The 115,343-nt window shown below is 35.6% G+C and carries 96 protein-coding genes and 1 tRNA gene (1 of these 97 running past the window's edge); 75 read left to right on the top strand and 22 right to left on the bottom strand.

Features of this window, described 5'->3' with window-relative positions:
• The 19 genes from A8B35_RS16565 to gltX form a co-directional block, all read left to right on the top strand.
• A protein-coding gene (locus A8B35_RS16565) for a DUF6261 family protein (protein WP_075603540.1) crosses the window boundary here: on the top strand, window positions 1-209 show its 3' portion. It extends 328 nt beyond the left edge of the window; the window shows 209 of its 537 coding nt (coding positions 329-537); the start codon falls outside the window, past its left edge; the stop codon is at window positions 207-209.
• Window positions 210-350: 141 nt separating this feature from the next.
• Entirely contained in the window at window positions 351-1,097 is a 747-nt protein-coding gene (locus A8B35_RS16560) for a glycosyltransferase domain-containing protein (protein ID WP_075603539.1), read from the top strand.
• 16 nt (window positions 1,098-1,113) lie between these two features.
• The gene (locus A8B35_RS16555) at window positions 1,114-1,953 is read left to right on the top strand and encodes a glycosyltransferase family protein (protein WP_075603538.1); all 840 of its coding nucleotides are present in this window, start codon (window positions 1,114-1,116) and stop codon (window positions 1,951-1,953) included.
• On the top strand, window positions 1,943-2,635 hold the full coding sequence (locus A8B35_RS16550; protein ID WP_075603537.1) for an acyltransferase: 693 nt from the start codon (window positions 1,943-1,945) through the stop codon (window positions 2,633-2,635). The genes A8B35_RS16555 and A8B35_RS16550 overlap by 11 nt, the downstream gene beginning before the upstream one ends.
• 58 nt (window positions 2,636-2,693) lie before the next feature.
• On the top strand, window positions 2,694-3,947 hold the full coding sequence (locus tag A8B35_RS16545; protein WP_075603536.1) for an O-antigen ligase family protein: 1,254 nt from the start codon (window positions 2,694-2,696) through the stop codon (window positions 3,945-3,947).
• A complete protein-coding gene (locus A8B35_RS16540; RefSeq protein ID WP_075603535.1) occupies window positions 3,944-5,056 on the top strand; it encodes a glycosyltransferase family 4 protein in 1,113 nt (370 codons plus the stop codon). The genes A8B35_RS16545 and A8B35_RS16540 overlap by 4 nt, the downstream gene beginning before the upstream one ends.
• Window positions 5,056-6,144, top strand: a complete 1,089-nt coding sequence (locus A8B35_RS16535; protein WP_075603534.1) for a DUF1972 domain-containing protein — start codon at window positions 5,056-5,058, stop codon at window positions 6,142-6,144. The genes A8B35_RS16540 and A8B35_RS16535 overlap by 1 nt, the downstream gene beginning before the upstream one ends.
• 3 nt (window positions 6,145-6,147) lie before the next feature.
• Window positions 6,148-7,023, top strand: a complete 876-nt coding sequence (rfbA, locus tag A8B35_RS16530; protein ID WP_075603533.1) for a glucose-1-phosphate thymidylyltransferase RfbA — start codon at window positions 6,148-6,150, stop codon at window positions 7,021-7,023.
• Between the two features lie 10 nt (window positions 7,024-7,033).
• Window positions 7,034-7,582, top strand: a complete 549-nt coding sequence (gene rfbC, locus A8B35_RS16525) for a dTDP-4-dehydrorhamnose 3,5-epimerase (RefSeq protein WP_075603532.1) — start codon at window positions 7,034-7,036, stop codon at window positions 7,580-7,582.
• A 10-nt stretch (window positions 7,583-7,592) separates the two neighbouring features.
• Window positions 7,593-8,606 (top strand): dTDP-glucose 4,6-dehydratase, encoded by a 1,014-nt coding sequence (rfbB, locus tag A8B35_RS16520; protein WP_075603531.1) that lies wholly within the window; start codon window positions 7,593-7,595, stop codon window positions 8,604-8,606.
• An 82-nt stretch (window positions 8,607-8,688) separates the two neighbouring features.
• Window positions 8,689-10,320 (top strand): capsule assembly Wzi family protein, encoded by a 1,632-nt coding sequence (locus A8B35_RS16515; RefSeq protein WP_075603530.1) that lies wholly within the window; start codon window positions 8,689-8,691, stop codon window positions 10,318-10,320.
• 100 nt (window positions 10,321-10,420) lie between these two features.
• The gene (locus tag A8B35_RS16510) at window positions 10,421-11,815 is read left to right on the top strand and encodes a sugar transferase (protein WP_075603529.1); all 1,395 of its coding nucleotides are present in this window, start codon (window positions 10,421-10,423) and stop codon (window positions 11,813-11,815) included.
• A gap of 27 nt (window positions 11,816-11,842) precedes the next feature.
• The gene (locus tag A8B35_RS16505; RefSeq protein ID WP_075603528.1) at window positions 11,843-12,655 is read left to right on the top strand and encodes a DUF4296 domain-containing protein; all 813 of its coding nucleotides are present in this window, start codon (window positions 11,843-11,845) and stop codon (window positions 12,653-12,655) included.
• Window positions 12,624-13,145: a hypothetical protein gene (locus A8B35_RS16500; RefSeq protein WP_075603527.1), complete on the top strand. Its 522-nt coding sequence runs from the start codon at window positions 12,624-12,626 to the stop codon at window positions 13,143-13,145. The genes A8B35_RS16505 and A8B35_RS16500 overlap by 32 nt, the downstream gene beginning before the upstream one ends.
• A gap of 4 nt (window positions 13,146-13,149) precedes the next feature.
• Window positions 13,150-14,004 (top strand): 3'(2'),5'-bisphosphate nucleotidase CysQ, encoded by an 855-nt coding sequence (gene cysQ, locus A8B35_RS16495; protein WP_075603526.1) that lies wholly within the window; start codon window positions 13,150-13,152, stop codon window positions 14,002-14,004.
• A gap of 158 nt (window positions 14,005-14,162) precedes the next feature.
• Complete coding sequence (locus tag A8B35_RS16490; RefSeq protein ID WP_075603525.1) at window positions 14,163-15,338, top strand: phosphoglycerate kinase; 1,176 nt, start codon at window positions 14,163-14,165, stop codon at window positions 15,336-15,338.
• A gap of 97 nt (window positions 15,339-15,435) precedes the next feature.
• Entirely contained in the window at window positions 15,436-16,659 is a 1,224-nt protein-coding gene (locus A8B35_RS16485) for a 3-deoxy-D-manno-octulosonic acid transferase (protein WP_075603524.1), read from the top strand.
• Between the two features lie 402 nt (window positions 16,660-17,061).
• Window positions 17,062-19,623, top strand: coding sequence for an adenosylcobalamin-dependent ribonucleoside-diphosphate reductase (locus A8B35_RS16480; RefSeq protein WP_075603523.1), 2,562 nt, complete (start codon window positions 17,062-17,064; stop codon window positions 19,621-19,623).
• Between the two features lie 132 nt (window positions 19,624-19,755).
• A complete protein-coding gene (gene gltX / locus A8B35_RS16475) occupies window positions 19,756-21,276 on the top strand; it encodes a glutamate--tRNA ligase (protein ID WP_075603522.1) in 1,521 nt (506 codons plus the stop codon).
• A gap of 140 nt (window positions 21,277-21,416) precedes the next feature.
• Here gltX and A8B35_RS16470 read toward each other — a convergent pair whose 3' ends face one another.
• A complete protein-coding gene (locus tag A8B35_RS16470) occupies window positions 21,417-22,298 on the bottom strand; it encodes a family 16 glycosylhydrolase (RefSeq protein WP_075603521.1) in 882 nt (293 codons plus the stop codon).
• A gap of 363 nt (window positions 22,299-22,661) precedes the next feature.
• Window positions 22,662-23,444 (bottom strand): outer membrane beta-barrel protein, encoded by a 783-nt coding sequence (locus A8B35_RS16465; RefSeq protein ID WP_075603520.1) that lies wholly within the window; start codon window positions 23,442-23,444, stop codon window positions 22,662-22,664.
• 135 nt (window positions 23,445-23,579) lie between these two features.
• Here A8B35_RS16465 and A8B35_RS16460 point away from each other — a divergent pair, with 135 nt between their 5' ends.
• The 5 genes from A8B35_RS16460 to A8B35_RS16440 all read left to right on the top strand — a co-directional run bounded on the left by A8B35_RS16460 (window position 23,580) and on the right by A8B35_RS16440 (window position 28,083).
• On the top strand, window positions 23,580-24,443 hold the full coding sequence (locus A8B35_RS16460) for a helix-turn-helix domain-containing protein (protein WP_075603519.1): 864 nt from the start codon (window positions 23,580-23,582) through the stop codon (window positions 24,441-24,443).
• A gap of 495 nt (window positions 24,444-24,938) precedes the next feature.
• Entirely contained in the window at window positions 24,939-25,799 is an 861-nt protein-coding gene (locus A8B35_RS16455; RefSeq protein WP_075603518.1) for a nuclear transport factor 2 family protein, read from the top strand.
• Window positions 25,800-25,918: 119 nt separating this feature from the next.
• Window positions 25,919-26,269, top strand: a complete 351-nt coding sequence (locus A8B35_RS16450; RefSeq protein WP_139314920.1) for a hypothetical protein — start codon at window positions 25,919-25,921, stop codon at window positions 26,267-26,269.
• Between the two features lie 108 nt (window positions 26,270-26,377).
• Entirely contained in the window at window positions 26,378-27,235 is an 858-nt protein-coding gene (locus tag A8B35_RS16445) for a protein-ADP-ribose hydrolase (RefSeq protein WP_083634491.1), read from the top strand.
• Window positions 27,232-28,083, top strand: a complete 852-nt coding sequence (locus A8B35_RS16440; RefSeq protein ID WP_075603516.1) for an SIR2 family NAD-dependent protein deacylase — start codon at window positions 27,232-27,234, stop codon at window positions 28,081-28,083. The genes A8B35_RS16445 and A8B35_RS16440 overlap by 4 nt, the downstream gene beginning before the upstream one ends.
• 269 nt (window positions 28,084-28,352) lie before the next feature.
• Here A8B35_RS16440 and A8B35_RS16435 read toward each other — a convergent pair whose 3' ends face one another.
• From A8B35_RS16435 to A8B35_RS16420, 4 genes are all read right to left on the bottom strand, one after another.
• Window positions 28,353-29,198, bottom strand: coding sequence for a hypothetical protein (locus A8B35_RS16435; RefSeq protein ID WP_075603515.1), 846 nt, complete (start codon window positions 29,196-29,198; stop codon window positions 28,353-28,355).
• 639 nt (window positions 29,199-29,837) lie between these two features.
• Window positions 29,838-30,455, bottom strand: a complete 618-nt coding sequence (gene udk / locus A8B35_RS16430) for a uridine kinase (RefSeq protein WP_075603514.1) — start codon at window positions 30,453-30,455, stop codon at window positions 29,838-29,840.
• Between the two features lie 160 nt (window positions 30,456-30,615).
• On the bottom strand, window positions 30,616-33,186 hold the full coding sequence (locus A8B35_RS16425; RefSeq protein ID WP_075603513.1) for a phosphoenolpyruvate carboxylase: 2,571 nt from the start codon (window positions 33,184-33,186) through the stop codon (window positions 30,616-30,618).
• 399 nt (window positions 33,187-33,585) lie between these two features.
• Window positions 33,586-35,295: a glutamine--tRNA ligase/YqeY domain fusion protein gene (locus A8B35_RS16420; RefSeq protein WP_075603512.1), complete on the bottom strand. Its 1,710-nt coding sequence runs from the start codon at window positions 35,293-35,295 to the stop codon at window positions 33,586-33,588.
• Window positions 35,296-35,544: 249 nt separating this feature from the next.
• On the opposite strand from A8B35_RS16420, the gene folB reads away from it, so the two are divergent.
• Window positions 35,545-35,901 carry a dihydroneopterin aldolase gene (folB, locus tag A8B35_RS16415; protein ID WP_075603511.1) on the top strand — a complete coding sequence of 119 codons (357 nt, stop codon included), beginning with the start codon at window positions 35,545-35,547 and terminating at the stop codon, window positions 35,899-35,901.
• A 134-nt stretch (window positions 35,902-36,035) separates the two neighbouring features.
• A tRNA-Cys gene (locus tag A8B35_RS16410) sits at window positions 36,036-36,107 on the top strand.
• Between the two features lie 426 nt (window positions 36,108-36,533).
• On the opposite strand, the gene A8B35_RS16405 is transcribed toward A8B35_RS16410, so the two are convergent.
• Window positions 36,534-36,932, bottom strand: a complete 399-nt coding sequence (locus A8B35_RS16405) for an NUDIX hydrolase (RefSeq protein ID WP_075603510.1) — start codon at window positions 36,930-36,932, stop codon at window positions 36,534-36,536.
• 255 nt (window positions 36,933-37,187) lie between these two features.
• Between A8B35_RS16405 and mbhE the strand changes: the two genes are divergently transcribed.
• The 8 genes from mbhE to A8B35_RS16365 all read left to right on the top strand — a co-directional run bounded on the left by mbhE (window position 37,188) and on the right by A8B35_RS16365 (window position 43,168).
• A complete protein-coding gene (gene mbhE, locus A8B35_RS16400) occupies window positions 37,188-39,491 on the top strand; it encodes a hydrogen gas-evolving membrane-bound hydrogenase subunit E (protein ID WP_075603509.1) in 2,304 nt (767 codons plus the stop codon).
• Window positions 39,488-39,904 carry an MnhB domain-containing protein gene (locus A8B35_RS16395; RefSeq protein ID WP_075603508.1) on the top strand — a complete coding sequence of 139 codons (417 nt, stop codon included), beginning with the start codon at window positions 39,488-39,490 and terminating at the stop codon, window positions 39,902-39,904. Before mbhE ends, A8B35_RS16395 begins: the two co-directional genes overlap by 4 nt.
• Complete coding sequence (locus tag A8B35_RS16390; RefSeq protein ID WP_075603507.1) at window positions 39,904-40,248, top strand: NADH-quinone oxidoreductase subunit K; 345 nt, start codon at window positions 39,904-39,906, stop codon at window positions 40,246-40,248. Before A8B35_RS16395 ends, A8B35_RS16390 begins: the two co-directional genes overlap by 1 nt.
• 3 nt (window positions 40,249-40,251) lie before the next feature.
• Window positions 40,252-41,742 (top strand): proton-conducting transporter transmembrane domain-containing protein, encoded by a 1,491-nt coding sequence (locus A8B35_RS16385; protein ID WP_075603506.1) that lies wholly within the window; start codon window positions 40,252-40,254, stop codon window positions 41,740-41,742.
• Between the two features lie 5 nt (window positions 41,743-41,747).
• Window positions 41,748-42,080 carry a Na+/H+ antiporter subunit E gene (locus A8B35_RS16380; protein ID WP_075603505.1) on the top strand — a complete coding sequence of 111 codons (333 nt, stop codon included), beginning with the start codon at window positions 41,748-41,750 and terminating at the stop codon, window positions 42,078-42,080.
• 1 nt (window position 42,081) lies between these two features.
• Window positions 42,082-42,369 (top strand): monovalent cation/H+ antiporter complex subunit F, encoded by a 288-nt coding sequence (locus tag A8B35_RS16375; protein WP_083634490.1) that lies wholly within the window; start codon window positions 42,082-42,084, stop codon window positions 42,367-42,369.
• Window positions 42,362-42,652: a monovalent cation/H(+) antiporter subunit G gene (mnhG, locus tag A8B35_RS16370; RefSeq protein WP_075603504.1), complete on the top strand. Its 291-nt coding sequence runs from the start codon at window positions 42,362-42,364 to the stop codon at window positions 42,650-42,652. Before A8B35_RS16375 ends, mnhG begins: the two co-directional genes overlap by 8 nt.
• A 321-nt stretch (window positions 42,653-42,973) precedes the next feature.
• A complete protein-coding gene (locus A8B35_RS16365) occupies window positions 42,974-43,168 on the top strand; it encodes a YwbE family protein (RefSeq protein WP_075603503.1) in 195 nt (64 codons plus the stop codon).
• A gap of 82 nt (window positions 43,169-43,250) precedes the next feature.
• Here A8B35_RS16365 and A8B35_RS16360 read toward each other — a convergent pair whose 3' ends face one another.
• The 6 genes from A8B35_RS16360 to yihA all read right to left on the bottom strand — a co-directional run bounded on the left by A8B35_RS16360 (window position 43,251) and on the right by yihA (window position 47,460).
• Window positions 43,251-43,808: a DUF4924 family protein gene (locus tag A8B35_RS16360; protein WP_075603502.1), complete on the bottom strand. Its 558-nt coding sequence runs from the start codon at window positions 43,806-43,808 to the stop codon at window positions 43,251-43,253.
• 60 nt (window positions 43,809-43,868) lie between these two features.
• A complete protein-coding gene (locus tag A8B35_RS16355; RefSeq protein ID WP_075603501.1) occupies window positions 43,869-44,261 on the bottom strand; it encodes an RNA-binding S4 domain-containing protein in 393 nt (130 codons plus the stop codon).
• A gap of 13 nt (window positions 44,262-44,274) precedes the next feature.
• Window positions 44,275-44,838, bottom strand: a complete 564-nt coding sequence (pth, locus tag A8B35_RS16350; protein WP_075603500.1) for an aminoacyl-tRNA hydrolase — start codon at window positions 44,836-44,838, stop codon at window positions 44,275-44,277.
• A gap of 129 nt (window positions 44,839-44,967) precedes the next feature.
• Entirely contained in the window at window positions 44,968-45,552 is a 585-nt protein-coding gene (locus tag A8B35_RS16345) for a 50S ribosomal protein L25/general stress protein Ctc (RefSeq protein ID WP_075603499.1), read from the bottom strand.
• Window positions 45,553-45,724: 172 nt separating this feature from the next.
• Entirely contained in the window at window positions 45,725-46,663 is a 939-nt protein-coding gene (locus A8B35_RS16340; protein ID WP_075603498.1) for a ribose-phosphate pyrophosphokinase, read from the bottom strand.
• A gap of 194 nt (window positions 46,664-46,857) precedes the next feature.
• Entirely contained in the window at window positions 46,858-47,460 is a 603-nt protein-coding gene (gene yihA / locus A8B35_RS16335) for a ribosome biogenesis GTP-binding protein YihA/YsxC (protein ID WP_075603497.1), read from the bottom strand.
• A gap of 97 nt (window positions 47,461-47,557) precedes the next feature.
• On the opposite strand from yihA, the gene A8B35_RS16330 reads away from it, so the two are divergent.
• Window positions 47,558-48,541, top strand: coding sequence for a type I phosphomannose isomerase catalytic subunit (locus A8B35_RS16330; protein ID WP_075603496.1), 984 nt, complete (start codon window positions 47,558-47,560; stop codon window positions 48,539-48,541).
• 860 nt (window positions 48,542-49,401) lie between these two features.
• Window positions 49,402-49,995, top strand: coding sequence for a T9SS type A sorting domain-containing protein (locus A8B35_RS16325; protein WP_075603495.1), 594 nt, complete (start codon window positions 49,402-49,404; stop codon window positions 49,993-49,995).
• A gap of 57 nt (window positions 49,996-50,052) precedes the next feature.
• On the opposite strand, the gene A8B35_RS16320 is transcribed toward A8B35_RS16325, so the two are convergent.
• Entirely contained in the window at window positions 50,053-51,675 is a 1,623-nt protein-coding gene (locus A8B35_RS16320; protein ID WP_075603494.1) for a tetratricopeptide repeat protein, read from the bottom strand.
• A gap of 478 nt (window positions 51,676-52,153) precedes the next feature.
• Between A8B35_RS16320 and A8B35_RS16315 the strand changes: the two genes are divergently transcribed.
• The 19 genes from A8B35_RS16315 (at window position 52,154) to A8B35_RS16225 (ending at window position 85,075) form a co-directional block, all read left to right on the top strand.
• Window positions 52,154-59,923, top strand: a complete 7,770-nt coding sequence (locus A8B35_RS16315) for a S8 family serine peptidase (protein ID WP_075603493.1) — start codon at window positions 52,154-52,156, stop codon at window positions 59,921-59,923.
• A 207-nt stretch (window positions 59,924-60,130) separates the two neighbouring features.
• Complete coding sequence (locus tag A8B35_RS16310; RefSeq protein ID WP_075603492.1) at window positions 60,131-63,250, top strand: SusC/RagA family TonB-linked outer membrane protein; 3,120 nt, start codon at window positions 60,131-60,133, stop codon at window positions 63,248-63,250.
• A gap of 3 nt (window positions 63,251-63,253) precedes the next feature.
• Window positions 63,254-64,858, top strand: a complete 1,605-nt coding sequence (locus tag A8B35_RS16305; protein WP_075603491.1) for a RagB/SusD family nutrient uptake outer membrane protein — start codon at window positions 63,254-63,256, stop codon at window positions 64,856-64,858.
• Window positions 64,859-64,877: 19 nt separating this feature from the next.
• Window positions 64,878-65,822 carry a hypothetical protein gene (locus tag A8B35_RS16300; RefSeq protein ID WP_075603490.1) on the top strand — a complete coding sequence of 315 codons (945 nt, stop codon included), beginning with the start codon at window positions 64,878-64,880 and terminating at the stop codon, window positions 65,820-65,822.
• Between the two features lies 1 nt (window position 65,823).
• Window positions 65,824-66,264, top strand: a complete 441-nt coding sequence (locus A8B35_RS16295; protein ID WP_075603489.1) for a DUF4625 domain-containing protein — start codon at window positions 65,824-65,826, stop codon at window positions 66,262-66,264.
• Between the two features lie 175 nt (window positions 66,265-66,439).
• A complete protein-coding gene (locus A8B35_RS16290) occupies window positions 66,440-68,968 on the top strand; it encodes a LamG domain-containing protein (protein ID WP_075603488.1) in 2,529 nt (842 codons plus the stop codon).
• Window positions 68,969-69,310: 342 nt separating this feature from the next.
• Complete coding sequence (locus A8B35_RS16285; protein ID WP_075603487.1) at window positions 69,311-70,846, top strand: SUMF1/EgtB/PvdO family nonheme iron enzyme; 1,536 nt, start codon at window positions 69,311-69,313, stop codon at window positions 70,844-70,846.
• Window positions 70,847-70,882: 36 nt separating this feature from the next.
• Complete coding sequence (locus tag A8B35_RS16280) at window positions 70,883-72,226, top strand: Gfo/Idh/MocA family protein (RefSeq protein ID WP_075603486.1); 1,344 nt, start codon at window positions 70,883-70,885, stop codon at window positions 72,224-72,226.
• 39 nt (window positions 72,227-72,265) lie between these two features.
• Window positions 72,266-73,612 carry a Gfo/Idh/MocA family protein gene (locus A8B35_RS16275; RefSeq protein WP_075603485.1) on the top strand — a complete coding sequence of 449 codons (1,347 nt, stop codon included), beginning with the start codon at window positions 72,266-72,268 and terminating at the stop codon, window positions 73,610-73,612.
• Between the two features lie 46 nt (window positions 73,613-73,658).
• Window positions 73,659-74,876, top strand: coding sequence for a ThuA domain-containing protein (locus A8B35_RS16270; protein WP_075603484.1), 1,218 nt, complete (start codon window positions 73,659-73,661; stop codon window positions 74,874-74,876).
• A 2-nt stretch (window positions 74,877-74,878) separates the two neighbouring features.
• A complete protein-coding gene (locus A8B35_RS16265) occupies window positions 74,879-75,688 on the top strand; it encodes a sugar phosphate isomerase/epimerase family protein (protein WP_075603483.1) in 810 nt (269 codons plus the stop codon).
• Window positions 75,689-75,765: 77 nt separating this feature from the next.
• Window positions 75,766-76,446: a 3-keto-disaccharide hydrolase gene (locus A8B35_RS16260; RefSeq protein WP_245820806.1), complete on the top strand. Its 681-nt coding sequence runs from the start codon at window positions 75,766-75,768 to the stop codon at window positions 76,444-76,446.
• Window positions 76,447-76,490: 44 nt separating this feature from the next.
• Window positions 76,491-77,894 carry a Gfo/Idh/MocA family protein gene (locus A8B35_RS16255; RefSeq protein ID WP_075603481.1) on the top strand — a complete coding sequence of 468 codons (1,404 nt, stop codon included), beginning with the start codon at window positions 76,491-76,493 and terminating at the stop codon, window positions 77,892-77,894.
• 92 nt (window positions 77,895-77,986) lie between these two features.
• Window positions 77,987-78,988 carry a sugar phosphate isomerase/epimerase family protein gene (locus A8B35_RS16250; RefSeq protein ID WP_075603480.1) on the top strand — a complete coding sequence of 334 codons (1,002 nt, stop codon included), beginning with the start codon at window positions 77,987-77,989 and terminating at the stop codon, window positions 78,986-78,988.
• Window positions 78,989-79,014: 26 nt separating this feature from the next.
• Window positions 79,015-80,337: an MFS transporter gene (locus A8B35_RS16245; RefSeq protein ID WP_075603479.1), complete on the top strand. Its 1,323-nt coding sequence runs from the start codon at window positions 79,015-79,017 to the stop codon at window positions 80,335-80,337.
• A 252-nt stretch (window positions 80,338-80,589) separates the two neighbouring features.
• Window positions 80,590-81,723: a Gfo/Idh/MocA family protein gene (locus A8B35_RS16240; RefSeq protein ID WP_075603478.1), complete on the top strand. Its 1,134-nt coding sequence runs from the start codon at window positions 80,590-80,592 to the stop codon at window positions 81,721-81,723.
• A gap of 100 nt (window positions 81,724-81,823) precedes the next feature.
• Window positions 81,824-82,756 carry a glycosyltransferase family 2 protein gene (locus A8B35_RS16235; protein ID WP_075603477.1) on the top strand — a complete coding sequence of 311 codons (933 nt, stop codon included), beginning with the start codon at window positions 81,824-81,826 and terminating at the stop codon, window positions 82,754-82,756.
• Window positions 82,757-84,787, top strand: coding sequence for a tetratricopeptide repeat protein (locus tag A8B35_RS16230; protein ID WP_075603476.1), 2,031 nt, complete (start codon window positions 82,757-82,759; stop codon window positions 84,785-84,787).
• An 18-nt stretch (window positions 84,788-84,805) separates the two neighbouring features.
• Entirely contained in the window at window positions 84,806-85,075 is a 270-nt protein-coding gene (locus tag A8B35_RS16225; protein WP_075603475.1) for a hypothetical protein, read from the top strand.
• Window positions 85,076-85,173: 98 nt separating this feature from the next.
• Here A8B35_RS16225 and A8B35_RS16220 read toward each other — a convergent pair whose 3' ends face one another.
• Window positions 85,174-89,073, bottom strand: a complete 3,900-nt coding sequence (locus A8B35_RS16220) for a VPS10 domain-containing protein (protein ID WP_083634488.1) — start codon at window positions 89,071-89,073, stop codon at window positions 85,174-85,176.
• Between the two features lie 504 nt (window positions 89,074-89,577).
• Here A8B35_RS16220 and A8B35_RS16215 point away from each other — a divergent pair.
• The 4 genes from A8B35_RS16215 (at window position 89,578) to A8B35_RS16200 (ending at window position 93,461) form a co-directional block, all read left to right on the top strand.
• A complete protein-coding gene (locus A8B35_RS16215) occupies window positions 89,578-90,888 on the top strand; it encodes an aspartate kinase (RefSeq protein WP_075603473.1) in 1,311 nt (436 codons plus the stop codon).
• Between the two features lie 12 nt (window positions 90,889-90,900).
• Window positions 90,901-92,052: a diaminopimelate decarboxylase gene (gene lysA / locus A8B35_RS16210; protein WP_075603472.1), complete on the top strand. Its 1,152-nt coding sequence runs from the start codon at window positions 90,901-90,903 to the stop codon at window positions 92,050-92,052.
• Between the two features lie 73 nt (window positions 92,053-92,125).
• Window positions 92,126-92,974: a hypothetical protein gene (locus A8B35_RS16205; RefSeq protein WP_075603471.1), complete on the top strand. Its 849-nt coding sequence runs from the start codon at window positions 92,126-92,128 to the stop codon at window positions 92,972-92,974.
• Window positions 92,975-93,233: 259 nt separating this feature from the next.
• Window positions 93,234-93,461 carry a hypothetical protein gene (locus A8B35_RS16200; protein ID WP_075603470.1) on the top strand — a complete coding sequence of 76 codons (228 nt, stop codon included), beginning with the start codon at window positions 93,234-93,236 and terminating at the stop codon, window positions 93,459-93,461.
• A 56-nt stretch (window positions 93,462-93,517) separates the two neighbouring features.
• On the opposite strand, the gene A8B35_RS16195 is transcribed toward A8B35_RS16200, so the two are convergent.
• Both A8B35_RS16195 and A8B35_RS16190 read right to left on the bottom strand, forming a co-directional pair.
• Window positions 93,518-94,606 (bottom strand): SGNH/GDSL hydrolase family protein, encoded by a 1,089-nt coding sequence (locus A8B35_RS16195; RefSeq protein ID WP_083634496.1) that lies wholly within the window; start codon window positions 94,604-94,606, stop codon window positions 93,518-93,520.
• 7 nt (window positions 94,607-94,613) lie between these two features.
• On the bottom strand, window positions 94,614-94,964 hold the full coding sequence (locus A8B35_RS16190; RefSeq protein ID WP_245820805.1) for a Dabb family protein: 351 nt from the start codon (window positions 94,962-94,964) through the stop codon (window positions 94,614-94,616).
• Between the two features lie 82 nt (window positions 94,965-95,046).
• Between A8B35_RS16190 and A8B35_RS16185 the strand changes: the two genes are divergently transcribed.
• Window positions 95,047-95,769: a 3'-5' exonuclease gene (locus A8B35_RS16185; RefSeq protein WP_075603468.1), complete on the top strand. Its 723-nt coding sequence runs from the start codon at window positions 95,047-95,049 to the stop codon at window positions 95,767-95,769.
• A 256-nt stretch (window positions 95,770-96,025) separates the two neighbouring features.
• Here A8B35_RS16185 and A8B35_RS16180 read toward each other — a convergent pair whose 3' ends face one another.
• Window positions 96,026-96,835: an alpha/beta fold hydrolase gene (locus A8B35_RS16180; protein WP_075603467.1), complete on the bottom strand. Its 810-nt coding sequence runs from the start codon at window positions 96,833-96,835 to the stop codon at window positions 96,026-96,028.
• A complete protein-coding gene (locus tag A8B35_RS16175; RefSeq protein ID WP_075603466.1) occupies window positions 96,836-97,552 on the bottom strand; it encodes a pyridoxine 5'-phosphate synthase in 717 nt (238 codons plus the stop codon).
• A 165-nt stretch (window positions 97,553-97,717) separates the two neighbouring features.
• On the opposite strand from A8B35_RS16175, the gene A8B35_RS16170 reads away from it, so the two are divergent.
• The 12 genes from A8B35_RS16170 (at window position 97,718) to A8B35_RS16115 (ending at window position 109,029) form a co-directional block, all read left to right on the top strand.
• Window positions 97,718-98,383, top strand: coding sequence for a CBS domain-containing protein (locus tag A8B35_RS16170; RefSeq protein WP_075603465.1), 666 nt, complete (start codon window positions 97,718-97,720; stop codon window positions 98,381-98,383).
• Window positions 98,384-98,498: 115 nt separating this feature from the next.
• A complete protein-coding gene (locus A8B35_RS16165; RefSeq protein WP_075603464.1) occupies window positions 98,499-99,839 on the top strand; it encodes a BamA/TamA family outer membrane protein in 1,341 nt (446 codons plus the stop codon).
• Between the two features lie 108 nt (window positions 99,840-99,947).
• Window positions 99,948-100,829, top strand: a complete 882-nt coding sequence (locus A8B35_RS16160) for an NAD kinase (RefSeq protein ID WP_075603463.1) — start codon at window positions 99,948-99,950, stop codon at window positions 100,827-100,829.
• 235 nt (window positions 100,830-101,064) lie between these two features.
• Window positions 101,065-101,835 (top strand): type IX secretion system protein PorG, encoded by a 771-nt coding sequence (gene porG / locus A8B35_RS16155; RefSeq protein WP_139314919.1) that lies wholly within the window; start codon window positions 101,065-101,067, stop codon window positions 101,833-101,835.
• 15 nt (window positions 101,836-101,850) lie between these two features.
• Window positions 101,851-102,588 (top strand): isoprenyl transferase, encoded by a 738-nt coding sequence (locus A8B35_RS16150; RefSeq protein ID WP_075603462.1) that lies wholly within the window; start codon window positions 101,851-101,853, stop codon window positions 102,586-102,588.
• A gap of 28 nt (window positions 102,589-102,616) precedes the next feature.
• A complete protein-coding gene (locus tag A8B35_RS16145) occupies window positions 102,617-105,223 on the top strand; it encodes a BamA/OMP85 family outer membrane protein (protein ID WP_075603461.1) in 2,607 nt (868 codons plus the stop codon).
• Between the two features lie 55 nt (window positions 105,224-105,278).
• Window positions 105,279-105,791, top strand: coding sequence for an OmpH family outer membrane protein (locus A8B35_RS16140; protein WP_075603460.1), 513 nt, complete (start codon window positions 105,279-105,281; stop codon window positions 105,789-105,791).
• Between the two features lie 83 nt (window positions 105,792-105,874).
• A complete protein-coding gene (locus A8B35_RS16135) occupies window positions 105,875-106,387 on the top strand; it encodes an OmpH family outer membrane protein (protein WP_075603459.1) in 513 nt (170 codons plus the stop codon).
• 72 nt (window positions 106,388-106,459) lie between these two features.
• Window positions 106,460-106,972 (top strand): OmpH family outer membrane protein, encoded by a 513-nt coding sequence (locus A8B35_RS16130; protein ID WP_075603458.1) that lies wholly within the window; start codon window positions 106,460-106,462, stop codon window positions 106,970-106,972.
• A 63-nt stretch (window positions 106,973-107,035) separates the two neighbouring features.
• A complete protein-coding gene (gene murI / locus A8B35_RS16125) occupies window positions 107,036-107,869 on the top strand; it encodes a glutamate racemase (RefSeq protein WP_075603457.1) in 834 nt (277 codons plus the stop codon).
• A 45-nt stretch (window positions 107,870-107,914) separates the two neighbouring features.
• On the top strand, window positions 107,915-108,487 hold the full coding sequence (locus tag A8B35_RS16120) for a chromate transporter (protein ID WP_075603456.1): 573 nt from the start codon (window positions 107,915-107,917) through the stop codon (window positions 108,485-108,487).
• Entirely contained in the window at window positions 108,487-109,029 is a 543-nt protein-coding gene (locus A8B35_RS16115; protein ID WP_075603455.1) for a chromate transporter, read from the top strand. The genes A8B35_RS16120 and A8B35_RS16115 overlap by 1 nt, the downstream gene beginning before the upstream one ends.
• A 100-nt stretch (window positions 109,030-109,129) precedes the next feature.
• Here the strand turns inward: A8B35_RS16115 and A8B35_RS16110 are convergent, their stop codons facing one another.
• Together A8B35_RS16110 and A8B35_RS16105 are read right to left on the bottom strand one after the other, a co-directional pair.
• Window positions 109,130-109,354: a hypothetical protein gene (locus A8B35_RS16110; RefSeq protein WP_075603454.1), complete on the bottom strand. Its 225-nt coding sequence runs from the start codon at window positions 109,352-109,354 to the stop codon at window positions 109,130-109,132.
• A gap of 58 nt (window positions 109,355-109,412) precedes the next feature.
• Window positions 109,413-109,940 (bottom strand): gamma carbonic anhydrase family protein, encoded by a 528-nt coding sequence (locus tag A8B35_RS16105; RefSeq protein WP_075603453.1) that lies wholly within the window; start codon window positions 109,938-109,940, stop codon window positions 109,413-109,415.
• A 293-nt stretch (window positions 109,941-110,233) separates the two neighbouring features.
• Between A8B35_RS16105 and A8B35_RS16100 the strand changes: the two genes are divergently transcribed.
• The 3 genes from A8B35_RS16100 (at window position 110,234) to A8B35_RS23610 (ending at window position 113,932) form a co-directional block, all read left to right on the top strand.
• Window positions 110,234-112,084: a 2-oxoacid:acceptor oxidoreductase subunit alpha gene (locus tag A8B35_RS16100; RefSeq protein WP_075603554.1), complete on the top strand. Its 1,851-nt coding sequence runs from the start codon at window positions 110,234-110,236 to the stop codon at window positions 112,082-112,084.
• 3 nt (window positions 112,085-112,087) lie between these two features.
• Entirely contained in the window at window positions 112,088-113,107 is a 1,020-nt protein-coding gene (locus tag A8B35_RS16095) for a 2-oxoacid:ferredoxin oxidoreductase subunit beta (RefSeq protein ID WP_075603452.1), read from the top strand.
• A 540-nt stretch (window positions 113,108-113,647) separates the two neighbouring features.
• Complete coding sequence (locus A8B35_RS23610; protein WP_222844169.1) at window positions 113,648-113,932, top strand: hypothetical protein; 285 nt, start codon at window positions 113,648-113,650, stop codon at window positions 113,930-113,932.
• A 476-nt stretch (window positions 113,933-114,408) separates the two neighbouring features.
• On the opposite strand, the gene A8B35_RS16080 is transcribed toward A8B35_RS23610, so the two are convergent.
• Window positions 114,409-115,116: a DUF6261 family protein gene (locus A8B35_RS16080; RefSeq protein ID WP_075603450.1), complete on the bottom strand. Its 708-nt coding sequence runs from the start codon at window positions 115,114-115,116 to the stop codon at window positions 114,409-114,411.
• Window positions 115,117-115,343: the final 227 nt, after the last annotated feature.

The following is a 115,343-nucleotide window of genomic DNA, read 5'->3' as shown; positions in this document are numbered from 1 at the left end:
GTCAGGGAATTTCGCAAACAGAGTTAAAAAAAGAGTTGATAATGAGTTGTACCGATATTGTTGGTTATTTACCCTATTTAAACAGAAAAATTATAGATCCTAACCTTCGAAATTTAATTGATGATATAAATAAGCTAATCATTGATACTAATGCGATTATTAAATCTCGGGAAACTAAAACTTCAAAAGTATCTATTGAAACTAGTTGAAAGTAGCGAATTACATTTTTAATTAGTTTCTTTGCAAAATAATCTCCATTTATAATATATAAACGGAGATTATTTTTTTAATGAAATATGTAATCAATTATTATTGAGTGTCATATTCTGTGTGTTATTCAAAAATAATAAATGAATAAAAAAGTTGTTTATACTTGTTTGGTTGGGGCATATGATATCCTAGAAGAACCCCATATTAGAGATGGGTGGGATTATATCTGTTTTTCGAATGATTATGTTGCTAGCCCAGAAAGCATCTGGACAATCTTACCCATACCTAGTGAGTATGACGATAATGTGATTTTATCGCGATATGCTAAACTGTTACCACATCGGGTTTTATCGGATTTTGAATACAGTGTTTATATTGATGCTAATTTGAGTATCGTAAATGAACTGTTTTTTGATCAAATTGATAAACTAATTCAATCAAACACCACTATAGCAATAGCAAAGCATACCCAACGTACTTGTATTTATCAGGAAATAGAGGCTTGTTATAAATTGTCAAAAGAGTCATACAAAAATTTAAGTAATTGGCATAAATACTTAAAAGGTGAGCAATATCCTGATAAGAACGGATTGCATGAGAATAACATTATTTTCAGAAGACACAATGATTTAAGATTGATAGAAATGAATGAGTATTGGATGTTGATCTTCACCAAGTTTGTAAAAAGAGATCAATTGTCGCTAGAATTTGTAGCTTGGAAATATAACATTCCTATTAAGCCATTATTTTATGAAGGGTTTAATTCGCGAAATTGTGATTTTTTAAAATTTTCATTGCACAAAGAAAATTTTATTCAAAAACTACAAAGAAAGTATCGTGAGAATAGAAATCAGTTTATTTTTTTTATTAGAAGAGGACTAAAGTAATACCTAGCAATATTTTATGATGGTTGAATCTAAACAAATTAGTTTATTAATTTTGGTAGTATTATATAGGTGTGATATTACAAAATCAGAAACTATAAAATCATTATCTTCCTGCAATCGAATTTTACCAAAAGATTACCATATAGTTGTTTGGGATAATTCACAACAAAGGCAAAGTGATACAGAGCTAGAATATTTAGATAAAAGCTTTACAAGTTCAGAATATCAATGTATTGGAGAAAACTTATCTTTAGCAAAGGTATACAATAGTATTATAAATAAGTATAAAGGTAGATTTCAGTTTATAAATATATGGGATCAAGACTCTGAAATATCAGAAAATTATTATAACGAATTCAACTCACTTTTAAATAACAATAAAGTAGGGGTTTATTTGCCACAAGTTTATCAAGGAGACTTATTAGTAAGCCCAGGTTTAATGGGAGTATTTAGAGGTAGATATTTGAGAAATAAAAGGCTTGGTCTTATTTCTTCCAATAAAATAATTGGTATTAGTAGTGGTTTAATAATTGACGCAGATGTTTTAAATAATGTATCCTTTGAGGAGAATTTGAATTTATATGGTATTGATACCTGTTTCTTTCTTGATTATGCAAATAAATACAATTCATTATACGTTCTGAAGTATCAACTTAAACATAGTATGTCAGCTTTTGAAGAAGAACCTGTAGAGAAAAAGGTGATGAGGCATAATGACTGGAAATATTCAATGGCAGAAGTTGCTAAACGAAAAGGCTTATTTTCTGCTTTATTAATTAAAATTTATGTATTTGTTGTATCGGTAAAAGTTTCAATAAAATACAAATCTAATACTATGTTCAATAATGCTATATAGTTTATTACAATATTTAGTTCGCAAAATTAAGGGCGAAAAATTTAGTTTAGATAAAAATATACCCTTAAGCTATTATGCCGCATTGATAGTTGAATTTTCAATAGCATTTGCTAGAGGCCTACTATACTTCCCATTGCGAAAGGGAAAAGTGTTTATAAAAAAGTCTGCTGTATTAAAAGCTCGTTCATTAATTAATTATAGAAATGCCTTGGTGATTAATAGAGGATGCTATATTGATGCCTTGTCAAAGGAAGGTATCGTATTTGGAGATAAATGCTCAGTTGGTAAATATACTTGTATTGAATGTACGGGCTCTTTACAAGATATTGGTTTAGGATTAAGTGTTGGAGACCGAACGTCTATCGGAAGTCACTCGTTTCTTGGTTGTGCAGGAGGAGTAAGTATTGGTAATGATGTTATAATGGGAAATTTTGTATCCATACATTCCGAAAACCATAATTTTAATAATTCTAGCATAAGTATACGTAAACAAGGGATTAATCGAATTGGTATAAAAATTGGTAATAACTGTTGGGTGGGTGCTAAAGTAACTATCCTTGATGGAGTGGTTGTTGAAGATGGATGTGTTATTGCCGCAGGTGCCTTACTTACCCAAGGGCTGTATTTGAGCAATGGCATTTATGGAGGAGTTCCGGCTAAAAGAATAAAAAACCGTTGTTAGTACACGCAACTATTTATAAAAAAATAACATCATAAAAAAGTAAAATACAATTTTTTTCATGAGGATCGGTTTGCCAGTTATACGAGAAATCAATGTTTTTGTTTTGATGTTCTTCATTCTGTATTTAGCATCACCTTTTGTAGATAGCCTAACGGGCTTTCTTATAAAGTTTAAGTATATTGCTGAAGGGTCACCGGGAAGTCCCTCCCAATTGTATAGATTATTGATGATTGGATTTGCTCTTGCAATTTTGGTTTATAAAAAAGAACTAAGTCCAAGAATAGTTTACCTTATATTCTTTTTTCTTTCTCTTGAGCTTTTTAATTCATTATTTCATCATTATACTAAAGGTCTTTTTATTGGAATAATATATGATTTTAAGATTGTGTATGTTTTTTTACTAATAAAGATAGTAAAGGTTATAAATAAGAATACCGATATCGATAAGAACCTCATTTTGAAATTGTTTTTTTTATCTGTAATTATTCATGCAATCTTAATTATTCTACCTAAGATTTTGGGTGTTGGTTTAAGTACATACGAAGATGGGACTTTTGGAACAAAAGGTTTTTTTCCCTCAAACAACGGTTTAGGTATTTGTATGGGGGTAGGTGCATTATATATTATTGATTATGTGCATTATTATAATATTAAATTTAAGAATGTAATAATAGCTATTACTTTGATTAGTGCATTACTAATAGGATCTAAAACGGTTATTTTATTGACATTGGTATCCGGTTTGTTTTTTCTATCAAAAAAATCAAAGATATATTCTATCCTTGTGTTGTTATTAGTAGTATGTTTAATTGTTGTCTTCTATAACGAAATTGTATTGTTATTTAGTACGATGTTTGAAGTTATTATATTTCGATATAATAACAATTCATTTTTTGACTTTATAGCCAGTAGTAGGTTCCTTTTTGTAAGTGAAGCATTTAGAGATTGGGATATAAGTGGCATAAATGTTTATAAATTTTTTGTTGGAGGAGGCAGTTTTTTATCATTTCGACCACTTCCCTGCCCTCAAGTTTTTGATACTATTGAAACAGATTTATTTGATGTATTCTTTTTTTATGGGTTAATTGGTGTATTCATATATATCTACTTTTTTAGTTATGTGCTTTATATTGGAATAAGAAATAACGCAAGAAAGGTTTTTGTTTTAGGGTGGTGCTTCTTATTTGCACATTCGGTTTTGGCTGGTCATATAATTTTTAATGGAATGTCCCTTTTGGTGCTACTTTCTTTTTTTTATGGTATGATTTATACAAGTAATAATACTTATACTTCAATTAATTCTAAAATATGAATATATATTGCGTTCACCAGGGGTATGAATTGTATGGTTCAGATCGCATGTTTGTTAGATCTTTAGAAGCATTTAAAAATAGATGGCCAAAGTCAAGTATAACCGTACATCTGCCACAGAAAGGATTATTGTCGGAATTAATTATTCAAAAAGGACTAGCTGATAAAATAGTATTAGAACCTTTAGGTGTATTAAGAAAGTCAGATATTAAATCACTTAGATTAGGTGGTTTATTAAAAGAGTTAATTAATATCCCCAAAAAGATTAAAAAACTTAGTGGGTTTGATCTTGTGTACATCAATTCAATAGTGGTAATAGATTATTTGGTAGCATCCAGATTCGCAAATGTCTCAAGTAAATTCATACATATACATGAATTGCCTTCTGGTATTACTAAAAGAATATTTCAGGCTATTGTTAGGTTCTCAAAAGCAAAACCAATATTTATATCTAATGCTGTTAAAGATTGTTTCCGTTTATTAAAGCATGGTACTCTAGTTTATAATGGAATAGATGGGTTAGATTGTAAACAGAACTCTAATAATAATGATACCATAAACCTATTAATGATTGGGAGGATCAATGGCTGGAAAGGCCAAGATCTATTATTAACAGCAATAGCTAACTTACCAGATGTTTATCGAGATAAAATAAAATTAAGAATTGTTGGAAGTGTATTTGAGAATCAATATTATTTTAAACAGAGATTAATTCAGATAATTAATGATAATGATCTTGATAGAATTGTTAAATTTGTGGATTTTATAAAGGATCCTCAGATTGAATATAATAACGCAGATGTTGTGGTTGTGCCTTCAAAGATGCCAGAACCTTTCGGTTTAGTTGGAATTGAAGCTGCCAGTTGCAGTAAAGTTGTATTGGCAGCTAAACACGGTGGTCTGGGTGAGATTTTTGAAGATGAAATAGATGGCATATATTTTGAACCTAGAGATGTTAAAGATTTGTCTGATAAGATTGAACAGCTTATTAAGATGAATGCTGATAAGCGTATTAGAATGGGGTATAATGCTAGGAGTTTATTTTTAAAAAGTTTTACTGCTGAGAAATATAAATCAAATTTTATTAAGGCAATACAAAGCGAATTATAGTGAATATAGGAATTATAGGAACAAGGGGAATACCTAATTATTATGGTGGATTTGAACAGTTTGCAGAATATTTGTCTGTTGGTTTAGTTAAGAAAGGACATAATGTTACTGTGTATAATTCACAACTACACCCTTATCAAGACTCAAGCTATAAGGGAGTTAATGTTATACATTGTAAGGATCCAGAAGAAATAATAGGAACAGCTGGCCAGTTTATTTATGACTTAAACTGTATACTTGATTCTCGTAAAAGGAATTTTGATATAATATTGCAGTTGGGTTATACAAGTAATAGTATATGGGGGGCTTTTTTGCCTAACAAGCCTCTTATTATTACCAATATGGATGGTTTAGAATGGAAAAGATCTAAATATTCATATGCTGTTAAAAAATTCTTACTCTTAGCAGAACGTCTTGGTGTGGTTTTCAGTGATAAGTTAATTGCAGATTCAATTGGAATTCAGAACTATTTAAGAAATAAATACAATAAGGAATCAACTTACATCGCATATGGATCAGATTTATGTGAAAGTACTAATCAATCCATATTGAGTAAATATGATGTATCACCTTACAATTATGATATGTTGATTGCTCGTTTGGAGCCAGAGAATAGTATTGAGGTTATTTTAGATGGTGTGGTTAAATCAAATTCGAAGAGGCCGTTTCTTGTTGTAGGTAAAGTAAATGCTCAGTTCGGTATTAAAATGAGAAAAAAGTTTAAAAAGTACACTAATATTCGTTTTGTTGGAGGAATATATGATATAAATATTCTTAACAACTTGCGATACTTTGCAAACTATTATTTTCATGGGCATACAGTTGGAGGCACAAATCCTAGCCTTCTTGAAGCCATGGGTTCAGGTGCTCTAATTGTCGCAAACACTAACGAATTTAATCAAACGATTCTAGGAGACGACGCATTGTATTTTAGTACTTCCGTTGAAGTAGGTGATTTGCTCGATACAAAGAATGAAAGTAGAGAATTGTATCGAAAAGAAAATTATAAAAAAATTAAAGAATTATATAATTGGGAATCAATAATAGATCAGTATGAAGATTTGTTTTTAAAATTTTTAAAAAAGTAGGTCATGAAAGGAATTATACTAGCAGGAGGCTCAGGTACTCGCTTACACCCTATCACATTAGCAACCTCAAAACAATTGCTACCTATCTATGATAAGCCAATGATTTATTACCCTTTATCAGTTTTAATGTTAGCAGGTATTAGAGAGGTTTTAATAATAACTACCCCTGAAGATCAAGCTGCATTTAAGAGATTGCTTGGAGATGGGGCTCAATTAGGTGTTAAATTATCATATGTTATACAGCCCTCTCCTGATGGATTAGCACAAGCTTTTATTTTGGGTGAAGACTTCATAGGAAATGATGATGTTTGTTTAGTACTTGGGGATAATATTTTTTACGGTCATGGCTTTACTGATTTATTGTCAAGTGCTGTTGAAACTGTCAAAGAAGAAAAGAAAGCGGCTGTATTTGGATATTGGGTAAATGATCCAGAGAGATATGGAGTATGTACTTTTGATGAAAATGGAAGTGTGACCAGTATTGAGGAAAAACCCGATGATCCTAAATCCAACTATGCTGTAGTAGGTTTGTATTTCTATCCGAATGATGTGATTAAAGTGGCAAAAGAGATCAAACCTAGCCCACGTGGAGAATTAGAGATTACAACAGTCAATCAGGAATATCTCTCACAAGAGCGCTTAAAGGTTGATTTAATGGGGCGTGGTTTTGCTTGGTTAGATACAGGTACTCATGAATCTTTGCTTGAAGCGAGTCATTTTATCGAGACATTACAAAAAAGAATTGGCTTAAAAGTTGCATGCCCTGAGGAAATAGCCTTTACTCAAGGTTGGATTAGCAAAGACGAACTCTTGGCTTTAGGACAAAAATTGAGTAAAAATCAATATGGGCAATATTTGTTGTCTCTAGCAACTAGATAGTAAAAAAAACATGGAATTTAAGGAAACCAAACTCAAAGGTTGTTATATTATTACTCCAAATATATTTGGAGATCCTAGAGGTTACTTTTTTGAGTCATTTAATCAACAGTTGTTTGAAGACAATATAGGGAAAATATCTTTTGTTCAAGATAATGAATCGCGTTCTTCATATGGCGTGTTAAGAGGGCTTCACTTTCAAAAGCCACCATTTAATCAAGCTAAACTGGTAAGATGTGTAGAAGGTAAAGTTTTGGATGTAGTAGTTGATTTACGAAAAGATTCAAATACATATGGTAAGCATATTACAGTAGAATTATCAGCAGAAAATAAGAAGCAGTTATTTGTACCACGAGGTTTTGCTCATGGTTTTGTTGTGTTGAGTGAAACTGCCATTTTTAGTTATAAAGTGGATAATTGGTATTCTGCACAATCAGATAGTGGAATTGCTTATAACGATGTTGATTTAAATATTGATTGGCAAATAGATGAGGAGGCTGTTCTTCTATCAGTGAAGGATAGTCAACTTCAATCATTAGCCCAGTTAAATAGCCCATTTTAAAACATAGAAAATGAAAAAAAGTATTTTAATTACAGGTGGTGCAGGATTTATTGGTGCTAATTTTGTTCCTTACTTCTTTGCGAAGTATACAGACTATAGAATTATCAATATTGATAAGTTAACCTATGCTGGCGACTTAAAAAATCTTTCGGAGCTTATTAAGGGAGATAGATATAAATTTGTAAAAGGAGATATTTGTAATAGAGAGTTAATTGAATATCTTTTTGAAGAGTATAATATACAAGGGGTAATTCATTTTGCAGCAGAGAGTCATGTGGATAATTCCATTTCAGGACCTGAAGTTTTTATAAAAACTAATGTAAATGGAACTTTTACATTATTAGATGTAGCCCGTAAATATTGGATGGATAAACCTTTTCAATATAAGTCAGGATTTGAAGAATGCCGTTTTCACCATATTTCTACTGATGAGGTTTATGGAACTCTAGGTAAAACTGGATTGTTTAAAGAAGATACACCATACGCTCCTAACAGCCCTTACTCTTCATCTAAAGCTAGTTCTGATTTACTAGTTCGTTCCTACTTCCATACCTATGGTATGAATGTTACTACAAGTAATTGTAGTAATAATTACGGACCAAAGCAACATGATGAGAAATTAATTCCTACGATAATCAGAAAAGCACTGGCTTTGGAAAGTATTCCTATATATGGTGATGGTAAAAATGTACGTGATTGGTTATATGTTCTAGATCATTGTATAGGTGTTGATTTAGTCTACCATAAAGGTAGGTCGGGAGAGACTTATAATATAGGAGGTAGAAATGAAAGAGATAATCTTTTTGTAGTGAGCTATATTTGTTCTCAATTAGATATACTTCAGCCGCGCTCTGATGGGCAAAATTACAGTGAATTAATAATATTTGTGGAAGATAGAGCTGGGCATGATAGGCGATATGCTATTGATGCAACTAAGATTGAAGATGAATTAGGCTGGAAAGCAAATGAGAATTTTGAATCAGGCATTGTTAAAACAATTGATTGGTATTTATCCAAAATTTAGTGTAATTATTCCATACCTTTGCGAATATTATTTTGAGAGCTTATTAAGCTCTCTTTTTATTTAAAATATAAGAACTATTTCCATGCCACTAAAAAGAATATTAAGTGCGTTATATGTTTTAATTTTTGTGAGTAATATCAATTCTCAAGACAAGCTAAATGTTAATGTTAATACATTTGGATTAGTATCTTCTAACGATCAAATAGTGCCGCATTACCAGCATTCTAATAATTGGGGTATAGTTTCGCCTCTAGATGAATCTAACTTCTTTTTGCAAGCTGGCTTGTCTTATCAAATTCTTAATAATAGAAATATTAGTTTAAAAACCGGTATTTCTGTGGTCGGGAAAGATAATATTGATGATAGTTTTCTTCAAGAAATATTTATTAGTGGGAAAGCATTTAATTTTCTAAATTTCTCTCTAGGTAAAGAAGCCTACTCTCCTGTTGCATATGATGATCGAATTACTGTAGGTAGTTTTCTTTATAATAGCAATGCAAGACCTGTTCCGAGGATTACTGTAGGTATATATGAATATCTACCATTAGGATTTACTAATGATTGGTTTGCTATTAGAGGGGGTATTTCTGAAGGCGTATTGAATGATGATAGAACAAAAAAAGAAAAAAATAATAGTGCAAACAACGTACTTCTTCATGAGAAATGGGCTTATGGTCGTTTTGGTAAAGGAAAAGTTCAACCATATGTAGGAATAGTTCACAGTGCCATACACGGAGGGACACGACCTGATGGTACTAAGATCCCAGTAGATTATTGGGCGACTTTCTTTGCTTCAGGATCTGAAACCCTTGGTGGAGGTGAGGCTACGAATGCAGCTGGGGCTCATGAAGGCTTTTGGGATTTCGGAATTTACACAGATATTGGTAAACACAGTGTTCAAGCATATATTCAAAAACCTTTTGCTGATGGTTCAGGAATGAATTTTTGGCGATTCAATAATAAAGATTTTAAAATTGGCCTTATAGCAGATGTTAAAGATATTAAGTGGCTTAATAAATTTAGTATAGAGTTTATGAGGACTGATCATCAGTCAGGGCCTGGTACGCCAGATCCATATTATCCAGTTGCATACAATGGCCATGGGAAAGGTCATATAATTTGGGATGATGATATTAATGATGATTATGATCGTTTTATGCATGAGGTTTTTGATCAAACCTCAACAGGTTGGCAAAAGGATGCTGTATGGGAACATATAAGAAATGAAACCAATTACGGATACAAATTTGGGGGACGTGATGATTATAATAATAATGGAAGTTATTATAATGGTTGGACATATCATGGGCAAAATTTAGGTAATCCATTATATCATACTAGTGAAATGGTAACTGCATATGCTCCCGATTATGAGCAACGGGATGCAGTTAGGTTTATGAATACTAGAGTTCGTGCAGTTCATCTTGGACTACAAGGAAGCATAATACCTGCCCTTGACTATCTTTTTAAAACAACAATTACAAATAATTTTGGCTCTTATAGTGAGGAGTATGTTACAAGAGAAAGTTGGGAGGAAGTTGAGAATTACTACTACAAAGGCGGTAAAACACAAGTATATTCTTTCTTGGAATTAAATTATATGCCAAAAAAGTTGGATAAGCTTCAGTTTTCTAGTTCTATAGCTTATGACGGTGGACAATTATATAATAGTTTTGGTTGGTCTTTAGGTTTAAAGTATAAGCCCTTTAATTAAGTGTTTTTGATATTTTCTTAAACGAAAATTGTATCATCGGTTAATTTTATATCTTTGTAAGCCGTTAAAATTTGATCAATAATACCATAAACTTAAATAGATGCTGAGACAAAAAGAATCAGTAGTAAATAATTTTCTAGCAATCATAGAAGTATTAATCGGATGGGTATCTTTTAACCTATCCTTATTCTTATATTTTGGTCATTTTTCCTTTCTTAGATATAAGGATTCTGTTATTCTGCATCTCATTATAGCATTTGTTTGGTTTACATTAGGTAAGTATTTTAGATTAGCACAGATACATAGATCCCGACCTTACTCTGCTATTTTTTTTAATTGTGTAAGTCTTGTCGGCATTGGAGTTGGAATTCTTGGTTTAGCTGTTCTTGGCTTTGATTTATACTATGTGGGGATTGATCCTTTAATTTATTTTGCTGCAGTAAACTTGCTGTTAATGTTCAGTTTTAAAGTTTTGTTATATTCATTCTTTAAAAGGGCACGTTTACATGGACGCAACTCACGATCTATAATTATTATGGGAGATCATTCAGCTAGCTCTTTCATTGATCAAGTGATAAAATATAAAGAATGGGGTTACAAGATTACGGCTATTATAGGAGATGAAAAATTAAAGGAAAAATATGGCAATCAATTTACTTGGTTGTCTATGGATAGTGATATCGATCAGATTCTAGAGCAAAAAACCATAGATGAGTTAATTTTGATTGAAGATGGCATGAATGTGGAAGCCATTGAAAGATTAATTTTCTCATGTTCAGAAGTTGGTGTAACATTTAGAATGTACTCTCCCCTTTTTAATAGATTGAAAAGCAAAGCTCATGTACATCATTATAGCACAATGCCTTTATTAACAATTGCAAATACTCCAATGGATTATTTGGCAATGCGAATTAAGGCTGTGGCTGATTTTATGACTTCATTTACCATTATAATTTTGGCCTCTCCTGTATTTGTAATTATTTCTTTGTTGATAATGTTTACTTCTAAAGGGCCTGTGTTTTTTAAGCAAAAAAGGGTTGGTTTACGAGGTCGTAAATTTTATGCTTATAAGTTTAGAACAATGGTAACCAATGCCGAGGAGCTTAAGAAAAAGCTTATGGAGGATAATGAAATGGACGGTCCTGTTTTTAAGATGAAAAATGATCCAAGGATTACGAGTATTGGTAAGTTTCTTCGAAAAACAAGTTTAGATGAGTTACCTCAATTTTTCAATGTTTTATTAGGTGACATGTCTATTGTAGGTCCACGTCCACCAGTACCTCAGGAGGTAAAAGAATACGAACGTTGGCAACTGCGTAGGTTATCTATGAAACCTGGTATAACTTGTACGTGGCAAGTTTCGGGTCGTAATAATATTTCTTTTGAGGAGTGGATGAAAATGGATTTGGATTATATTGATAATTGGTCTCTTAAATTAGACTTCGTAATCTTTCTAAAAACCATTCGTACAATGGTGAGGGCTGATGGGCATTAATAGCATTATACTTTGTCTTCTATGCATATGAAATATTTAATAACTCTATTGGTAATATCTACTTGCTTGGTCTCTTGTATTCAAGATAGACTTCCTAATGGATTCCCCGATGAAGAAGAGTTTGCCGAAATACTTGCTGATGTTCATTTATCAGAAGCGACTATAAGTCAGCTACGGTTGAATAATAAAGATATTGATTCTAAGGCTTCGGCTTATTACCAAGGTGTATTAGAGAAGCATAATCTTACAGAAGAATTATTTGATACCATAACTTCATGGTATTTATCACATCCTCAGATTTATCAAGAAGTTTATGAAAGTGTTCTTTCAAAATTAGGGCATAAAGAGGCTGAATGGCAACAGATAGTTAAGGATCAAAAAGCCAAAGAAGAGTCTATTCGCAAAGAGAAAGAGCGAAGAAATATCTGGAAACTAGATAAGAAATTTAGTATTAATGATAAGGATACTATTGATCGAAGAATTCCTTTTGAATTTGATGTTGATACTATTGAAGCTGATTCTTATCGATTAAGTGCCTTTTATCAGTTCCTAAAAGGGAACTTAGCCGATAGTGTTAAGTTAGAATTAATTGCCATGTATAAGGATAGTAGTTTTGATACATTACAATATCATCTGCCATCTACCTATAACAATACAAAAGCAGAGTTATTTGTAGGTAAGGATGGTAATGATACAATAGTGAAATTATCAGGATACCTTTTGAATCATGATACAACAGAGTTAATTAAAGCTCGTGTTAAGCAAATTGAATTAGAATTTATTCCACCTGTTGATTCACTTCTATTGAATGAGGAAAATAGCATCTCATTATTACCTTAGACCAGACAATAGTATTGGTAAATTTCCGGTTATCACCTTTGATAGCTCTGGAAGAATTATTGAGGTTCGTGAGCGTGTTCAATTTTCTGAAGAACCCTTTATGGAGCACGTAAATGGTTTAATAGTTCCTAAGCTAATTTCATCGGTATCCTCCTCTTTCTTTTTGCAAGATAAAGAGGAGCAATTATTGAGATTAAGACAATTTGTGAAAAGGGGTAATATCTCAGTAAAATGCGACCTTAATAACATTTCTGAACTAAATGAGTTGATTAAAGTTTTACCGCGATTGACCAGTTTTTCTGAGTTAAATGCGGAAGATTATGATGCCTATGCTGATTTAATTTCTTCAGAATCGATATTGGACTTTTTTAATAGTAATAATTTTGGCACAATATCAGAAGGTAATTCGTCGGGCCTTCTTGCTATATCAGGTGTTGGTAAGGAGCCTTTTAGATGGAACTCTAAAAGTAAGATGAAAATAATAATATAAGAATATGAGTGATTTATTAAATAAGGCCATTGAGGCTACCGTTAATGCTGGCAAAGCAATAATGGAAATTTATAGAAGTGGTGATTTTGGTGTTGAGATTAAAGGCGATAATTCACCTCTAACCCTTGCTGATAAAGCTGCTCATAATATTATTGTTGAGGCTTTAACTTCAACTCAAATTCCAATATTAAGCGAAGAGGGTAAGCATGATTCTTATGAATCGAGAAAAGATTGGAATAAATTATGGGTTGTCGACCCTATTGATGGCACAAAAGAATTCATAAAAAAAACGGGTGAGTTTACCGTAAATATTGCTTTGGTTGAGGATAATTATCCTGTATCAGGAGTTGTGTTTGTGCCGGCTAAGGGTGAATTATATTATGGGTCATTAGAAGAAGGGGCCTTTAAAGTAATTCTATCAGGTAACTGGGAAAATGAAAATTGTTCGAGTTTTCGAAATCAGGAGAAGGTTAAACTTCCATCTCGTGCCAATAATGTTAGCCTACAAGTTATGGCAAGCGTAAGTCATCTTTCAAAAGAAACTGAAGAGTTTGTTGATCTATTAAAAAATGAATATGGGTCAATTGATTTCTTATCAGTAGGAAGCTCATTAAAAATATGTAAAGTAGCAGAAGGTGTTGCAGATATATATCCGCGTCTTGGGCCTACTATGGAATGGGATACGGCCGCAGGTCAGGCAGTAGCTGAAGCTGCAGGTGCTCGTTTTATTAATTGGAAATCGGAATTGCGATTTGATTATAACCGATCAAATTTGTTAAACGACTGGTTTGTTGTATACGGATCAAAAATTAAGGATGAAACTTTAAAAGTGTTAATTGATCAATTTAAGAAGGGTTAATTAACTTTTGTTAGTGCTTTCTAAAAGCTAATTTATATCATTTTTAAACTTAGTTTGGTTATATTTGCGCAACAAGTGATAAATGGTGTTTATGAGTTAAGGTATAGCACCATACTGAATTGAATTTTATTTTATAATAACCATATAATTTTATTAACATGCCTGCAATTGAAACTTATAATTTCTCAGGAAAAAAGGCGATTATCCGTGTGGATTTTAACGTGCCGTTAAACGATAAATTCGAGATTACTGATGATACTCGTATTTTAGCAGCTCTTCCAACTATCAAAAAAGTATTAGCTGACGGTGGTGCTGTAATCTTAATGTCTCACCTTGGTCGTCCAAAGGGAGAAGTACAAGAAAAATTCTCATTAAAGCACGTGGTAGCGCATTTATCTGCTAAATTAGGTGTTGATGTAAAAATGGCTCCTGACTGTGTTGGTACTGAGGTTAAGGCTATGGCTGATGATCTTAAAATGGGGGAAGTAATGTTATTAGAAAACTTACGTTTCCACAATGCTGAGACTAAAGGTGAAGAGGAATTCTCTAAGCAACTTTCAGAATTAGCTGATGTATATGTAAACGATGCTTTCGGTACTGCTCACCGTGCTCATGCTTCTACTACTATTATCGCTAAGTATTTCGACGAAAAAATGGCAGGTTACCTATTAGATAAAGAAATCAAGTTCTTAGGTGATACTGTTTCTAATCCAGAGCGTCCTTTTGTTGCTATCGTTGGTGGTGCTAAAGTTTCTGGTAAATTAGAGGTGTTAAAATCATTAATTGAAAAAGTAGATACTATCCTTATTGGTGGTGGTATGGCTTATACATTCTTAAAAGCTCAAGGTCACGGAATTGGTGGTTCTTTAGTTGAGGATGATTTAATTGATACTGCAAAACAAATTTTAGTTGATGCTAATGCTAAAGGAGTTAACTTTATGTTACCTACTGATAACCTAGCTGCTGACAAATTTGCTGATGATGCAGATATTCAAGTTGTAGGTGTTGAAATTCCAGAAGGAAGAATGGCACTTGATGTTGGTCCTGATACAGTAAAAGCATATTCTGCAGAAATCGCAGGTGCTAAAACTATTGTTTGGAATGGCCCAATGGGATGTTTTGAAATGCCTAACTTCTCAAAAGGAACATTTGGTGTTTGTGAAGCTGTTGCTGCTTCTGCTGCAACTTCTATTATTGGTGGTGGTGATTCTGTTGCTGCTGTTAACCAAAGTGGATTAGCTGACAAAATGAGCCATATTTCAACAGGTGGTGGTGCTTCTTTGGAGTACTTAGAAGGAAAAGTTCTTCCAGGTGTTGAAGCTGTAACTAAGTAATTTTATTACTGTCATATTATAAAGCTCTGCATTAGCAGGGCTTTTTTTATGCTCAAATATTTACCTTTGCGAAAATTATAATCTAGTTTAATAAGATATGTTGCTCATCTATAATTTAGGAATTCAGTTTTTCGGTTTTGTATTGCGTGTTTTGGCACCATTTAAAGATAAGGCTAACAAGCTTCATCATGGTAGAAAAGAGACTATGAAGGCAATAGATAGCCTCAGTCTTAAAGAAAAAACCATTTGGATTCATTGTGCATCATTAGGAGAATTTGAGCAAGGAAGGCCTATTATGGAGGCAATTAGACAGAAGGATGCATCCCAGAAAATAGTACTTACCTTTTTTTCGCCCTCGGGTTATGATGTACAGAAAGACTACGAGTATGCTGATTATGTTTTTTATTTGCCTGCAGATAAGCCCATGTTGGTTAAGCGTTTTATTTCAGCCATTAATCCTCGAAAAGTAGTCTTTGTTAAATATGAGTTTTGGTATCACTATCTAAAAATACTATCAAATCTTAATATTGAGATATACTCTGTATCTTCAATATTTCGCCCGGAACATATCTTCTTTAAGTGGTATGGAGGTTTTAATAGAAATATGCTGACTTTTTTCACAAAGCTTTACGTGCAAGACCAACAATCAGAGAATTTATTACAGTCTATTAATATAGGTAATGTTGAAGTTGCAGGTGATACGCGTTTTGATCGTGTATACGAAATATCTAAGAATGCAAAGTCCTACCAATTGGTAAAAGAGTTTACAAGTGATTGCAAGGTGATCATAGGTGGTAGTTCATGGCCTGCAGGCGAAAAGTTATTAATAAACTATATTCATAAAAATCCAAATGTAAAGCTACTCTTAGCTCCTCACGAAATCCATGAAGATCATATTGCTCAAATTGAGTCGCAGCTGAATGTTCCAAGTATACGCTATACCAAGGCAGAGGGAGTTGACTTGTCAGAGATTCAGGTTTTGATTGTGGATACAATGGGTATGCTTTCCTCAATGTATCAATACGGAACCATCGCATATATTGGAGGAGGTTTTGGCAGTGGTATTCATAATACAATTGAAGCAAGTACCTTTGGGTTACCAGTTTTGTTTGGGCCAAAATATAAAAAGTATCAAGAGGCGTGTGATCTGATTGAATTAAAAGGAGCTTTCTGTATTAACAACCAATCAGAGTTTGATAAGAATGTAAATACCCTTCTAAATGATAGCGTTGTTTTAAACAGTGCTCAAGATGCCTCAAAAGATTACGTTACTAAAATGCGTGGTGCAACTCAGGCAATTCTATCAAAACTTTTAGAGTAGACCGTTAGTCGTAAATCTTCTTTTTTATAGATAATTATTGAGATGTGTTTATTACTTTTCCATATTTTGGAAGGCAAAATCTTGTTATAGGAAATTAACCATTTTTGGGTCTTATTTATAAAAAAATCACCATACACTCTCTATTTATATATTCCAATAGTTGGAAGTTATTTGTTGATAACTGTTGATAAAAAATACTTTTCGGACAACTTTATAGTTTTTTAAAAAACATAAAGGGTTGTATAGTAGGATTTAAGATTGTGTTTTTGGACAACTTTGTGTTGTGTTTAAAAGTTATCCTTGCCAAAAATAGTTCCCTTCATTACATTTACAACATACAAAATAGCAACAGCCAATTTTTATAATCACAACAAAATAAGATACTTAATAAATTTCGATACTATGGCAGTTTCACAAATCGGCAAAAAAAACGATGAAAAAACATCTCTCTACACAAATGATGATGCATTCGAAGCAGCATTAAAATATTTTGAAGGTGACGAGCTAGCAGCACGTGTTTGGGTTAACAAATACGCACTGAAAGATTCAGATGGTAATATCTATGAATTAGATCCTAATATGATGCACCGTCGTTTAGCTTCTGAAATTGCTAGAGTCGAAAAGAAGTATGCTAATCCAATGTCGGAAGATGAGTTGTTTGAATTGTTTGATCGATTTAAATACATAGTTCCTCAAGGTGGACCAATGGCAGGGATTGGAAATCAATTTCAAATTGGATCGCTATCTAACTGTTTTGTAATTGGTAATGATGGAAAATCTGACTCTTACGGAGGTATTATGAAAATTGACCAAGAGCAGGTTCAGTTAATGAAACGTAGAGGTGGAGTAGGGCATGATTTGTCACATATTCGTCCTAAAGGTTCTCCTGTTAAGAACTCTGCCTTAACTTCAACAGGTATTGTGCCTTTTATGGAGCGTTACTCAAACTCTACTCGTGAGGTTGCACAAGACGGTCGTAGAGGTGCATTAATGTTAAGTGTATCAGTTAAGCATCCTGACTCTGAGTCATTTATTGATGCCAAGTTAGAGCAGGGTAAAATAACAGGAGCCAATGTATCTGTAAAAATAGATGATGGATTTATGCAATCTGTTGTTGATGGTACGCCTTATGGTCAACAATATCCAATAGATTCTAAAAATCCAAAATATACAAAAGAGGTTGATGCCAACTCATTGTGGAATAAAATTGTTCATAATGCATGGAAATCAGCTGAACCAGGTATCTTATTTTGGGATACTATTATACGTGAGTCGGTACCAGATTCTTATGCTGATTTAGGTTACGGAACAGTATCAACTAATCCTTGTGGTGAAATTCCATTGTGTCCTTACGATAGCTGTCGATTAATTGCGGTTAACTTATATTCGTATGTTAACGACCCATTTACAGATAAGGCTAAATTCGACTTTGAGAAATTCAAAAAACATGTGGGTTATGCCCAACGTATCATGGATGATATTATCGATCTTGAATTAGAAAAGATTGATGCTATTATTGCAAAAATAGACGAAGATCCTGAGTCTGAAGAGGTAAAGGCTGTTGAAAAGAATCTATGGATTAACATTCGTACTAAAGCGGAAGAAGGACGTCGTACAGGAGTTGGTATCACTGCAGAAGGTGATATGTTAGCTGCTTTAGGATTACGCTATGGTAGTGATGATGCTGTTGATTTTTCTATTCAAGTACATAAAGAATTAGCTCTAGCTGCATATCGCTCATCTGTGAGTATGGCTAAAGAGCGTGGTGCATTCCCTATTTTTGATGCTAAAAAAGAAGCAGAAAATCCTTTCATCAATCGTTTGTTCGAGGCTGATCCTCAGTTGGCAAAAGATATGAAAACTTATGGCCGTAGAAATATTGCCTTATTAACTATTGCTCCTACGGGAACTACTAGTTTAATGACACAAACCTCTTCAGGTATTGAGCCGGTGTTTATGCCAGTTTACAAGCGTCGTCGTAAGGTAAATCCTAATGATGCTGAAGTAAGAGTTGACTTTATTGATGAGGTTGGCGATAGTTGGGAAGAATATGTTGTATTCCATCATAAGTTTGTTACCTGGATGGAAGCAAAAGGGTATTCAACAACTAAAAATTACACGCAAGAAGAGTTAGATGTTCTGATAGCTGAATCTCCATATTATAAGGCTACTTCTAACGATGTAGATTGGTTGAATAAAGTACGCATGCAAGGAGGTGTACAGAAGTGGGTTGATCACTCAATTAGTGTAACCATTAACTTACCTGCTGATGCTACTGAAGAGTTGGTTGGTAATCTTTATGTTGAGGCTTGGAAAAGCGGATGTAAGGGGGTTACTGTTTATCGTGATGGTTCTCGTGCCGGAGTTTTAGTAGCTGATACTAAAAAGGAGGAAGAGAAAGAAGAGAAGGTGTTAACTACAAAGAAACGTCCTGTAGAGTTGGATGCTGATGTGGTACGTTTCCAGAATAATAAAGAAAAGTGGATTGCTTTTGTAGGTTTAATAGATGGTAGACCTTACGAGATATTTACAGGTCTTGCCGATGATGAGGATGGTATTTTATTACCAAAGTCTGTTCAAAGTGGTATGATTATCAAAAATAGAGACGAAGATGGTACCTCACGTTATGATTTCCAATTCGAGAATAAGCGCGGTTATAAAACAACCATCGAAGGCTTAAGTTATAAGTTTGATAAGGAGTATTGGAACTACGCAAAATTAATTTCAGGCGTATTGCGTCACGGAATGGCTATTGCCGATGCAATTGATTTGGTTTCGGGATTACAATTAGATAGTGAGTCTATTAATACATGGAAGAATGGTGTTGAACGTGCACTTAAAAAATATATTCCAGACGGAACAAAAGCTAAAAAAGGAACTTGCGAAAACTGTAAATCAGAAAACTTAACTTATCAAGAAGGTTGTTTGATCTGTCATGATTGTGGTTCATCTAAATGTGGATAATTTAGGTATTTAAGATATAATAAAGTAAGCGGATTGGTTTTTAACCTTTCCGCTTTTTTCTTTTATACCAACTCTTATCAATACACCTTTGTAGTATCTGTTTTTCAATTATCTTTGCAAAAAAAATAAGATATGACTGACAGAAAGGTAAGAGTTCGTTTTGCCCCAAGTCCAACAGGACCATTACATATAGGTGGCGTTCGTACAGCGTTATTCAATTATTTATTTGCCAAAAAGCACGGTGGCGATTTCATTCTTCGTATCGAAGATACTGATCAAACCCGATTTGTTGAAGGAGCAGAAGCATACATCAACGAATCTCTTGGGTGGTTGGGTATGACCATTGATGAGGGTGTGGCACAAGGCGGCGAGTATGGCCCATATAAACAATCGGAGCGCAAAGAAATTTACCTTTCTTATACCGATCAATTAATTAACGACGGTTGGGCTTATTATGCCTTCGATACAGCCGAAGAGTTAGACGCTTTACGCGAAAAAGCCGAAGCCGAAAAAAGTAAGTTTTCGTACGATATGCACACGCGTAAAAACTTACGCAACTCACTTTCGTTATCAGCCGATGAGGTTAAGCAATTAATTGCCGACGGAACACCTTATGTGGTTCGTTTTAAAATGCCCGAGGATACCGAAGTTAAAGCAACAGATTTAATTCGTGGCGAAGTAAAATTCAACACCTCAATTCTCGATGATAAAGTAATCTTTAAGTCAGATGGTTTACCAACCTATCACTTGGCCAATGTGGTCGACGATTACAAAATGAAAATATCGCACGTTATTCGTGGCGAAGAGTGGTTACCATCAATGCCACTGCACGTAATGTTATATAAAGCTTTAGGATGGGAGAACGAGCGCCCTGAATTTGCCCACCTGCCATTAATTTTAAAGCCTACCGGAAACGGAAAACTAAGCAAGCGCGATGGCGATAAAGCTGGTTTCCCAGTATTCCCAATCGAGTGGCGCCCTGAAGGTGGCGAAGTAGCCTCAGGATATCGCGAGTCGGGTTATTTGCCCGATGCTGTTGTAAACCTATTGTCGCTATTGGGTTGGAACGATGGTACCGAGAAAGAAATTTTCACTATGGATGAGTTAATACAAGCCTTCTCTTTGGAGCGTGTTAATAAGTCAGGTGCACGTTTCGATCCCGAAAAAGCCAAGTGGTTCAACCACCAATATTTGGTGTCAAAATCCGACGAGGAGATCTATACTTTATTTGAGCCAATCTTGGCCGATAAAAGTGTATCAGCCGATAAAACTTTGGTGATCCAAGCCATTGCATTGGTAAAAGAGCGCGCTACTTTTGTGGCCGATTTATGGGAGCAAACCTTCTTCTTTTTCCAAGCACCGGTTGAGTATGATGCCAAAGTGGTGAAGAAACGATGGAAAGGCGATGTGCCAGCTTTCATGACTGAGTTACCTGCTGTACTTGAGCAAGTATCTGATTGGAATGCCGATGCCATTAAAGAAGCCATTGCAGCGCAAATCGAAGCCAAAGGCTTAGGTTTTGGATTGGTGATGAATGCCTTCCGTTTGGCCTTAGTAGGTGGTGGTTTCGGTCCTGATTTAATGACTATTGCTGAACTTATTGGTAAAGAAGAAACCATTGCACGCATCAACAGCGCAGTGGCCAACATCTAAAAATACTAAGAGTACAATAAAACATATAAGCCTTGAAGAATTCGTTCTCCAAGGCTTATTGTTTTTTGATGTAATATCAATTCTGTTATTATGTAGAATTAGTATAATGCTCTTAAATAAGTTGCTGCCTAAGTCTGTTTTTACTTATCTTCTAGTTTCCACGATCTCACCCAGTCATAGTAGGTCGTGCGATCTTGGAGGTTAAAGTTCATACCACCACCTTCGGGAACCGGATTCCAATCGTAAGTTTCTACCACCATTCTAAGATGCATTTCTAGGTCAAAATCGGCAGGAGGTGCTGTAGTACCAAGCAATTCTCCATCTAGGAAAAAAAGAATCTCACTTTTACTTTTCCACCAAACCGCATAAACATGGAAATCGTCTGTTACCAATCCATTTTTCAAGTTCCCTTTTACAGGCGCAGTTCCTTTTTTGTAGTCACATCCCTCCGGAATATTTCGGCTGTGGTTGTTGGCGTTCATTCTCTCGTTAAATCCTTGTAGCCATTTTCCTTTTCCAGTTATGGTTCCAACACACTCTTGTATATCCAGCTCCGTAGTTCGTTTATCGCAACCTTTTTTGCCTCTCGCACTATTAATAAGCCAAAAAGTTGAAGACATAAATGTTTTGTTGGCTTTCATTCTAGCCTCAAAATAGCCATACGTAGTCCCCGTTCTTGAGCCCACATAAGCTCCACCATGGGTATAAGTTTTATTGTTTTTAACAACAGAGTCTTTGAGTAAACAGGTTTCTGCATGAAGTAGTCCGTCTTTAAGCTTAATATTTTCAGCTAAGAAGATACCGGGAGGGCGTCCAATCCATCCTTGTCCGGAGATTTGCCATTTTTTTTCATCAATTTCATCACCATTAAACTCATCCGACATTTCTTCAATAAGTACCCATTTTTTGTCTTTGGGTTTTGGATCTTCACCTCGTTTAAAGGTGGGGGTTTTTTGTGCAAAGCAAATTGCTACACTGCACATTAAAACTAGTGTTGATAGGGTTTTTAATTTTGTCATCATTAAAAATAATAATTATAGTAAACGATGTAAATATAGATTTAATATATATGGTACGCTAACCTTGGTTTTAATAAAGCAGGGGGGAGTGTAAGTAAAATACATGGGTAAAAACTGTAGCAAACCGCTATAAAAACAATTTAATACTTGGAGAGGAAATATTTATGAATAATGCGATTATGGTGTGCCCTCGTGAAAAACTCGGGTCGCGCTTTCCGCTATATCTTTGTTTCGCCAAAGGGGGCTCACAAAGGATGCCGCTGCAATCGCTCACACAAGTACCTACTAAAACAAGAATGTGTATTTATAAGTAGCTATTATTTATGTAACAAATACTTTAGAACTGCTTAATGTTTTAAGTGTAAGCTAGTATTCAATAAAACGAATTCCATATCCGAAACTTACATATGCATCTGTAGTTTGGTAATTATATCCATTTAATTTGTTAACGCTAAATATATCTGTAAACGAAGCGTTGTAAGATATAAATAAGAATCCTCGTTTCATATTATAATTGAGCTCAGCAAGTCCGCTTATAATTACTGGGCTTGCATAGTCGAAATCAACTTTGTCTGTTTCTTGTTTTACAGCATCGATTTCCATTTGATTAAAAGGGTATTCGTTCAACAGTTTATTGTTACTATCTTCTATCCAACTGTTGTATTTAATTTTAGAGTAAATATTGAACCCAGGTGATATTCCAAGTTTTATAGAAAATCTTCTTATTGGAGTTATTCTAATGGCTAAAGGTAGTTCAATATATCTTAGTTGGTATCTAATAAATTCTTCTTCACTACTACTTCCACCATTACTATAAACTTTATAAACCTGGTTGCTTGCACGTGTGTACTCTTCACCTTTGTGTGTATACTGTAAATCGGCTTGTAGTGCCAAGTAATCATTAAAATCGTAGCCTATAAATCCGCCAAGCTGTATGCCTATGTTACCAACTTTCTGAAATGGGTTGGAATTACCAGTTTCTTTTAGTGCCACAGGATCTGTCCATGGGCCTACATCTGAATCAAAGTTGTTATTTAGTAGGCCAAGTTTAAAGCCCCAATTAATACCCTCAAAGTGTTGTTGTGCAATTGAAGTGTGAGTTACAAAGCAGAGTACCCCAATAATAAGGTATTTGAAATGTGAGAACATAATAATAGATTGTTTAGGTATTACAATTTTGCGTAAAATTAATTTTTTTATGTTCATTTCAAATCTGTACTTATATCTACTTTGGCTATAAGTAGTTTCTTTTGTTTTTCTACCTTTATCTATAAATACAGAACAATGGACGACATCATAAAAAGATATCACTTTAAAGAAGGCCTCAATCACGAATTCGAGATTTTGGATTTGGAAGAAATTCTTTCTCGTAAAAAGGAAATGATGACTGTTGCGCATCGTGCACAGTTTTACCATATTTTATGGATTGAGAAGGGGAGTGGTACACATTACGTTGATTTTAGTCCGGTTGAAGTGGAAGACAATACCGTAATATTTGTAGCCCAAAACAGTGTTAATAAGTACGACATTAACTGTAACTACCATGGCAAGTGTATTATTTTTACCAATACCTTCTTTTGTAAAAACCATCACGATTTGCAATATCTAAACACCAGTATGCTGTTTAGCGATTTGTATCAAACCGCACGGTTTAAAATTAGTATGCAAGCAGCAGGGTTAAAAGCCTTGGTAAATGCCATTGAAACCGAGTTTATCAGAGAGACCGATAGTGCGCAGAATATGATATTGCATAATCTCTTGCATGTATTTATGCTCATCTCCGAACGCGAAATGCGCAAGCAAGGATTTAAAGAACTAGCCCCAAGTGCCAATCTTGATTATGTGGTTTTATTTAAAGATCTGTTAGAACAAAACTTTAGGCAGGAGAAGTCCGTTCATTATTATGCCTCGGAGTTAAGCCTTTCCGATAAGCAGCTAAACAAGGCATGTAGTGCCTTGCTTGCCAAAACCCCAAAGCAAATTATTGATGAGCGTGTAGTGCTCGAGGCCAAGCGATTGTTGGTGCATAGTAATCAGGCTATAAAGGAAATTGCTTATGAGCTAGGCTATGATGAACCCACTAACTTTATAAAGTATTTCAGAAAACACGCTAATGCTACACCTTCAGAGTTTAGAGAAAATAACTAATAGAAATCAAGAATTGAAAATGTTTATTTAGAGCGCCTTGTTTTGTTGGCCTCATTTTTAAATGACTTTTGTTTGTGTTAAAACTTTAGTAAGACTGGGAAGCTGAGAGCTTTGCTCGAAGATCACCCAGCCGCACTTAAGTTTTAGCATAATAAAAAAGATATTTAAAAAGCAGCCTTGATGTTTTTTCCTTAGTTTTTGTCATCAAGAACAAAAAGTAAGTCAGGGTTTAAGGGATGAAATCCCTTAGTGCTTATTAACAAAGCACAACTTTGGATTCATATTTTATAATTACTAATCAAAAGCAGCATCATTAAGCCAATGGTTCTGCTTTTTTTTGTGCTAATATTCTAACATCACACGTCATTCATCCCCAAAAATAAACCCTTGGCGCAAATCTATCATTTAAGGGCTCAAACTTACCTTTATCGACTTTGCTTATTGCCGCATCTTTGTAATGTAAATAATTGATAACTCAAATTAAAACAATTGATCATGAAAACATTAACAGTAGCATTAAGCATTTTAGTAGTAGCATTCTCATCGCTAAGCGCAATAAATAATAACAATAAAAAATCTAAACAAATGGAAATCTCAAACAAAGAAAAAGTAGTAGCATTAATAAAAAGTATAGAAACAGGCGATCCTTCGGCAGCTGCCTATATTAACCCCAATAAATACATACAGCATAACCAAGGCGTAGCAGATGGTTTAGCCGGATTTGGCGCCGTTCTTCATGCCTTGCCCGAAGGTAGTGCCAGAGCCAATACCGTTCGTGTTTTCGAAGATGGCGACTATGTAATTGCACATACCGAGTATAACTTTTTTGGACCCAAAATAGGTATCGATATATTTCGTTTCGAGGACGGTTTAATTGTTGAGCATTGGGATAATTTGCAAGAAATAGCTCAAGAAACAGCATCGGGCCGTACCCAAACTGATGGAACAACAAAAGTAGTTGACCTTGATAAAACAGCGGCCAATAAAGAATTGGTAAGCAAGCTGATAAAAGATGTTTTCTTTGGTGCCAACCCTGATAAAATTACCGAGTATATTTCAACAGAACAGTATTTGCAACATAATCCAGGTATTAAAGATGGACTAGCAGGTTTAGGCGAAGGACTACAATCACTAGCCGAAGCAGGTATGCCAATGGTGTTCGAAAAAAATCATATCATTTTAGGCGAAGGAAACTTTGTACTATCTGTTTCTGAAGGAATATTTATGAAAGAGAAAGTAGCCTTTTACGATTTATTCAGAATAGAAGACGGAAAAGTAGTAGAGCATTGGGATACCATTCAAAAAATTGTACCCGATTCAGAAGCTAAAAACACCAACGGTAAGTTTAACTTCTAATATTACGAATACATAAGAGCTGATCTCGCACAAGTTAGCGAGGTCGGTTTTTCTATATCTTAGATTATTTTCATCAATTGCTTATGATTCTCCTTGTCATTATATTACTCATAATTCTTGTGTCATATTTCGCAACGCACAATCAAAGCAGATACATAAAGCTAGGAAGGTTTGTGGGAAGTAAGCAGCAGGTAATTGGGCATCATAATTATTATATTGAGGAAGTTAAATTTAAAAGTTCGCACGAATCGTTACATAATTTCTATCAAATAGTTTATGATATAGCCAAGTACAACAAAGTACTAGAGGTAAAATACGATTTATACGATTGGACCCACGCTATTTACCGTTTCGAAGATGCTACAATTGGTTTAAGTAACTTACGAAGTTTATCAAAAGTACGGTTGGTAAAAAGTGAAATCCCACTTTCCATCGACGAATTTGAATTAGATAATCCAGGCTTAAAATAATGCTCATATGAAACGAACATGTAAATTTAATTATCCAAATTACACACAAGAGGATGATTAAATTTATTTGAGAGTTCCATGTGACTATTGAAAAATAAATTTGAACACATGAAACAAGCACTTACAATTAGCGATTATGCAAATCAAATACATCTGCATTCGCCCTATATTGCATCAACTCCAAGTGGTAAAAGCAAAGAAGCCCTGCTTAACTCTTTATTGTTAGCATTAGGCCTTGAAAGTGCTCCTACTTATGCCGATAAACGACGAGCGCTACATGCTAAATTAAATACACTGCATCCACAAGTTTTAGATGCGCAGAATATTGAAACACTCAATCAGTTACTTCAGTTAGAGCTTAACGAAAAGCAAGTAATCAGTGCCAATTCTACAGCCGTATTAAATAATATTAAGGGCACAGCACTTAGTGTTTGGCAGGGCGATATTACCACTATAGCTACCGATGCTATTGTAAACGCAGCCAATAGTCAAATGTTAGGTTGTTTTAGTCCTTTGCATGCCTGTATCGATAATGCCATACATAGTGCAGCGGGCGTTCAATTGCGCGACGATTGTAATACTATTATGCAGCTTCAGGGCTTCGATGAGCCAACAGGGGCCGTAAAAGTTACGCGTGCCTATAATTTACCTTCAAAATTTGTGTTACACACCGTAGGACCTATAGCCAATGGCAATGCTAGTCCTCAGCACCGCTTAGCACTTGCCAAAGCCTACGAAAGTTGTTTGCAAGCATGTGCTGAAATGCCGCAGATAAACAGTATTGCTTTTTGCGGCATATCAACCGGAGTATTTGGTTTTCCCGCTCATATTGCTGCACAAATAGCAGTAAATACAGTTGGTCAGTGGCTTCATAAACATCCCAACACCATAAATAAGGTGGTATTCAATGTTTATTCCCATGCCGATAATGAATTGTATAAACCTTTAGTAGCCAACGCAAAATGATAGATAAACAAATAATTGAACAAAGCATAGCTCGTATTAAAGCGGCCGATAAAATTATTATAGGCGCAGGATCTGGCCTATCAACAGCCGCCGGATTAAATTATGGAGGAAAGCGTTTTCAAGATAATTTTGCCGATTTCATCAGTAAATATCCCTTAAGCGATATGTACTCCGCAGCTTTTTACCCCTTCGCTACACCCGAAGAACGATGGGCATACTTTTCGCGTCATATTCTAATAAATCGTTTCAATGCTCTGGTTGGGCAACCTTATAAAGACCTACTAGAAGTGGTGCAACACAAAGATTATTTTGTGCTAACTACCAATGTAGATGCGCAATTTCAAAGAGCAGGATTCAATACCAGCAAGCTATTTGCCACGCAAGGCGATTATGGCATGTTTCAGTGTTCCAAGCCCTGCAACAATACCTTGTACCACAACCATAAAATGGTAAACGATATGGCAGCGCAGCAAAGCCACTGTAAAATACCCAGTGCGCTCATACCAATTTGCCCCAATTGTGGCGAAGCCCTAGAGCCTCACCTTCGCAAAGATCAGTACTTTGTAGAAAACGACGATTGGCATACGGCCAACAATAATTACATCAATTATGTACGACAAATAAAGCAAGAAAAGGTAGTGTTTCTTGAGCTCGGCGTAGGTTTTAATACACCATCAATAATCCGTTGGCCCTTTGAGCAATTATCAAAGCAGCTTACAAACGCATGTCTCATACGCGTAAATATGGACGATGTGCAGGCCAACTACCAAATATCCGACCAGAGCATTCTGTGCCAAGGCGATATTGCCGAATTTATCACCGGCATAAAAAAAGGAATCCTCCAATAAATAAATGGTTTCATTATTATAATTATGGTGTGCCCCTCGTTAATAACCATGTAAGTAACTCTCATCCATGGTTAACGCGGGTCGCACTTTCCGCTATATCTTTGTTTCGCCATAATGGGCTCACAAAGGATGCCGCTGCAATTGCTCACACTCCGTCTGCAAGCTTATGCTTTTATTGCACGTATTGCAAATTGGCGCGAGCGTGGTAAGTTGTTCAGAGTGTTTTGTAACCATCTCCAAGGCACCTGTATGGGAGTTACTCTAATTACTTAAAAGCACCAACCAAACCTAATGCCCATAGTAAGCGCTAGCGGAAATTCATCAACAGCACCAATAAAAGCTTTATGAAGTCCATGTTCAGTATCGTCATTACCAAAGCCATAACCAAAGCCAATAAAGGTATCCACCACAAAGCCGTTGTCAATTACCCACTGCTTACCAAAGTTTAATAATATAGCAAACATTAGGTTTGTTTCTGTGGGTGTACTGCTATTGTAATTATACCCACCTCCATAACTATCGTAACCACCATTATAATCGTAATAATAGTAGTACTCATCAAATTGGTAGTACGAAATGGCTATTTCAGGCCTAATATAAGCACCCTTTAACAGATGTGCATATCTTTGACCGCGTAAATAATAATCGGGGCTTTTAATAAACTTGTAGCCTATTTTTGCAAATACACCCTGGTCGTTAGTATCATCCATATCGTAGCCAACACCTATTATACCTATTGCAGCCTCAATACTTCTACCCGGAGCTAAACTGCGTTCATAGCTAAAGTTTAAACTATTAAATAAAGGAGATAGGAAATTGACCTTTAGAAGGTTTTTATGATTCTCGATGTATTTTTCAGGGTCGTTAATGGCTTTAGTAAAAGTTAATTCTTTACCATTTTCTAATAAAATTTTGCTTACATCAGCTTTGTCAATCCCAAATAATATGGTTTCACTTACATCAGGGTTCGTGTATTTAATTTCGAGGTCGCCAATTTCTTTTACAATGCCAAATATTGAATCATTATTGGTTTTTATTAAAAGATCTTGAGCATTAATTTGGCTAGCGGATAGCATAACTATTAAGCATAAGCTTAGCTTTTGCAGTAGTGACATAGAATAAGGTTTATTTGTTTAGGTTATAATATTTAGTTGTGAGACAATTATAGGGATGGTCACACGTATTGGTTTATTCTTTAGAATAAATATTTCTGCGATACGATTACAAATCAGCGCGAATGGGGAGGGTAGGGTTAACCATTTTAAACATCAATTTTATTAAGTAAATACCCCGCTAGGTATTTGGCGTAGAAAAAAAGCAGGCACATTTTCAGATGTCGCTGCAATTGCTCACACAAGAATAGATGGTATAAATAATTTAGTGACGATTAAACTTGAACTATTGCGAAACATCAATTCTTTAAACTAAGATAAGTTTACCTATATGTCCTATTCTGTTTATTAATGTGAGCAGCCCAATGCTTGACTGCAGAAGCGAGTTGCGCCAATGTAAATGGTACTCCGGTTAAGGTAAGGTGTTTTTGTATTGGATGAAGAAGGTCTTGTATACATTGCGGAATGCTTTGCATTCAATGCAGAACGCCTTGTAAGCACTACGAAATGGCTTGCAAGGAGTACCTATCCCTTTGCAAAACTTACACAATAAGTTGTAAGGAGTGCAGAGGGCTTTGTAACTATTTCCAACATACTTGTACCGGAGTATATGTTCTAACACAAATAATGATAAGTAGTATACTAAGAATACTTTTCAATATTCTGTTGTAAGTACTCCTTCAGCATATTTATGGCTACAGTATTATTTCCACCTTGTGGCACTATAATATCAGCATAGCGTTTTGTAGGCTCAATAAACTGGTTATGACTAGGCTTTACCGTTCTTTTGTAGCGCGATAATACCGCCTCAACATCACGACCGCGCTCTACAATATCGCGTGAAATAACTCGCGATAAGCGATCATCAGCATCGGCATCTACAAATATCTTCAGATCCATTAAATCTCTCAGAGGTTTATGATTAAGAATAAGAATACCCTCTAATATGATCACTTTACAAGGTTGTACCTCAATAACTTCGGCCTGACGCGTGCAGGTGAGGTAGGAGTAGGTGGGTTGCAAAACCGTATTTCCATCCTTTAGCGCCTTTAGTTGATCCACAATTAAATCAAATTCGATACTATCAGGATGATCAAAATTAATTTGCTTTCGTTCCTCCATCGGAATATGACTACTATCTCTATAATAGGAGTCTTGCGGTATAACGGTTATTTGCGCTTGCGGCAATTGTTCAATAATCTTTTTTACCACCGTTGTTTTTCCACTTCCAGTTCCTCCTGCTATCCCTACTACTAACATGCAAATTTTATTGTTTTGATTTAAAGTCGCAAAAATACTAAAAGCAATGATACTAGCCTATAGTTCTTTGTTAAGGAAATTAAATTGCGGTTTGCTTTGGGTAAAAAAAAGCGGAGCTACTTGTTTGTAACTCCGCTTTTGTATTTTAAAAACTTATTGTTTACGCTGAATTTCTACTGGCATTGATGTTACCAAACATGGCGCGAATAACCATTTTCTCGAATGCTTCCAATGGAATTTCTTCGTTGCCATTTTTGGCTTCCTGAATTTTCATTAGGGCGTATTGTTGTATAATTAAAAGAGGTAATACAACGCGCTCGCGCAACTGAATACTCATTTGGCTACGCTTGTTATCGTCGAGCAGCTCGGGCATTTCAGAAACTTTTAATACCATTTCTTTGGTAAGCTCAAATTCGGCTAATAGCGATTTCCAGAATTCGCCATATACCTTGTTGTTGGCCAAATAACTGGTTAGCTCAAAGCTTGTTTTCTTCATACTCTGCATGCTGTTGGCAAGTAGTGTTTTAAAGAAAACCGAATCGTTGTATAGCTTCTTAACCTCGTCGAGATTTCCTTTTTCTTCTTGCTCTTTAAGGGCAGTTCCTAATCCGAAGAAGCCTGGTACGTTTTGTTTCAACTGACTCCAAGCACCCACGAATGGGATAGCACGTAAATCGTCGAGCGTAATTTTACCGCCGCCACCACGCTTACTTGGTCTACTACCAATGTTGGCTTTTCCGTAGTGGGTAAGTGTACTCACCTCTTCAAGATAAGGTAGGAATAGCTCGTTCTCTTTAAGCGAAATGTATTTTTTGTAACTCGCCTCTGCCATTTCTTCGATAAACTGATGTTGCGTATCGTCTACTTGGTTTTGAGGCTTGCTGTATAATTTATTGCTTAATCCGGCCGAAATTAAATAACCTAAGTTATGTGCCGCAGCTTCTTTAATACCATAGTGCGAGCTAATGGTTTGCCCTTGAATGGTTAATTGAATTTGGCTGCTTTCGATGTTTTTACCCATGGCCGCATAAAAACGGTGTGCATTACCACCACCACGAGCAGGAGGTCCACCACGTCCGTCGAAGAACATTACTTCAACATCGTTATTACGCGATGTGGCTGTGATGCTTTCTTTGGCCGAGAAAATAGCCCAGTTGGCCATTAGGTATCCACCATCTTTGGTTCCATCAGAGAAACCTAGCATTACAGTTTGCTTGTTGTTGCGCTCCTGTAGGTGCTTTTTGTAGGTAGGATTAGAATATAATATTTGCATGGCATCGCCGGCAAATTTAAGGTCGTCGATGGTTTCGAAAAGCGGAACAATATCAACGTTAAGAGCTTGATAGCCCCATCCGCAAATGCGCAATAGTGCCAACACACGGGCCACATCAATTGGTCCACGACAGTTACTAATAATGTAACGGTGCGCACCCATTTGTCCGTTTGTTTTCTGAATTTCTTTGATAACACCAAACGATGCTACGGTATCTTTAACAATGTCATCTTCAAATACGGTGGCATCAACAGCACCCTTGGCGTTCATGAGCAATTGTATTTGCTCTTTCTCGTCCAAGTCAAAAATATTGGCCGGAAGAATATCAGGATATTTCTTAATAACCTCCTTAAGTGCATTGGCAATAATACGGCTATCCTGACGGATATCGATACTAGCCATGTGGAAACCGAACTGCTGTACTTTGCGTTTAAACGATTGTAGTTTTTCTACAAATAGGCCTTGGTGTTCTTCGATGATAGCAGTTTCTATCACCTCAATCTTAGCCATTAAATCATCATAACAAACATTGTTTTTACCATCGGCATTGCCTAATTCTGCTTTAAGCATTTCTTCAAGTTCAACAATTTTATCGTGTACACCAGCAAAAGTAATTCTGCGTTTTAATTCACGTACATCGTTATAATAACATTGTGTGGCTGTATTGCGCAGTTTGTAGGCAACTTCTTTGGTTGTGTCAACAGTTACAAATGGGTTACCATCTCTATCGCCACCAGGCCAAAAGCCTAATTGAATAAATTGGTTGTTTGCAGCAAGGGCATCTTGGTAGTCCTCCGCTGTTTTATCCAGTAACTCGCCAATGGCAGGGTAAAAAGTATCTTTCAGGTAAAATGCCAAACGGTTTGCCTCGTCGAGTGGAGTAGGCTTAATTTTTTGGAAGAATGGTGTTTTACCTAACTGTTGCAATAGGTCTCTTATTAAACCAACTTCGCCTGCTTTAATGGCTTCCATTAAATCGGTAATAATGGCCAATACCTGCGAAGGGTAGAATTGCGTAGGATGCGCCGTAAGTACTATGCGTACACCAAACTCTTTAATAGCCTCTGCTAACTCGTCGGTTAAACCGGCTTTTTTAACTCTATCCGACATGGTAGCGTATGAGTTTTCGCCGTTAATACGGTGAATTTTGTTATACGCAGCATCTTCAAGTGCATCAATTAATACAATTTGACGCTCTATATATTGGATTACCTTGAATAGGAAGTCGTTCTTTTCGTCTTCGTTATATATTGCTTTGTGATCTTTAAAGAATTTATCAATGATGCTAACCGGGTCAACACCTTCTTTTAAACCTTTAACGCAATCTTTATACATTAGCGGGATTAAGTTCCCTGCTTTTTCTACTGCTTCAAGTTCAAGCGAAAGAAATAAACTGTTGTACAGTTGATATTTCAGTTCAATCTCTTCTTGATAGGATTTTTCAATTTGAGTGCTCATGTGGTAATTGTTTTTATTTCAAATGAAATACTGTTTTTTGGTATTATATACTCTATTAGCTTTTCGTGCTAAAAGAGCTATGTACAAATCTAAATACTATGTTTTTGTAATGCAATGCTATTGTTTATCAAATAGGTTAAATATTTGAACGAATTGTTAATATTCTTCATTAATAATATCAATCATTTGATGGTGTTTTTGCTATAAATAGCATCTGTTACCTACCTAAACAAATAAACCGCTTACTAGTTTAATGGGAGGCTTTTATAAATTTCCGCAATGATAATATTTAGTGATTGTTTCTTTGCTGACTTTCGGCAGGTGTTGTGATTTTGTGGGTATAAACGAAACAAGGCCAGCGAAACGCTAGCCTTGTTGTAAAATATGGTGTTTTATTCTTTACTTCTTTTTAGCCCAACCGTCTTTTAAGGCAACGGTTCTGTTAAAAATCAATTTGTCGCTTGTTGAATCTTTATCAACACAGAAATAACCTACACGCTGAAATTGGAATTGATCCAATGGTTTTGCCTCTGTTAACGAAGGCTCAACCTTAGCTGTGATGGTTTTTAACGAATCTTTATTGATAAAATCTAAGTGATCGGCATCCTTTTGTGCTGCCGGAGCCTCGTGATTATATAAACGATCGTAAACTCTAACCTCAGCATCAACTGCATGAGCGGCAGAAACCCAGTGGATTACTCCTTTAATTTTACGATCTACGGTTGTTGCTCCACTCTTAGTTTCAGGATCGTAAGTAGCATATAGCTCTTCTATATTTCCGTTCTCATCCTTTTTTAAGCCTGTACAGGTAATTGCATAAGCTGCTTTTAAGCGCAACTCTTTACCAACAGTTAAACGGAAGAACTTTTTAGGTGCATCCTCCATAAAATCGTCACGCTCAATATATACCTCACGTGAGAATGGTAGCTTACGCGATCCCATCGACTCATCTTCAGGGTTGTTGATAATATCAACATACTCTTCTTGTCCTTCTGGGTAGTTGGTGATGATTAATTTAATAGGATCAACCACAGCGTTTACACGTGCTGCTTTTTTATTTAAGTCTTCGCGAATACAGCTTTCTAGTAAGGCAACATCAATAACGCCATCTCTACGAGCTACACCAACTTTATCAGCAAATGTGCGGATTGATTCAGGAGTATATCCTCTTCGGCGTAAGCCAGAAACGGTAGGCATACGTGGGTCATCCCATCCTGAAACAATATTTTTTTCCACTAGCTCTAGTAATTTACGCTTACTCATAACTGTATAGTTAAGGTTTAAACGCGCAAATTCTATTTGTCGTGGTCTTACTCTATCTTTTAGGCTTGCATCGGCCTCAATAATTTGTGTTAAAAACCAATCGTAAAGTGGTCTGTGTACTTCAAACTCTAGTGTACAGATAGAGTGCGTAATGCCTTCGATAAAATCTTCTTGTCCGTGCGCAAAATCGTACATAGGGTATACACACCACTTGTCGCCAGTACGGTGATGATCGCTATGAATGATACGGTACATTAAAGGATCGCGCATGTGCATATTTGGCGATGTCATATCAATTTTAGCACGCAATACTTTTTCTCCTGCTTTGAACTCACCATTTTTCATGCGTTCAAACAAGTCGATATTTTCTTCTACTGAACGATTTCTAAACGGACTTTCGGTACCCGGTGTTGTTGGCGTTCCTTTTTGGCTAGCGATAGTTTCTGCCGATTGGTCATCAACATATGCTTTGCCATTTCTAATTAAGGCAACAGCCCACGCGTATAACTGATCGAAATAGTCAGAAGCAAATTTAGCTTCGCCAGGCCAATCAAAACCTAACCATTGCACATCTTCTTTAATGCTATCTACATACTCCACATCTTCCTTAACCGGATTTGTATCGTCGAAACGCAAGTTACAAGCGCCACCAAACTGCTGACCTAAACTAAAGTTAAGACAAATAGATTTTGCATGTCCAATGTGTAAATATCCATTTGGTTCAGGAGGGAATCTAGTTAAAACTGCTCCTCCGTTTTTATTCTCGGCCAAGTCTTTATCTATCTCTTGATGGATAAAATTTGTTTTTACTGTTTCCGATGAGGCGTCTACTTGCTCTTTGTTCATAGGTGCTATATCGTGTGTTTATAATCTAAATTAAAATGAAACATCAGAGCTTAATATATGTTAGCTCTTTTGTTGACTTGCAAAAATAAAGCTTTTGCCATTATAATGGGATGATTTTTTACCTAAATAATATTAATTACATAGCTAATAAGTCATTTATTTATGATTCTAGGCTGTTTTTATAGTGGAAGTTGATTTATGAATGCGTAAATATTTTAAATAACTTTGTGAAGTAATAAAAAAACAAATATGCAAAAGGGAATAATTGAGCTTGAGGAGATGGAGTTTTATGCATACCATGGTTGCTTTAAAGAAGAGCAAGTGGTAGGTAATCGTTTTATTGTTAATATCGCAATTTCAGTGGATGTAACTAAGGCTATGAAAAGTGATAGTATTTATGACGCGCTGAATTATGTTGAGGTTTACGAGATAACAAAAGAACAAATTAAACAGAACTCGCATTTATTGGAGCATTTAACCGATAGGATTGTAACTGCAATTAAAGCAAAGTTCGATTATATTGATTGGTTGCGTGTAAAAGTTTCAAAAATGAACCCTCCGATGGGTGGGCAAATGAAGGCGGTTAGTGTTACTTTAGAGCGATAATTCGCGAGGCTAGAACTTTTTTTGCCTAAATAGGTGCTGATTCAGAATGGGTTCGGAGTTCTGCTTTTAAAAAGTGAATATATTGTTTGGTAGTGGCATAAATATTTACTTATTTTGCCAACCGAAACAAACAGGGTTCCTTGGCCGAGTGGCTTAGGCACTGGTCTGCAAAACCAGTTACGGCGGTTCGAATCCGCCAGGAACCTCAAAAGTTTAAAGGCTTGAAGTTATTACTTCAGGCCTTTTTTTATGCAATTAAGTGTAGCAAAATCCGCGCCTGCGGAGGAGTGCTTTAATATCAAATGTTTTTATTGCTTTGCTTAAGAATTCTGGATTGTGATTCTTTGGTTTTTTGGAATGACTTAAGGGTAGATTTAAAGGCCTTAGAAATTGCATAGGTATGGCGTAATTTTTCCTTACCTATGCAATTTTTTTTCCATAGGTAAGGAATTTTTATTGCGTACCTATGGAATATTTCTTCCGTAGGTAAGTAGTTTTTGTGGCGGCCTTATGGCTTATGCAGGCTTGGCTTAGCAATTGGAGCGGCATCCTTTGCGAGCCCATTATGGCGAGTAAAGATATAGCGGAAAGTGCGACCCGCAGGGGAAGCCCCTAATATTCATTTATAGTTATTAATCTATTTCTCCTTTTTGTTTTAGGAATTCGAATATCTTTTTGCTGGCTTCGGAGATGATATCGAGATTGGAATTATTTAACCATCGGAGCTCTTCAATTTCGTTGGCTGGTTTTAAGTTACCCGTATATTCGGCGGTATAACAAGTAATTTTCACCAAAACATCTTCTGCTTTTCCATCGGCGGGGGCCTTAAAGGTACCGAGGTATTTAATGGTATTTGTGTTAATATTTATGCTCAGTTCTTCGTGTAACTCTCTGGTGAGGGTTTGTTCATCTGTTTCGCTGGCTTCTCTTTTTCCGCCGGGTAAATAGAATTTTAGTTTTCCTTTGGATCTTACGTGAAGTATTTGTCGGTTTTTAATTTCGATGAGTGCTATTTTATCAATTTCTTTCATTTTGTGTGTTTTTTAATTGGTGTTTGGTCGTGCGTTAAAGGGCACTAATATAAGATATTAAGTCTGTTGTCAATAATGTGTTTTTGGGCCGTGTTTAGCGCTCAAAAAAGTACTGAATTAGATGATTTAAATAATTTTTAGTCTTAAATTAGAGAGAACCGACAAGATAAAAACATTATTGTATAGAACCTCAACATCCTGCCACAGGATACTTTGCTTTATTGTTGAAATAGGAGTGGTAATAAATTGTGGATTATGATTTTAGTACTTATTCTATATTTGTTGTTGGCTTTTGCTTTGTTTTTGATACCTAAAAAGGTATCGAAATATACTCCTGTTTTTATTGCTCTTGTACAATTATTGGTATTCGGATTGTTTTTGAGTTTCTTACCCGATATACAAAACGGAAAAACGATAAGTTCGCTTGTTGAATGGATGCCTCGCTTGGGTTTAAACCTTGAGTTTACATTGGATGGCTTGAGTATGGTATCAGTGTTACTGATAACCTTTATTGGGTTTTTGGTTTTTATATATGCTAATACTTACATGAGTTCTTACCAAGGAACTACTCGTTTTTATTTCTATTTGCTTCTGTTTAGTGCCTCCATGCTAGGGTTGGTACTCTCTTCAAACTTTATTCAAATGTTTATTTTTTGGGAGCTAACCAGTATTTTATCCTTTTTACTGATCAGCTTTTTTAATGAGAATGAACAAGCGCGTAAAGCTGCATTTCAATCTTTATTTGTTACAGGCTTAGGTGGTTTATGCTTGTTGGTAGCAATAATACTTATAGGAAGTATAGTGGGTAGTTATTCATTAACTGACTGGATAGATAAGGCTGAACTAATAAAAAATGATGGGAAATACCTACCCATATTATTATTAGTGCTTGCCGGAGTGTTTACCAAATCAGCACAATTTCCTTTTCATTTTTGGTTGCTAGGAGCCATGCAAGCACCCACACCAGTTAGTGCATATCTTCATTCAGCTACTATGGTAAAAGCGGGTATATTTTTATTGGCTCGCTTGTATCCAATATTAGGCGGAACTCAAGAGTGGATTAATATTATCACTCCTGTTGGAGCCATTACTATGCTTATAGGTGCTTATTTAGCCATTACTCAAATAGATATAAAACAAATATTTGCCTATACCACAATAAGTGCACTCGGCATATTGGTAGTGTTATTTGGAATAAGTACTGAATTATCTATTAAGGCAGCCTTTGTATTTTTATTTGTTCATGCTTTTTACAAAGCATCCTTATTTATGCTAGCGGGTTATTTTGTGAAATTAACAGGATCGAGAATCATCAATAGTTATGGAGGGATATTAAGGAAGAATCTATTGGGACTTATTATTGTAGCTGTTGCCCTATTATCAATGGCTGGCATTCCGCCTATGTTTGGTTTTATTGGTAAGGAGTTAATTTACGAGGCTAAATTTGAGGCGCCTTGGTTATCATCATTATTATTGATTCTGGGTATTTTAACCAATGTTCTAATGGTGGCAGTGTCATTGTTAGTTCTTTTTAAGCTGTATTTGGGTGAGGCTAAATTTGATTTAGGTGTAGCCACTAAAAAGTATAAGTTGTTATTAGTTAGTCCTGGTATACTGGCCGTTTTAAGTCTTGGCCTAGGTTTATTCCCAGATACTCTTAGCGGAATTATTGAACCAGCATTATCATATATCTACTCTGGCGAAGCAGTTATTAAACTAAAACTTTGGCATGGCTTTAATACCATATTATTACTAAGTGCCTTAACTATGCTTTTGGGAATCTTTTTGTTTGCACTTACTTATAAAAACAAAAGGTTAATTAAGGGGTGGCAACGCATGAATGTGAGGTTGTTTAGTATAAACTTTAACAGATCGTTTTCAAAAGGATTGAGTTCATTTATAAAAATTTCGGCAAAGAATACCCATTTTATTCAACACGGTTATATCCGATATTACCTCACTACCATTATTGTTTTTAGTTCTCTGCTTCTCTTATTTCAATTATATATAACCAGAGGATGGGAAATAAATACCAATTTTAGTTTACAGCCTTATTATATATCTGGTGTGGTTTGCATTATAACGTTTTCATCGCTGATTAGCGTTTTTTCTAAAGATGGGCTTTTTACAATTACTGCAATGGCCGTAACCGGATATGGAATCTCCTTAATTTATTTATACTATAGTGCTGTTGATTTGGCAATTACCCAAATTATTGTAGAAACTTTAATGGTGGTAATGTTTGTACTTGTACTGCGAAAGTTGCCGAGGTTTATTGTTGTGTCAAGCAGGGCCACTAAAATTAGAGATGGCATTATAGCCTTGACTTTCGGACTAATAATGGCCATGCTTGCTCTAAAGGCACTTAATGTGGATATCCATCCTTCTATAGCCGATTTCTTGGTGGAGAATAGTTATACAAAAGCACATGGAAAGAATGTGGTAAATGTGATATTAGTTGATTTTAGGGCTTTAGATACTTTGGGTGAAGTAACAGTTTTGGTGATTGCTGCCTTGGGTGTTTTTACTTTGTTGAATGTTAAAAAAGTAAGAAAATGAATTCAGTTATTCTACAAATAGCATCAAAGTACCTGCGGATATTGTTTTTAATGTTCGCTATTATCGCCTTGTTAAGAGGACACAATCAACCAGGAGGTGGGTTTATTGGAGGCTTGTTGGCTGCGCTTTATATTGTATTCAACACTTTGGCATTTACAAGTAAGCAAATTAAAGATCGTTTGAAAGTTAGTCCTGAGGCTTATATGGGTGTTGGACTGTTATGTGTGCTATTGAGCTTTCTTCCTTCTGTACTATCAGGAGCTCCGTTAATGCAAGGCGTATGGGTATCTTATTCTATTTCCGATTTTGAAGTAATAAAGTTAGGTACTCCATTGCTATTCGATTTAGGGGTTTTTATTGCAGTAATGGGGGTTACGCTAATGTTTTTATTCACTCTTTCAACTCATAAGTGATGGAAATACTACTAGTAGCATTAATCGGATTATTATACGCAGGTGGGGTTTATCTTATACTGAGGAGGAGTCTTCTGAAATTTATTATAGGTATTATTTTTTTAAGTAATGCGACCAACTTACTAGTATTTATTTCGGCAGGAATAGTTCACGGTAAGCCGGCATTCGTAACAGGTGGAGATGCAGACCCAAGTAGCATGGCTGATCCTTTACCTCAGGCCTTGGTACTTACCGCAATAGTAATTGGTTTTGGCATTGTAATTTTTACCCTAGCCTTAAAATCAAAATTTTACAGCGTGACTGATAAAGATGATTCGGATGAAATAAAAGAAACAGATATTTAAAATATGACAGAAATAGTATTGCCCATATTGTTGCCATTTGCCCTTATAATACTTCTTGTATTTATAAGAAAGGTAAACTATGCCAAATGGATTGGAATAATAGGGAGTGCTCTAATAGCTATTGTAGCCATCTATATATTTATCAATACCCTTAATAATGGAGTTTTGGTTTTGTATGTGGGCGGGTGGAAAGCTCCGTATGGGATTACTCTGGTAGTAGATATGCTTAGTGGTATAATGTTAGTAGTTACTTCATTTTTGGTGCTTTCTATTTCTATTTATGCATATCATTTTATAAAAAACAACAAACAATTCTCTAGGTTCTTTCTCTTTTTCTTTGCCCTAATTATGGGTGTAAATGGAACTTTTGTAACCGGCGATATATTTAATTTTTATGTTTGGTTAGAGGTAATAATGCTGTCTTCTTTTGTGTTGATAACCATGGGGTCGGAGAAGAAGCAACTTGAGGGCGGTATCAAATATATGGCCTTAAATCTTATTGCATCTTTGTTCTTTTTAGCTGGTATTGGACTGTTGTATGGTAAAACCGGAACGCTGAATATGGCTCACTTGGCCAAAATACTAACTAACGATCAGCAGTCCCTTTTTATGAATACTTCGGCCATGTTATTCTTTATCGCTTTGGGAATTAAGGCAGCTATCTTTCCTTTGTTCTTTTGGCTGCCTGCCTCATATCATACGGCTAATATTACTGTTACCTCTCTTTTTGCAGGTATATTAACTAAGGTTGGTGTTTACGCTTTCATACGATTGTTCACTTTGTTTTTTGTGCAAGATGCTTACTTCTGGCATAACTTATTGTTGATAAGTGCCGGTTTTACCATGGTTATTGGAGGTATGGCGGCATCTATTCAGTACGATGTTCGACGCATATTATCCTATCATATAATTAGTCAAATTGGCTATATGATTATGGGCTTAGGTATCTATACACCATTGGCTATTGCAGGGGCAATCTTTTTTACGGTTCACAATATGATAGCCAAGACAAACACCTTTTTGGTATCAGGTATTATGAATAAGCTTAAAGGTACTTTTGACCTTAAGAGTATGGGTTCATTATTAAAAGAACAGCCCTTGTTAGCGGTGTTGTTCATAATTCCAGCTTTTGCACTGGCTGGCATTCCTCCGCTATCTGGCTTCTTTGCCAAATTTATACTAATTAAATCGGGTATTGAAGATGGGCACTATGTTATTATAGCAATAGCAGTGCTGACTTCTTTACTCACATTATATTCTATGATAAAAATATGGAGTGAAGCTTTTTTGAAAAAACAGCCTGATGATATCACAATTCCCAATAGTAAGCCAATACGCTTTACCGTTTTTATACCCTCTATAATGTTGGCTTTGGGTAGTGTTTTATTGGGAGTATTTGCAGCATCATTTTTTGATTTAACAATGGAGGCTGCTAGGCAGTTAATGGAACCTAGTGAGTACATTAATGCAGTATTAGGTGCAGATGTAAAATAATTATTATGAAGATCTTTATAAAGTCATATCGTATCGTAATGTTTCTGTTGTATTATATACTCAAAATGTTGCAAGCTAACTTATCAATAGCTTTTGATATTTTAAGTCCTAAAATGAATACTAGCCCGGGTTTTATCGAGGTATTACTTCGAGTGAGTTCTAAGAGAGATATATTATTATTTACAAACTTATTATCAATGACTCCAGGAACTCTAAGTGTTGATATTAATTCGGATCAGAATACTTTGCTTGTTCATTGCCTATATAATGAAGATAGGGAAGCGGTTGTGAATGAGATTGAACAGATGCAGGATAAAATACTAAAACTAACAGTATAATATGGTAGGTACTGAAATTTTAAATATTGCTCAGCTAATAGGGTTTGTATTTTTGTTAGCAGCTCTTTTATTAGCCTTTATAAGGTTAATAAAGGGACCAACTATGCACGATCGTATTGTGGCAATGGATTTTATGGCATCAATAACTATGGGGTTTGTATTAATTTATAGTATCGCTATTAATAAAGGAATGTATGTTGATATAGCTATTATAATTTCACTGATATCATTTATAGGTACAGTTGCTATCTCAACTTTTTTAAAACATAAAAACAAGAATCATGAATGATATTATTATTTCAGTATTTATAGTGTTGGGATCCTTGTGGATATTAATTGCTGCCATTGGTTTGTTACGATTTAAAGATTTGTATAGTCGTGTACATGCGGCTACTAAGGCAACATCATTGGGCGTTTTACTTATTACATTGGGGGTTATTTTTTATTTTGATTATTGGGATGTACGACTAAAATCGATACTTATTATTTTATTTATTTACCTAACATCACCTTTGGCAGCCCATTCTATTGCCAAATCGTTTAGGGATAATTCGGGTTTTAAAGGAACTTAATAGTGCTTTAATACTGATATAGCGTCCTATCTGATGTTTTCTTACCTATTTAGATGTTTAAAAATATTAATTTCGGATTGTGTTTACATATAATTAATATATTTGCACCCCAATTTTAACACATCGAACAATTATATACTTTCCATTGTATGTATTAGTATGAAAGGTGAGAAGGTGCAATATCTTCGAACTTATACTGCGCTATGTTGAATTGTTAGATTGATATTATTAAGAGAATGAATTATATGGCTCGAAAATTGTTTTCGAGAATATATTGAGTGGAAAAAGCTTATAAATTAATTTTATTATAGATCACTTTTTATGGATTTTAGAGAAAGAAAGAACCTTAAAGCGGGAAGTAAGGTATCAATCTTGATGAAGCAAGATGAGAAGAATGGTGGACTAACCACAGGAGTTGTTAAAGAAGTTTTAACTGAAGAGTCGTTTCATTTAAAAGGAATCGAAGTTAAACTGAAAACAGGTCAAGTGGGGAGAGTAAGAGTTATTAAGCTTTAATCACAAATTTTTTCCTAATAAAAACGGCGCTAAGAGTAAATCTTAGCGCCGTTTTTGTATTTATAGAATTCTATTATTACAATTAATTTGCTTCCGGATCATATTCCTTCTCAGCCTTTTGCTCATCGTGGTATTTTCCACTTAAAAATGCTAAAAAGTTGCTGAATGACTTAACAGCTTCTGCAGTTCCTTCGGATACTTCTTTACCTTGTAGTTTTAGTAAAAACTGACTGTAGATTGCAGTTAGGCAACATTCTATTTCATTACTTAGCTTTTTACCTGTTTTCTCATCAAACTCAGTAATAAAAGGAAGAGTAGCATTGTAAATATGGCGGTATGCAATTTCTTTAGTATCCTTAAGTAACTCTAGGTGCAAGCGGTTAAGGTCATTCACAGTGTTAATAATTGCTTGTATGTGACCTTTTTCTATCTTTTGCTCTACTTTGAGCATTTCAATTAGGTTATCGTACCACTCAATAGTTTCGTTTAACTCATCTCCACTTATATTGTATTGTGGTATAATATTTTCTTTAATGGCTTCTATATTTAATTCGTAGGCACGTATTAAATCTTCAACTTGCCACATATATAAGATGTACTCAACTATATTGGTTTCTTTTTTTTCTCTTGCAACTATCATAATAACTGGTCTTTTAATACTTTAACTAATACTGAGGAATTAACTGTGTTGAGTGATACATTAAAAATCCCAATCATCAACTTCCATTTTATCAATATCTCTGCGGTCTTTTTTCGTAGGTCTACCTAATCCTTTGCGTCTGCCCATGGCATTGGTTAGTCGCGTCATTTCCATAATTTCTAATTGCTCATCCGTAGTTACTTCTTTCATGAAATCAGGAACTAACTTGGCACCCATTCTTTTTCCACTTAGGGCTAAAACCTTAAAGGAGCGAGTAATTGGAGGAAACTTCACATCAATTACTAGTCCAACTTTAACAATTCTAGAGTTTTTAACAGGAAGTCCGCCAATTAAAACACGGCCTTTTTTTATGGCTTCAGCAGCCACACTGCGTGTTTTAAAAACTCTAATGGCCCATAAATATTTATCTATTCTAATTCCTGAATCTTCCATAGCGCAGAGACCTTTATTTTTTATTATAAGTATTCATTGTTCTGGCTGGGCCAATGGTAGCAAAACCCTGAATCATTTTAATGGCAATATCAATAGGTTCGTGTAAGGCAGGTTCTTCGTCCTTAGTCCATTTACCCAAAACGTAATCTATTTGTTTACCACGAGAATAATTATCGCCAATGCCAAAACGGATGCGTGAGTAATTGGCATTGCCTAAAATTTCTTGAATGTTTTTCAGTCCGTTATGTCCAGCATCACTACCTTTTTGGCGCATACGAACCGAAGCAAACGGAAGTGCTAAATCATCAACAACAACCAATACATTCTCTTGGCTAATTTTTTCTTGTTGCATCCAATATCTCACAGCTTTCCCACTTAAATTCATATAAGTGCTGGGCTTAAGTAATATAATTGATTTGCCTTTATATTTATAAGTTGCTACGGCGCCATACCTTAGGTTTTCAAACTCCAACTTGGCTTCTTTAGCAAGTACATCAAGCACATCAAAACCAATGTTATGGCGTGTATTTTCGTATTCGCTACCGATATTTCCTAATCCTACAACTAAGTATTTCATTATTAATTAATCGATGTTCTGTGATTTTTTAAGATGATGCAAAAGTAACGCTTGTTAGCTATGTATCAAAATAAGAAAAGCCTCCATATAAAATATGAAGGCTTTTTGATTTTATAATTGTTGTTACAATTATGCTTCTTCTTCGCCACCAGCTTGTTGAGCAGCACGTGCAGCACGTGTTAACTTAACAGCAGCAACTACAGAGTTTTTAGCATTTAATAACTCCAAGTTCTCGAAAGATAATTCACCAACTTGTACTGACGTACCTAAAGTAAGGTGGTCAATTTTAACGTTTAATGAATCAGGTAAGTTAGCAGGTAAAGCTTTTACTTTAAGTTTACGTTGCTCAAGAGATAATCTACCCCCTTGTTTAACACCTTCTGCGAAACCTTCTAATGTAACAGGGATTTCAATAACAACAGGCTTGTCGTTAGAAATTTGTAAGAAGTCAGCGTGTAATACTTTATCTGATACAGGGTGGAATTGAACGTCTTGCATAACAGCATCAACTTTCTCTCCATCAAGATCAAGGCTTACAAGGTATACATTTGGAGTATAGATTAATTTGTTCACTTGCTTTTCATCAATTGCAAAGTGAGCAACTTCTTTACCACCATATAATACAGCAGGTACTTTGTCTTCAGCACGAATAGCTTTGGCAGCTTTTTTGCCAATAACGTCTCTTTTAGAGCCTTTTAATTCAATTTTTTGCATTTTCTTATTTTTTTGTGCTACTCAAAATAAACGATTGATTATGAGTTTGTTTATTTCCCATCACACGTTTTTGCCTTAAGGCGGCGCAAAGATAGATAAAAGTTTGTAATCTACCTAGTTCAATACAATTATTGGGTATAAAAAAAGGGAGCTTTAAAAGCTCCCTTATATTTTATATTAAAAACTGATTACTAATTGATTTGTAGTAATACACCTTTTCAATTGTATCGGCAATAAGCTCAGCTACCGATAAAACCTTAATTTTATCAATATTCTGAGTTAATGGAATAGAATCAGTAACAAATACTTCTTCTAAGGCAGAGTTGTTAATGTTATCATATGCAGCTCCAGATAAAACTGGGTGAGTGGCCATAGCTCTTACGCTTAAAGCACCTTCACTTTTCATAACATCAGCAGCCTTTGATAAAGTACCTGCAGTGTCAATCATGTCATCTACAATAATTACATTTTTCCCTTTTACGTCTCCAATAACGCGCATTTCGCTAACAACATTTGCTTTAGCTCTTGATTTGTGACAAATAACCATTGGCACATCTAAGAATTTTGCATAAGTATTAGCTCTTTTAGAACCACCTGCATCAGGAGAAGCTATAACTAAGTTATCTAAGTTTAAGCTTTTGATGTGTGGTAAAAAGATTGAACTTGCATACAAGTGATCAACTGGAAGGTTAAAGAAACCTTGAATTTGATCGGCATGTAAGTCCATTGTGATTAGTCGGTCAATCCCTGCGGCAGTAAGCATATCGGCAGCTAATTTAGCACCAATAGATACGCGCGGTTGATCTTTTCTATCCTGACGAGCTAATCCAAAGTAAGGAATAACTGCAACTACCTTATAAGCCGAAGCTCTTTTGGCAGCGTCAATCATCATTAACAATTCCAACAAATTATCCGCTGGTGGAAATGTAGATTGAATCAAGAATACGTGTGAACCACGAATCGTTTCTTGAAAAGCAACAGCAAATTCTCCGTCGCTAAAATCTAATTTTTTGATGTTCCCTAAATCCCTTCCGGAATAATGGCTAATTTTTTCACTTAGGTATTTTGATGAAGTACCCGTAAAAATCTTAATGGGAGCTTTTGGTGGCATTGTACTTAATTGTTTATCAGTTATTATTCAGAAATATCTCGCAAAGATACAAATTTCATGATTTGTTAATAAAACTAGGTCTTATTTATAATCATTATATCTTTTTTGTATTATTAATCTGCTAGCATTTAGCTTATTGGGCTAGGAGCGGAATGTTAACTTTTTATTATTAATTAAGCAGTAGACCTGAGAAATTATTTTTCCCAACTCTGATTAACCTCTTCAATAAATGTTAATATTTCATCTTTTCCTAAGCTTTTAGTGGCAGATGAAATAAAGTAAGGAGGCGTTTCTTCCCAAGTTTCGAGCAATGCAGCTTGGTAATCGTGCACTGATTCCTGAATTTGCTCGTCGCGCAATTTATCAGCTTTGGTAAATACAATAACAAACGGAATACCCCAATTGCCAATCTTCTCCATAAAATCTAAATCAACCTTCTGAGGCTTATGGCGAATATCTATTAAAACAAAAAGGCACATTAAATTTGCTCTGTGTCTTAAATATCCATCTATCAGTCCTTGAAAAGCTTTACGCTCCGTCTTACTAACTTTTGCGTAACCATAACCGGGTAAATCAACCAAAAACCATTCTTCGTTAATGTCAAAGTGGTTAACCAACTGTGTTTTACCAGGTGTAGATGAGGTTTTTGCTAAAGCTTTTTTATCGCATAGCATGTTAATTAATGATGATTTACCAACATTAGAGCGGCCTATAAATGCGTATTCGGGCTTTTTAGGCTCAGGACATTGATTGGCTTTTGCACTTGACTTATGAAATTCTGCTGACTTAATTTCCATTTGGATAATTTTTTGCAAAGATAACTTTATTAATTAATTTAGATTCAATTACAATGTAATTACATTTGTTACTCGGTAAACTAAAACACAATTATTTATGAGCACGCAATTATACCCCCTTAAATTTACACCTATATTAAAAGACAAAATATGGGGTGGTAAGAAATTAAAGTCAGTTTTATCAAAAAATGGAAAAGGTGAGAGTTTAGGAGAATCATGGGAATTATCAGGTGTTGAAGGTGATGTTTCGGTAGTTTCAAATGGCTTTTTAAAAGGGAATAGCCTTGATGAGCTTATTGAAATTTATATGGGCGATGTTGTAGGCGATGAGGTGTATAATAAGTTTGGAACTGAGTTTCCATTATTATTTAAATTCATCGATGCCACACAAGATTTATCTATTCAGGTGCATCCTAACGACGAATTATCTGCCGAAAGGCATAATGCATACGGTAAAACAGAAATGTGGTATGTGCTTGATGCCGATGCTGAGAGTCAATTAATTTCAGGTTTTAATAATGAATCGAATAAAGAAGAGTATCTAGAAGCTCTTAAGTCTGGTCAATTACTCAGCTTGTTAAAATCACATTCGGTAAATTCTGGCGATGTGTTTTTTATACCTGCGGGTAATATTCATGCAATTGGCGCAGGCGTTTTATTGGCAGAGATACAGCAAACTAGCGATGTAACCTATCGTATTTATGATTACGACAGAAAAGACAGTGAGGGTAATTTAAGAGAGTTGCATACCGATTTAGCGCTGGAAGCAAACGATTATAAAAGTAGTAATGACAAGGTTGCATATGAATTAAAAGTTAACGAAGCCGTTAACCTAGCAGAGTGTCCTTATTTTATTACTAATATAATTGATGTAAAAGATAGTTACGAAAGGGATGTTTATTTATTAAATTCTTTTGCGGTTTATATGTGTGTTGATGGTGAAGCAACCATCATGTACGATGAAGACAAAACTGAAACGCTTGTAAAAGGTGAAACTGTTTTGATACCAGCAAGCCTGGGAGATATTTCTATTCATTCTAAAGAAGGTTCTAAGTTGCTTGAGGTTTATATCAAGAAATAGAATTGAATCACTAATAAATTATTAGCCTCAAGTATTAAACTTGGGGCTTTTTTGTTTGTATTAATGTCTACATCTGTTTCATTATAAAGATTTATAGTATATATTATTGGTTCAAATATTCAGTTTGCTGGGGAGTGATACAATTCTGAAAGTTATTATACTGATAATAAACAGGGCTTAAAGTCATATTTAACCCTAATAAAATTCACATCAAACTCAGATCAAACTCACGTTTACGTGAGTTTGATCTGAGTTTGATGTGTAGTAAATATGAATATTATCCAATGCAGATTATCCTTTGTATGGTATCTTACGTGAATTCTCTGGCTTCAATATCTGAAATTCATCAAATATTATTAAAATGTTTTAATAAAAATGGGTTTCTCAAAATTCGTTTATTCTATTTCTACTTGTATTTGCATGGCCTAATAAAATCTGACCGATTGTAAAATTGTAAGTTTTTTGTTCTGTAAAATATTGAATTGTAAGAGTGATTTCTCGTATGTGTATAGTTTGTAAGTTGTGCCGTGTTTAAAATGTGAGGTTATATTAACAGCCTTTTGAGTTTTTATTAAGGTAACTAATTTGAATTACTACCTTATATCAAGCTACTTTGTGAAGTATAAAGTAAAACATAGCTGCTGATATTTCTTCAATCATATTCTAATCGGTTATTGCTTATGTATTGCGCGTTTATCAAGTATAATATGCAGCTCACTGTGTTTTTACTCAAATCAGAATTCTAGAATTACAATATACTTAATGGTAATGGTTTATGAAAAGGGAAAAGCTTTAGTAGCTAATGATGCTTTTTTCTATTCATATACTATTCCCCTAATTATTAATTTAAATTTTATTACATGAAAAATTTTACAATGATTATGATGGTAGCTATGCTATCTGTTGGAAGTGTTTTTGCTCAAACCATCTCCTTTAAAGTAGGTGTTTGGGAAAGTGCTGATGCCTTCGAGAGTCATATTTATGGCGCCACAGTTCTATTAGAGGAAGTTGGTAATGCAACGAACATGCATAGTGTCGACATCACCTATATTTACGATTGGGCCGGACCATTTCCATTATTAAACGATGTACCTTATGGAAGTTATAATGTAACAGTAAGTGCAGATGGTTATCATACTTATACAACCGTGTTGGATGTTGATGAAAATGTAGGAAATGATAATGTGTTTTACCTAGAGAGGATTGCAACTAGCCTAGAAGAGATTAACGAGCTAACTATTTCTGTTTACCCTAATCCTACTACAGGGTTAGTAAACATTTCTACTGAAGTAGAAAAAGTAGAAGTTTACAATGTAAGCGGCAGTTTGGTAAAAGTGGTTAATGGTCCTGCTTTAACGGGTTTTGATATTTCAGATTTATCAAATGGCTTATATGTATTAAAAGTAACTGATAGTAATAATGAGACGGCTTTAATAAAAATAAATAAAAAGTAATAATTGATATCCTATCTCACTGGGGTGCTGAATATTTGGCACCCCTTTCAATTGTATTTAAAAAGACTCAACATATTTAACTAAGCTTTCATCTTGACGAGTAATCCCAAGACGTTTACGTAAGCGGCTGCGAGCAACTTCAACACTTCGTAATGATTGGTTGGTTATTGCAGCAATTTCCTTTGATGTCATGTTTAGTTTAAGCAGAGCGCAAAGTCTTTTTTCAGTTGGTGTAATATCAGGATGGCTTTTTAATAAGTGTTCGTAAAACTTACTATGCACCTGATTAAAACGTAATTCAAATTCTCTCCAAACTTCCTTGCTTGAGTGCGATTGCAAGTTCAAAATAATGGCATCAAGAGTAATGTTAGATTTACCTTTTTTATCGTCGCGCAAACTTTTTAGGTCTTTAAGAACAGCAGTTATTACCTGATTTTTTTGAATAAGCGACATTACATTTGTAGTTAACTCACGATTTTTAGCCTCAACATCTTTCTCAAGCTTATTATACTTAATATTAAGATTCTTTTTTTGTAAACGAGCAATTCTGATAATCAGTAACAGTATTACAATTGATGTTGCTAAAACTACAATTAGGAGTGAATATTTATATTTCAGTTTGGTTTTTTCAACTTTTCCAGCCTTTTCAATTTGCTCTATTTCATTCGCAACTCTAAGTTGAGAAAGTTTTATAATTTTTTGAGTGTTTTGGATACTATCACTGAGTTGTTTAAATATTTTGTGTTCATTTAAGGCGTCCTTATAATTATTCTCCATCTCGTATATTGAATATAAGAGCATATGCGAAGAACGCTGATATTCTAATAAATTTAATTCTTGCGAAATCTCTAATGATTTCCTGGCTGCCCATTTTGCACTATCAAATTTATTTGCAAAATAGTAGTGGTCACCTAAATAGTTGTAGCTTTTTGAGAGACCATCAGGTATATCCTTATCTTTATAAATACTAATCGCTTTTTTGAAATAATTACCAGCTTTTAAATGATTGTATTTTGTTAATTCTATAATTCCAAGGTTATTATAGATAGATGCAAGTGTTTGGTTGTTTTTGTGTTTTTGCGCTTCCTGTTGCGCTACTATATAATATTGTATAGCTTTTTCAGTTTCTCCAAGTGAGTTATATGCACTAGCCAAATTATTATATAGTTGTGCTTTATAACTACGGTGAGCATTTAAGTTATCGGTTATTAAATTTAACTGATCAATTGCTTGCATATAATAATCCACAGCTTTTTGGTACTCTTTAATTCTATCATATACCATTGCTGTGTTGTTGTAACATTTGATCAAATGAAGTGCATTATCCGTTTTTTTAAAATTCTCAGTAGCCTTAAAGTACTTCTCTAATGCTTTAACATATGATGAAAGGTTGTAATATATAGTGCCATATTCTAATTGGAATTGAGCAAGCCAATCAATGTCATTATTATTACGGGCTAGAAGTTCACCTTGCTTGCAATATAAAATAGCTTTGTTGTATTCTTCTATTTTGTACAACTTAATAAGTTCAATTAAAATGATATAACTATCCTTTTTATCTTTGGTTTCATCTAATTCATAAACTAAACTATCTTCAATAGTAAAATTCTGACTTTTGTTTTGAGCAAATGTAAAAATACTTATGGCTAAAAATAATTGTACAGTAAAATGCTTCTTCATAATAATGAACTGTATTTGTTTTAATCTTGGGGCAAAAATACTGTATAAAGCTGTAACTATAGAATGAGTATGGTTCAAATATAATTTGTGGTATTGTTACAATAATTGACACCACGAGAGGTGTTAGTAGTTTCATATATTGGTTGTTGACTAATAATAAGAGAGGTGGTGTGAGTGGCTTTTATTTTTTGAGTGAGGTTTTATTGATGCTATTCTGAGTTTATATTAAGGCATCCTTTGTCAAAATATATAAAATACTTCACCTCATTTGCACTATTGCCTTAAGGTGGTATTTACCGTTATGTATAAAATGTGTTGCAAAAATAAGGCCATGTTCACTTATTTTGAGTGGCCAAAAAATCAATTATTTATATGCTTGGTTTTTTAGCTACTTCTCTCTAGAACATCCTTTTCTACAAGGCGGTTAGTATACCTTTAAGTAAAACTTCAATTTATTATTTAAGTCAAATTAATTAAGATGCAGAAAAAACGAGTTTATCTTTTAGCGATACTCTTCTTGGTATTTTGTGGGTTCGATAGCATTGGCCAGCAAATATTTCAAGAGGGTTATCTTCAAGGAACATTCAGGGTTAAAGTAAAACCAGAAGTAGAAAGCATGATGCTAAAATCAGCATCGAACAATCAAACACAAATTGGGGTAGTTGAGCTAGATGATGCATTAATGCACATTAGGGCTACAAACATAAAACGGGTTTTCCCTTATAGTGAAGAATTTGAAGCACGCCATAGAAAGTATGATCTGCATTTGTGGTACGAAATAGATTATTCTTCAGAAGAAGAATTAAGCAGAGTTGTTACTGCTTTTTCAAATCTACCATTAATTGAAAGTTCAGAACGTATCAGAGAAAAGGCCATACATGCTAGCAAGTTTGTGCCTTATAAAGGCAAACTAAAGAATGCTACAAGCGAAAGTTTTACTGATCAGGAATTTATGTTTGATGATGAGCTGATGTATCAGCTTTATCATTATGCTCCTACCGGAATTTTAGAGCGTTTCGATTTAGCACATATTAATGTGTTTAAGGCATGGGAGAAATGTGCCGGAGATAATTCAGTAGTTGTTTCTGTTCACGATTTAGGTGTGGATTTTAAGCATCCAGATCTTGAAGCTAATATTTGGCGCAACGAGAAAGAGATTAACGGAAGCGATGGTGTGGATAGCGATTTTAATGGTTACGTTGACGATAAGTATGGCTATAATTTTGCATCTAATACAGGTTATATTAATGCAGGAACACATGGAACTCATGTGGCCGGAACTATTGGAGCCGTAACTAATAACGGTGAAGGAATTGCCGGAATTGCCGGAGGTACGGGTAAAGGTGATGGTATTCGTATTATGAGTTGTCAGATATTTGATGGTAATAATCAAGGTGGTATTGGTAACTCATTTGTTTATGCTGCTGATAATGGTGCAGTAATTTCTCAAAACAGTTGGGGTTATCCAACAGAAGGACATCGTGAAGAGTCCGTTGAAGCAGGCATAAAATATTTTATTGCAGAAGCGGGTAATTTTGAAGGAAGCCCTTTAAAAGGTGGGATTGTAATTTTTGCATCAGGAAATGCCAACCAAGATGGAGAATTATATCCAGGATATTTACCTGAAGTTTTAACAGTAGCCTCAATTCACAAACATCAAGAAAAAGCGAGCTACTCTAATTACGGAGATTGGATTAACATTAGTGCTCCTGGTGGAGATATGGACTTTGATGAAGAACTTACGGATGAGGAAAATGAGATTCCTCTTCATCATGGTATTTTCAGTACAGTTCCTAATGGCGGTTATGGCTGGTTAGAAGGTACAAGTATGGCAACTCCTCATGTGACAGGGGTGGCAGCTTTGGTTGTTTCATACTTAAAAGATAAAAACTTAACCAATACAGAATTATTTTCCATACTAGAGGGATCAGTTGATAATGTATATGGAGAAGTGCCAGAAGATCATAAGTATTATAATAAACTAGGTAAGGGAAGTATTAATGCTTTATATGCTTTAGATGAGAAAACATCATCAGGACCTGAGGCTATTATAGATTTAGAAATAAAAGCCTTTAGTCAAGATTTATTTGAACTTGAATTTACGGTACCTAAAACGGGTTATAACAGAGCCCCTGAATTTTACCATATCTATTATTCAAGCGAAGAGTTTAATCAGAGTGACTTAAATTCAATCCCTTATCAGAAAGTAGATGCTAGTAGTAGTATTGAAGTTGGTCAAGTTATGACCTGTGATGTGATCAACCTTAAGCCATTAACGAAATATTATATTGCTATAGAGTCTACAGATAAGTGGGGTAATAAATCACTTATTTCAAACCTTGTTAGTGAGCAAACAACAGCTGGTCCTATTGCTAAGCTGGTTTTTCATGCAACAGATACGGCATCTATTGGTAAATACCCATATGTTAATCATACCATTAATGCGACTACAAGTACTACTGCAAGCGGTGAATTTTATCTGTATAATGAAGGTGAAGGTATTTTAAATTGGAAAACGAATATTGATCTATCAAATCAAAATAATTGGAGTGCACCTTTACCAGGATTAAGCAATGCTACTAATTATAGTGCATCGACTGGGGCGCAAGTATATGAGGCATCTCCTTACCAAACATTAAAAGAATATAATCAGCATGCTGACACTACTTTATTTAAAGGGTATACTAACGCATCTTCATTTTATTATATAGGAGAGGCTTATCCTGAAAATCCAAGTTCTTCAGCTACACGATACCGAGTTCTGCCAGAGGTAGACGGAGTTGGTGCTAATGGTTTTAATTTAACACATATAGCTGCCCGCTTTAACGTAGAACTTAATCAGGGCGAAGAAATTATAGTAGAAATATTTGAGGGCCGAGATATTGCTACAGCGAGTTTACGTCATCGTCAGGCTCTTACAACTAATACTATTGATCAAACAGTAAGGCACGAATTAAACTCTCAATTTCATTTTGAGCCAGGAGCTTACTTTTGGGTAGTTTTACATCCTCCAACAGGACATAAATATCCTTTAGTAATTGCTTTTGAGGAGGAAGATGGTTATGGCAAAGAGAACTGTTTTTATAGCAGTAATCGCGGAGAATCGTGGCAACCATTAGCTGATATTTATATAGAAGGTTTTGCATTTATGGTTGAGGCCATGAGTTATTTATCAGCAGGTAATACCTTTGTTACAATGCCTAAATCAGAAGGGCGTATATACTCCGATGAAGACGCTGGTGTAAATATCGAAACTGTAAGCTACGATATAGATGTAACTAATATTATTAATGGTACTTACAGTTTTGATATCAATACTGTAACCAACGACCACAATAATGAAATGCTTAGCTACAGAATGCAAACTGTGGTAGAAGGTCAAGAGGCAAATGTAGAAGGAACCAACCTAATTGATTTTGGTAGAGTAATAATTGGTACTGAGAAAAATGTACAGGCATATATTACAAATTCAGGCTTAGGTGATTTCGTACTTGATAGAAATAAAACAGGTTTATCGTCTAAAGAAATTTTAGTAAATGGAAGTTCAGGTGCTTATAGGTCTCCAGGAACCGTAGATGCTTTATCTTCTGTCTATTTCAGTCTTGGGTATGAACCTAAAAATGAAGGAGCATTTAACGATTATATTACTTTTTATAATAATCGAGGCGACGAAGAGTTTACGATTAAAGTAACAGGTTATGCGGTAAATCCACCAGTATGTGTAGTAGATCCTCAAGAGCTTGTTTACGATAGTGTTGCCATCGGAGATGTATTAACAGGATCCTTTATTTTAAAAAATGAAGGGGATTATCCTTTACATTATTACACGCCTAAATTTGCTGATAAACCAAGTGATTTTATTGAAAGTGAAACCAATGTAAGTAAATTCGGGTACTTTAGTGAGAAAGAAAGTTATGGACCTTGGGAAGATATTTCCGAAACAGGAATGGAGGTGCCTGATATAGCCAATAGGGTTGAAATGAAATGGACACACGAGGTTGAGTTAAATTTTGGTTTTCCATTTTTTGGTAAAGTAGAACGTAAAGCTTACATCACTCCATTTGGTTTAATTGCATTTACCGAAGACGGTACATACAGTACCTTCCCAATGGCACCTAATGATGACACAAGTCCTTCCCGAGCTATCTCGTTTATAGGAGAGCCATTTGCTTTTGATCCGAATATTGAAAGTAAGATTTTTTACCAAGATTTTGGAGATCATTTTGTAGTTCAGTATCAAGATTTCCCAATGGGTAGTCTCGATGAAGAAACACTAAAATTCATTCAACATAAACTTACCTTTCAGGCGGTACTTCATAAGGATGGAAATATCGAAATCCGTTATAATAATTTAGATGGATTTACAAACTCTAAATTTTGGGCAGTTTGGGCGCACGATATCGAAAAAGATGATGCAATTATTGCTAATCAAATAACTGTAATTGACGCTAATATTCAGCAGGGTACAAATATTAAGTTTATTAATCCAGGTTTAGGATTATTTAATTCGCTTACAAACCCATCTGGAATTGTATTAGCCGGTGATTCTATTGAGCTTGAGTATAGCTTAATAACAGACGAGCTTAACGAGCAAAGTTATATTGAGTACTTACCAATACTAACAAATGAGCCTACTAAGCCATTTGTTAATTTCAAAGCAACTATTAATGTAACAGAAGGTGGCGAGGCTGATATCACGGTAGGTTCTGAAGCCTTTAATTTTGGTGATGCTTATCATTTATCACAATTAACTCAGAGTTTAGTAGTTAGAAATGACGGTAGAGCCTCTGGTATAATATCTAATATTGAATTGTTAGGTAATAATGCCGATGCCTTTGAAATTATTACTGACCGTACTTTCCCATACGAATTATCGCCCGAGACTATTGAGCTTTTTACTATCAGGGCTAAAACAGATAAAGTACAAAGAAACGCAGCTCAATTGAAGGTTACTATTAATGATACTGAAGAAACGCTAATCAGTTTAATTAGTAATATAATATCAGCACCTTTAATTTCTAGCGATAATTCAAGTATTGATGTTAACCTTTGGTCGGGTACTAAAGATGCCGCTAGCTTCACAATAACAAATACCGGAGCAAGTGATTTAGAATATGGTATAAAGGGTACTGCGGTTGTGCACGAGCAGCAGTCAGTCTTAAAGTCAGGTACTGATTTAAAAGATTATCAATACCAATCGTTTAAAAAGAAACTGACTCCTACGATTGCTTACGAGTGGATAGATATTGTAGAAACTGGTACAAAATTGGAGTCTATGGATCTAACCAACTATGATAATTTCTGGAATGAAGTAGAATTGCCATGGGATTTCAACTATTATGGTAACGATTATAATATGTTGTATGTAGGTTACTGTGGTGTACTATCATTTACAGAACAAACAGAGGCATACCCTAGAGGAGGAATTCGAGTACCTTCTGAAGATGGTCCTAATAATATAATAGCCCCAATGTTTGGCTTTAATTATAACGACCTACATAACGATAAAAATGCAGGTATTTACTACCAGGAGTTTGAAGACATGGTAGTTGTACAATATCAATCGTTTACTGATGGACTGGGAATGTCACCTGGCCCTATGTCATGGCAAGTGTTTTTGCGAAAAGATGGCTCAATAAAATTCCAGTATAACTTCGATTTAAATGAAAGTGAAATTTCATTGGTTCCTAGTTTATCTGCTATTGGTATTGAAAATGAAGATGGAACAGAAGGCGAAATTATCTCCTTTAATTCAATGTTTGTTGATGCGAATACAGCTATTGAATTTTACCCATATAAGAAAAATACTTTAACAGCAGGAGCAAGTGCAACTCACAATTTCGTTGTTGATGCTACACATCTTTATGCAGGAGAGTATACTGAAACTGTTACAGTTATCAACAATACCGTTAATAATGGTTTATATAATGTAGATTTTAACCTATTTGTTGATGGCGATATTCAGGTAGATATACCAGAAACTCTCGATATGGGGAATGTTTATGTTACAGAATTAGCTGAGGATGAAACAGAATATGTGTCTTTTGAATCGCCAAAAGATGAATCATATGTATATTATTTAAACATAGAAAATAAAGGACGTAAAGATCTAAAACTTGGTAAAGTTATAATTCCTGCTGATTATGATCATAAAATGAATCTTTATGTATTCTCGGGTAGAATACCAGGTTTTGAGTCATGGGGATGGTTTGATGCATCTAATGCAATAAATCAAGGTAGTTTTATTACTGTTCCTGCTGAAGGTATACTTCAGACTAGAGTTGGTTTATATAAAAAACCTACCGAAACGAGGGAATTACTTACCGAATTTACTTTTGTTGAATACGAAGCTGTAAAAGATATGGACTATATGACTTGGTATAATTTAACCGAGGATCAAGTTGCAGACGAGTATAAACATAAAATGGTAGTAACTACAAATGTTATACCTGCCCCATCTATAGGTATTGACAAAACCGATATAACAGCTTACGCTCCTGATGATTCGTTTATAGGAAATGAGCAATTTACTATTAGCAATGAAGAGGGTGAAAGTGACCTAAACTTCACTTTAGATATCAATTTTGAGTATAATTATATTACTACTGCTGCCGACGAATACTCAACGGATAGTTTTGTGCCATATACTGCAGAGTCAAATAGTATAGAGCCTATAATTGCAGATGTTAATAAGGTTAAGTCAAAATCATTAAAGGCTGCTAAGTCGTCACGAGTAATTACTCAGCTACTGTCGGATAAAGTACTCCATACTTTTGGTTGGGGTAGCGATGAGGTTGATGTACACACAGTAACTCACCTAGTAGCACCTGAAGATGGATTCTGTTTTAACCAGTTAGAGCATTATTACACATATCGTAATACACTTGAGGGATATTATACGGTACAAGTATTTGCGGGTGACGATGAGTTCTTAAAAACAGGTTTGATATATAGTCAACGCGTAAATTATAGTTACGATACGCCATTGTATAACAATCAAGTTGTTAAAGAAATGGTTGATCTAGATACGCCTGTTATGATACAAGGTGGAGAATCATTCTTTATCCGTATTGTCTATTCTAAGGAAATGATTTCTCCTTGTGCATTAGGCGAAATTAATTCAGAGGATGAAGAGGGTAATTTCTTTGGGTCAACAGGTATTGCCTACCGTTTGGTTACTGAATTAGGTGTTCGTAATGTTGGTTGGATGGTGAAAGCTATTGAAACCGATAAAATTTCACCAATTTGGTTGGTGCCATCATTAACAAGTGGTACAGTTAAAGCTGGTGAAACACTTGATCTTGATTTAACTATGTATGCCTCTAGAGTATTTAATACTTCAAATAAGGCTAGGATATTTATCAACTCTAATGATCCAAATAGTAAGCTTACTCGTATATCGGCAGAGCTTATTAAAAATAATGGTCCTTCATATGGTATTGATCAAAATTTTGTAATTGAGCTGCATGAGAATGATACGGTTGATTTTGTTTTATATGCATCGCATAAGGGAGGCCTTGATTATACCTTAGAATTAGCTGAAGATTATTCTTTTGTTAAAGGCAATTTTGTTGACGGAAATATGGAACTTCAGTTTACTCCTGATTTCTTTAGTGCCGGTATTCACAGAGTTGTGGTAAATGGTACAGATTCAAAAGGTTTGATGAGTACTTATACCTTTATAGTTAAGGTGAATAATGTTAATCGTGCACCAGAGCTGATTAAAGAGTTTGATATGGTTTACCGTTATGATAGAAACTTATCTTACACAATTGATTTAAGGGAGTATATAAGCGATCCTGATATGGAGGAATTGGTATATACAGTAACTAAGAATAACGATGTGATAGAATTATTCTATAGTGATAACCAATTAATTATTAAACCACAATCAATTGGAAATACAGAGTTGTTAATAACTGCTGTTGATCCACACTCAGCAAAATTAATAACAGAAACTATAGTACATATTAGTACTCGTGTTGGAGTAGAGGATTTAGATAAAGAAGAAATTAGTATTTATCCAAATCCTGTAATAGATGTTATTAATATTTCGTCAAGCGTTATTGCAACTCAGGAAATACATTATCGTATTTTATCGGTTAGTGGTGAAACTATTAAAAATGGAATTCTCGGAAAAACGGGAGCATCTGCTACGATAGATGTATCAAAGCTTACAACTGGAATTTATATGCTTGAGTTGTCAGGAGACAATACTTCAGTAACTAAAAAGTTTACAAAACAATAGATTTATTTAAACATGCATCTTTAATAGGATGCATGTTTTTCTATTTGCATAAAGTGATGGTAGGTGTTGCTTGTGTATTAGTGTAGATCTCATAATAGTTATATAGAACATTCAAGCGATTCTTCATCATGAAGCAGTACATGCTTACATGTTTAATTATGATCACTCGAATGTTCTATCTGACAAATGAAAATAAATTTTAAACAGATGAAAAAAACAATTGTCTTATTTTGGATACTGGCCTTATCTGTATTCTCTGTTTGTCAGGCTCAAAACAGAACAATTACAGGTTTGGTTATTGAAAAGGATACCGACCTTGGTATACCTGGTGTATCTGTTATAGCACTTGGCACCTCAGGTGGTACTGTTACCAATATGGATGGAGAATTCAACCTGATTGTTGAGCAGAATGTAGAATCTATTCAGGTTAGTTTTATAGGTATGCAAACCCAAATTGTAAAACTAGATCAGCGCGATCATTACAATGTAATTCTTGATAATGAAAGTATCGGGCTTGATGAGGTAATAGCAGTTGCATATGGAACAACGAAAAAGAGTTCGTTTACTGGTGCTGCCACAAGTATAAAAGGAGAAAAGCTAGCTACAATGCAATCAGCTGACCTTTCTAAATCATTAGAGGGTACCATTGCAGGTGTGCAGGTTACACAAAGCTCTGGTCAACCAGGGTCTGGAGCAAGTATTGTTGTTCGTGGTGTAGGTTCTATGTCAACATCAAGTGCACCACTTATTGTATTAGATGGCGTACCGTACGAAGGTTCTTTAAACTCAATACCAGCTCAGGATATCGAAAGCTTTAGTGTGCAAAAGGATGCTGTAGCTACCTCATTATACGGAGCACGTGGAGCCAATGGTATTATTATTATCACTACAAAAAGGGGTAAAGAAGGAACGGTTAAAATTAATTTCGATAGTCGTATTGGTATTAATATGCGAGGCGTTTCTAATTACGATATTGTTACTAATCCGACCGAGTATTATGAATTGGCATGGGAATCGCAACGTAATACCTTATTATCAACTTATGGTTATGAACGTGCTGGTCGCGAAGCTTCAAAAATGCTGATTGATCAGAATCTAAAATATAACGTATATCACGATGTTCATAATCAAGAAGTGGTAGATCCTTATACCGGAAAGATTAACCCTAATGCAAAAGCTACTAAGTGGGGCAATGAATGGACAACTGAGCCTTTTCAAAATGGGCAGCGTCAGGAATATAACTTAAGCTTTAGTGGAGGTTCTAAACAATCTAGTTATTATGCCTCTTTTGGCTATTTATCCGACGAAGGTATTATTCAAGGTTCTGATTTTGAGCGTTTGAGTACACGTTTTCAAATAGACCAAAAGTTTACTAAGTGGTTAAAACTATCAGGTAGTGTAGCATATATTGGTACAATGCAAAACTCAGCAACAGGAAGTGGTGGGAGTCAGAGTAATTTATTTATGTTTACCCAATCCATAGCTCCTATTTACCCTGTTTATCAGTATAATATTGATACTGGTGTGCAAAAATTTGATACCAATGGGCAGCCTTTGTATGATTATGGTTTAGAAACTTCTCGTCCATTTGGTACCTTATCTAATCCTATGGCTACCAATACCGCAAATATTAACGATAATAAATCAGATAATGTAAACTTTAGAGGCGCAGCTGATTTCTATATTGCAGAAGGATTATCGTTTACTGTTAATGGAGCGTACGATTTGTATTTCAATAATATATCTACGTTTATGTCTCCTGTGGGTGGTGATGCTGCTTCTATTGGTGGCTTGGGTTACAAAACATCCTCTCGTTATTCAAGTATCAACTTTAACCAGTTGATGAATTATTCTAAATCGATAGGCGGTCACAATTTCAAAGCTCTATTAGGACACGAGATAAAGCAAAACAAAAGCAACCAGATGAATGGTAGTATGGCTAATTTCTTTGATCCTAATAATCCGGAATTTGCGAACGCTAGTTTATACCAAAGCTTAACTTCTAGTCTACAGGAATATGCATTAGAAGGATATTTTAGTCAGTTGAACTATAATTGGGTAGATAAGTATTACTTATCTGGAAGTATCCGTAGAGATGGATCGTCTGTTTTTCATCCAGATAGCAGGTGGGGAAATTTTTGGTCTGTTGGAGGATCATGGCGAATGAGTGAAGAAACCTTCATTAAAAACCTTGATTTTGTAAATAATCTTAAACTTAGAGTAAGTTATGGTACTCAGGGTAAGGATGCTATTGGAACATGGTATGCCTATCAAGATCAATACAGTGTTGTAGATACAGGCGGTGAAGCTGCCATTGTATTCGGATCAAGAGGTAATCCTGACTTAACGTGGGAAACCGGAACCAACTTCACAGCTGGTTTAGATTCTCGTTTATTTAATAGTTTAGATATATCATTCGACTTTTTTATTCAGGATACCAACGATCAATTATTCAAATACTATTTGCCTATGTCGCAAGGTTTACCTCAATTTCAGTGGCGTAATGATATGGCATCGCGTAATACAGGTTTTGAATTGGATTTAAATATGCAATTGATAAATAAAGATGCTCTAAGGTGGAGTGTTAGTGCTAATGCTACCCACTATAAAAATGAGATTACTCGCTTACCATCTCAAAAAGATCCTACAGGTTATGCGGAGACTAATTATTGGAGATCGATGGGAGGTACCATGTTTGATTTTTATGATATTGAATCTGCAGGTGTAGATCCATTAACAGGTAAAGCACTGTTTTATAAATACGAGTTTGATCATTATGGAAATAGAATTGTATCAACTGTAGAGGATGCAACCCAAGCAACATTAGTGAAAACTGGTAAAAATTCTATTCCAGATGTTGTTGGAGGATTAGGCTCTGTGGTAAATTATAAGGGCTTCGATCTCTCTGTTCAAATGGCCTATCAAATTGGAGGTACCTTGTTAGATTCAAACTACAGTTCTCTTATGGGAAGTACAGTAGGAGGTAATTATCATAGAGATATGTTAAAGCGTTGGACACCGCTAAATACAAATTCAGATGTGCCAATTCTTACATATAACGATATGAATATGAATGCTTATTCTGATCGTTTTTATACTTCTGCATCTTATTTTAGTATTCGTAACGTTACACTTGGCTATAATTTACCAAAACAATTGATAGAACGCTTAAGTATAGATAATTGTCAGATATATGCTACGGGTGATAACCTTTGGTTAAAATCAGCACGTCAGGGGCTCGATCCACGTCAATCACTAAGCGGAGCAGTTGGGTTTAATTATTCTGCTATGCGTACCATTTCATTAGGTCTAAAACTTAATCTTTAGTATATGATACTTAAATATTTTAGAAACTTATTTTTATTTGCACTTTTCCCTTTGTTCTCGTGTTCCGATATGTTAGACACGACATATACAGATGGAATTGATGAAGAGAACCTAGAAAATACCATTAGAACCCAACCAGAAAAATTAAAGTCTGTGGTTAATGGCTTGTATTATTTTATGGTCGACTATCAAGAAGGTTCAGGTCACGATTCTTTCAATTATACTGCAGCCTTACATGCCACCGATATGATGGGGCAAGACATTGTTATGGATGGTTCCAATTATTTTGAGTGGGACTACTTGCATCAATATAGATTGGCACCTTACATTAGAACTGCCTTTATTTGGAATACCTTTTATACAATAATTGGTAATGGCAATAAGTTATTAAATTTGGCCAACAAATTATCTGCTGAAATTAATGCATATAGTCCTGATTTTTATGATAATTGTTTGGGACAAGCTTATGCCCTTCGAGGTATGTCTTACTTTTACCTTATTCAGTTGTATCAGGAGGTGAATACTAAAGGAGAAATAAATTGGGATGCCCCAGGTGTGCCGATTTTACTATCTGATTTAGATGAAATATCTCCGGAAGAACAAGATCAATTGCGTGGCCGAAATACGGTTCGTCAGGTTTTAGAGCAAGCAGAGCAAGATTTGTTATTGGCTCTTCAATTAATGGAGGGGCATGGTAAAAGTGTAGAAATTCGTGAAGTTGATGAAAATGTAGTGCACGGTTTATTGGCACGATATTACATGCTTACACAAGAGTGGCAAAAGGCTGCCGATCACGCGCGTTTATCACATGCTTCTTACCAACTGATGAATCAAGATGAATTATTAAGTGGCTTTATGGATGCTAATAATGAATGGATGTGGGGATACAGGCATACTGTAGAAACACAGTCTTCATTGTTATCTTGGTTTGCACATATCTCAAATAATTCACCAGGTTATGCAGGTATAATTGCTGCTCGATTAATCGATAAACAATTATATGATACTATACATGTTGATGATATTAGGAGGGGATTATTTAATGGGCCAGAAGGATTGACGCCTGAAAACGAAGATCGTTTTGCTGAGGATATTGAATTTGCGCCTAATATTGCTAAAGGTTATGCCAGTTTAAAGTTCGGTAAAAAAACAGATTGGACTCAAGATTACCCATATATGCGTAAGTCAGAAATGATCCTTATCGAAGCAGAGGCGTATGCACACTTGGGGCAAGAGAGTAAAGCAGAGGAAGTAATAATCGAGTTACTAAATAATCGTATTCCCGATTGGGATAAAGAGTTAGTTGTTGATAACAACGGAAATCCGATTCTTGATGAAAATGGTGAGCTTATTTATAAAGATGTTGAGATAGATGTTACTGTTGATTTTGTGCATTTACAGCGTCGTATTGAACTTTGGGGAGAAGGTTTTTCTTTCTTCGATAATAAGCGTCTTTATAAAGGTATTGATAGATCATACAAAGGTTCTAATCATCGTGCATCATCTCAATTAGTAATTGAGCCAGGAGCCGAAAACTGGGTGTTTCAAGTGCCACGCCGCGAAATGCAGGATAATGATTTTATCGATGAAAGTGAACAAAACGACTAATGGCTTAAAAGTTTAAAATATGAAACTAAAAATAATAAATATTTATATACTGCTATTGAGTATATGTATTTCATTTACATCATGTCATGAGGAGGTGGATGCTGATTTTTATAATAAAACATCACCTGATGCGCTTCCAACCATTACAGTTGCATCTGATAGTATCTCTTTTGATCGAGTTTATCTCGATGCCCAAATAGAAATAAATGGAGATAGTATAATATTAGAGAGTGGCTATATGGCCTGTGTTGATAATACTTTTCCTGATTCCTTATTAATTGTTAAGACGGTAGACCATAATAATCTTCAGATGTCAGTTTGGTTTGATTTGTTAGTTGGTAATACTAAGTATTTTTATAAAGCCTACACTTATACTAAAAATGGTTTTTCATTTAGTGAAGTATCTAGTTTCATCACAACTGATCCTCCTGTTTTTGAAGATACCTATCTTTTTGGAGAGTTTAATCAAATAGATCATAGTATACGCAATGGAATAATCAATGGCGATGATAATGAATATTGGGATGCCTACGGAACTATGAAAATCTCACAAGTAGAAGGTACTTATAATCAAATTGCTATTTATAATTATTGGGGATACGGACGAACTGTTATAGCTGTTGTTAATTTTGAAGATAAAACAATAGAGATTAGTCCTCAGGAGGTTGCTGTTAGTGCAAAAGACGGACCATTGCTTATCTATCGTTGGTCAATGGATAATGGATCTATGAATATACACCTTGATGATACCGTTAAGGGTCATTACGATGAGGATGGAAATATTACAATACTAATGTGGGGAGCATTTGCCAATACAAGTGAAGGATACCTTACTTATGAGGCTTGTTCAGAAACACACCTTGTAAAAAGAAACGAAGACGACAATAACGAAAGTAAATCATTACCGGTAAAACAAAGAGAGGTTCTTAATTATAGCTTCGATTTACCTATAAAATTTAGATAACATGAAAAATTTAAATATTATACTAGGATTAATTTTATTAGCAGTATTAATCAGCTGCAGTAAAGATGATAATAAAGATAACCAAGCGCCCTATATTGAAGTAATGGCACCTACCGAGGATCAAATGTTTTTAAGAGGTGGACACCTAACATTAGATGCCATCTTTCAGGATAATGAAGCATTAAAAGAGTGTAGAGTAAATCTTTTATTTGATGAAGCAATGCCTGATACACTGAAATCAGCAACAGGAATAGATTTGCCTTGGGAACCTGAAGAAATGGTTATTCCATTATCAGAAACCTACCAAGAAGTAACTAATCTAGTGCTTTTCGGAGGACAAATCCCCATTGAAATTCAATCTGGTTATTATAATTTGCAATTTGATGTTTATGATTTAGCAAAGAATCCGGCTCGCCATAGTGTAAGAGTATTTATTAACTAATAATAGTATGCTGTCCGCAGTATTTAACAATAGACAATGTTAATATATTTAGGATGATCTCCATGGAGATCATCCTTTTTTCATATTAGGCGTACTGTTTAATATTATAAATCCCAACAGGATTGGTTTAATTGAAAGGAATATATATTTTTAGTGAAAATTTTGAGAAAAATCTATGTCTCCCTATCGTTCATACTGTATTCCTATTGTTATACTATTTTGTATTTTTGTACAAAGTGTTTCGTATGCGCAATCGTATGGGGTTAATAAGCGATATGATGAGCAAATTAATTTAATTTGTGATTATGCGTTCGGATCTCAAAATAAATTTAAGAGTATTGAAAGTCTAGTAGAGGGTGGAGCTGATGGATTTATTTTTAAACTTGCCTTAAATGAAGATAGTACTTCAATTGAAGTTCAAAATTCAGGGGGAAGCGGAAAGGATCTTTCCATTGTTTGCAAACAACTAGATCAAATTTGTAAGCAGAATTCTAAAACTGTATTTACCATATTTTTCGATTACAGTTTTAATACTCAAATATTAATTGATTTCTTGCAGCAGCAAGAGTGTTATCGTTATATATGGAAGGATCTTCCATCAAAAGAATGGCCTACTATTGAAACTCTATTGTTAGGTTATAATCAGTTAGTTTGTTTTAGTTTAAATCAAATTTCAGAAAATCCCATGCTCAAAAATTTTTGGGATTATGGGGTTCAGCCTTGCTATTCGTCAGATATTCAGCCTAAGATTAATGGTGAGTTTTGTAGGGGAGATATCAAAAATAAGCTACTATTTATTGATAACTATACCCAATACACCTCTTCGTTAAATTACCTTGATACCAATAGAGATCCCTTTTTTGTTTCGCACGGAATTAATATCTGGAAAAACACCGGCAAAAAAGTTAATTTCATTGTCTTTAGCAGAAGCCGTGGTCATATAAAGGGCTTAAAGCATCGTTTTGGTAACCAAAAAAATATAACAGGAACTATTTCGTATAATCGCGAACCTCTTACTAGAGTTTTTTGGGAAGGCAATTTCAATGCCGTTACCAATGGCAACTTTTGTTTTCCGGCCGTAAAAAATGAAGAGATTGTTCTAGAACCTAGTGCAATGGGATTCAGATTTGTTCCTGAAAAGATAGAGATAGAAAGTATATCTAAAGATATTGTACAAAACTTTATTGCTATTCCCGTAGATATTCAAGAGGGTTTAGTAGCTTATTTCCCGTTTACGGAATCCATTTCAGATGAAAGCAATAATAAGTATAAAGTAATAAATAACGGGGCAGAGCTAAAAGTCGATAACAAGAGAAATAATGTACTTCAGTTTGATGGGAGCGCCTATGTTACCTTACCCGAGGCAAGTACGCTTGGCATATCAAATTCTGACTTTACCATAAGTGCATGGGTTAAATTGGCCAGAAATACAGACGAAAAGCAACGCGATTTCTCTGTAATGGGTACTAAAGAAAATTATTACAGAGGAGGACTACACCTTCAAATCAGAAACAATAAACCCTATTTTGGTTTTTTCTCAAACGATGTTTCAGGAACAACCAATCTGTGTGCTAACCGATGGTATCATATTGTATGGCGCTATAATAAATACAATCAAGAACAAGCCATTTACGTGAATGGCAAATTAGATGGGGCATCTCTTAATCATCCTCCTTTTGTAAGTAAGTCTAATTTGTTTATCGGACGCTCTATTAGTAAAGATCAACTGTTTGAGGGAAGTTTAGATGATATTATTATTTGGAATAGAGCTCTTGGAGAAAATGAAATATGGAATCTTTATCAAGGCGTATCGTTAATGCCAGAAAGTAGTTTCACTTTTTTTCTTAAAAAGTATGGAGTGGTTTTTGGCAGTATTTTGACAGTTGTTTTGTTATTGATATTTATTACACGACGAGTAAAAAAGACTCCTGAAAACAAGAAGTCTACAGAGCCTTCTTTTTTATTAATTGATGAAGAACTTCAAGAGAATAATTCAATTTCATTATTTGGCGAGTTTAGAGTGATAAATAAAAATGGTTTGGATATCACCAATAGTTTTACGCCTCGCTTGAAACAAATTTTCATTTATCTATTACTGAAGAGTAAAAATGAGTCACACGGGGTGAGTTCAGAAGATTTCATTGCTGAAGTTTGGACCGGGTTCGTTCGAAAAAAAGCCATTAACAATAGAGGGGTTTCCATTAGTAAGTTACGAGGGTTACTAAATCAACTTGATGAGATTACCATCATAAATCATCAGGAAAGATGGCGAATAGAATTGTCGGAAAATGTGTATTGTGATTATTACGAGAGTTTAAATTATAGAAAATCTAACTTATTCAGCGATCACCTTAAACTCAATCGATTTTTGAGTATTGTGCACCGTGGCGCATTTCTATTCGATAGTAAAGATGCCTTGTTTGATGAGGTAAAAGGAGCTTATTCTAATAAAATTATTGATGTATTGGTGCGCTTGTTATCCGAATTTACCTTAGATCAAAATCCTGACCTGGTTATTAAAATAGCCGATAGAGTATTAATTGTTGACGACCTAAATGAGGAGGCGCTAAAATACAAAGTAAAAGCGCTGTTAGAGATGCATCAGGTAAATGAAGCCCGTTTCCTTTTCAAATCATTCTCCGAACGTTATTCTGAGGTTTATAACGAAGACCTTCCCATATCTTATAAAAGTTTAGTTTCCTAATCTTTTCTATTTCCGCTTAAGCGGGAATTATTTTATATCGTTTAAAAGTTTTCATTTAATTATTTCCTCATTTGATGTATGATGGAATCCTATCAGGAGCATATCCTGCATCTGTAATACTGATATTAATTTGGTATTAATATAACTAAGTGTGAATAATCCTTAAAAATAATTACACTTTTTCATACTTCTTATAAGTTGCAGTTTAACAGGGGGTTTATCGCATGGATTAATGTGAAATTAATATGGAGTTAAGTCGTAAAAAATAGATTTTTAATCACTCAATAATGTCCTAGGCTTATTATAGTGCTCAAATTAAACAACCAGAAAATTTGAACACTAATGAAAAGTAAAACTTGGATTAAATCTTTTTTCCAGAAATATTATGTCATCTTTATCTTCGGTTTCCTCGTTGCTTTTATAGCGCGTCATTTAGGAGGAACTGTAGTAGATTATACTTCAACTAACGAATATTGTTTTTCGTGCCATGTTCATGATCATGCCGAAGAATCTTGGCGCTTATCTGGTCATGTGAATAATGAATCTGGTGTAATTGTAAATTGTGTCGATTGCCATTTACCTCCCGAAGGACATGGTAGGTTATGGGCCAAAACAAAGCATGGTTTAAAAGATGTGTATGGCATCATGTTTAAAGATTCAGCTGATTTTAATTGGGAAGGGAAAAGAACTGTAGCCAAAGCAAATGAATTTACCTACGAAGAATCTTGTTTAAACTGTCATTCTAATTTATTCCCATCAGGGCTTTCGGTTAAGGGCGAAGATTCTCATTTATATTACGAGTCAAATAAAGAAGAACTTACTTGTTTAAATTGCCATATGCATACGGGACACTTCAGTGCCGATGCAATACATGCGCATAATGTAAACTTTGCTGCTGATGAAAGCGAGAAGGAAGTATTTACTAAAGCTGCTGAGATCACTAAATTCAAAAACTTTAAAGAAACCATTCCGGGAAGTACGGTAGCTTTTGATATGGTTGCCATCCCGGAAGGAGAGTTTATTATGGGTAGTCCTAAAAAAGAAGATTACCGACAAGGTAATGAAGGCCCTGCTCGTAAAGTGAAAATGAAGCGTTTTTTTATGGCTAAAGTTGAGGTAACGTGGGACGAATATTTAGCCTTCTTCAACGCTACAGCTTCTGAAGGTCGCAAAGAGTCGGTTAAAGTAAGCGAAGTAAAATCAGATGAGGTTGATGCTATTTCAGGAGCCACTCCACCTTGGGGTGCGCCCGATCAAGGTTGGGGGAAAGGTCAACGCCCAGCTATAACTATGAGTTTTCATGCAGCAGAGGTTTACTGTAAGTGGTTATCGCAGGTAACGGGTAAAAAATACAGATTGCCAACTGAAGCAGAGTGGGAGTATGCTGCTCGTGCGGGTTCACAGTCAGCTTATTTCTTCGATGGTAATCCATCAGATTATTCTAAGAAAAGTACATGGAATAAAATATTTGGAGTCGATACAGCAACAATTGCGTCGTACACTATTTTCGATGGTAACAGTAATGGCAAAACCAATGAGCCATCTTCTGTAATTGCAAATCCATTTGGATTGAAGAATATGTTAGGTAATGTGTATGAGTTCTGCTCAGATTATTATCACCCACAAGCTTATGGATTGTACAAAGAAAAAGTTTTAGAGAATCCTACAGGTCCTGCTAAAGGGCGCGAACATGTAATACGTGGGGGTTCATTTAAATCAGATGCAAGCGATTTACGTGCTGCGGCTCGTAGATCAACTGAAACTAAAAAGTGGTTGCAAACCGATCCGCAGATGCCTAAAAGTATTTGGTGGTATTCCGACTGTATTGATGTTGGCTTCCGCGTAGTTTGCGAAGTAGAGGATAATTTACCAGAGTAATTCAGACAAAAAAAGAAAAACATAAACCATAGTTCAATGGCAAAGAAAGAGGTCTCAAGAAGAAGTTTTTTAAAGAAATCAACAGTAGCTACAACTATTGGCGCAATTGGTGTCAGTTCGCTTTTATCATCTTGTGCAAATAAAAAATCACACGAAGAGTTGGGTTTACCTCCTCTTTTAAATAGAGCACCTAAAGGTAAAAAGCTAAAAGCGGGTTTGGTAGGTTGCGGACATAGAGGTACCGGAGCTTTACTTAATTTTTTAAGTACTGGGCCAGGTGTTGAAGTAGGCGCCTTAGCGGATGTTTTTGAAGATAAAGTAGAAGCATGTAAAGATCGTTTGAAGAAATATAAGATTAATGTGCCGGATGAAAATTGCTTTGTGGGTTTTGATGCCTATAAAAAATTGATGGACACTGATGTGGATGTGGTTTTATTGGTAACGCCTCCGCATTTCAGACCTGAGCATTTTAAGTTAGCGGTAGAAAAAAACAAACATTGTTTCCTAGAGAAACCAGTGGCTGTTGATCCTGTGGGGATACGTTCTGTGGTCGCCACTGGAAAAAAAGCCAAGGTAAAAGGATTAAATGTGGTAACGGGTACACAGCGTCGTCATCAGCGCGATTATATCGAAACTTACAAACAAGTAGCCAACGGAGCTATAGGTGATATTGTTAGTGCAAAGGCATTTTGGAACCAAGAGCACGTATGGTTTCGTAAACGCCAAGAGGGATGGACCGATATGCAATATATGATGCGTAATTGGAATAATTTCTGTTGGTTGTGTGGCGATCATATCCTCGATACCCATGTGCATAATATTGATGTGGTTAATTGGTTTACTGGTAAAACGCCGCTTAGTGCGGTTGGTTATGGCGGAAGACACCGCAGAGTAACGGGCGATCAATACGATTTCTTCAGTATCGATTTTGATTATGGCAACGGTTTATTCTCCCATAGTATGAGCCGTCAAATAGATAATTGTGCCAATGGAACTGGTGAGCTAGTTGTTGGAACTAAAGGTTATACTAACTGTAAAAACACCATTTATAATCCGGATGGAAGCGTAAAATGGACTTATGAGTACCCTAAAGATAAAGATGGTAAATCAACTAACGTAGTTAAAATATCTCCTTACATACAAGAGCATATTCATTTGGTTACGGCTATTCGAACCAACGAATATGTAAACGAAGCTGAGCAAACTGCCATGTCTAACCTTACGGCGATAATGGCTCGTGAATCTGCTTATACCGGGAAAAAAATTACCTGGGAAGAAATCAGTAAATCAAAATTGCGTCTTGGCCCAACAGAATATCATATGGGAGATATTGATATGGAGTTTCCAGTTCCAATTCCAGGAACCGCAATTAAGTCATAATTAAGTTATCCGAAATAAATCTATTTAAATATCAGTCTAATGAGTGAAAAATCTAATAGTAGAAGAAGCTTTTTAAAGAAAAGTGCAGCCGCCCTAGTTGGGGCTACTGTGTTTCCATCTATTATTCCAGCTTCAGCCATGGGTAAAAATGGTTTTGTAGCACCGAGTAATCGTATCGAAATGGCCCTAGTGGGTTCTGGAGGTATGGGTCGCGGAAATATGAAAAATGCACTTCGAAATAAAGCCGTTGAGCTAGTGGCACTTTGCGATGTTGATAAAAAACAAATTGAGCGATCGCAAAAACTAATTATTGAGTCGCGCGGAAAAAGTGAGGCTCGTGAATACGAAGATTTCAGACAACTATTAGATAACGAAAAATTAGATGCTGCAATATTGGCTTTGCCTGATCATTGGCACTCAATAATTGCCTGCAATGTAGCCAATAAAGGCATTCATATTTATGGAGAAAAGCCTTTGGCTCGCACAATAAGCGAAGGTAGAGCCATTGTTGATTCTGTTAACGCTAATAATATTATTTGGCAAACAGGTAGTTGGCAGCGATCTATAAAAAACTTCCGTACAGCTGTTAATTTGGTCAGAAACGGTGTGATTGGTGAAGTTACTCACGTAGAAGTTGGCTTGCCCGATGGACGCAAACCTATTGGTACCCCGGCAATTCAATCTCCACCCGAAGGTGTAAATTGGGATATGTGGCTAGGGCCCGCTCCTAAAGTGCCATTTCGTGGCGTAATGCATTTTAACTGGCGTTGGATTATGGATTATTCAGGAGGACAGTTAACCGATTGGGCAGGGCATCATGTTGACATTGCACATTGGGGACTAGGTTACGATAACAAATCTCCTATAGAGGTTGAAGGCAAGGGTGTTTATCCAATAGAAGGAATTTATAATGTACCTGTTGAATACGATTTTACTTGTAAATATGATACTGGAGTAAATATGCGTGTGGCTAATGCAAGTGCTTATTCAAATCGCAGAGGCAAAGGCACCGATGCAAAAAATAAACGTGGAGGAATGGGTACCGTTTGGTATGGCGAAAAAGGTTGGATACATGTTGACAGAAGTGGTTTGTGGGCAAGTAGCCAAGATATCCTTGATACACCTGAAAGTTTGATTAAAGAGCCGGTTTACTTTAGTGGTAACCATATGGAAAACTTTATTGACTGTGTAAAATCGAGTAAAGAAACCATCACGCCTGCACATGTGGCACACAACTCTATTAGTGTTGGTTTATTGGGAGAAATAGCCATGCTTACTAATCAAAAATTATTGTGGGATGGCAATACAGAGCGTTTTACCAATAGCGAACAAGCCAATCGTTTGTTAAGCCGACCGTTCAGATCTCCTTGGCAATTGCCACAATAGCGACTTGCGATTTTAAGCTTATTTCAATGAATTAAAAAATAGAACAATGATTCAATCTATAAAAACCATTATACAATTAGCATTTTTGGTGCTTGTCGTTAGCTTAGCTTCTTGTGGCAAAAAGCAGCAGAACGTATTAATAATTACAGGGCAAAATAATCATAACTGGAAGGCTTCGCATGTGGCACTTCAAAAAACACTCGAAACTTCGGAGCTCTTTACTGTTGATGTAGCTATTACTCCAAACAAGGGAGAGGATATGTCGGGGTTTAAACCTGATTTTACTTTATACGATGTGGTATTGCTCGATTATAACGGCGATAATTGGCCACAAGAAACACAAAGCAACTTTGAAAAATTTGTAAGCAATGGTGGAGGTGTTGTTGTAATACATGCTGCAGACAATAGTTTTCCTGAGTGGGAAGAGTATAATAAAATTATTGGTCTTGGCGGATGGGGCAAACGTAACGAAAAGGATGGCCCTTATGTGCGTTGGCAAAATGGGGAGGTAGTAAGAGATAATTCTCCCGGAAAAGGTGGAATGCACGGAAAAAAAGATCAATTTGTTGTTGATAACCGTATGCCCGAACATCCTATAATGAAAGGTATCCCTGCAAAATGCATGCACGCATACGATGAGTTATACGCGAAATTAAGAGGGCCAGCTGAAAATATGGAAGTATTGGCTACTGCTTTTTCGCCTAAGAAAACAGGAGGTACAGGTTATCACGAACCCGTATTATTTACCATAAATTATGGTAAAGGTAGGGTGTTTCACAATGTATTTGGCCATGTGGGTAAAGACTCGAATACAGTAGCCTTTAAAAGTGCATTTTTTGTTTACACTTTATTAAGAGGTACAGAATGGGCTGCCACAGGAGAAGTTACTCAAGCTTTGCCAGAGGATATGCCAAACTCGGTTACTCCTCTAATATTGCCAAATTATAAGGCATTTACGATAAACGACTTGTTCCGAAATGCATCTAAATATAAAGTGGGCGAGTCGGTAAAGTATCTCAATTTAATATCGGAAAGAATCAAAAAATATAGTGACAATCCTCGTGAGTTAGCAAAAATAGAGGATAAGATAATCCAATTATTAAATGATGAACAAGCAACAGCGGATGCTAAAAATTACTTGTGCAGAGAGTTAAGTTGGATGGGTTCTGAAAATTGTATTTCAGCCTTAAAAGACTTAGAAAACGATGTATTAACCAATGAAATGGCTCAGTTCGCAATTTCTCGCTTAAGCGCTAAAAATTAATTATGAAGAAAGTAGTATCAATTTTAGCTGTATTTATGATGATTGTATCCATCAATGCAAATGCAAAAAAGTGGGAACTAGCCACTCAGGCTTGGACTTTTAATCGCTTCACGCTAAGCGAAACTCTTGCTGATATGCAAAAGCTAGGCATCAAGTACATTGAACTTTATCCCAAGCAAAAGTTTTCTGCTAGCGATGATAGAACTACTCACTTTTCGATGCCCGACTCTCAGATTGAGGACCTAAAAGCCATGCTTAAGGCGCATAAAATTAAGGTGGAGAGTTATGGTGTTATATCTCCTAATAAGGAAGCAGATTGGAAGAAGCTTTTTGAATTTGCAAAAAAGATGGGCATTAAAACCATTGTTTCAGAGCCTAAGCAGGAGTTGTTACCAATGATAGATGCCTTATGTGTAGAATATAAGATACGAGTGGCTATTCATAACCACCCTGACCCAACAAGGTATTGGAATCCTGATATTGTGCTAAAGGCTTTGGAAGGCAGAAGTGCTTATATGGGTGCATGTACCGACCTCGGGCATTGGACCCGGTCAGGACTTGATGCGGCAGTATGTTTAAAGAAATTAGAGGGCAAAGTTTTTGAAATTCATATGAAAGATGTAAACCGCACCGATAAAAAAGGGCATGCCGTAGTTTGGGGCGAAGGCATTATCGATTGGAAGGCTGTAACAACAGAATTGCATCGTCAGAAGTATAGTGGAAAATGGGTTATAGAGCACGAGCACAATTGGGAAAATCCAATGCCCGATCTAAAAAAGAATATTTCATTTTTTAATACATCCATCAAATAGCTATGAATCATAAAGTATTAATATCCATCTTTTTGTGCGTTTTCACGCTGAGTGCTGTGGCTCAGAAAAAAAATAAAATGAAGCCTCAAGAAACTGAAGATTGGAGCAGAAAACCAGAGGCTGTTATTCCGGGCAAAAAATCAAAAGCACCTTCAGATGCCATTGTTCTATTCGATGGTAAAAATCTTGATAAGTGGCAGAAGAAGGGAAAAGACATGCCGGCTGCGTGGAAAGTAAAAGGAAAGAGTTTTACCGTGGTTCCAAAAAGTGGCGCCATAGAAACCAAGCAAAGTTTTGGCGATTGCCAACTACATATAGAATGGAATAGCCCTACTAAGGATGTGAAAGCTGGTAAAAAAGGACAAGGTTGTGGCAACAGCGGTATTTTTTTAATGGGAAGATATGAGGTGCAAGTGTTGAACTCATTTGAAAACGAAACTTACTATAATGGAATGGCCGGTAGTGTTTATAAACAACATATTCCCTTGGTAAACCCAACTATTGCACCAGGGAAATGGCAGGCTTACGATATCATTTTTACGGCACCAAAATTCAATGCTGATAAATCTTTAAAGAGCCCAGCATACCTTACGGTTTTCTTGAATGGCGTATTGGTCCAGAATCACGTAGAGCTTAAGGGACCAACGGAATACATAGGGCATCCAAGTTATAAATATCACGATGCAAAAGTTCCTTTGTTTTTGCAAGATCACTCAAACGAAGTGAGTTATCGCAATATTTGGATAAGGGAACTTTAATTTAAAAAGTAGGCATCAATATTAACATCATAATTATTAAACCAATGAAAAACATATCTAGAAGAAACTTTTTACGCACATCAGGTACCATGGCTGCCGGGGCAATGATTATTCCCAGTTTGGTGAGTTGTTCAAAAACCGATATTGTTAACATCGCTATTGTTGGTGTTGGCGGAAGAGGACAAGGTAATTGGAACGGACTAATCAGCGAATCTTATAATAAAGAAACCAAAGAAAGAGTTTTAAACCCAAAGGTTCGTATTGTTGCCCTATGTGATGTAAGCGAAGAGATGCTCTCAAAAACCAGTAAGTTGATGCCTAACGTGCCAACCTTCAAGGATTTTAGAGTAATGTTGGATGAGATGCATAAAGATATTGATGCAGTTATTGTATCTACGCCAGACCATACGCACTTTGCCGTAACCATGGCTGCCATGGAAATGGGAAAACATGTGTATGTTGAAAAACCTTTGGCACATAATATTTGGCAATTACGCACATTGGTAAAGGCTGCTAAAAAGTATGGTGTAATTAATCAATTGGGTAACCAGGGACATGCTTCAAATGGTATCCGTAATATAAAAGAGTGGTACGATCAAGGTTTACTTGGCGAGGTAAAAGAAGTACATGCTTGGTTTAATGGTCCAGACTTTCAAGGGAATTGGTTTGGTAAGCCTGCTACTTATCCGCCAGAAGCACAGCAAGTACCTGCAGGTTTAGATTGGGATTTATGGATGGGTCCTCAAACAATGAGACCATTTAACGAGTGTTATGTGCCGCGCCGTTGGAGAAGTTGGTACGACTTGGGTAATGCCGAATTAGGCGATTGGGCTTGTCATACCTTAGATGCTCCGTATTGGGCACTAGAATTGGGCTCACCAAAGGTGGTACAGCCATTACATGCTGTTCGTAACGAAGGCATGCCAAACGATATTGTTACAGATTCATCGGTCTTAGAATTTCAATTCGAAAAAAGAGGAAATAAAGCTCCGGTCAAATTAACATGGTACGAAGGTGGTAAAAAACCTGAGAATAGACCAGAGTGGTTAACACATAAGTTAGGAAATAATGGGATGATTATGGTGGGCGAAAAAATGTCGGTTATGACTGGAGGAAGACCGAATAATGCCCGAATAATTATGCCTAATGAAGATTGGAAGGCCTTCCAGAAAAAAGGTTGGAATCAAACGATCTCCCGTATCCCTGAAGAAAATCAGTATAAAGAATTTATTAATGCCATAAGGGGAGTTGGACCAAAACCTGGTTCCACATTTGAGTATGGCGCAGGCCTAACAGAAATGGCTTTAGTGGGTGTATTGGCACAACGATCAAATAAAAGAATTGAGTTTGATGCTGCCAATATGAAAGTAACAAATCATCCTGAATTAAATAAATACATCAAAGAGCCCGTAAGAAAAGGATGGTCTTATGGAGAAGAATTGTGGTAGAGAATAATTGAATTAAATATTTGTATTAGTTTTTAATAAGGCAGGAGTTGCTACTTATAATAGTGGCCTCCTGCATTTAAACTTTTTATAGAATGAGCAGAAAAGTCACATTATTTACGGGCCAGTGGGCCGATTTAGATTTCGAAATTGTCTGTCAGAAAGCGCAGGCCTTTGGTTACGACGGTTTAGAGCTGGCTTGTTGGGGCAATCACTTTGAAGTGGATAAAGCCGACCAAGCTTATTGTGATGAGAAACTAGCTATTCTCAAAAAATATAATTTAGAAGTATATGCTATATCAACACATCTCGTTGGTCAAGCAGTTTGTGATAGAATAGACGAACGCCATCAGGCAATTTTGCCCGATTATGTTTGGGGCGATGGCGATGCCGAAGGAGTTAGACAAAGAGCGGCTGCCGAGGTAATAAAAACGGCAGAAGCGGCTAAACGACTTGGGGTAAAAATTGTAAATGGTTTTACCGGAAGCTCTATTTGGCATCTTTTATATTCTTTTCCTCCTGCTTCACAGGAGATGATAGATGCGGGTTTTAAGGATTTCTCAGAACGCTGGACTCCCATAATGAATGCTTTTCATGACTTGGGAATTAAATTTGGTTTAGAGGTTCATCCCACAGAAATTGCTTTTGATATTGCATCGGCCGAAAGAGCCTTAAAAGCCATTGGTAATCATCCTGCGTTTGGCTTTAATTACGATCCGAGTCATTTGGGTTACCAAGGTGTAGACTATGTGAAGTTCATTAGTAAGTTTTCTGCGCAAATTGTGCATGTGCATATGAAAGATGTTACCTGGAGCAATACTCCAACTGATGCTGGCGTATTTGGCGGACATACAAATTTTGGAGAAGCAGGCCGCTACTGGGATTTTAGAAGTATGGGGCGCGGAAAAATCAATTTCGAAGAAATTATACGAGAGTTAAACAGAATGGCCTATGCAGGACCACTTTCTGTGGAGTGGGAAGATGGTGCAATGGATCGTGAACAAGGTGCAACCGAATCGTGTGCGTTTGTAAAACAAGTTGATTTTACGCCATCCAATTTGGCATTTGATGCAGCCTTTGATAAAGAAAATCAGTAATACACCACAAAATCATCTACAACAGTATGGAAAAATCTATAAATAAATCACGCTTGTTTATCGGAAGTTGCTTAGCACTGCTAGTTACTTCGCTCACCTTTGCCATGCGCGCCAAAATAGAAGAAGTATTTGGCCCCGTTTCCGAAGGTGGCATATTCGGATTAAGTAAAGAATCCATTGGTTGGGCTTTTGGTCCTGCCTTTTGGGGATTTACGGTAGCCATGGTAGTAGGGGGCTTTTTAATTGATGTGGTTAAAACAAAGGCCGTAGTATGGGCTGCATTTTTCTTGCACCTCATAGGAGCCATTGCTTTTATTATGGCACACGATAAGGAAACTCTTTTTATCGCAAATGTATTTATTGGTTTGGGTAATGGATGTGTTGAGGCCGCTTTTAATCCGCTGATCACAACATTATTTCCCAACAACAAAACCACCATGTTAAACCGCTTTCATGTTTGGTTTCCTGGAGGTATTGTAGTGGGTAGTTTGTTAGCCTACTTTATGATGGATACCATGCACATTGGATGGCAAATATATGTTGGAGTTCTATTTATTCCCTTGGCGATTTATGGCTTCTTGTTCTTTAAGCAGCTTATTCCTGAAACCGAACGTGTTTCAAGTGGCGTATCCTATAAAGAAATGCTGTTGGCAACCGGAGCGCCGGCTACCATTATTGCATCTATCACATTAATGATATTATTGGCCATTGATATTATTCATCTGCCCGAGGGCTGGATGTATTTGGCTCTGATAGGCGGTATTGTTGTAATATCAGCAATTGAGGCCTTGGTGGTGCGTAAAACCAGTATGATTTTTCCAATAATGTTTACGCTCATGTTGCTCACTTCGTCAACTGAATTAGTGACTACGCAATGGGTAAATGCCCTTTTAGCCGGGGTAGGTGTAAGCCAAATGTTAATGTTGGCCTTGATTACAGGCATCATGGCTGTGGGACGTTTCTTTGCAGGAGGACTGGTACATCGCCTAAATCCGGTGGGTGTACTATTGCTATCAGCCGTTTTTTCAGCAATCGGAATTTATGCATTAAGTCTGGTGAACACACCAATTTTAATAATTGTAGCCTCGGTATTATTTGCCATCGGGGTAACCTATTTTTGGCCTACCATGATTGGCTTTGTGGCTGAGTATATCCCCAAAAGTGGTGCCCTTGGCATGTCCTTAATGGGCGGAGCAGGGATGGTTTCAGTAGCTATGTTTTTGCCGGTAATGGGTAGAATTATGCAAGAGAATAATGAGAAAGTAGCTTTGCAAAGTATTGGTGTGTTACCGATTATATTAATAGTGGGCTTTGTTATTTTGTATTCTACTTATAAGAAGAAGCACTAAGTTATATTGATGATTTGAGTTACGTATTGGGGTTTCACTCCAAACCCGACTTACTTTTCTTTCCTTGATGAAAGAAAGTAAGCAAAGAAAATCAAGGCTGCTTTACAAAAGGTTTTCTTATTTAATTAAAGCTTAAGTGCGGCCGAGTGATTTTCGAGCGAAGCTCTCAACTTCTCGGTCTTACTAATGCTTTAATTAAAACAAAAACTTTTTGTAAAGAGGCCCCAAAAAGAACCGAAAAAAAAGAAAACAATGAAAAAGATAAAACTAGGAATGATTGGCGGAGGTCCGGGAGCTTTTATTGGCGATGCACATCGCCGAGCCTCACGCATTAGCAATTCTTATCAATTAATAGGAGGTGCCTTTAGTTCCGATTATGAAAAGTCGAAACAATTTGCGGCGGAAGAAAACCTAGATATCAATAGAGTTTATACTTCGGTGGATGCTTTTATCGCTGGAGAATTAGCCCAGAATAAAGAAGATAGAATACAAGCAGTTGCCATAGTTACCCCGAATGCCTTACACTTTGAGGCTGCTAAAAAATTACTTGAGAACGGATTTCATCTGATTTGCGAAAAACCCATGACTTTTACTGTTGATGAGGCTGTGGTATTGGAGAAAATTGTAGCGGAAACTAATTTAACCTTCGCTTTGGCACACACTTATACAGGTTATCCTATGGTGCGTCAGATGAAGGAAATAGTAAAGTCGGGCGCCTTGGGAACCATTCATAGGGTAGATGCGCAGTATTATCAGGGATGGGTAAATTCAATTATTCAGGGTACTGATTCGGGTATTACAGGGGTATGGCGACTAGAGCCTGAGCATGCAGGCATGAGCTCTTGCATGGGCGATATTGGTGTGCATGCTTTTAATATGATAGAATATACCACAGGCCTAGAGGTGAAAAAAGTATTGGCCGATTTAAACAATGTAAAAGAGCACGTGCAGCTCGATTTGGATGGAACTGTGCTATTAAACTTGGGTGATAATATAAAGGGTGTATTACGCTCGAGCCAAGTGGCAGCGGGCGAAGAGAATAACCTTAGCATAGGTATTTATGGTTCAGAGGCCAGCTTAAAATGGAGCCAAGAAGACCCGAATTTTCTTTACATGTTGAGTGATTCAGAACCCACTAAGGTATATAAACCTGCGCATGCCTATAATAGTGCCTTTGCCGAGGCCAGTCATGTAATGCCATCGGGGCACCCAGAGGGAATTTATGAGGCGCTTGCAAATATATACGAAGGGGCTGCTAAATCAATCCGTGGCGATGAATATGTAATTGGTGAATTTCCAACTGTATTAGATGGATTAAGGGGAATGAAGTTTATTAGTAATGTTGTTGCTTCTGATAAGGAGGGTAATGTTTGGAAAGATTTATAATTGAGTTATTAGCTCAAAGGCAGAAGACTAAAGGAAGGAGTACATAGTAAATTGATGCTCTTCATCCTTCATTCTTTTGTCTTCTCACTAAAGAAATAAAATGATATCAGTAGTAATACCCATATATAACGAGGAGTCGTTAATTGATGAGTTGGTAAGCCAAACGGTTTTTGCTTTAGAAGCCACTTGCTCCGATTTTGAGTTGTTGTTTGTAAACGATGGCTCAAAGGACAATAGTATGGGTATGCTCTTGAATCATCAGAAAACAGATCACCGAATTAAGGTGATAAATTTATCACGCAATTTTGGTCATCAGGCAGCTTATACGGCAGGTATCGATTATATGCAGGGCGATTATTTGGTATTGATGGATGGCGATTTGCAAGATCCGCCACGATTAATACCCGAGATGTATCAAATGCTACAGTCGGGAGAATTTGATGTGGTAAGCGGCTACAGAAAAGCGAATGCATCAAATAAATCGCGTAACGTGGCTACCTGGTTGTTTCACCGTTTGTTTAGTAAGGTGAGTGAACTTGAGGATGTGGAGCACATTGGCAATTTTTCTATGATGAATAAGGCTGCTGCCGATGCCCTAAAATCACTAAAAGAGAAAACGCGCTATTTACCTGGCTTACGTCATTTTATTGGATTCAGAACCACAACCATATCTTATCAGCGCGATCAGCGCGAGGTGGGCGATTCTAAAATGAGTACATGGAATCTGATTAGTTTGGCTTTTGATGCTATTTTCTCCTTTTCGAAACTGCCCGTTCGGTTTTGTTTAGTAATGGGAATGCTTGGTATTGTAGTTTCCTTTTTGGCAGGTATTTATATTTTAGCTTCTAAGTTTTTGGGCTTATCTCCTTTGGGATGGTCATCAACCTTAACTAGTATTTTCTTTTTTGGTTCCATTCAATTGCTCTTCCTCGGGGTTTTGGGAGAGTATGTTTTCCGTATTTATCGCGAAACGCAAAATAGGCCTATTTATTTGGTTCGTGAGTTTCATAGTAAAGCCAAAGTTGATAACTAAATGAGCAACTATACTTATAAAAAATATATACTGTTTGCCCTGTTGGCGTTGCTATTTATTGCTTTGCCCATACTTAGCACTAATGCGGGTATTTCTGGTGATGAGCAAGTGCATTTAAAACAAGCCGAAACGGTAATTGATTATTACACAAGTTTTGGTAAGGATAGAACTGTACTGCAAACCCCGTTGACTAACTTAAAGTATTACGGACAGTCATTTGATAACCTCACTACTCTGTTGGCTCAATTATTTGGCGTTGAAGATATTTATGTATTCCGTCATATTTGCAATGCTTTGCTTGGTTTTTTGTGCATATTATTTGTGGCCTTGCTAGCTCTTGAAATGGGTGGGTATAATGCAGCTATTTTTGCTGTAATTATAATGGCGGCATCAGCTCGTTTTATCGGGCATTCTTACAATAATTTAAAAGATATTCCTTTCGCCTTAGGTTATATAGCGTCTATTTATTACATGCTCAAGTTACAGCGATCTATCCATTCCCCATCGCGTAAGCATATTATAGGATTAGTGCTAAGCATGGCTTTTATATTGAGTATTAGAGCAGGTGGCTTATTGGTGTTTTGTTACTTTTTTCTTTTTAGTGGCATTCTTTTATTATATCAGAATAAAAAGAGAGCCCTTACTTCAAAAGAATTACTCACTTATGGGATGTATGTTTTTGTAATTGCAACTGCAGCCTATTTTATAGCCTTGTTATTTTGGCCTTTTGCCCTCGAAAACCCATTGGCAAATGTGCTAAAATCCATGAAAATGATGTCGCATTACCCGGTAATTCTCCGTCAGTTATTTGAAGGTAAGCTATTCTGGAGCGATCAATTACCGTGGTACTATATTCCAAAGTTTATGGCTATTACCATACCATTGATCATTTTTCCATTGCTGCTGCTATTCTTTGTATCCATAGTTAAAGGGCAAAAGAGCTTCGATACACTATTCCCCAAATTGGTGTTATTGTTCTCGGTAGCATTTCCTTTATTGTATTTATTTGCAACCAATGCTAATGTTTACGGAGGATGGCGTCACTTTTTGTTTATTTATCCATTATTGGCAGTTATGGCTTCTTTGGGTTTATCCTATGTCATAGGGAGAATTAAAAAGACTGCTTTTAAAGGAGTAATTGCTCTAGTATTTCTAGTTTGTTTATTGCCTTCTGTGCTGTTTATGATTCGGAACTATCCTTTGGAGTATACCTACTTTAATAGCTTGGCAGGGCCCTATAAATCTTTAACCAACCAATACGAAATTGATTATTATTACCACAGTGTGGGAGAGGCTTCTAGTTGGTTGAGATTGCATTTAGAGAATAACGAGGATGATAAGGTTAAGATTGCCTCAAACTACGATATTCATAATTATTTTGATAATTGTGAGCAGGTAGAATCCTTTAAATATACACCCTATTATAAAAGGGGCAATCAAGATTGGGATTATGGTATTTTTTACTGTACCACCATTGATCCATCGCAAACCAACCTAAAAATATGGCCCCCAATGGGGACTATAAAATCTATAAAAACAGAAGGAGTGCCTGTTTGTGTGATTGTAAAACGCCAAAGTAAGGATGATTTTTATGGCAAACAGAATTACGAAGCGGAAAGGTATACGGCCGCTATAGCATTTCTGCAGAATGCAACGCATTTGAATCCGGCAAACGAAATAGCGTGGATTAACCTAGGTAAGTCGTATTTAAAATTAGATAGTTTATCAGAAGCAAAGCATGCCTTTAGGCAGTGTTTAAATGTGTTACCCAATTATGAGCCGAGTTATTATTATTTGGCGCAAATTGAGTGTGTTGAAGGAAATGAAGACAAGGCCATAAAGTATTATAAAAAGATATTAAAGAATAACCCAAAGAGCTATCAAACCTACTTATCGTGGGCACAATTAAATGCGCATCAAGGTAAAAATATAGAGGCATTAAGTCTGCTTGATGAATGTTTAGTTTATAATACTAATTATAGGCCTGCACTTGAATTGCGAAAGGAAATAATTGAAAAAATAAATAACTAATAAATTAAATTATAGATTATGAAAAAGTTAGTATCAAAATTAATGTTAGCCACTTTTTGTGTACTTATGTTAGCCGGTGGAAGCGCTTTTGCACAAGATCATGATGCAGTTACCGATTCGCTTTCTATTGATGATATGGCTCCAGTATTATATGATGAGAGTGCGTATGATGAGAGTGCGTATGATGATGAGGAAGAGGGAAGTTCAAACGGTGTAGTAATAGGTATTGTAATTGCTGTGGTTGCTATTGGAGGTATTGCGGTTGTTGCCAAAAAGAAAAAGAAATAAGCTACATTAGAATAACGGTAATAGTTCTTAAAATAAAAGCCTCACTTACAATTTGCGTAAGTGAGGCTTTGTGTTTTATTATTTATTGATCAACAATTTTAGTTGGTGATAATAAGTTTTTTTGAAGTAATATATTTTTCAGCCTGAACTCTAATTATATAAGTTCCTGCTGGTAGCTGATTTGTATTGATATCGGTTGTTTTATTATATGCATTTTGCATTAGTATTACCTGACCAGCTAAAGTGTAAATTTTAACATTGTCGATTGGTGCTTTCTCAGAAACAATACGCATAGAACGACCTATTTTCGCAGGATTAGGGAATATTGAAATAGCATTGTTCTGCTCCTTATCCTTAACTGAGGTTTCATCGCCATCAATAACTAAATAAACAAAATCAGAATAAACACCATCTTCAGAAGTCACCCAAATTTTCACAGCTCCTCTTTTTACCGCAGTAACCAAACCATCAGAATCAACCGTTGCCACAGAAGGATTATCAGAGATGTATTGTAAAGTTCCTAGGTTTTCAGTTGTGGCAGCTTCAATTTGAATCGTTTCCTTAGTGTTTAAGGTTCCAGTTCCAGGACTTGCAGTGATTTTTCTTAAATCATCACCATCTGTAACTGTTCCTCGGTAAAAACCACTTCCCATTACAGATACCCACATGAGATTGACATCATGTAAATCAAACTCTACTTGTGTAATATTATCAGGTTGACCCATTACATGGTTGTTTTTACTCCATGTTTTACCTCGGTCAAAACTCATGAAAATACCAGGGTTTTTGGTTAATTCTCCCATCGAGAATGTAAGTACATTTCTGTTGAATGGAGATACATCAAAGAATTCAACATAAGGGGCATCAAATATTTGGACCCATGTTGTACCATAATCATCACTATAGAATAAGCCACCGTTATTTACATTGGCTTCTCGGCGTCCAGCACTTACATACATTCTTCCAGAATAATCAAAAGTTACACTATTGATACCTTCAAGATTACTAGCTACCTCGATCTCTGTCCAGGTTTCACCTCTATCTGTAGAGTGGTATAAACCTCCATTTTCTTTTCTTTCCTTATTCCAAGGAGCAGCTGCAAAAAGCGAAGCTCTTGTATCGTCGCGAGGGTCAAACTCAATATCGTGTACCCACACTTTATCAGGCATACCACTATTGCTAGGGTCAAAAGTTTTTCCACCATCAGTTGATTTATGGAAACCACCTTCTTTATCTTTATCAGGGCCATCGGTACCGCTTCCGCCACCAGAACCAGCTACTTCGGTAACCCCGAAATACATGTTATCAGGGTTGATAGGATCGATACGAATCATGTTGGTACGCATCCATTCGCTAGCAAGTGTTGCGCGTCCCCAATCTTCAAACGATTCTCCGGCATCAGTACTCTTATAAATTCTATCCAAATCATGCTGACGCATTGAAGTTGTATACACTGTATTTTCATCCCAAGGGTGAGTTACTACTGAAAATACACTCTCGTGTGAACTAGGTAAGAACTGAGCAGCTTGTTTTCCATCAACACCATCATTGGTAGATTTCCATAAGTGATGCTCACCCGATCCGAAATAAGCAACGTTTTCACCTAAGCGTTTATCTTGCCATAAACATTGTCCCGGAAGGTTACTATTTCCATTACCCATAATGTTACCTGATGCAGTATAAGTTTCATCAACCTGTTTAAATGTGACTCCTTTATCTGTGCTTAAAAATGTGTTATGAGCATACAATAACATGATGTCTCCATTAACCGGACTAACAGAACAGTAACGTAGTGAACGTAATGGGTAATTTTGGCTCCATTGTTGGTTGAATATTGAGTGACCTTCTTCCATATTATCGTTATACGGATTGTTTCTGCTTTCCCAATAAGCTTTATCAGCTTCCCAAGCTGGGCCAAAATCACGGGCAATATTTGTCCAATGTGATCCACCATCTAAAGTTTGCCATAAGCGACCTGGAGTGATAGAATATTGTATTTGCGCATCGTAAAAACCTACATAAAGAACATCTTCTTGGCTTTGATCAACATTTAATGAGTTGAAATATTGTAAAGCAGCAGTAGGTTTAGTTGGATAGTCTACTTTTGCTTGCGCTTGAGAAGAATCAAACCACTTACCAATATATTGGTAATAATTATCTGGCACACCACCTGAAAGTTGGTTGATATCTAAACCTAAATCACCATTAATATTAGTCCATGTTTCCCCGTTGTCAGTTGATTTAAAAATACCACCATCACACTTGGTAGTTTGTCCATCTGGGTAATATCTTACCTGATCGGCAACATATAATATAAATTTACCTGATGTTGCGTTGTAATAGTAATCCATATCCATAATGGTACCATTATCTAGTTGACCATCAATTATGTTAGTCCAGTTAGCACCACCATCAGTACTTTTGTATAAACCAATTTGAGAACCTGCAAATACAAGTTGATTATTTTCAGGATGAATAATAATACGAGAGAATTGTGCTTTGTCATCTAAACCAGTAGATACTTCAGTCCATGTTTCACCAGCATTCGTAGTTTTCCATATTTTACCTTGCCATTTACCGCTATCCCAAGAGTTTTCATTTCCTGTTGGGTTGGAGCCAGTAACACCTGTTATACAACTCCATAAATGTTGTTGTCCCCGGCAAAAGTTTCCTTCACCTACATACCATGTATTATCATCTGTTGGGTCTAAGCCTACGGCAGAAACTTTTCTGTGCCATGAGCGAGTCTCGTCTCCATCACTATTATTTGTATACCAAGGACAGTTTTTTACGTTATCCCATGTTTTGCCCATGTCATTGCTTGTAAATAAGCGAGCACACTCAATCCCGATACCAAAATTTTCATCTTTTGTTGAGTAAAACATATCGTATAAACGTGAGAACATAGGGCTCTCGTCGTAATTTCTTACTGTGTACCAACTTGCACCATTATCTTCAGTTTGGTAGGTGTTGTGCATATCTGGCGAAGTCATACAATGGCCAGCGCGTGTTGGGTGATAGCGTAAAAAGTTAACAAAACCAGAATTTCCTGGGCCAAACTGTTTCCAATTTACATCGTTATCAGAATCTACACTTTGCGTTTTGATCATATCCATATACACATCGTAAAACCTTACCGTAGTAAAGCTCCAAACATCTCCAGTGTGTGTTGTATTATCTGATTCAATCTCGTCAACTCTCCAATAGTAAGTTGTTTCGTACTCTAATTCATTAGTTGGCGTAAACTGTAGAGAGGTAATATCAGTCGCTACTTCTTGTAGGTCATTTATGTCATTACCAAAATATACATTACGCTTTACCGCAGTAATTCCAGCTTGCCAGCTTAAAGTTGGCATTACAGAAACTTTTTCGCTTTCATCAGCAGGGCTAGGAGCCCAAGCCTTTTTAGTTTCTATTTTTTTAATTAAGGATACATCATCCATGTGATAGAATGCTGATGCATCTTTATCCATAAATGGAACTTGTATATATGGTGTAAATGCATCAACCGCATCAGTTGTTTCAAATTCTACACTTAATAAAACAAAACCATATTTAGCAGCTGCATCAATTGCAATGCTTACATCCTTAATAATGGTTTGAGCATTGCTTTCTTGGGTACCACTTTTTAGGGTAAGATTAAAATTTGTACTTGATCTGTCCAAGTCTGTTTTGTAATAAAACGAAAAAGTGTACGTCGAATTTGCTTCTAGTGATGGGTAGGCTTGAGATCTGAATGAAGGAGTGTAATCAGTACCATAATCTCTATGTACTATTTTAAGTGAACGTAAACCTGAGTTCATGGTCTCCGTATCAATTTCAAAACCTATTTGTGGCCATGCACGCCAAAGTGAGTAATTACCATCAAAGGCATAGTAATCATCATTTCCACCTGAGGTATAACCATTCTCAAAACTTGGATCTGGAATCAAATTAGTTGCTTCAATGTTAGCAAGTGCAATAAAACTGAGTATTGCAAAAAGTAAGTATTTCATCATATGTTCTTTTGTAAAAATCAGATTCTAAAAATAGGTCAGGTTAGCATCATCGTTAGGCAGAAATTATGACTCGTTTAGGGGGGTGAATTCCAAATATTGGTTTTTTAAACGCATTATGTTCTGTAGGGCACATTTATCTATAGAACTTGCCATTCATGGATGTTTTCACTTGTCTTTATTTTCAATAAAAATGGCGAAAAGTACTATTGTGTATTTTTAACGCGTATATGTAAATAGGATAAATTATTACATCTACTTGCACGAGTAATTTAGGTTTATTCTATTTGTCGTGATTATGAATAATATTTCAATACATGTTAAATATTTAACAGTTTGTGATATTCTTGTTTTTATTATTTCCTTTTATAGATATTAAAAAAGAATCTCTTAGTTTTGTATCAATTAATTAAGTTTGATTATAATGAAATCATTAGGACAAGAAATGAACTTAGGTGTAAATAAATTGCCAATTTGTTTTTGTCTTAATTCTAATGTCTAATAAATATGAAAGTTTTAAAGTTTGGAGGTACATCTGTAGGGTCAGCCGCACGAATGAAAGAAGTAGCCTCTTTAGTTTGTGATGGAAGTTCGAAAGTAGTTGTTTTAAGTGCTATGAGTGGCACAACAAACAGCCTTGTTGAAATTGCAAATTACTTGTATAAAAAAAATAACGACGGAGCCAATGAAGTAATTTCGGGTTTAATACAAAAGTATTACGAAGAAATTGAATTGCTATACGCCAAGGGAGAAACTAAGGCAAAGGCAAAGGAATTGGTAAACTCTCATTTTGATTATATAAAAAGCTTTACCATTGATATGTTCACAGCTCACGAAGAGAAAGCTATTTTAGCTCAAGGTGAATTGTTATCAACAGCAATGTTTCATTATTATTTAGCAGAGCAAGGAGAGAAGTCGGCATTATTGCCAGCGCTTGATTTCATGCGTATTGATAAGAATCAAGAACCTGATTCTGCGTATATCAAAGAAAATATTCAAAAAGAATTAGAAAAAGCAGGAGAGGCAGAAATATATATTACACAAGGTTTTATTTCTCGAAACGCTTTTGGAGAAATAGATAACCTGCAACGTGGCGGTAGTGATTATACTGCTAGTTTGGTTGGAGCAGCTCTTAATGCTACTGAAATTCAAATTTGGACAGATATTGATGGTATGCATAATAACGACCCTCGTTTTGTAGAGGGAACGTATTCTATTACCAACTTATCGTTTGATGAGGCTGCTGAGTTGGCCTATTTTGGAGCAAAAATATTGCATCCTACATGTGTTTTACCTGCCAAGGTAAACAATATCCCTGTTCGATTGCTCAATACAATGGAACCTGAAGCACCAGGTACATTAATTTCATCGCAACAGCAGAAAGGTCGTATTACAGCTATTGCTGCAAAGGATAATATTACTGTAATTAAAATTAAGTCGGGACGTATGTTATTAGCATACGGTTTCTTGCGTAAGGTGTTTGAAATATTTGAAAGTTATAAAACGCCTATTGATATGATATCAACGTCAGAGGTGGGTGTATCTATAACTATTGATGATGATAAACATGTACATGAAATAGTTGACGACTTAAAGAAGTTTGGAACGGTTGATGTATGTACAGACCAGGTTATCGTTTGTATTGTTGGCGATTTAGTAAGTGATACAAAAGGTCATGCCAATAAAATATTTGAGGCATTAAAAGAAATTCCTATTCGTATGATTTCATATGGTGGAAGTAACTTTAATGTTTCTGTAGTTATCGAGAGTCAATTTAAAAAAGAGGCACTTAATGTGCTTAATAACAATTTGTTTTAATAGCAGAAGAGAATGAGCATGTTTCCGTTAAATAAACTGCAAGAGATAGAAACTCCTTTTTATTATTATAATATGGATTTGTTGGATGATACCCTCAGAACCATTAAAAAGGAATCGGAAAAATACAATTACCATATTCATTACGCGGTAAAAGCCAATGCCAATCAGCGTATACTTAAAACCATTAATTCGTTCGGATTTGGTGCTGACTGTGTAAGTGGGAATGAGGTTGCCGCTTCTATAGAGGCAGGATTTACTTCAGATAGAGTAGTGTTTGCGGGTGTTGGTAAATCAGATAAGGAAATTAATATTGGCTTAAATAATAATATTGGTTGCTTTAATGTGGAGTCGATTCCTGAGCTAGAAGTAATTAATGAATTAGCAGAGAAAGCAGGTAAAGTTGCAGGTATTGCTTTAAGGATAAATCCTAATGTAAAAGCAAATACACACCATTATATTACCACAGGTTTAGAGGAGAATAAATTCGGAATTTATATTTGGGATCTTGAAAAAGTAATGGCCAAATTTAAAGACCTTAAGAATGTTGAGTTTAAAGGAATTCATTTTCACATTGGGTCTCAAATTCAGGATTTAGAATCGTTTAAACAATTGTGTGTTCGTGTAAACGAGCTACAAGAATGGTTTGAGCAGAATCGTTATTTCCCGCAGATTATTAATGTGGGTGGAGGATTAGGTATTGACTACGAAAAGCCAGTGGAAAACCCAATTCCTGATTTTAAAGCATTCTTTAAAGTGTTCGGTGATTTCTTAGAGCTTAAGGAAGGACAAGAAGTTCACTTTGAATTAGGTCGCTCAGTTGTTGCGCAGTGCGGAACTTTAATGAGTAAAGTTATTTATGTGAAAGAAGGTGTAAATACTTCATTTGCTATTGTTGATGCAGGTATGAGCGATTTAATTCGTCCGGCTTTGTATCAAGCTTATCACAAAATAGATAATCTTACTTCATTGGGTGCTGATCAGAAGTACGATGTGGTGGGTCCTATTTGTGAGTCATCTGATTGTTTCGGTAAGGCAGTTACTCTGCCAGAAACCAAACGTGGTGATTTAATTGCCATTCGTTCAGCGGGTGCTTATGGCGAAGTAATGGCAAATCAGTATAACTTACGCGAGCTACCACAAGCTATTTACTCTTCGGATTTATAAAATAAATCAATTATATTGCAAAGCCTTCAGTTTACTGAGGGCTTTTTTTGTTTGATTCAGTTACCCTAATCTAATGTTTAAAATAACCGTTTCTTTACTAATTGTTTGTGCAATTGGTTTTAATGTATCAGCGCAGAGTAAATTAAAAACCTCTAAAGATCAAGTAGAACAAGGATCCCAGTCATCATCCTCGCAATCACCTATAGTTTACGAACAGCATTCGGGCGGTTCTGGCTCAAGTTTCTTTGATGAGGAGTATTCCGATAATTTTTTTGCCGATCTATTTGTAAAAGCTGTGGCAGGTGTAGTTTATGTGAGCACCGTTGGCTTATACGGTAAGGAATATCATTTACATAATAGCATTACTAAATACCCTTATATAGATTTTAAAACGGGTAATTATATTAGTGCCATTGACGGATCTGATTTAGTACAAAAGGCTCGTATTGATATTCACAATTCATTTTTTGCAAATACAGAATCTATATATGGTAACCATCTGAATGTAAAGTTTCGTCCCACTAAGTATTTATATATAAAGGCCGATTATCGCGAGCTACTCGAAGTTTTACCTGATCGAGGCAATGAGCATCTTTCTCTTTTTCATGCAACATTGGCATATGATCGTATTCGCTTTCCAATATTTAATTTAGGGTACTCCTTAGGGGCTGATTATATAGCTTCAGGTGTTAATAAATGGGGCTTTACTTATGGCTTCAATTTAGAGAGCTTTGCAATCAATAATGTGAGTATATATTCAGAGTTTTTATGGAGTAAAATAAATACTCAAAATGTAAATACAATAGAATTGAGGGCAAGCTACCATATTAAAAGGTGGAAATTCTCATTAGGTTATGAGCATCTTCGTATTGCAAATCCACAATATAACCTCTTCTCGTGTGGTTTTGGAGTGTATTTGTAGGTAGTTCTAATAAAAATCCAAATATTTTTTCTTTTAGTTTCTATCATTCACCTAGTTTTTATTGAGGTGACAACTTCTTAAAGTTTGTTATTTTTTCAAGTAGCTATGCTGTAAATGTAGTTAGTTAATGTAGAATAATATATTTTCTAACTCATACCCTGAGTGTAATTTTAATATGTTGTATAGCAGTGTGTTGTAAGGTATCTTGGGTACGAGATTTGCTTAACATCATATCAGAAAATAATTAATAAGCACAGGTATGAAAAAGTTATTATTAGCATTAGCTGTTTTAGGAATGACAGCTGTAAGTGTTGAAGCAAAAACAAACACTCGTCCAAGAGCAAAAGCTGCAAAAGCTGCAAGTACCGAGGTAGCAAAAACTGAATCTGATTCAAAATTGTACAAAACTTCCAAAACAAGAGTTATGTGGAAGTCTGCACACGGTAACATGTGGGTTGATAGACATTCTGTTAGAAAACTAAACTAAGTTAGAATCTACGCTAATTAAAATCCTCAATGCAAATTGAGGATTTTTTTTGCATGTTATTTCCAAGCTAAAGTATCTTCAATAAAAGTAATTAAGCTTTCGGCCATTATTTTATTATCATCAGCTCTAGGGTGCCCCTTTTTATTAGTGTATTTAAAAAAGTGCGTATAAATGGCCTTGTCATTTAACGAAGCCACAGCCGATTTAATATAACCAGGCCATTCACTTCCTTCTTTTGTGGCATCCATACTTCCAAGGGCACATATTATAGGAGTATTCGGATATTCCGCTCTTACTAAAGCAACAAAATCGGCGTAAGCCTTAATAATTTCTGGTGGGCTTGGAGCAGTATCGCCAAAACGTCGGATAAATTCAGGGTAATTCTTTTGTTTTACAATCCAGCTATCGTTCTGCATTAAATTAATTACCACCAAATTAGGGGTTACCTTATTAAAATCCCAAATGCTAGTTGAGTCGTAAGGATTTACTCTATTGTAAATCTCTGGCATAATATGCTCGTGCCAACTCACCATAATACCCGTTCCTTCGCGCACTGTTGCATGCATATCCGCATCAAAGTGTCGTGCCGTTAATGCAGCATAAGTCACATAATTATTGGTGTAAGTACTGTCGGGAGAATCACCCCCAGTATTGTCGTTAATAGCATATCCCGAGGTAATACTATTTCCAAAAAACTCAATTAAGCGGCCTGAGTTAGCTGCTGTTTGTAACAACTCTCCATCTTCAATATAAAAACCCATGAAAACCGTTTTACCCGTTTTAAACTCATTTCGTTTAATCAGTTCAATGGTATGCGGAATGTTACCATCAAGCTTTTCTGCCAGTAAATAAGTTTTACTGCCCTTATCCAGCTTTAGCGGATAAACAGAATCTTTATCAATAACTACATTAAAATAGTTTAAACCTTTTTCATCCACTAAAGTGGCCGAAACAGAAGTGCCTGTAAATTGAATTTCAATTTCGCTTGCACTCCAAAATATTTCGGGTGCATTGGTATCTGAAAAATCAATTCTACCAACATATTTAATCAGGGGGTTACTTGGTTCTATACTTATATTATTGTTTTGCTTGCATCCAATAATCAGCGCAAACAAAACAATAACGAAGAGCTGTCTAGTCATCATATTTAGCTTATAATTGGTAATCAACGCAAGCTCTGCTTTCGGCAACAGGTTTAATAATATCAGTAACAATAGCTACATGTAAAGGGTGTTTTGCATAAACATCCATCGCCTCCATTGATTCAAAAGTAGTTTCAAGCGCAAAATCAAAACTCTCGTTTTCGTTGCAGTTAATTCCTACAATAATGGTTTTTAGTTCGCTTATCTTTCCTAGCAAACCTTCTAATGCCGTTTTAATTTCGTTTAATTTATCAGCTTTAGCCTCGGCTGATTCAAAATCCTTAAGTTTAAATAATACTACGTGTTTAATCATGTTATCAATTTCATAGGTAAATATTGTTGCAAATATAGAATATTTCATCGCGTAAGTAGCAAATTTATCAAAGGTCTATTCGCCTCAAATTGCAATTCAATTGTTATATTTATCATTCAAAAACTCAATTATGCTAAACAATTTAAAGCCCGAGAATATCCTGTTTATCGATATTGAAACCGTTCCGCAACACGCCAATTATAGCGATGTTCCCGAAACATTTCAAAAGCTATGGGATAAAAAAGCCGAATTCTTTTTAAAGGAAGAACAAACCCCTGCCGATATTTATCAGCGTGCCGGTATATATGCCGAGTTCGGAAAAATAGTTTGCATTTCAGCCGGCATCATACACTGGGTAAAAGGCGAAATGCATTTTAAAGTAAAAAGCTTTGCTAGCCACGATGAAAAGCAACTACTCATTGAATTCTCAAATATGCTCGAAGGTTTTATGCAAAAAAACTTTGATAACAATTTATGTGGGCACAATGCTAAAGAATTCGACTTTCCATTCATTGCGCGTCGCATGCTCATCAATGGGCTAAAACTGCCGCAGTGCCTCGATATTGCAGGCAAAAAGCCTTGGGAAGTTAAGTTTATCGATACCCTCGACCTTTGGAAATTTGGCGATTATAAACACTATACCTCGCTTAGTCTTTTAACGGCCATTTTTAATATTCCAACACCCAAAGACGATATCGACGGTAGTCAAGTAGCTAGCGTGTATTATAACGATAACGATTTGGATAGAATTGCCATTTATTGCGAAAAAGATGTGCTTGCCACAGCCCAATTGCTTCTGCGCCTCATGGGCAACCCCTTAATTGAAGACGATTACGTTCAGCGCTCAATTTAACCATGTTTGTTATAATTAGGGCGCTTTATCCAGCTATTCGCTCTAGCCTTTTTTGTTTTTTGCAAGCATTACTAAGCGGTGCGTGTGCTCCTAAAGTCGCATCCGCCAGCTAAGTTCTGCTAAGCAAAAACAACAAAGAGCTGCCGCTGCTATCTGGGCGCATTGGCATAAACAATGTTTTCTGTAAAAAACTGCACTTTTGTAATCGTCGATTGCAGCTATGTAGTAGAGTATTTCATTTTTGCATCAGTAAAAATTAATCAATAAAATACAGCAGTGTTTTCAAAAATAACTCCGGTTGTTCAGCATGTAACCAATGTCCTGCGTTAGGAATAGTGGCAGTTTGTGCCGATGGAAATAAGTTTCTAACCAACTGTAAATCCTCCTCAAGAATATAGGGCGATTTTTCACCATTAATAAAAGCCACGGTTTTGTTAAAATCAAACTCCTTGTAGTTCTTATCAGAGAATCCAGCCATTATTAGCTCCAAATTTTCGGCCAATACTTTAATGTTTAATTTCCACATTAAAGTACCATCTGCATTGCGAGTGATGTTTTTCAACAAGAATGAACGCACCATTGTATTGGTTATTTTTGGGGCTAAATACTTATCAACAGCACTGCGACTTTTGTATTCATCGGGTTTAACCGATAAAAGAGCGTCAATTATATTTTGATGATCGTTGGTTATTTTGGCGTAATTACTATAGTTACCATACGATTTAGGAGCAATATCAAGCACCACCAATTTATCCACTAACTCAGGATATTTTAGCGCTAAAGTCATTGCTGTTTTTCCCCCCATCGAGTGTCCAATAATGGTAGCCGTATCCAAATTCTCATCAAGCATTAGTTGCTTAATATCATCGGCCATTACATCATAGTTCATCTCCTCGGTATGTGGCGACTGACCATGATTACGTTGGTCAACAATATAAACTCTAAATTTGTCCTGAAGCTGTTTGGCAATGGTGAGCCAATTATCCGAAGCACCATAAAGTCCATGGATAATTATAAGTGGAGCCCCATTTTCGCCTAACTTACGATAAAATAACTGAACCGACATTTACTTTACTAATTGTGCCTTGTAGGCTTTAACAGTTTCTTCTAAACCAATGTATAAAGCATCGCAAATAAGCGCATGGCCAATAGATACTTCATCTAAAAACGGAATATTTTCAGAAAAGAATTTTAAGTTCTCTAAACTTAAATCGTGCCCAGCATTAATACCCAACCCAAGTTTGTGTGCCAAATTAGCCGCCTCAACAAAAGGTGCTACTGCAGCTTCTTTGTTATTGGGATAATCAGTTGCATAAGGTTCTGTATATAATTCAATTCTATCGGTACCTGTTTCAACTGCGTTCTCAATATTTTTTAAATCGGTATCAATAAATATTGAAGTTCTTACACCGGCTTCTTTAAATTCAGCAATAATATCTTGCAATAAACTCTTATTAGCAATGGTATCCCAACCAGCATTCGAGGTTAAGGCTTCAGGAGGGTCGGGAACTAAAGTTACCTGATGAGCATTTACACTTTTAACTAAATCAATAAATTCTCGGTTAGGGTAACCCTCAATATTAAATTCCGTTTTTATAATCGGAGAAATATCTCTTACATCCTGATATCTAATATGTCGCTCATCTGGTCGAGGATGAACAGTTACACCATCGGCGCCAAAAAGTTGAACGTCAGTAGCTGCTTTTACCACATTTGGCATTACTCCACCTCTTGAATTTCGAAGAGTGGCAATCTTATTTATGTTTACGCTTAATTTTGTCATTAATCACTGTTAATCATGATACTCAGTTCATTAATCTAAAACTACTAAATAAACCTATATATATCTTGGTTGTTTAGTTATATGAAAGTAAATTTAAGCTGAGTCTCGTTTAAAAATAGAGGCTTTAATTAATCGCAAAGGTAAGAGTATTTTTATAAGTAATATATGTTAGCAAAGGATTTAATATCAGATTTAATACCAGCATTGAAAACTTCAGATACAGGTTTGGATGCCCTTAACTGGATGGAAGTATTTAGGGTGTCGCATCTTCCTATTGTTAACAATACTGAGTTTTTAGGCTTAATAGCTGACACCGATATCTTTGATTTAAATAAACCCGATCAAGCCTTAGGAAATCATCAACTATCACTAACATTTCCTTATGTTTATGATAATCAACATATATTTAGTGTTATTGAGTTGGCATCAAGGCTTCAGTTAACTGGAGTTCCCGTTTTATCAAGGGATAAGGAGTATTTGGGTATGATTACCCAATCTGATTTACTGAAGGAATTTGCCAGTTTAATTGATGCCCATGCTCCAGGTGGAATCATTGAACTTGAAGTTCCAGTTCATGATTATTCCATTTCAGAAATTGCAAGAATAATTGAAGATGCAGAAGCTAAGGTGCTAAGTTTTTATGTAAATCAACACGAAAGTGAATCACTTTTAAAAATAACCATTAAGCTGAACCGTGAAGATATCTCTCCCGTTTTAAATGCCTTTGATCGGTACGAGTATACTGTTTTGGCTTCTTACTCTGAGTATAATGCAGTAGACGAAGTTATCAAGAAAAATTATGATGCCTTATTGAGGTATTTAAATGTTTAGTTATGCCTAATATATTTTGTTAAAATGTTTTATTACAAATAAACCTGAGTTCATATTATTGTTTTTTCTATTATTTTATAGTGCCTTTTCGTCAGCAAAAGGTAAAGACAGTATTATGGAAATTGACCTCACCGAGGCCAAGGATACTCTTGTTGTAACAAAAATATTTCTTTCGGGTAACGAAAAAACAAAGGCTAAAATAATTTATAACGAACTACTCTTTCATATTGGCGACTCTATTGTAAAGGAGGACCTGCATAATCAAATTATTCAATCAAAGAACAACTTAAACAATACTTCTCTCTTTAATTTTGTGTATATCAATTATTGGCTTACCGATGAAGAACAGCTTTATATGGATATTAAAGTTGATGAACGATGGTATTTGTGGGCATTGCCAATTTTAGAACAAGGGGATAGGAATCTAAGTACCTTTTTTAAGACTGGGGATTGGTCAAGAATTAATTATGGCTTATATCTGAAGAAAGAAAATTTTAGGGGTATGAACGAAATTGTTCGCTTTAAAATTAGACTCGGTTTTCTAAATGAATTTGATTTGTCATACGAGTCGGCAGATTATAATTATAAATTAGGGTGGGGTGCCATGCTTAGGTATCGAGCCAATGCACAAGTATCCTATAATACCTTAAATAATGTTGATAATGTAATTAAAGTAGAAAGTGGCTTTGCACAGCAGGAAAGCTTAGTGAATGTACTTTTTAAATATAGGAGCAATCATGTAAATCGTCATAGTGTTAATATTGGCTATAACGCCATACACATAGCTGATACAGTTGCTAAACTAAACCCCGACTATTTGCTTGATGGAAATACCTCACTTGAATTTTTAAGTTTAAAGTATAGTTACAGTATCGACTATAGAGATTCTAAGGTTTTTCCATTGCGCGGAAATCTATTAAGGGCAAGTGCTTTAAAAAGTGGGTTTGGCATTTTTACCAGTACCTATAACGATTTAGCACTGCAGCTTGAATATCTCCAATTTGGTAATATTCATAAACGGTTTTATTATGGATGGCAGTTTGGTAGTAAATATGGTTCATCAAAAGACAATCCATTTGTTTTTAATAAGGGTTTAGGGACCAGTGAGTTTTTAAATGGATATGAGTATAATGTAATACGCGGAACAAGCTATGCTTACTCAAAGCAAAAAGTAATTTTTGAGTTAGTGCCAACCCAAACCGCGAACCTGAAATTTATACCATTAAAGCAGTTTTCGAAACTACATTATGCCTTTTACCTTCGTACTTTCTTCGATACAGGGTATGTATATGATGCTAATCAAGACCCAAGTAATTTTATGAGTAATACATTTTTATATAGTTATGGCTTGGGGATTGATATGGTTACTTATTACGATAGAGTATTAAGTGTAAACTATGCCATAAATAAATTTGGACAAAGTGGTTTTTATATTCACGTCAATATGTCTTTATAATTCATATGCAAATACATTGTACTGCTTTGCGATATAATATGATTTATTACTTTGATGAAATAAATCTACTTTCTACATTTGCGATATATTATTAAGGTAAACTGAATTATGCGTATAGCCATCTTTGGTAAACAATTTTCACCTAGTTTTCTTCCACACTGTTTGTTTCTATGCAATGAACTTCGTTCGCGTGGGGCTGAAATTATTATCTATAGTGATTTCTACGACTTCATAAAGAGTCTAGATTCTGATGCTATTAAGGTTGATGGCACCTTTAATTCTCGTGCAGAATTATCTGATGTCAATGTATTTATTAGTGTTGGTGGCGATGGTACATTCTTAGAAGCTGTAACTTTAGTTCGTGATGCTTCTATTCCAATATTAGGCATAAATAGTGGGCGTCTTGGGTTTCTTGCAGATGTGGCAAAAGAAGAAATTGAGAGTGCCATGAATTATATATTTTCAGGTAACTTAAAATATAAACAACTTGACTTATTGTGCCTCGAAACGGATGCCGGTTTATTTGGGGATTTAAATTTTGCCTTAAATGAATTAACAATTCAAAAGCGTGATAGTGCCTCAATGGTTACGATTCATACCTACTTAAATGGTGAGTTGTTAAATTCTTATTGGGCCGATGGGCTTATTATTGCTACACCAACTGGTTCTACTGCTTACTCCCTAAGTGTAGGTGGTCCTATTATTCACCCATCCTCCAAAAGTTTTATAATTAACCCCATAGCACCGCATAATTTAACTGTAAGGCCTATTATTGTGCCCAACGATATGCAAATAACACTCAAGGTTGAAGGTAGGGCTGATAAGTTTCTGGCATCATTAGATTCACGAAGTGTTGTTTTTGAAGATTCAATTGAGCTTAGAGTTAAAAAGGCCGATTTTAGCATATCTGTTGTTGATTTGCCAGGAATAAGCTACAATCAGACTTTGAGAAACAAACTGATGTGGGGAGCAGATAAAAGAAATTACTAAGTATTGATACCTTTCATTACTAGGGGAGTTTTGTGGTATACTTCATAAAGCAAAAATATTAACACAATATTATTATACAATTAGGGTTATATCTATTATAACTAGATAAGATTATTGCAATTAGTTAAAGTTAGGTTAAAGGCTAGTTTAAGGGCCAAAAATCAAGCTTTATAAAATTGAGTTTTGTATTAAAATATTACATTTGTACACTTTGTTAAAAATATTAAACCAGAAAATGCAGAGTAACAGTATTGTAAATACATATAGAATAAATAAAGCATTTTTAAATGTTTTTATATGTATCTGCGTATTGGTGTTGCAGACAGGTTTCAGTAGGCTTTATTCTCAAGATAGAATTGAGATTGGTGGTTTTGTAGGAGCTTCATACTACTTAGGTGATTTAAACCCGAGTAAGCAGTTTAATAATTCTTCACTTGCATTCGGCGGAGTTGGTCGTTATGTAATTGATGATAGGTATGCTGTAAAAGGGTCGCTTACTATGGCAAATTTAAAAGGGAGTTATCATGAGAATGATATAGTTTTTCCAGAGGGAGATGTATATTATTCATTTGATAGATCTATTGGAGATGCAGCAATTCAATTAGAGTTTAATTTTTTATCGTATGATCATTGGTTCGATAAAAATTCAAATTGGACACCGTATGTTTCAGTTGGCCTTGGAACTACTGCTTATAAAAGATTTAGTACAGAACCTAAAAATTACTCTGCGGAAACAGTTTTTATATTATCTTTGCCATTCGGAGCAGGGCTCAAGTATAAGTTAAATAATAGGTTTAGGGTAGGTTTAGAGTGGAGTTTTAGAAAAACTTTTGTGGATGACTTAGACGTAGTTGGACATAATTTACCTATTAATCCTAACGATCCGTATGGGTTTGGTTCAAATAATGGAGTGCATAATAATGATTGGTACTCTTTTGCAGGAGTAATGGTAACTTATAGCATGTTTAAGCGTAAGGGCCAATGTAACGGAGGTTTTAAACGATAAGGCAAAGAAATTGATATGTCAGTAAAAGACGAACTGATAAAAAATAAATTACCCCAACATGTAGCCATCATTATGGATGGTAATGGTAGGTGGGCCAAAAAGAAAGGGAATTCCCGTATGTTTGGTCATAAACATGGTGTTAAGGCGGTAAAAAGAGTTATAGAAGCAGGAGCAGAATTAGAATTAGGATATATCACTGTTTACGCATTTTCAACGGAAAATTGGAATAGGCCTAAATTAGAGGTTGATGCTTTAATGGCTTTGTTGGTATCTACAATTAGTGCCGAAACTGAAACATTGGTTAAAAATAATGTAAGGTTAAAGGTTATTGGAGGTGTTGATAATATGCCTAAAAAGGTGCAAAAGAAGTTACAAGAGTGTATTGAAAATACCGACCACTGTACCGGATTAACTTTAAATTTAGCATTAAACTATAGTTCAAGATGGGAAATTACGGAGGCTGTTAAGTCAATTGCTCAGTCTGTTAAGAGTAATGATTTAAATGTTGATGAAATCGATGCGAACCTATTTTCATCACGATTAACAACTGGTGGTATTCCAGATCCTGAATTAATGATTAGAACAAGTGGAGAGTTGCGCTTAAGTAACTTTTTAATGTGGCAGCTAGCTTATGCAGAGTTATACTTTTGTGATGTGCTTTGGCCTGATTTCACAAAAGAAAATTTTTACGAAGCTTTATTCGACTATCAAAGTAGAGAAAGAAGGTTTGGCAAAACTAGCGAACAATTATAAATAACAATGATACATAGAGAGTATAGCAATGCTTAAACAAATAAAACTAATCTATATTTCCATATTATTATTTACCGCATTTAATATTCAGGCACAAAATGTCCCGAATATTAGCTACTCTGGTGCACCTCGCACATACGAAATAGCAGACATAAATGTTGAGGGAATACAGAACTATGATCCGAAAATATTGGTTAATCTTTCAGGGTTAGCGGTTGGTCAGAAGTTAAATATTCCTGGTGAAGAAATTTCAGAAGCAATACGGAAATATTGGGAACACGGACTTTTTTCAGACGTGAAGATTTTAGCTGATAAAACAGAGAAAGGGAAAATATGGCTTACGATCAAGTTGAGAGAAAGGCCACGTTTATCTGATATCAACTATTATGGTTTAAAGAAATCGGAAATGGAAACTGTGGCTGAAAAGGTAGCCATGATGAAGGGTAATCAGGTAACACCATTCTTAATTACTAGATCGGAAAAATATATCGCAGATTATTTTGTAGCAAAAGGTTTCTATAACACCGAGGTACGTATTGTACAAAAGGATGATACAGCTAAAGTAAACCACGTTTATCTTGATATTACTGTTGATAAAAAGGAGAAAGTAAAAGTAAGAACCCTCGAGTTTGTTGGTAATGAGGTTATTTCTGATAGCAAGCTAAATAGAGCTATGAAGAAAACCAACGAGAAGGGTAAGATTCTTAACTTCTTTAGAACTAAGAAATTTATAGATGAGCAGTACCAAGAAGACTTAATTGCTGTAATCGACAAATATAATGAACTAGGTTATCGTGATATGGTAATTGAATACGATTCAATTACAAGAAATGATGATAATACTGTTGATGTTAAAGTAAAAGTTGAGGAGGGTAACAAATATTACTTGGGAGATATTTCTTGGATAGGTAATAGTATATATCCTGGAGATTATTTGAGCGCTGTACTCCGTTTACAAAAAGGAGACGTATTTAATCAAAAGTTATTAGACGAGCGTTTATTTCAAGATGACGATGCTGTTCATAACTTATATATGAATAATGGTTACCTATTTTCAAATATTCAACCCATTGAGGTTCGCGTATATGGCGACACCATTGATTTGGAGATGAGAATATACGAAGGTAAGCAAGCTACTATTAATAATATTGTTATTAATGGTAATACAAAAACACACGAACATGTTGTGCGTCGTGAGATTAGAACTAAACCAGGACAGTTATTTAGTAAGTCTGAGTTAATTCGTACAATTAGAGAATTATCACAATTGGGGCATTTCAATCCTGAAAATATTAATCCTGAGGTAAATCCAAATCCAGAAGATGGTACTGTAGATCTAGTATATAATCTAGAAGAGAAAGCAAATGACCAAATTGAGTTATCCGGAGGTTGGGGTGCAGGTATGTTTGTAGGATCTCTTGGTTTGCGATTCACAAATTTTTCTGTGAGAAACTTCTTTAATAAAGAGGCTTGGAGACCACTACCAACAGGAGATGGACAAACTTTATCCCTTAGAGCACAAACTAATGGTAAGTTTTTCCAATCTTATAGTATCTCATTTACTGAGCCTTGGTTAGGTGGTAAAAAACCAAACTCATTAAGTGTATCTGCTTATCACTCAATTCAAAGTGGAGTTTCAAGTAGTTCAGGTTATAACAATCCATATTATAATAGTGGCCTAGGTGGAGGTTATGGTTATGGCGGTTATCCAAATTATATTTACGATCAGTCAGAAATTGATCAACATATGAAAACAACAGGAGTTTCTGTTGGATTTGGAAAACGTTTATCATGGCCTGATGATTGGTTCTCAGTTTATACTGAAGCAAGTTACCAAGTGTATGATCTTAAGAACTGGCAGTATTTTATTATGGAAAATGGAATTTCCCAAAATCTCCATTTCAAAGTAATGTTATCTCGTAACTCTATTGATAATCCTTTGTATACTCGTAGAGGTTCAACATTTAATATTGGAGTTGAGTTTACTCCGCCATGGTCAATGTTTGTCGACAAGGATTATGAAAAATTAAATGCGGATGCAACTTCAAGTGATTACGATACGCGAAGTGCAGCCCAAGAAGATTTATACCAATTAATCGAATATCATAAATGGACTACGCAAGGTTCTATTTTTACGCCACTCGATAAAGCAGAAAAACTGGTGATCATGGCCAAGTACGAAATGGGCTTCCTCGGATATTATAATAAAAATGTTCGATCCCCGTTTGAGAAGTTTACTTTAGGGGGTGATGGAATGTCAGGCTTTAATATGTATGGTAGTCAGGTTGTTGGATTAAGGGGTTACAGTAATAATTCATTAACTCCGTATAATCAATTTGGTCAGCAAGATGGTAATATCTATAATAAGATGACTTTTGAAATGCGTTATCCACTGACCTTACAACCTTCAGCTCAAGTATATGCATTGGCATTTCTTGAAGCAGGTAATGCTTGGAGTGAGTTCGACCAATATAGTCCCTTCGATCTGAAACGATCCGCCGGGGTTGGTGTTCGTATCTTCCTGCCAATCTTTGGGTTAATGGGTATAGACTGGGGGTATGGTTTCGACGATGTTTATGGAAATCCAAATGCCAATGGAAGTCAATTCCACTTTGTAATTGGACAACAGTTCTAATTGTGGTTTGATTTTTGCAACGTAACCTTGTTTAATATGTTAAACTAAATAAAGTATGAAAAAAATATTCTTTTTTCTAGTTGTTCTTTTGTGTACTGTAAATATGTATGCACAGAAATATGCTTTTGTAGATACGGACTATATATTAAAAAATGTTCCAGCATTTGAAGCTGCCAATGAGCAATTAAATCAGGCATCAGAAAAATGGCAAAAAGAAATAGAAGCAATCTATAGTGAGGTAGAAACTATGTATAAGAACTACCAAACCGAAAGTGTTTTTTTATCTAATGAGATGAAAATCAAAAAGGAAGAGGAGATTGTTAATAAAGAAAAGTCAGCGAGGCTTTTACAAACAAAATATTTCGGTCCAGAGGGTGAATTGGGTAAAAAGCGCGAAGCTTTAATAAAACCAATTCAAGATGATATTTATAATGCCATTAGAGAAATGGTAGAAGACAATAGTTATGCAGCCATCTTTGATAAAGCATCAGGTGGAGTTGTGCTATTCTCTGATCCAAAGTATGATAAGAGTGATGAGATTCTAAAGAAATTAGGATATAAAAATTAATATTAATCTGAAAATCAAAAGGAACATTTGTAATATGTACAATGCATATCTGATATGTAGGTTCTAATGCTAAATTGAAATAAATGAAAATATTTAAGTTATTAATGTTATGTGTTTTTGTGTTCGGGTTGAGCACTGTGAAAGCACAAACACCAATGAAATTTGGTCATGTGAATACACAAGCTATTTTGGCCGAAATGCCAGAATTGAAATCTGTTGAAACGCAGTTACAAACAGAGTATTCTAAATTAGAAGCACAACTTACTGATATGCAGGAGTCTTTAAAAACGATTCAAATGGATTATGTGAACCGTTTACAAACAATGCCTGCTGAAGAAAGAGCTTCACTAGAAACTCAGATTCAAGAAGGTAACCAAAAGGTTCAAGCCTTTTACCAAACATCACAACAGAACCTTCAAAAGAAAGAGCAAGAGTTAAAAACACCAATATTCGAGAAAGTTACTACCGCAATTGAGCAAGTAGGTGAAGAGAATGGTTTTCTTTATATATTTGAAGAAGCCGGTGGTTTAGCGGTTTATAAATCACAAAAAAGTGTTGATGTATCTGATTTAGTAAAAGCTAAATTGGGTTTATAATTTAATGTTGTATTAATCATCAAGTTAGTTAGTAACTATAACTATCAAATTGATATCAAATAAAAAGAAATAATGAAATCTATAAAATTAGTATTAGTAATTGCAGCAATCGTTTTTAGCGCAAATACTTTCGCACAAGACTTAAAATTCGGACACCTTAATATTCAAAAATTAGTATCTGAATTACCAGAAAAATTAGAAGCTGATCAAAAACTTCAAGCTGAGGCTCAAAAATTAGATCAAAACCTTAAGGTGATGAACGATGAGTTAGATGCTAAGTACAAAGATTATATGGAGAAAAGAGACGAGTTAGCTGAGTTAATTCGTGCAACTAAGGAGAAAGAAATCCAAGAAATCAGTCAACGTCTTCAAAATTTCCAACAATTAGCCCAACAAAACTTACAACAACAAGAGCAGCAATTATTGCAGCCAATTATTGAGAAAGTACAAAAAGCTATTGATGCTGTAGGTGCTGATAATGGCTTCATTTACATCTTCGACGTAAGCTCTCGTATTGTGGTTTACCATTCTGCTCAAAGTACAGATGTTGAAGACCTAGTAAAAGCTAAGTTAGCTACAATGTAAAAAAGAATAAATACTATATATTTAAAGGATGATTTAATAATCATCCTTTTTTTGTACCATATAATGAATAATATAAGCGGACCAATAGCTGTTTTTGATTCTGGATACGGAGGTTTAACCGTGTTAGAAGAATTACGAAAGAAGTTGCCTAATAATGATTTTATTTATTTGGGCGATAACGCTCGTGCACCCTACGGTACGCGTTCTTTTGATATTGTTTATGAATACACATTAGAGGCAGTAAAGGAATTGTTTTCCATGGGTGCCCATTTGGTAATTTTAGCCTGTAATACAGCATCAGCAAAAGCGCTGAGAACAATACAGCAAAAGGATTTGCCCAATATAGATTCAAATAAGCGTGTTTTGGGCGTTATTCGTCCAAGCGTGGAGTATGTTGCTGAAATTACAAAAACAGCTAAGGTTGGTGTATTAGGAACTACAGGAACAGTACAATCCTTATCGTATCCACTCGAACTTAAAAAGCAATCAAGTAATATTGAGGTTTACCAAGAAGCATGTCCGATGTGGGTGCCGTTGGTAGAGAATGGAGAATCAAATAAAGCTGGTACTGATTATTTTGTGAAGCAACATATCGAGAAGCTCTTGCAATTGAATTCTGATATTGATACCGTTATACTCGGATGCACGCACTATCCCATGTTAATGGATAAAATTAAATTGTATACACCTGAGCATATCAATATTTTATCTCAAGGTTCTATTGTAGCAAATAGTTTAGTCGATTATTTGCAACGTCACCCTGAGATCGATAAAAGATGTACTCGTGGCGGAAGCGTTCAATACTATACCACCGAGAATGCCGATAAGTTTAAGCAAACCGCAGGTTTCTTTCTCAAGCAGGATATTGAAGTAACACAAATAAATTTGTTTCAGTAATACTTAAAAGTCCCACTTGGTCTTAAATTTGTATACACCTTTTCAATGTTAAAATTTAAAGATAATTTCCAGCTTTTTTTATCCTTTTTAAAGGTTGGTTCCTTCATGTTTGGAGGAGGATATGCCATGCTCCCTTTGCTAGAACGCGAGTTAATTGAAAATAAAAAATGGATTACTAAAGATGAGCTCCTCGAAATACTTTCCATCTCGCAAATGACACCAGGTACCATCGCCATTAATGCGGCCACTTATATTGGCAATAAACAAGGCGGTATATTAGGTGGTATTTTGGCTTCTGCCGGAATTATATTGCCCTCCCTAATTATTGTTACAAGTTTATATTTTCTAATGGGAAATAGCATGACCAATGAATACGTACAAAAGGCCTTTTTAGGCATTCGTGCCTGTTTGGTGGCAATGATTATCCATTCGGTATACAAACTCTTTAAAACAGGCATTAAAAGCCATTTGCAGTTCTTTATCTTTTTGGCTGCTCTGTTAGGTCTTTTCTTGGGGCTGAACCCAATTATGGCCATTATACTCGGGATAATTTCAGGAGTAGGCATCTATTTTCTAGAGCCTATTATTACCAAAATAAAGGAAGGAGAAAGCAAGTAATGAAGGATCTGTTTAATTTAGCCATCTCATTTTTTAAAATTGGCCTATTTAACTTCGGTGGAGGTATGGCCATGATTCCACTTATCATTGAAGAATTAGAACGTAACAATTGGATGACACCCGATATGTTTTTCGATTTCTTTTCCTTGGCACAAATGACACCTGGAGCCATTGCTATGAACACTGCAAGTTATGTTGGCGTAGGCGTTGCCGGATTACCCGGAGCAGTTGTGGCCACCACTTTTTTAGCAGCACCATCCATCATCGTAATGCTAATTCTATCCGGAATACTCCGTCGTATAAAAGAGCATAAACTTAAAACCGCTATTTTTGCTGCACTCAAACCCGTAACAGTGGCTCTAATATTGTTTGCAGGTTACCATATCGCCGACCAAAGTTTCTTCGAGAATAACTATCAAAACATCAACTACATTGCCATTGCACTTTCCGCAGTGTGTTTATTAATCAGCACCAAAGTAAAAAAAATACATCCCATACTTCTCATCGTTTTGGCTGGAGTGGCAGGGATATTTTTATTCTAAAAGAAAAATCCTGCTAAGTACTTAACAGGATTTTAAATTATACTAGAATATGTAATGGGAGCTACTTTTATCGAATATTCAGATAAGAAGTTTTGAATAGCTATGATAAGAATAGAGATATGAGAAATGCGAATATTCCGATTGAGGTAATTAATATAAATGCAACCATTTTACCTTTAAGATGGTACCATTTATCACCGCCTTTAATCTCGCTTAAAACTTCTAATCTTTTCTTTACATTCTTTTTGTCTTCTTTATTAGTTAATAGATCAGTGGTTAACCAAACAAAAAAGCCTGCTATTATAATATTGAGAATTATCTCCATGCTATGAGTTTAGTAATTCAGAACTCAATAAAATTAGACTACAACTTTTCATGCAGATTTACTCTTCTCCATCCTCTTTATACCAACTTGCGTACATCAAGTAATTATTGGCAATTTTATTCACCATTTCTTTGGTTTGCTCAGGCTCAATATCTTTCACCTTTTTTGCCGGAACACCTGCATAAATACTATTTGGTTCAACCACAGTATTGCTTAAAATAAGTGAATTGGCTGCAATAATAGAATTCTCGCCAATAACAGCATCATCCAAAATGGTAGCACCCATTCCTATAAGCACATCATTTTTTATTTTTGCACCATGTATGGTTACATTATGTCCAACCGATACATTATCGCCAATTTCAATAGTCGATTTCTGGTACAGTGTGTGTAATACCGAGCCATCCTGAATATTTACTTTATTACCAATTTTAATAGAGTTTACATCACCACGTAAAACAGCATTAAACCAAATACTGCAGTCGTTTCCTATCACCACATCACCTATAATAGTAGCGTTTTCAGCTAAATATACATTTTCTCCAATTTCAGGAGTAAATCCTCTTACTTCTTTAATTAATGCCATTGTTTAAAAAATATTTATTTCTTCAAAATTACATATTTTCTAATTAACTGATGTACACTTCATATTTCATATGGTTGAAATTGTATCTTTTATAAAAAAAATGATGTACCTATCCTGTCTAAATACCTCTATCAGCGATAAGCCTATAAAATTAATAGATCACGCGGAATTCGTTTTTTTTATGTTCTTAAACACTGACGTTAATCAACTTATAAATCAAAGGGCACTTGCTACCTTTACTAGCCTTAAAAGAAATTCACATAGGTTTTAACCCTCTCAAATTTGCTAAGCATATGGCAAGAAGTTCAAAGATTATTGAGCGCGACGAAGTAGTTGTCCGCTTCTCAGGAGATTCAGGTGACGGAATGCAGTTGTCAGGATCACTATTCTCAAATGCATCCGCCATTTTTGGAAACGATATCTCTACATTTCCCGATTATCCGGCCGAGATTAGAGCGCCGCAAGGAACCATAGGTGGAGTTTCTGGTTTTCAGGTTCACCTAGGACGTACCGAAGTATATACTCCTGGCGATTATGCAGATGTATTGGTGGCCATGAATCCGGCAGCACTAAAAGCAAATGGTAAATGGGTAAAACATGGTGGTACCATTATAATGGATGTGGATAGCTTTGATGAAAAAGGTATGCGCAAAGCTGGCTACGTAAGCGATGATCCGATTGTGGAAGATAAGCTAGGCGATTATAATATTATTAAAGCGCCCATTACAGCTCTTACTAAAGAGAGTTTAAAGGACATGGGTTTAGATAACAAAAGTATCCTACGTAGTAAAAATATGTATGCCTTAGGTTTGGTGTATTGGTTATTCGATCGTCCGCTTGAGCATACCAATAAATACATAAAGAAGAAGTTTGCTAAGAATCCGGCTATTGTTGAGGCTAACCTAAAGGTACTCAAAGAGGGTTTTGATTACGGCGTAATTATTCAGGCTGTAACCCCATCTTATCATATAAATCCGGCATCAATTAAACCGGGCAAGTATAGAAACCTAAACGGTAACACCGCGGTTGCTTGGGGCTTAATAGCCGCTGCTCAGAAAGCCAATCTCGAATTGTTTTTAGGTTCTTATCCTATTACTCCGGCCACTGAAATAATGCAAGAATTATCAGCCCGTAAAGATTTAGGCGTAAAAGTATTTCAGGCTGAAGACGAGATTGCGGGTATTTGCACGGCCATAGGTGCCAGTTTTGCCGGTGATATGGCAGTAACTTCAACCTCAGGGCCAGGGCTAGCTTTAAAAGGCGAAGCCATTGGATTGGCAGTTATTGCAGAGTTGCCTTTGGTTATAGTTAATGTGCAACGTGGTGGCCCTTCAACGGGTTTGCCAACTAAAACTGAGCAAAGTGATTTAATGCAAGCCCTGCATGGCCGAAATGGAGAAAGCCCTTGTGTAGTAATGGCTGCATCATCGCCAATTAATTGTTTTGAGTACGCCTTTTATGCTGCTAAAATAGCCGTGGAGCATATGACGCCTGTGATTCTTTTAACGGATGGTTTCTTAGCCAATGGAACGCAACCGTGGCGTATTCCTGATTTAAAAGATTATCCTGAGATAAAAGCAGTGCGCCCAACAGTAGCGGGTAAGGACTGGCTTCCATATATGCGCGACCCTGAAACTTTAGTCCGTTCGTGGGTTAAATTGGGTACGCCTGATTACATGCATCGCATTGGTGGTTTAGAGAAAGATGAAGAATCGGGTGCCGTTTCTTACGATGCTCAGAATCACGAAAAAATGGTTCAAACTAGGGCGGATAAGATTAAAAAAATTGAAGACTTTATTCCCGAGCAAGATATCTTGGGTCATGCCGATAGTGATTTATTAGTTGTAGGATGGGGCGGAACTTTTGGGCACCTATATACAGCAGTGGAGGAGCTCTATAGTGAATCAAAAATTAAGGTGGCATTGGCGCATTTTAATTACATAAATCCATTGCCAAAGAATACTTATGATGTATTGAAAGGCTACAAAAAAATTGTGGTTTGTGAATTAAATATGGGACAGTTTGCCAATCATTTAAGAATGACATTTCCTGAGATTCCATACTTACAGTATAATAAGGTACAAGGTTTACCTTTTACTGTGGTTGAGCTAAAAGCGCACTTTACTAAACTATTGGAGGAATAAATTATGAGCGAAAATTGCGAATTCAAATATACCGATTATAAAAACGATTTACGGGTGCGTTGGTGCCCTGGTTGTGGCGATCATGCCATATTAAACGCTGTTCAAAAAGCCATGGCTAGCTTAGGAGTAGAACCCCATAATGTGGCCGTGATATCAGGCATAGGCTGTTCGTCGCGCTTTCCGTATTATATGAATACCTATGGGTTCCATACTATACATGGGCGAGCTTCGGCAGTGGCTTCGGGAGTTAAGGTAGCCAATCCTAATTTGCATGTATGGCAAATTACTGGCGATGGCGATGCTTTGGCCATTGGAGGAAACCACTTTATTCATTTGATTCGAAGAAATATCGATATCAATGTTATACTGTTTAACAACCAAATTTATGGTTTAACCAAGGGGCAATACTCACCAACATCCAAGCGTGGTTTTATATCTAAAACATCGCCATTCGGAACGGTTGAAGATCCTTTCCGCCCTGGGCAATTGGCCTTGGGGGCGCGAAGCCAGTTTTTTGCTCGCACTATCGATAAAGAAATTAAATTATCAGTCGCAGTAATGGAAGAAGCAGCCAAGCATCGTGGTGCATCCATTGTTGAAGTGTTGCAGAACTGTGTAATCTATAACGATAATACGCACGAGGCTATTACCGATAAAAAGCACAAGGCCGATAGAACTATTATTTTAAAGCATGGCGAAAAAATGATTTTTGGTGCCGAAAAAAATAAAGGTCTGGTAATGGATGAAGACCATAACCTAAAAGCGGTTACTATTGGTGAGGCAGGTTATACATTGGAGGATATTTTGGTACACGATGCCGAGAGTTATCATGTTTCGATGCATCGTAAATTGTCAAATATGGAGTATCCTGAATTGCCAGTGGCTTTAGGGGTAATTCGTTCTGTAAAAGGGGTAAGTTACGATGAAAGTGTAAACGATCAGCTAGAGCAAATTCAGGCCCAAACCTCTGTACACACTTTTGAAGAGCTGGTGAACTCTGGAGATGTGTGGGAGGTGAAATAAAAGAATGAAGACAAAAGACAATAATAGTAGTATTTAGAGAGTGAGAAAGCAGTAACCGAGCAATTGGTTGCTGTTTTTTTTGCGTCATCGCTCTGCATAAAGTGATCCCAAGGCAAGCATTAAAACACGGCGCCACAGCTAGCGCGAGCTTTTAGCTCGTGCTTCAACAAACCCATAAGTGTGCGCAGTATGCTGATCCCATAAAACTCATCAATGAACTTAGCTGGTGTGCTAAACTTATATGTTTTGTTCTATCTTCAAGTAAAGTAATTTTCAAATGAGTCGAAAATATAAATTCCATAATCCAGACGGTATTTATTTTATTAGTTTCGCTACAGTTAATTGGATAGATGTTTTTGTTCGCGAACAATATTTTGCAATTATGGCAGAAAGTATAGAATTCTGTCAAAAACAGAAAGGTCTAGTACTTTTTGCTTATTGCATTTTACCAAGCCATGTTCATTTAATGTTTAAAGATGTAACGGTAATCCTGGGAAGTTAATTAAGGAAATAAAGACCTATACATCAAAAAAACTTCAAATGTTGATAAAGGAAAATCAACAAGAAAGTAGAAAAGAGTGGATGTTATGGATGTTTAAAAGGGCAGGGTTTAAAAATAGTAATGTAAAAGGAAGCCAGTTTTGGCAACAACATAATAAGCCTATTGAATTATGGAGTAATGAAGTAATTCAGCAGAAAATAGACTATATCCATAATAATCCTGTTGTATCAGGTTTTGTAAGCGAACCTTACCATTGGAAATATAGTAGTGCAACAAATTATGCTGATGAATTTAGTGTAATTAAAATTGAAAAAATACTTTAGTCACGAGCTAAAAGCTCGCGCTAGCACCAAGCGATCACAAGGCAAGCTGCAATACTAGCGTGTTAAATATAAATATATGAGAAATAAAATTACAATATCAGTATTCTTTGTTGTGTCACTAATATTCAATTTCTTCATTAAGAAAACTGAACTAAATATTGGTATTTTCTCAATGGTATCACAATTGTTCGGTTCAATGGTACTTGGTTATGTAATATCAATGTTCGTGTCAAAATATAAAGTCAACAGCTGGCAGAGGTTTTGGGCTATGTTTTATGGAATAATGGTTATAGGTAGTATCATAAGTTTTTTGTTAAACCTAGTGCCTCTTGGTGCAGATTATTAATTTATTTCTCTATACGGCTTCGTTTCTAGCTAGCGCGAGCTTCTAACTCGTAAATCTATCCACTAAGCTATTCATCCAAAAAAAAAGGCCACCCAATCCGGATGGCCTTAAAAATCCCCATTTTTCATTATTAATTATTGAGTTTACTGCTACGTTGCTTTATTTTGGTGTTTTCGGCATCAATTAGTAATTCAATTGCCGTACACACCTCAGCATATTCAGGTGTAGCCATTTTTTGTAAAAACTGCAGATAAACTACCAACTTACCATTGATTATCTTAATCAGTTCTTTTTTTACTTCAGTGGCAGCTGGCATTTCATCTTCGTTAACACGCGCCATTTGTAAAGTATTTTGCGACGATACAAAGGCTTGTTGCTTTGTGTTAAAAGACTCAAATAGTGGCAACACCCCTGGTAGTTGTGCCATGGCATTGGCATATTTAGGTTTGGTCATATCCTCAGAATACGATTCGCTATAAGTATTCTGGCTATTATAACTACTGTCTAAAATATCATTTTTATATTTATTATTTAATGCACCTATTTCTAACGCTGCGGCTGCAATGGTAGCGTCAGGATAATGTTTATATCCTTCGGTTAGTTGCAGTATCGATTTAAATGCTTGGTCGCGTTCATCATCTAGTTCTTCTAAGCTAGAGTGCATTTTATCCTTATTAATAGCCGTAAGCAATAGGCTGTTTTTGGTATCCATCTCCGTGGTGATGGTACCTAAGTGCGCATCTGACTCCAATATATCTGAGCCGACTGCCGCTACAATTTTTGTACTGAGCGCATGAATATCTGCATTGCGTACAGTAGTCATTACTTTTTTAATCATAGGTTTTAAATTATTATAGATTTAAAAAACTATAGGGGATTTTATATTTTACCACGTCATTTTTAATTTGATTACGACCTCACTGAGCCCAAAGGAAGCCATCACTATTTGATTATGGCTTCGTTGAACCCAAAGGAAGCCATCACTATTTGATTATGCCTTCACTGAGCCCAAAGGAAGCCATCACTATTTGATTACGTCTTCACTGAACTCATAGGAAGCTATCA

The sequence above is a fragment of the Saccharicrinis aurantiacus genome (assembly GCF_001660705.2).
GTDB lineage: Bacteria > Bacteroidota > Bacteroidia > Bacteroidales > Marinilabiliaceae > Saccharicrinis > Saccharicrinis aurantiacus.
Note: the sequence above shows the minus strand (reverse complement) of the source record. Positions and strands in the feature narration are given on the sequence as shown.

Excerpts from the sequence above, each read along its gene's own strand:
- A8B35_RS16235 (WP_075603477.1), top strand. The coding sequence starts at position 81,824 with ATGATATCAGTAGTAATACCCATATATAACGAGGAGTCGTTAATTGAT.
- A8B35_RS16200 (WP_075603470.1), top strand. The coding sequence starts at position 93,234 with ATGAAAAAGTTATTATTAGCATTAGCTGTTTTAGGAATGACAGCTGTA.
- A8B35_RS16110 (WP_075603454.1), bottom strand. The coding sequence starts at position 109,354 with ATGGAGATAATTCTCAATATTATAATAGCAGGCTTTTTTGTTTGGTTA.
- A8B35_RS16465 (WP_075603520.1), bottom strand. The coding sequence starts at position 23,444 with ATGTTCTCACATTTCAAATACCTTATTATTGGGGTACTCTGCTTTGTA.
- lysA (WP_075603472.1), top strand. The coding sequence starts at position 90,901 with ATGAGCATGTTTCCGTTAAATAAACTGCAAGAGATAGAAACTCCTTTT.
- A8B35_RS16165 (WP_075603464.1), top strand. The coding sequence starts at position 98,499 with ATGGAAATTGACCTCACCGAGGCCAAGGATACTCTTGTTGTAACAAAA.
- A8B35_RS16245 (WP_075603479.1), top strand. The coding sequence starts at position 79,015 with ATGGAAAAATCTATAAATAAATCACGCTTGTTTATCGGAAGTTGCTTA.
- porG (WP_139314919.1), top strand. The coding sequence starts at position 101,065 with ATGCAGAGTAACAGTATTGTAAATACATATAGAATAAATAAAGCATTT.
- A8B35_RS16355 (WP_075603501.1), bottom strand. The coding sequence starts at position 44,261 with ATGGAAGATTCAGGAATTAGAATAGATAAATATTTATGGGCCATTAGA.
- A8B35_RS16545 (WP_075603536.1), top strand. The coding sequence starts at position 2,694 with ATGAGGATCGGTTTGCCAGTTATACGAGAAATCAATGTTTTTGTTTTG.
- A8B35_RS16255 (WP_075603481.1), top strand. The coding sequence starts at position 76,491 with ATGAAAAACATATCTAGAAGAAACTTTTTACGCACATCAGGTACCATG.
- A8B35_RS16470 (WP_075603521.1), bottom strand. The coding sequence starts at position 22,298 with ATGATGACAAAATTAAAAACCCTATCAACACTAGTTTTAATGTGCAGT.
- A8B35_RS16275 (WP_075603485.1), top strand. The coding sequence starts at position 72,266 with ATGAGTGAAAAATCTAATAGTAGAAGAAGCTTTTTAAAGAAAAGTGCA.
- A8B35_RS16270 (WP_075603484.1), top strand. The coding sequence starts at position 73,659 with ATGATTCAATCTATAAAAACCATTATACAATTAGCATTTTTGGTGCTT.
- A8B35_RS16485 (WP_075603524.1), top strand. The coding sequence starts at position 15,436 with ATGTTGCTCATCTATAATTTAGGAATTCAGTTTTTCGGTTTTGTATTG.
- A8B35_RS16285 (WP_075603487.1), top strand. The coding sequence starts at position 69,311 with ATGAAAAGTAAAACTTGGATTAAATCTTTTTTCCAGAAATATTATGTC.
- A8B35_RS16180 (WP_075603467.1), bottom strand. The coding sequence starts at position 96,835 with ATGTCGGTTCAGTTATTTTATCGTAAGTTAGGCGAAAATGGGGCTCCA.
- A8B35_RS16250 (WP_075603480.1), top strand. The coding sequence starts at position 77,987 with ATGAGCAGAAAAGTCACATTATTTACGGGCCAGTGGGCCGATTTAGAT.
- A8B35_RS16225 (WP_075603475.1), top strand. The coding sequence starts at position 84,806 with ATGAAAAAGTTAGTATCAAAATTAATGTTAGCCACTTTTTGTGTACTT.
- A8B35_RS16375 (WP_083634490.1), top strand. The coding sequence starts at position 42,082 with ATGGTAGGTACTGAAATTTTAAATATTGCTCAGCTAATAGGGTTTGTA.
- mbhE (WP_075603509.1), top strand. The coding sequence starts at position 37,188 with ATGATTTTAGTACTTATTCTATATTTGTTGTTGGCTTTTGCTTTGTTT.
- A8B35_RS16240 (WP_075603478.1), top strand. The coding sequence starts at position 80,590 with ATGAAAAAGATAAAACTAGGAATGATTGGCGGAGGTCCGGGAGCTTTT.
- A8B35_RS16105 (WP_075603453.1), bottom strand. The coding sequence starts at position 109,940 with ATGGCATTAATTAAAGAAGTAAGAGGATTTACTCCTGAAATTGGAGAA.
- A8B35_RS16435 (WP_075603515.1), bottom strand. The coding sequence starts at position 29,198 with ATGTCACTACTGCAAAAGCTAAGCTTATGCTTAATAGTTATGCTATCC.
- A8B35_RS16455 (WP_075603518.1), top strand. The coding sequence starts at position 24,939 with ATGAAAACATTAACAGTAGCATTAAGCATTTTAGTAGTAGCATTCTCA.
- A8B35_RS16215 (WP_075603473.1), top strand. The coding sequence starts at position 89,578 with ATGAAAGTTTTAAAGTTTGGAGGTACATCTGTAGGGTCAGCCGCACGA.
- A8B35_RS16560 (WP_075603539.1), top strand. The coding sequence starts at position 351 with ATGAATAAAAAAGTTGTTTATACTTGTTTGGTTGGGGCATATGATATC.
- A8B35_RS16515 (WP_075603530.1), top strand. The coding sequence starts at position 8,689 with ATGCCACTAAAAAGAATATTAAGTGCGTTATATGTTTTAATTTTTGTG.
- A8B35_RS16445 (WP_083634491.1), top strand. The coding sequence starts at position 26,378 with ATGAAACAAGCACTTACAATTAGCGATTATGCAAATCAAATACATCTG.
- yihA (WP_075603497.1), bottom strand. The coding sequence starts at position 47,460 with ATGGAAATTAAGTCAGCAGAATTTCATAAGTCAAGTGCAAAAGCCAAT.
- A8B35_RS16295 (WP_075603489.1), top strand. The coding sequence starts at position 65,824 with ATGAAAAATTTAAATATTATACTAGGATTAATTTTATTAGCAGTATTA.
- A8B35_RS16440 (WP_075603516.1), top strand. The coding sequence starts at position 27,232 with ATGATAGATAAACAAATAATTGAACAAAGCATAGCTCGTATTAAAGCG.
- A8B35_RS16480 (WP_075603523.1), top strand. The coding sequence starts at position 17,062 with ATGGCAGTTTCACAAATCGGCAAAAAAAACGATGAAAAAACATCTCTC.
- A8B35_RS16185 (WP_075603468.1), top strand. The coding sequence starts at position 95,047 with ATGCTAAACAATTTAAAGCCCGAGAATATCCTGTTTATCGATATTGAA.
- rfbA (WP_075603533.1), top strand. The coding sequence starts at position 6,148 with ATGAAAGGAATTATACTAGCAGGAGGCTCAGGTACTCGCTTACACCCT.
- A8B35_RS16345 (WP_075603499.1), bottom strand. The coding sequence starts at position 45,552 with ATGCAAAAAATTGAATTAAAAGGCTCTAAAAGAGACGTTATTGGCAAA.
- A8B35_RS16460 (WP_075603519.1), top strand. The coding sequence starts at position 23,580 with ATGGACGACATCATAAAAAGATATCACTTTAAAGAAGGCCTCAATCAC.
- A8B35_RS16405 (WP_075603510.1), bottom strand. The coding sequence starts at position 36,932 with ATGAAAGAAATTGATAAAATAGCACTCATCGAAATTAAAAACCGACAA.
- A8B35_RS16360 (WP_075603502.1), bottom strand. The coding sequence starts at position 43,808 with ATGATAGTTGCAAGAGAAAAAAAAGAAACCAATATAGTTGAGTACATC.
- A8B35_RS16390 (WP_075603507.1), top strand. The coding sequence starts at position 39,904 with ATGGAAATACTACTAGTAGCATTAATCGGATTATTATACGCAGGTGGG.
- A8B35_RS16190 (WP_245820805.1), bottom strand. The coding sequence starts at position 94,964 with ATGAAATATTCTATATTTGCAACAATATTTACCTATGAAATTGATAAC.
- A8B35_RS16130 (WP_075603458.1), top strand. The coding sequence starts at position 106,460 with ATGAAATCTATAAAATTAGTATTAGTAATTGCAGCAATCGTTTTTAGC.
- A8B35_RS16420 (WP_075603512.1), bottom strand. The coding sequence starts at position 35,295 with ATGAACAAAGAGCAAGTAGACGCCTCATCGGAAACAGTAAAAACAAAT.
- A8B35_RS16365 (WP_075603503.1), top strand. The coding sequence starts at position 42,974 with ATGGATTTTAGAGAAAGAAAGAACCTTAAAGCGGGAAGTAAGGTATCA.
- rfbC (WP_075603532.1), top strand. The coding sequence starts at position 7,034 with ATGGAATTTAAGGAAACCAAACTCAAAGGTTGTTATATTATTACTCCA.
- A8B35_RS16310 (WP_075603492.1), top strand. The coding sequence starts at position 60,131 with ATGAAAAAAACAATTGTCTTATTTTGGATACTGGCCTTATCTGTATTC.
- murI (WP_075603457.1), top strand. The coding sequence starts at position 107,036 with ATGAATAATATAAGCGGACCAATAGCTGTTTTTGATTCTGGATACGGA.
- pth (WP_075603500.1), bottom strand. The coding sequence starts at position 44,838 with ATGAAATACTTAGTTGTAGGATTAGGAAATATCGGTAGCGAATACGAA.
- A8B35_RS16505 (WP_075603528.1), top strand. The coding sequence starts at position 11,843 with ATGAAATATTTAATAACTCTATTGGTAATATCTACTTGCTTGGTCTCT.
- A8B35_RS16175 (WP_075603466.1), bottom strand. The coding sequence starts at position 97,552 with ATGACAAAATTAAGCGTAAACATAAATAAGATTGCCACTCTTCGAAAT.
- udk (WP_075603514.1), bottom strand. The coding sequence starts at position 30,455 with ATGTTAGTAGTAGGGATAGCAGGAGGAACTGGAAGTGGAAAAACAACG.
- A8B35_RS16220 (WP_083634488.1), bottom strand. The coding sequence starts at position 89,073 with ATGATGAAATACTTACTTTTTGCAATACTCAGTTTTATTGCACTTGCT.
- A8B35_RS16170 (WP_075603465.1), top strand. The coding sequence starts at position 97,718 with ATGTTAGCAAAGGATTTAATATCAGATTTAATACCAGCATTGAAAACT.
- A8B35_RS16540 (WP_075603535.1), top strand. The coding sequence starts at position 3,944 with ATGAATATATATTGCGTTCACCAGGGGTATGAATTGTATGGTTCAGAT.
- A8B35_RS16315 (WP_075603493.1), top strand. The coding sequence starts at position 52,154 with ATGCAGAAAAAACGAGTTTATCTTTTAGCGATACTCTTCTTGGTATTT.
- A8B35_RS16135 (WP_075603459.1), top strand. The coding sequence starts at position 105,875 with ATGAAAATATTTAAGTTATTAATGTTATGTGTTTTTGTGTTCGGGTTG.
- gltX (WP_075603522.1), top strand. The coding sequence starts at position 19,756 with ATGACTGACAGAAAGGTAAGAGTTCGTTTTGCCCCAAGTCCAACAGGA.
- A8B35_RS16330 (WP_075603496.1), top strand. The coding sequence starts at position 47,558 with ATGAGCACGCAATTATACCCCCTTAAATTTACACCTATATTAAAAGAC.
- A8B35_RS16290 (WP_075603488.1), top strand. The coding sequence starts at position 66,440 with ATGTCTCCCTATCGTTCATACTGTATTCCTATTGTTATACTATTTTGT.
- A8B35_RS16325 (WP_075603495.1), top strand. The coding sequence starts at position 49,402 with ATGAAAAATTTTACAATGATTATGATGGTAGCTATGCTATCTGTTGGA.
- A8B35_RS16340 (WP_075603498.1), bottom strand. The coding sequence starts at position 46,663 with ATGCCACCAAAAGCTCCCATTAAGATTTTTACGGGTACTTCATCAAAA.
- A8B35_RS16160 (WP_075603463.1), top strand. The coding sequence starts at position 99,948 with ATGCGTATAGCCATCTTTGGTAAACAATTTTCACCTAGTTTTCTTCCA.
- A8B35_RS16115 (WP_075603455.1), top strand. The coding sequence starts at position 108,487 with ATGAAGGATCTGTTTAATTTAGCCATCTCATTTTTTAAAATTGGCCTA.
- A8B35_RS16320 (WP_075603494.1), bottom strand. The coding sequence starts at position 51,675 with ATGAAGAAGCATTTTACTGTACAATTATTTTTAGCCATAAGTATTTTT.
- A8B35_RS16265 (WP_075603483.1), top strand. The coding sequence starts at position 74,879 with ATGAAGAAAGTAGTATCAATTTTAGCTGTATTTATGATGATTGTATCC.
- A8B35_RS16425 (WP_075603513.1), bottom strand. The coding sequence starts at position 33,186 with ATGAGCACTCAAATTGAAAAATCCTATCAAGAAGAGATTGAACTGAAA.
- A8B35_RS16555 (WP_075603538.1), top strand. The coding sequence starts at position 1,114 with ATGATGGTTGAATCTAAACAAATTAGTTTATTAATTTTGGTAGTATTA.
- A8B35_RS16145 (WP_075603461.1), top strand. The coding sequence starts at position 102,617 with ATGCTTAAACAAATAAAACTAATCTATATTTCCATATTATTATTTACC.
- mnhG (WP_075603504.1), top strand. The coding sequence starts at position 42,362 with ATGAATGATATTATTATTTCAGTATTTATAGTGTTGGGATCCTTGTGG.
- A8B35_RS23610 (WP_222844169.1), top strand. The coding sequence starts at position 113,648 with ATGTTGATAAAGGAAAATCAACAAGAAAGTAGAAAAGAGTGGATGTTA.
- A8B35_RS16395 (WP_075603508.1), top strand. The coding sequence starts at position 39,488 with ATGAATTCAGTTATTCTACAAATAGCATCAAAGTACCTGCGGATATTG.
- A8B35_RS16380 (WP_075603505.1), top strand. The coding sequence starts at position 41,748 with ATGAAGATCTTTATAAAGTCATATCGTATCGTAATGTTTCTGTTGTAT.
- A8B35_RS16120 (WP_075603456.1), top strand. The coding sequence starts at position 107,915 with ATGTTAAAATTTAAAGATAATTTCCAGCTTTTTTTATCCTTTTTAAAG.
- A8B35_RS16230 (WP_075603476.1), top strand. The coding sequence starts at position 82,757 with ATGAGCAACTATACTTATAAAAAATATATACTGTTTGCCCTGTTGGCG.
- rfbB (WP_075603531.1), top strand. The coding sequence starts at position 7,593 with ATGAAAAAAAGTATTTTAATTACAGGTGGTGCAGGATTTATTGGTGCT.
- A8B35_RS16260 (WP_245820806.1), top strand. The coding sequence starts at position 75,766 with ATGAAGCCTCAAGAAACTGAAGATTGGAGCAGAAAACCAGAGGCTGTT.
- A8B35_RS16095 (WP_075603452.1), top strand. The coding sequence starts at position 112,088 with ATGAGCGAAAATTGCGAATTCAAATATACCGATTATAAAAACGATTTA.
- A8B35_RS16500 (WP_075603527.1), top strand. The coding sequence starts at position 12,624 with ATGAGGAAAATAGCATCTCATTATTACCTTAGACCAGACAATAGTATT.
- A8B35_RS16510 (WP_075603529.1), top strand. The coding sequence starts at position 10,421 with ATGCTGAGACAAAAAGAATCAGTAGTAAATAATTTTCTAGCAATCATA.
- A8B35_RS16100 (WP_075603554.1), top strand. The coding sequence starts at position 110,234 with ATGGCAAGAAGTTCAAAGATTATTGAGCGCGACGAAGTAGTTGTCCGC.
- A8B35_RS16305 (WP_075603491.1), top strand. The coding sequence starts at position 63,254 with ATGATACTTAAATATTTTAGAAACTTATTTTTATTTGCACTTTTCCCT.
- A8B35_RS16150 (WP_075603462.1), top strand. The coding sequence starts at position 101,851 with ATGTCAGTAAAAGACGAACTGATAAAAAATAAATTACCCCAACATGTA.
- A8B35_RS16280 (WP_075603486.1), top strand. The coding sequence starts at position 70,883 with ATGGCAAAGAAAGAGGTCTCAAGAAGAAGTTTTTTAAAGAAATCAACA.
- A8B35_RS16490 (WP_075603525.1), top strand. The coding sequence starts at position 14,163 with ATGCCTGCAATTGAAACTTATAATTTCTCAGGAAAAAAGGCGATTATC.
- A8B35_RS16385 (WP_075603506.1), top strand. The coding sequence starts at position 40,252 with ATGACAGAAATAGTATTGCCCATATTGTTGCCATTTGCCCTTATAATA.
- A8B35_RS16195 (WP_083634496.1), bottom strand. The coding sequence starts at position 94,606 with ATGATGACTAGACAGCTCTTCGTTATTGTTTTGTTTGCGCTGATTATT.
- A8B35_RS16550 (WP_075603537.1), top strand. The coding sequence starts at position 1,943 with ATGCTATATAGTTTATTACAATATTTAGTTCGCAAAATTAAGGGCGAA.
- A8B35_RS16300 (WP_075603490.1), top strand. The coding sequence starts at position 64,878 with ATGAAACTAAAAATAATAAATATTTATATACTGCTATTGAGTATATGT.
- A8B35_RS16205 (WP_075603471.1), top strand. The coding sequence starts at position 92,126 with ATGTTTAAAATAACCGTTTCTTTACTAATTGTTTGTGCAATTGGTTTT.
- A8B35_RS16080 (WP_075603450.1), bottom strand. The coding sequence starts at position 115,116 with ATGATTAAAAAAGTAATGACTACTGTACGCAATGCAGATATTCATGCG.
- folB (WP_075603511.1), top strand. The coding sequence starts at position 35,545 with ATGCAAAAGGGAATAATTGAGCTTGAGGAGATGGAGTTTTATGCATAC.
- cysQ (WP_075603526.1), top strand. The coding sequence starts at position 13,150 with ATGAGTGATTTATTAAATAAGGCCATTGAGGCTACCGTTAATGCTGGC.
- A8B35_RS16140 (WP_075603460.1), top strand. The coding sequence starts at position 105,279 with ATGAAAAAAATATTCTTTTTTCTAGTTGTTCTTTTGTGTACTGTAAAT.